This window comes from Streptomyces sp. NPDC028910, from assembly GCF_055564955.1.
Genome location: NZ_JBVHVF010000001.1, coordinates 17,839 through 133,181 on the forward strand (window position 1 = coordinate 17,839; position 115,343 = coordinate 133,181).

General features: G+C 71.5%; 90 protein-coding genes, 1 tRNA gene and 4 pseudogenes (1 of these 95 running past the window's edge). 50 read left to right on the forward strand and 45 right to left on the reverse strand.

Annotation, left to right across the window (positions count from 1 at the left end):
* Positions 1-206 precede the first annotated feature (206 nt).
* Positions 207-1,208 (reverse strand): ketopantoate reductase family protein, encoded by a 1,002-nt coding sequence (locus ACZ4TV_RS00095; RefSeq protein ID WP_468129007.1) that lies wholly within the window; start codon positions 1,206-1,208, stop codon positions 207-209.
* 45 nt (positions 1,209-1,253) lie between these two features.
* On the opposite strand from ACZ4TV_RS00095, the gene ACZ4TV_RS00100 reads away from it, so the two are divergent.
* On the forward strand, positions 1,254-2,099 hold the full coding sequence (locus ACZ4TV_RS00100; RefSeq protein ID WP_468129009.1) for an aldo/keto reductase: 846 nt from the start codon (positions 1,254-1,256) through the stop codon (positions 2,097-2,099).
* 31 nt (positions 2,100-2,130) lie between these two features.
* Here the strand turns inward: ACZ4TV_RS00100 and ACZ4TV_RS00105 are convergent, their stop codons facing one another.
* The 4 genes and pseudogenes from ACZ4TV_RS00105 to ACZ4TV_RS00120 all read right to left on the reverse strand — a co-directional run bounded on the left by ACZ4TV_RS00105 (position 2,131) and on the right by ACZ4TV_RS00120 (position 7,205).
* Positions 2,131-2,505 (reverse strand): hypothetical protein, encoded by a 375-nt coding sequence (locus ACZ4TV_RS00105; RefSeq protein ID WP_468129011.1) that lies wholly within the window; start codon positions 2,503-2,505, stop codon positions 2,131-2,133.
* Positions 2,506-2,791: 286 nt separating this feature from the next.
* Positions 2,792-3,355: a DUF1697 domain-containing protein gene (locus tag ACZ4TV_RS00110; protein ID WP_468129013.1), complete on the reverse strand. Its 564-nt coding sequence runs from the start codon at positions 3,353-3,355 to the stop codon at positions 2,792-2,794.
* Positions 3,356-3,375: 20 nt separating this feature from the next.
* Positions 3,376-4,613, reverse strand: a pseudogene (mgt, locus tag ACZ4TV_RS00115) (macrolide-inactivating glycosyltransferase).
* Positions 4,614-4,649: 36 nt separating this feature from the next.
* A complete protein-coding gene (locus ACZ4TV_RS00120) occupies positions 4,650-7,205 on the reverse strand; it encodes an FUSC family protein (protein ID WP_468129015.1) in 2,556 nt (851 codons plus the stop codon).
* A 162-nt stretch (positions 7,206-7,367) separates the two neighbouring features.
* Here ACZ4TV_RS00120 and ACZ4TV_RS00125 point away from each other — a divergent pair, with 162 nt between their 5' ends.
* Positions 7,368-8,243 (forward strand): phosphotransferase enzyme family protein, encoded by an 876-nt coding sequence (locus tag ACZ4TV_RS00125; RefSeq protein WP_468129017.1) that lies wholly within the window; start codon positions 7,368-7,370, stop codon positions 8,241-8,243.
* Between the two features lie 169 nt (positions 8,244-8,412).
* On the opposite strand, the gene ACZ4TV_RS00130 is transcribed toward ACZ4TV_RS00125, so the two are convergent.
* Together ACZ4TV_RS00130 and ACZ4TV_RS00135 are read right to left on the reverse strand one after the other, a co-directional pair.
* Positions 8,413-9,132, reverse strand: coding sequence for an exonuclease domain-containing protein (locus ACZ4TV_RS00130; RefSeq protein ID WP_468129019.1), 720 nt, complete (start codon positions 9,130-9,132; stop codon positions 8,413-8,415).
* A gap of 116 nt (positions 9,133-9,248) precedes the next feature.
* A complete protein-coding gene (locus ACZ4TV_RS00135) occupies positions 9,249-10,526 on the reverse strand; it encodes an SAV2148 family HEPN domain-containing protein (protein WP_468129021.1) in 1,278 nt (425 codons plus the stop codon).
* Between the two features lie 286 nt (positions 10,527-10,812).
* Here ACZ4TV_RS00135 and glgX point away from each other — a divergent pair, with 286 nt between their 5' ends.
* Positions 10,813-12,927, forward strand: coding sequence for a glycogen debranching protein GlgX (gene glgX, locus ACZ4TV_RS00140; RefSeq protein ID WP_468129023.1), 2,115 nt, complete (start codon positions 10,813-10,815; stop codon positions 12,925-12,927).
* Between the two features lie 9 nt (positions 12,928-12,936).
* Here glgX and ACZ4TV_RS00145 read toward each other — a convergent pair whose 3' ends face one another.
* Positions 12,937-14,223 (reverse strand): MFS transporter, encoded by a 1,287-nt coding sequence (locus ACZ4TV_RS00145; RefSeq protein WP_468129025.1) that lies wholly within the window; start codon positions 14,221-14,223, stop codon positions 12,937-12,939.
* A gap of 82 nt (positions 14,224-14,305) precedes the next feature.
* Between ACZ4TV_RS00145 and treY the strand changes: the two genes are divergently transcribed.
* Positions 14,306-16,609, forward strand: coding sequence for a malto-oligosyltrehalose synthase (gene treY, locus ACZ4TV_RS00150; RefSeq protein ID WP_468129027.1), 2,304 nt, complete (start codon positions 14,306-14,308; stop codon positions 16,607-16,609).
* 65 nt (positions 16,610-16,674) lie between these two features.
* Here treY and ACZ4TV_RS00155 read toward each other — a convergent pair.
* Positions 16,675-16,945, reverse strand: a pseudogene (locus ACZ4TV_RS00155) (hypothetical protein); the annotation flags it as partial.
* Here ACZ4TV_RS00155 and ACZ4TV_RS00160 point away from each other — a divergent pair.
* The 3 genes from ACZ4TV_RS00160 to ACZ4TV_RS00170 all read left to right on the forward strand — a co-directional run bounded on the left by ACZ4TV_RS00160 (position 16,946) and on the right by ACZ4TV_RS00170 (position 20,970).
* The gene (locus tag ACZ4TV_RS00160) at positions 16,946-18,247 is read left to right on the forward strand and encodes a M14 family zinc carboxypeptidase (protein ID WP_468129865.1); all 1,302 of its coding nucleotides are present in this window, start codon (positions 16,946-16,948) and stop codon (positions 18,245-18,247) included.
* A 261-nt stretch (positions 18,248-18,508) separates the two neighbouring features.
* Positions 18,509-18,742: a hypothetical protein gene (locus ACZ4TV_RS00165; RefSeq protein ID WP_468129029.1), complete on the forward strand. Its 234-nt coding sequence runs from the start codon at positions 18,509-18,511 to the stop codon at positions 18,740-18,742.
* 770 nt (positions 18,743-19,512) lie between these two features.
* Entirely contained in the window at positions 19,513-20,970 is a 1,458-nt protein-coding gene (locus ACZ4TV_RS00170) for a cytochrome P450 (RefSeq protein ID WP_468129867.1), read from the forward strand.
* Positions 20,971-21,202: 232 nt separating this feature from the next.
* Here the strand turns inward: ACZ4TV_RS00170 and ACZ4TV_RS00175 are convergent.
* The 3 genes and pseudogenes from ACZ4TV_RS00175 to ACZ4TV_RS00185 all read right to left on the reverse strand — a co-directional run.
* Positions 21,203-22,021 (reverse strand): annotated as a pseudogene (locus tag ACZ4TV_RS00175) (transposase); the annotation flags it as partial.
* On the reverse strand, positions 22,006-22,488 hold the full coding sequence (locus tag ACZ4TV_RS00180; RefSeq protein ID WP_468129031.1) for a GNAT family N-acetyltransferase: 483 nt from the start codon (positions 22,486-22,488) through the stop codon (positions 22,006-22,008). The gene ACZ4TV_RS00180 and the pseudogene ACZ4TV_RS00175, both read right to left, overlap by 16 nt.
* A gap of 43 nt (positions 22,489-22,531) precedes the next feature.
* Positions 22,532-23,095 (reverse strand): FHA domain-containing protein, encoded by a 564-nt coding sequence (locus tag ACZ4TV_RS00185; protein WP_468129033.1) that lies wholly within the window; start codon positions 23,093-23,095, stop codon positions 22,532-22,534.
* 110 nt (positions 23,096-23,205) lie between these two features.
* On the opposite strand from ACZ4TV_RS00185, the gene treZ reads away from it, so the two are divergent.
* Positions 23,206-25,008: a malto-oligosyltrehalose trehalohydrolase gene (gene treZ, locus ACZ4TV_RS00190; protein WP_468129035.1), complete on the forward strand. Its 1,803-nt coding sequence runs from the start codon at positions 23,206-23,208 to the stop codon at positions 25,006-25,008.
* A 43-nt stretch (positions 25,009-25,051) separates the two neighbouring features.
* Here the strand turns inward: treZ and ACZ4TV_RS00195 are convergent, their stop codons facing one another.
* Positions 25,052-26,191 (reverse strand): M24 family metallopeptidase, encoded by a 1,140-nt coding sequence (locus ACZ4TV_RS00195; RefSeq protein WP_468129037.1) that lies wholly within the window; start codon positions 26,189-26,191, stop codon positions 25,052-25,054.
* Positions 26,188-27,033 carry a LysR family transcriptional regulator gene (locus ACZ4TV_RS00200; protein ID WP_468129869.1) on the reverse strand — a complete coding sequence of 282 codons (846 nt, stop codon included), beginning with the start codon at positions 27,031-27,033 and terminating at the stop codon, positions 26,188-26,190. Before ACZ4TV_RS00200 ends, ACZ4TV_RS00195 begins: the two co-directional genes overlap by 4 nt.
* A gap of 77 nt (positions 27,034-27,110) precedes the next feature.
* Here ACZ4TV_RS00200 and ACZ4TV_RS00205 point away from each other — a divergent pair, with 77 nt between their 5' ends.
* Entirely contained in the window at positions 27,111-27,953 is an 843-nt protein-coding gene (locus tag ACZ4TV_RS00205; protein ID WP_468129039.1) for a CTP synthase C-terminal region-related (seleno)protein, read from the forward strand.
* A gap of 74 nt (positions 27,954-28,027) precedes the next feature.
* Positions 28,028-28,100, forward strand: a tRNA-His gene (locus tag ACZ4TV_RS00210).
* 72 nt (positions 28,101-28,172) lie between these two features.
* Here the strand turns inward: ACZ4TV_RS00210 and ACZ4TV_RS00215 are convergent.
* Together ACZ4TV_RS00215 and ACZ4TV_RS00220 are read right to left on the reverse strand one after the other, a co-directional pair.
* Complete coding sequence (locus tag ACZ4TV_RS00215) at positions 28,173-28,928, reverse strand: alpha/beta fold hydrolase (RefSeq protein WP_468129041.1); 756 nt, start codon at positions 28,926-28,928, stop codon at positions 28,173-28,175.
* Positions 28,929-29,123: 195 nt separating this feature from the next.
* Positions 29,124-31,184: a phosphocholine-specific phospholipase C gene (locus ACZ4TV_RS00220; RefSeq protein WP_468129043.1), complete on the reverse strand. Its 2,061-nt coding sequence runs from the start codon at positions 31,182-31,184 to the stop codon at positions 29,124-29,126.
* 390 nt (positions 31,185-31,574) lie between these two features.
* Here ACZ4TV_RS00220 and ACZ4TV_RS00225 point away from each other — a divergent pair, with 390 nt between their 5' ends.
* From ACZ4TV_RS00225 to ACZ4TV_RS00245, 5 genes are all read left to right on the forward strand, one after another.
* Entirely contained in the window at positions 31,575-32,597 is a 1,023-nt protein-coding gene (locus tag ACZ4TV_RS00225; protein ID WP_468129045.1) for a 3-oxoacyl-ACP synthase III family protein, read from the forward strand.
* A gap of 5 nt (positions 32,598-32,602) precedes the next feature.
* Positions 32,603-33,334 (forward strand): glycosyltransferase family A protein, encoded by a 732-nt coding sequence (locus ACZ4TV_RS00230; protein ID WP_468129871.1) that lies wholly within the window; start codon positions 32,603-32,605, stop codon positions 33,332-33,334.
* Positions 33,334-34,821 carry an AMP-binding protein gene (locus tag ACZ4TV_RS00235; protein WP_468129047.1) on the forward strand — a complete coding sequence of 496 codons (1,488 nt, stop codon included), beginning with the start codon at positions 33,334-33,336 and terminating at the stop codon, positions 34,819-34,821. The genes ACZ4TV_RS00230 and ACZ4TV_RS00235 overlap by 1 nt, the downstream gene beginning before the upstream one ends.
* A 76-nt stretch (positions 34,822-34,897) precedes the next feature.
* Positions 34,898-35,992 carry a cytochrome P450 gene (locus tag ACZ4TV_RS00240; RefSeq protein ID WP_468129049.1) on the forward strand — a complete coding sequence of 365 codons (1,095 nt, stop codon included), beginning with the start codon at positions 34,898-34,900 and terminating at the stop codon, positions 35,990-35,992.
* Positions 35,992-36,900 (forward strand): NAD-dependent epimerase/dehydratase family protein, encoded by a 909-nt coding sequence (locus ACZ4TV_RS00245; protein WP_468129873.1) that lies wholly within the window; start codon positions 35,992-35,994, stop codon positions 36,898-36,900. The genes ACZ4TV_RS00240 and ACZ4TV_RS00245 overlap by 1 nt, the downstream gene beginning before the upstream one ends.
* Positions 36,901-36,953: 53 nt before the next feature.
* Here ACZ4TV_RS00245 and ACZ4TV_RS00250 read toward each other — a convergent pair whose 3' ends face one another.
* The 8 genes from ACZ4TV_RS00250 to ACZ4TV_RS00285 all read right to left on the reverse strand — a co-directional run bounded on the left by ACZ4TV_RS00250 (position 36,954) and on the right by ACZ4TV_RS00285 (position 44,247).
* The gene (locus ACZ4TV_RS00250; RefSeq protein ID WP_468129051.1) at positions 36,954-37,547 is read right to left on the reverse strand and encodes a GTP-binding protein; all 594 of its coding nucleotides are present in this window, start codon (positions 37,545-37,547) and stop codon (positions 36,954-36,956) included.
* Entirely contained in the window at positions 37,534-37,899 is a 366-nt protein-coding gene (locus tag ACZ4TV_RS00255; protein ID WP_468129053.1) for a DUF742 domain-containing protein, read from the reverse strand. The genes ACZ4TV_RS00250 and ACZ4TV_RS00255 overlap by 14 nt, the downstream gene beginning before the upstream one ends.
* Positions 37,899-38,303, reverse strand: a complete 405-nt coding sequence (locus tag ACZ4TV_RS00260; protein ID WP_468129055.1) for a roadblock/LC7 domain-containing protein — start codon at positions 38,301-38,303, stop codon at positions 37,899-37,901. Before ACZ4TV_RS00260 ends, ACZ4TV_RS00255 begins: the two co-directional genes overlap by 1 nt.
* Complete coding sequence (locus ACZ4TV_RS00265) at positions 38,300-40,708, reverse strand: sensor histidine kinase (protein WP_468129057.1); 2,409 nt, start codon at positions 40,706-40,708, stop codon at positions 38,300-38,302. Before ACZ4TV_RS00265 ends, ACZ4TV_RS00260 begins: the two co-directional genes overlap by 4 nt.
* A 256-nt stretch (positions 40,709-40,964) precedes the next feature.
* Entirely contained in the window at positions 40,965-41,372 is a 408-nt protein-coding gene (gene msrB / locus ACZ4TV_RS00270; protein ID WP_468129059.1) for a peptide-methionine (R)-S-oxide reductase MsrB, read from the reverse strand.
* 23 nt (positions 41,373-41,395) lie between these two features.
* Positions 41,396-42,793, reverse strand: coding sequence for a UDP-N-acetylmuramate--L-alanine ligase (gene murC / locus ACZ4TV_RS00275; RefSeq protein WP_468129061.1), 1,398 nt, complete (start codon positions 42,791-42,793; stop codon positions 41,396-41,398).
* A gap of 59 nt (positions 42,794-42,852) precedes the next feature.
* A complete protein-coding gene (locus ACZ4TV_RS00280; protein ID WP_468129063.1) occupies positions 42,853-43,320 on the reverse strand; it encodes an indole-3-glycerol phosphate synthase in 468 nt (155 codons plus the stop codon).
* Positions 43,321-43,464: 144 nt separating this feature from the next.
* On the reverse strand, positions 43,465-44,247 hold the full coding sequence (locus ACZ4TV_RS00285; protein ID WP_468129065.1) for a pyrimidine reductase family protein: 783 nt from the start codon (positions 44,245-44,247) through the stop codon (positions 43,465-43,467).
* Positions 44,248-44,331: 84 nt separating this feature from the next.
* Here ACZ4TV_RS00285 and zapE point away from each other — a divergent pair, with 84 nt between their 5' ends.
* Together zapE and ACZ4TV_RS00295 are read left to right on the forward strand one after the other, a co-directional pair.
* On the forward strand, positions 44,332-45,387 hold the full coding sequence (zapE, locus tag ACZ4TV_RS00290; RefSeq protein ID WP_468129875.1) for a cell division protein ZapE: 1,056 nt from the start codon (positions 44,332-44,334) through the stop codon (positions 45,385-45,387).
* Positions 45,388-45,449: 62 nt separating this feature from the next.
* Positions 45,450-45,878 carry an OsmC family peroxiredoxin gene (locus tag ACZ4TV_RS00295; RefSeq protein ID WP_468129067.1) on the forward strand — a complete coding sequence of 143 codons (429 nt, stop codon included), beginning with the start codon at positions 45,450-45,452 and terminating at the stop codon, positions 45,876-45,878.
* 99 nt (positions 45,879-45,977) lie between these two features.
* On the opposite strand, the gene ACZ4TV_RS00300 is transcribed toward ACZ4TV_RS00295, so the two are convergent.
* Complete coding sequence (locus ACZ4TV_RS00300) at positions 45,978-47,090, reverse strand: amidohydrolase family protein (RefSeq protein ID WP_468129069.1); 1,113 nt, start codon at positions 47,088-47,090, stop codon at positions 45,978-45,980.
* Positions 47,087-48,406 carry a cytochrome P450 family protein gene (locus tag ACZ4TV_RS00305; protein ID WP_468129071.1) on the reverse strand — a complete coding sequence of 440 codons (1,320 nt, stop codon included), beginning with the start codon at positions 48,404-48,406 and terminating at the stop codon, positions 47,087-47,089. Before ACZ4TV_RS00305 ends, ACZ4TV_RS00300 begins: the two co-directional genes overlap by 4 nt.
* Before the next feature lie 402 nt (positions 48,407-48,808).
* Between ACZ4TV_RS00305 and ACZ4TV_RS00310 the strand changes: the two genes are divergently transcribed.
* The 4 genes from ACZ4TV_RS00310 (at position 48,809) to ACZ4TV_RS00325 (ending at position 52,705) form a co-directional block, all read left to right on the forward strand.
* Positions 48,809-49,378, forward strand: coding sequence for a hypothetical protein (locus ACZ4TV_RS00310; protein WP_468129073.1), 570 nt, complete (start codon positions 48,809-48,811; stop codon positions 49,376-49,378).
* A gap of 21 nt (positions 49,379-49,399) precedes the next feature.
* Entirely contained in the window at positions 49,400-50,746 is a 1,347-nt protein-coding gene (locus ACZ4TV_RS00315) for an alkaline phosphatase PhoX (protein ID WP_468129075.1), read from the forward strand.
* 202 nt (positions 50,747-50,948) lie between these two features.
* Positions 50,949-51,779, forward strand: a complete 831-nt coding sequence (locus tag ACZ4TV_RS00320) for a PPK2 family polyphosphate kinase (protein WP_468129877.1) — start codon at positions 50,949-50,951, stop codon at positions 51,777-51,779.
* 17 nt (positions 51,780-51,796) lie between these two features.
* Positions 51,797-52,705, forward strand: coding sequence for a polysaccharide deacetylase family protein (locus ACZ4TV_RS00325; protein ID WP_468129077.1), 909 nt, complete (start codon positions 51,797-51,799; stop codon positions 52,703-52,705).
* Positions 52,706-52,738: 33 nt separating this feature from the next.
* On the opposite strand, the gene ACZ4TV_RS00330 is transcribed toward ACZ4TV_RS00325, so the two are convergent.
* Positions 52,739-52,930 carry a hypothetical protein gene (locus ACZ4TV_RS00330; protein ID WP_468129079.1) on the reverse strand — a complete coding sequence of 64 codons (192 nt, stop codon included), beginning with the start codon at positions 52,928-52,930 and terminating at the stop codon, positions 52,739-52,741.
* A 247-nt stretch (positions 52,931-53,177) separates the two neighbouring features.
* Here ACZ4TV_RS00330 and ACZ4TV_RS00335 point away from each other — a divergent pair, with 247 nt between their 5' ends.
* Both ACZ4TV_RS00335 and ACZ4TV_RS00340 read left to right on the forward strand, forming a co-directional pair.
* Positions 53,178-54,527 (forward strand): discoidin domain-containing protein, encoded by a 1,350-nt coding sequence (locus ACZ4TV_RS00335; RefSeq protein ID WP_468129081.1) that lies wholly within the window; start codon positions 53,178-53,180, stop codon positions 54,525-54,527.
* Positions 54,527-55,225, forward strand: a pseudogene (locus ACZ4TV_RS00340) (MFS transporter); the annotation flags it as partial. The gene ACZ4TV_RS00335 and the pseudogene ACZ4TV_RS00340, both read left to right, overlap by 1 nt.
* A 156-nt stretch (positions 55,226-55,381) precedes the next feature.
* Here the strand turns inward: ACZ4TV_RS00340 and ACZ4TV_RS00345 are convergent.
* Genes ACZ4TV_RS00345 through ACZ4TV_RS00355 form a run of 3 tightly spaced genes read right to left on the reverse strand, consistent with a single transcriptional unit; the run spans position 55,382 to position 57,509 of the window.
* Positions 55,382-56,032, reverse strand: a complete 651-nt coding sequence (locus ACZ4TV_RS00345) for an ABC transporter (RefSeq protein ID WP_468129083.1) — start codon at positions 56,030-56,032, stop codon at positions 55,382-55,384.
* Positions 56,029-56,838, reverse strand: a complete 810-nt coding sequence (locus ACZ4TV_RS00350) for an ATP-binding cassette domain-containing protein (protein WP_468129879.1) — start codon at positions 56,836-56,838, stop codon at positions 56,029-56,031. The genes ACZ4TV_RS00345 and ACZ4TV_RS00350 overlap by 4 nt, the downstream gene beginning before the upstream one ends.
* Positions 56,835-57,509 carry an AIM24 family protein gene (locus tag ACZ4TV_RS00355; RefSeq protein WP_468129085.1) on the reverse strand — a complete coding sequence of 225 codons (675 nt, stop codon included), beginning with the start codon at positions 57,507-57,509 and terminating at the stop codon, positions 56,835-56,837. The genes ACZ4TV_RS00350 and ACZ4TV_RS00355 overlap by 4 nt, the downstream gene beginning before the upstream one ends.
* Positions 57,510-57,580: 71 nt before the next feature.
* Here ACZ4TV_RS00355 and ACZ4TV_RS00360 point away from each other — a divergent pair, with 71 nt between their 5' ends.
* The 4 genes from ACZ4TV_RS00360 (at position 57,581) to ACZ4TV_RS00375 (ending at position 62,713) form a co-directional block, all read left to right on the forward strand.
* Positions 57,581-58,333 carry an aminoacyl-tRNA hydrolase gene (locus ACZ4TV_RS00360; RefSeq protein ID WP_468129087.1) on the forward strand — a complete coding sequence of 251 codons (753 nt, stop codon included), beginning with the start codon at positions 57,581-57,583 and terminating at the stop codon, positions 58,331-58,333.
* Positions 58,334-58,528: 195 nt separating this feature from the next.
* Positions 58,529-59,860, forward strand: a complete 1,332-nt coding sequence (locus ACZ4TV_RS00365) for an MbnB/TglH/ChrH family RiPP precursor modification enzyme (protein ID WP_468129089.1) — start codon at positions 58,529-58,531, stop codon at positions 59,858-59,860.
* On the forward strand, positions 59,857-60,873 hold the full coding sequence (locus tag ACZ4TV_RS00370) for a TIGR04222 domain-containing membrane protein (RefSeq protein ID WP_468129091.1): 1,017 nt from the start codon (positions 59,857-59,859) through the stop codon (positions 60,871-60,873). Before ACZ4TV_RS00365 ends, ACZ4TV_RS00370 begins: the two co-directional genes overlap by 4 nt.
* Positions 60,874-61,045: 172 nt before the next feature.
* Positions 61,046-62,713 carry an alpha/beta hydrolase gene (locus tag ACZ4TV_RS00375; RefSeq protein WP_468129093.1) on the forward strand — a complete coding sequence of 556 codons (1,668 nt, stop codon included), beginning with the start codon at positions 61,046-61,048 and terminating at the stop codon, positions 62,711-62,713.
* 113 nt (positions 62,714-62,826) lie between these two features.
* On the opposite strand, the gene hemQ is transcribed toward ACZ4TV_RS00375, so the two are convergent.
* Together hemQ and hemG are read right to left on the reverse strand one after the other, a co-directional pair.
* On the reverse strand, positions 62,827-63,540 hold the full coding sequence (hemQ, locus tag ACZ4TV_RS00380) for a hydrogen peroxide-dependent heme synthase (protein WP_030651599.1): 714 nt from the start codon (positions 63,538-63,540) through the stop codon (positions 62,827-62,829).
* Positions 63,541-63,545: 5 nt separating this feature from the next.
* A complete protein-coding gene (gene hemG, locus ACZ4TV_RS00385) occupies positions 63,546-65,024 on the reverse strand; it encodes a protoporphyrinogen oxidase (RefSeq protein WP_468129096.1) in 1,479 nt (492 codons plus the stop codon).
* 138 nt (positions 65,025-65,162) lie between these two features.
* On the opposite strand from hemG, the gene ACZ4TV_RS00390 reads away from it, so the two are divergent.
* The 3 genes from ACZ4TV_RS00390 (at position 65,163) to ACZ4TV_RS00400 (ending at position 68,903) form a co-directional block, all read left to right on the forward strand.
* Positions 65,163-66,218: a DUF4349 domain-containing protein gene (locus ACZ4TV_RS00390; protein WP_468129098.1), complete on the forward strand. Its 1,056-nt coding sequence runs from the start codon at positions 65,163-65,165 to the stop codon at positions 66,216-66,218.
* A 59-nt stretch (positions 66,219-66,277) separates the two neighbouring features.
* Positions 66,278-67,660 carry an FAD-dependent oxidoreductase gene (locus ACZ4TV_RS00395; RefSeq protein ID WP_468129100.1) on the forward strand — a complete coding sequence of 461 codons (1,383 nt, stop codon included), beginning with the start codon at positions 66,278-66,280 and terminating at the stop codon, positions 67,658-67,660.
* 262 nt (positions 67,661-67,922) lie between these two features.
* On the forward strand, positions 67,923-68,903 hold the full coding sequence (locus tag ACZ4TV_RS00400) for a hypothetical protein (protein ID WP_468129102.1): 981 nt from the start codon (positions 67,923-67,925) through the stop codon (positions 68,901-68,903).
* Between the two features lie 52 nt (positions 68,904-68,955).
* On the opposite strand, the gene hemE is transcribed toward ACZ4TV_RS00400, so the two are convergent.
* The gene (gene hemE / locus ACZ4TV_RS00405; RefSeq protein WP_468129104.1) at positions 68,956-70,020 is read right to left on the reverse strand and encodes a uroporphyrinogen decarboxylase; all 1,065 of its coding nucleotides are present in this window, start codon (positions 70,018-70,020) and stop codon (positions 68,956-68,958) included.
* A 91-nt stretch (positions 70,021-70,111) separates the two neighbouring features.
* Between hemE and ACZ4TV_RS00410 the strand changes: the two genes are divergently transcribed.
* The 13 genes from ACZ4TV_RS00410 to ACZ4TV_RS00470 all read left to right on the forward strand — a co-directional run bounded on the left by ACZ4TV_RS00410 (position 70,112) and on the right by ACZ4TV_RS00470 (position 90,827).
* Positions 70,112-70,768, forward strand: a complete 657-nt coding sequence (locus ACZ4TV_RS00410) for a DUF3000 domain-containing protein (protein WP_468129106.1) — start codon at positions 70,112-70,114, stop codon at positions 70,766-70,768.
* 333 nt (positions 70,769-71,101) lie between these two features.
* Positions 71,102-71,764 carry a helix-turn-helix transcriptional regulator gene (locus tag ACZ4TV_RS00415; protein WP_007267191.1) on the forward strand — a complete coding sequence of 221 codons (663 nt, stop codon included), beginning with the start codon at positions 71,102-71,104 and terminating at the stop codon, positions 71,762-71,764.
* Between the two features lie 180 nt (positions 71,765-71,944).
* On the forward strand, positions 71,945-73,228 hold the full coding sequence (locus ACZ4TV_RS00420) for an HRDC domain-containing protein (protein WP_468129108.1): 1,284 nt from the start codon (positions 71,945-71,947) through the stop codon (positions 73,226-73,228).
* Positions 73,229-73,442: 214 nt separating this feature from the next.
* Entirely contained in the window at positions 73,443-74,669 is a 1,227-nt protein-coding gene (locus ACZ4TV_RS00425) for a thiolase family protein (RefSeq protein ID WP_468129110.1), read from the forward strand.
* Positions 74,666-76,801 (forward strand): 3-hydroxyacyl-CoA dehydrogenase NAD-binding domain-containing protein, encoded by a 2,136-nt coding sequence (locus ACZ4TV_RS00430; protein ID WP_468129112.1) that lies wholly within the window; start codon positions 74,666-74,668, stop codon positions 76,799-76,801. The genes ACZ4TV_RS00425 and ACZ4TV_RS00430 overlap by 4 nt, the downstream gene beginning before the upstream one ends.
* 465 nt (positions 76,802-77,266) lie before the next feature.
* Positions 77,267-78,337, forward strand: coding sequence for an LCP family protein (locus ACZ4TV_RS00435; protein WP_468129114.1), 1,071 nt, complete (start codon positions 77,267-77,269; stop codon positions 78,335-78,337).
* 250 nt (positions 78,338-78,587) lie between these two features.
* Complete coding sequence (locus tag ACZ4TV_RS00440) at positions 78,588-79,628, forward strand: PLL family lectin (protein WP_468129116.1); 1,041 nt, start codon at positions 78,588-78,590, stop codon at positions 79,626-79,628.
* A 422-nt stretch (positions 79,629-80,050) separates the two neighbouring features.
* Positions 80,051-81,769, forward strand: coding sequence for a stealth family protein (locus tag ACZ4TV_RS00445; RefSeq protein ID WP_468129118.1), 1,719 nt, complete (start codon positions 80,051-80,053; stop codon positions 81,767-81,769).
* Between the two features lie 11 nt (positions 81,770-81,780).
* Positions 81,781-84,519, forward strand: a complete 2,739-nt coding sequence (locus ACZ4TV_RS00450; protein WP_468129120.1) for a bifunctional glycosyltransferase/CDP-glycerol:glycerophosphate glycerophosphotransferase — start codon at positions 81,781-81,783, stop codon at positions 84,517-84,519.
* A gap of 29 nt (positions 84,520-84,548) precedes the next feature.
* Positions 84,549-86,024 (forward strand): glycosyltransferase family 2 protein, encoded by a 1,476-nt coding sequence (locus tag ACZ4TV_RS00455; protein WP_468129122.1) that lies wholly within the window; start codon positions 84,549-84,551, stop codon positions 86,022-86,024.
* A 49-nt stretch (positions 86,025-86,073) separates the two neighbouring features.
* Positions 86,074-88,815 (forward strand): bifunctional glycosyltransferase/CDP-glycerol:glycerophosphate glycerophosphotransferase, encoded by a 2,742-nt coding sequence (locus ACZ4TV_RS00460; protein ID WP_468129124.1) that lies wholly within the window; start codon positions 86,074-86,076, stop codon positions 88,813-88,815.
* A gap of 274 nt (positions 88,816-89,089) precedes the next feature.
* Positions 89,090-90,619 (forward strand): phosphodiester glycosidase family protein, encoded by a 1,530-nt coding sequence (locus tag ACZ4TV_RS00465; RefSeq protein WP_468129126.1) that lies wholly within the window; start codon positions 89,090-89,092, stop codon positions 90,617-90,619.
* 49 nt (positions 90,620-90,668) lie between these two features.
* Entirely contained in the window at positions 90,669-90,827 is a 159-nt protein-coding gene (locus tag ACZ4TV_RS00470; protein ID WP_468129128.1) for a hypothetical protein, read from the forward strand.
* Between the two features lie 28 nt (positions 90,828-90,855).
* Here the strand turns inward: ACZ4TV_RS00470 and ACZ4TV_RS00475 are convergent, their stop codons facing one another.
* The 10 genes from ACZ4TV_RS00475 to acnA form a co-directional block, all read right to left on the reverse strand.
* Complete coding sequence (locus ACZ4TV_RS00475) at positions 90,856-92,394, reverse strand: amino acid permease (RefSeq protein ID WP_468129881.1); 1,539 nt, start codon at positions 92,392-92,394, stop codon at positions 90,856-90,858.
* Positions 92,395-92,511: 117 nt separating this feature from the next.
* Positions 92,512-94,428 (reverse strand): 1-deoxy-D-xylulose-5-phosphate synthase, encoded by a 1,917-nt coding sequence (gene dxs / locus ACZ4TV_RS00480; protein WP_468129130.1) that lies wholly within the window; start codon positions 94,426-94,428, stop codon positions 92,512-92,514.
* 263 nt (positions 94,429-94,691) lie between these two features.
* Entirely contained in the window at positions 94,692-95,981 is a 1,290-nt protein-coding gene (locus ACZ4TV_RS00485) for a sugar ABC transporter permease (protein ID WP_468129883.1), read from the reverse strand.
* 26 nt (positions 95,982-96,007) lie between these two features.
* Positions 96,008-96,796 (reverse strand): ATP-binding cassette domain-containing protein, encoded by a 789-nt coding sequence (locus ACZ4TV_RS00490; protein ID WP_468129132.1) that lies wholly within the window; start codon positions 96,794-96,796, stop codon positions 96,008-96,010.
* A gap of 158 nt (positions 96,797-96,954) precedes the next feature.
* Positions 96,955-98,052 (reverse strand): sugar ABC transporter substrate-binding protein, encoded by a 1,098-nt coding sequence (locus ACZ4TV_RS00495; RefSeq protein ID WP_468129134.1) that lies wholly within the window; start codon positions 98,050-98,052, stop codon positions 96,955-96,957.
* A gap of 117 nt (positions 98,053-98,169) precedes the next feature.
* Positions 98,170-99,384: an ROK family transcriptional regulator gene (locus ACZ4TV_RS00500; RefSeq protein WP_468129136.1), complete on the reverse strand. Its 1,215-nt coding sequence runs from the start codon at positions 99,382-99,384 to the stop codon at positions 98,170-98,172.
* A gap of 216 nt (positions 99,385-99,600) precedes the next feature.
* Positions 99,601-100,527, reverse strand: a complete 927-nt coding sequence (locus ACZ4TV_RS00505; protein WP_468129138.1) for a carbohydrate ABC transporter permease — start codon at positions 100,525-100,527, stop codon at positions 99,601-99,603.
* A 14-nt stretch (positions 100,528-100,541) separates the two neighbouring features.
* Positions 100,542-101,486, reverse strand: a complete 945-nt coding sequence (locus ACZ4TV_RS00510; RefSeq protein ID WP_468129140.1) for a carbohydrate ABC transporter permease — start codon at positions 101,484-101,486, stop codon at positions 100,542-100,544.
* A 45-nt stretch (positions 101,487-101,531) separates the two neighbouring features.
* A complete protein-coding gene (gene ngcE / locus ACZ4TV_RS00515; RefSeq protein WP_468129142.1) occupies positions 101,532-102,959 on the reverse strand; it encodes an N-acetylglucosamine/diacetylchitobiose ABC transporter substrate-binding protein in 1,428 nt (475 codons plus the stop codon).
* A gap of 315 nt (positions 102,960-103,274) precedes the next feature.
* Entirely contained in the window at positions 103,275-105,989 is a 2,715-nt protein-coding gene (gene acnA, locus ACZ4TV_RS00520) for an aconitate hydratase AcnA (RefSeq protein WP_468129144.1), read from the reverse strand.
* Positions 105,990-106,755: 766 nt separating this feature from the next.
* Here acnA and ACZ4TV_RS00525 point away from each other — a divergent pair.
* Complete coding sequence (locus tag ACZ4TV_RS00525) at positions 106,756-108,285, forward strand: helix-turn-helix domain-containing protein (protein ID WP_468129146.1); 1,530 nt, start codon at positions 106,756-106,758, stop codon at positions 108,283-108,285.
* A 310-nt stretch (positions 108,286-108,595) separates the two neighbouring features.
* Here ACZ4TV_RS00525 and ACZ4TV_RS00530 read toward each other — a convergent pair whose 3' ends face one another.
* Entirely contained in the window at positions 108,596-108,904 is a 309-nt protein-coding gene (locus tag ACZ4TV_RS00530; protein WP_468129148.1) for a hypothetical protein, read from the reverse strand.
* A 193-nt stretch (positions 108,905-109,097) separates the two neighbouring features.
* On the opposite strand from ACZ4TV_RS00530, the gene ACZ4TV_RS00535 reads away from it, so the two are divergent.
* From ACZ4TV_RS00535 to ACZ4TV_RS00555, 5 genes are all read left to right on the forward strand, one after another.
* On the forward strand, positions 109,098-109,529 hold the full coding sequence (locus tag ACZ4TV_RS00535) for an NUDIX hydrolase (protein WP_468129150.1): 432 nt from the start codon (positions 109,098-109,100) through the stop codon (positions 109,527-109,529).
* A 248-nt stretch (positions 109,530-109,777) separates the two neighbouring features.
* Complete coding sequence (locus ACZ4TV_RS00540; RefSeq protein WP_468129152.1) at positions 109,778-110,113, forward strand: hypothetical protein; 336 nt, start codon at positions 109,778-109,780, stop codon at positions 110,111-110,113.
* Between the two features lie 196 nt (positions 110,114-110,309).
* Positions 110,310-111,704, forward strand: coding sequence for a cytochrome P450 (locus ACZ4TV_RS00545; protein WP_468129154.1), 1,395 nt, complete (start codon positions 110,310-110,312; stop codon positions 111,702-111,704).
* 24 nt (positions 111,705-111,728) lie between these two features.
* Positions 111,729-112,379: a hypothetical protein gene (locus ACZ4TV_RS00550; protein WP_468129156.1), complete on the forward strand. Its 651-nt coding sequence runs from the start codon at positions 111,729-111,731 to the stop codon at positions 112,377-112,379.
* Positions 112,380-112,390: 11 nt separating this feature from the next.
* Positions 112,391-112,894, forward strand: a complete 504-nt coding sequence (locus ACZ4TV_RS00555) for an FBP domain-containing protein (RefSeq protein ID WP_468129158.1) — start codon at positions 112,391-112,393, stop codon at positions 112,892-112,894.
* Positions 112,895-112,978: 84 nt separating this feature from the next.
* Here ACZ4TV_RS00555 and ACZ4TV_RS00560 read toward each other — a convergent pair whose 3' ends face one another.
* On the reverse strand, positions 112,979-114,544 hold the full coding sequence (locus tag ACZ4TV_RS00560; protein ID WP_468129160.1) for an MFS transporter: 1,566 nt from the start codon (positions 114,542-114,544) through the stop codon (positions 112,979-112,981).
* Positions 114,545-114,627: 83 nt separating this feature from the next.
* Here ACZ4TV_RS00560 and ACZ4TV_RS00565 point away from each other — a divergent pair, with 83 nt between their 5' ends.
* On the forward strand, positions 114,628-115,343 hold the beginning of the coding sequence (locus tag ACZ4TV_RS00565) for a S9 family peptidase (protein ID WP_468129162.1). 1,378 nt of this gene lie beyond the right edge of the window; only the first 716 of its 2,094 coding nucleotides appear in the window; it begins with the start codon at positions 114,628-114,630; its stop codon lies beyond the right edge, outside the window.

Here is a 115,343-nt window from a genome sequence, read left to right on the forward strand (position 1 = left end):
CCCGCGCCTCAAACGCCGGCGAGGCTATTTTTCAGCCTCGCCGGCGTTTGAGGCGCGGGGTTCGGGGCGGAGCCCCGGTCTTTGAGCCGCGCCGGCACATCCAGCCCCGCCGGCGTTTGAGGCGCGGGGTTCGGGGCGGAGCCCCGGTCTTTGAGCCGCGCCCGCGATCGAGGCGCGAGGGGCGATGGCAGAGCCCCCCGCAGGGACTACGCGCGGGCCGCGGCCTCGTCGGCCAGGGCGGTCAGGTCCGCGATGGACATCGCACCCGGCGGCAGCCCTTCCCGCGCAAAGATGTTGGCCGCGTGCCGCAGGACGTCGTTCACCGGGGTGGGCACCCCGTGCAGACGGCCCAGCAGGGAGATCTCACCGTTGAGATAGTCCGTCTCCACCGAGCCCGTCCCCCGCGCCAGGCTCTGCCACGAGGATCCGCCCCGCACCCCCGGCGGCGGGTCCACCTTGCCGTCGCGCGCCTGCGACTGCTCCGCCTCCGAGGCGTACGCGATCCCCGCCGCCCCGAAGGCCGCCTTCGCCTCGCGGACCGCCCGCAGCAGCAGCGCCGCCTTCGCCGGGTCCGGCTCCGGGCCGGTCGTCGCCTGGATGGCGTTGCCCAGGTTCCCCAGCAGCTTGGCGTACTTCCACCGCATCACGTCCTCGACCACCGGCGCCTCGAAGCCGGCCTTCGCGAGGTCCGCCGCGACGGCCCGGCACACGGCGTCGCTGCCGCCCGCCGCCCGGCCCAGGTGCAGAATGCCGGTCAGCGGGGCGCACAGCGCCGAGACCACGCCCGGCTCAAGGAAGGTGGCGGGCAGCCATACGCACACCCCGTACACCCGCGCGAAGCGCCGTAGCGCCAGCCGCTCGCTCTCCACGCCGTTCTGCGCGCACAGCACCGGCAGCCGCTGCGCCGCCGTGCCGCCGCCCTCGACCTCCGCGTCGCCCCACGCGTCGAGGGCGGCGATGGCGTCCTGGGTCTTGACCGTCAGCACCAGCACGTCGTCGGGGCGCAGTTCACCCAGCTCGTCCGGTTCCGTGACGACGGGCAGCCGGTGCACCCGGGTCCCGTCGGCCGTCGTGAGCCGCAGCCCGTCGGCCCGCAGGGCCTGCGCGTGCGCGCCGCGCGCGACGAGGACGACCTCGCCGTCCGCCTCCGCGAGCCGTCCGCCGATGGTGGCGCCCACCGCGCCCGCGCCGATGATGATGTAACGCATGCCCACGAGCCTGGCACATCCGGCGCCCTGCGTTACCGTCGGGGCATGGTGAACGAGGCGTTCGAACTCGGCGGGGAGCTGCCCGTACGGCGGCTCGGCTTCGGCACGGGCGGTCTGGTCGGCCCCGGATACTGGGGTCCGCGCGGCGAGCGCGCCGAGGCCCGGGCGCTGCTGCGCACGGCGGTGGAGCGCGGGGTCACCCTCATCGACACCGCCGACAACTACGGCCCCGACCTGGCCGAGGAGCTGATCGCCGAGGCCCTGTACCCGTACGGGGAGCGGCTCGTCGTCGCCACGAAGGGCGGGGTGGTGCGCACCGGCCCCGATGAGTGGCACGTGGCGGGCCGGCCGGAGCAGTTGCGCCGGCAGTGCGAGGCGAGTCTGCGACGGCTGCGCGCGCAGCGGATCGACCTCTACCAGCTGCACCGCTTCGATCCCTCCGTGCCGATCGCCGAACAGCTGGGGGCGCTGGCCGAGTTGCGGACGGAGGGCAAGATCCGGCACATCGGGCTGGACACCGTCACCGCGCCACAGCTGCGGCTGGCACTGGAGTCGACGCCGATCGCCTCGGTCCAGAACCCCTACAACCTGCTGGACCGCGGCTCGGCGGAGGTGCTCGCGCTGTGCGAGGCGCGCGGGATCGCCTTCCTCCCGTACTACCCCCTGGGCAGCGGAGCCCTGACCCGGGAGAGCGCGGCCGCCCTCACCTCGGTGGCCGCCGCCCACGGTGCGGGGCCGGGCCAGATCGCCCTGGCGTGGCTGCTGCACCACTCGCCCGTCCTGTGCCCTACCCCGGGCACGGGTTCCCCCGTACACCTGGCGGAGAACCTGGACGCCACGACGATCCACCTCGCGGCGCGGGAGCTCGACCTCTTGGACGCGCTCGTCTGAGGGGTCACCGCACGTCGGTCACCGCCGCCGGTCACCGCACGTCGGTGCGCAGGTGGGCGCGGACGGTCTCGAAGAGTTCGGGCAGCTGTGACGGCTGCTCGCGGTCGGCGTCGTCGACGAGCAGCTGGTACACCTGTCCGCCCTCACCCGCGACGAAGAGTTCCACCCGGCGGCGGGGCGTGTCCGGCTTCTCCCAGTGGTAGTCCATTTCCAGCCGGACGGCGGTCCTGCCGTCCTGTTCGGTGGTGTGGCTGCGGGAGACGAGGTCGTGCATCTTGGACTCTGCCGTGTTCGCGTACCAGGCGAGCTGGCCGATGGAGGCCGCGTGGGCGGTGCTGCCGTGGGTGCTGTCGCGCTTGACGCCGATGCGGTAGCGGTCGTCCGGCGAGACCCAGTTGACGTGCATCGCGTCGTCATCGGCGATCTTCCAGCCGTCGGGCAGCGCGAGCGAGGCGGTGAGGGCCGCGGCCGTGACCGGGTGCCAGCCTTCGGGGAGCGGCGGCGGCCGACACCACGGCGGCCACCTCTGCCATCCGCCGGGTACGGCTGGTACGGGCGGCCGACGGCGTGTCGTCGTCCGCCGCGGGTAAGGCGTCGCTCATCGCTCCCCCTCCGTGTTTCCCCCTCCATTGAAACCGAACGGGCGTCGCCGGCGGGCGGGTTCGGATCGGATCGGATCGGATCGGATCGGATCAGCTTCCCGTCAGCTCCACGAGCTTGGCGACGGTGTTCCAGTTCCGGGTGGTGGCGTCGATGCCCTTGACGACGGCGGGCTTGGCGAGGGCCTCGGCCAGTTTCGATCGGCCCAGGCCGTTGGGGGCGTAGAGGTAGAGGACGCGGTCGCCGAGCCGGTACTCCTCGGGGAGGTACGCCGCCGGGTCGATGCCGGCGAAGCGCTCCGGGCCGGGCTGCTCGGAGAAGAAGGTGGCGTGCAGCTGCCTGCCCTCCAGCTCCGCGGCCGGGAAGGGACAGGCCCCGGCGACGGCGCGCAGGTACGCGCCGTCCAGCACCAGGCACGCCACGCGGAAGCCGAAGTGGGCCTCGATGGCTCCCTCCAACTCGCGGGCGAGCTCCTTCGGGTCCGTCTTCGCGCTGCTGAAGACGGCGTTGCCGCTCTGCAGGTACGTCCGCACGTCGCCGTGGCCGAGCCCCTCCAGCACCGAGCGGAGCTCCGCCATCGGGACCTTCTTGCCTCCGCCGACGTTGATGCCGCGCAGCAGCACCGCGTATGTCGTCGTCCTGGCCTTCTTCGTCATGGGGGCACCCTAGACACGGGCTACGACAGTTCGGCCTCGATGAGGTCGGCGGCCTGTCGCGTGCCGCCCTCGGTGGCCATCTGCGCGCGCAGGGCCTCGGCGCGGGCGGCGACCTCAGGGTCGGCGACCAGTCCGAGGACCGCCTCCCGGAGGGTCGCGGCGTCCGCCTCGGCCATCGGCACCTGCCGGGCCACGCCGAGCGAGACGAGCATGTCGGCGTTGCCGAACTGGTCGACGGCCTGCGGGACGGCGACCATCGGGGTGGCGGTGGCGAGGCCTTCCTGGCTGCCGCCGGCGCCCGCGTGGGTGATGAAGGCGTCGGCCTGGCGCAGGATGTCCAGCTGGGGAACCCAGCGGTGGACCTCGACGTTGGCGGGGATCGTGCCCAGGTCGGCCTCGTCGGTGAACTTGCCGATCTGCAGGACGACATGCCAGTCGGGCAGGTCCGCGAAGGCCTCGATGCAGGCGCGGTAGAAGGCGGGCTGCTTGGTGAAGGCGGAGCCGAGCGAGACCAGCACGACCTTCTTGCCCTCGGCAGCCGCGGGCCTGGTCCAGCTGCCCTGGGTCGCGCTGCGGTCGCCCTGGCAGGCGCCGACGAAGGTGTGGACGGAGTCGTCGACGCGGTCGGCGTGCGGCTGGAGCGCCCTGGGGATCAGGACGAGCCCGCGGCGCGGGCGGCTCTGGAAGCGGTCGACCTGGTCGCCGAGGCCGTTCTCGGTGAGCCATGCCGCGAAGTCGGCGTAGTACGCACGGCCGCGCTCGGACGCCTTCAGCTCGGCGAACATCGGCTCGGCCACCTCCTGCTCGTATCCCTCCCAGGCGACCAGGTTCGGGGAGAGGGAGACGGCGGGGACTCCCCACCGATGGGCGAGCACGGGCGCCGGGTAGGAGGTGATGTCGTGGAGGACGAGGTCCGGCTCGTCGCCCTCGAAGGCGGCGGCGAGCTGCGGGAGCGCTTGGACGGCGTCCTTGAGGAACGGCTCCAGGTGGTCGATGAGCTCGGTGCCCCAGGCCTCCGGGTCGTCGTCGGTGGGGAGGGTGGAGGTGTAGATCACGGGTGTGGCGCCGGTCTCCGCGATCTTCTCGGCGAAGGCGGCGGGGATGGCGTAGCTGACGCGGTGGCCCCGGGCGACGAGTTCCCGGATCACCTCGATGCTCGGGTTCACGTGCCCGTGGGCGGCGATGGAGAACATGGCGATGTGCGCGGGCTTGGCTGAGGTCATGATCCCACCATAACGAGACGAGACGTCTCGTGCAATGTCTTTGCCGGGGAAGGATGCTCGGGCCGCCGCTCTCAGGCGGGAGTGGAGGAGCCGGAGCCGCCCGTCCGGGCGGGTGCCGCCACGCGCTCGACGTCGGCGGCGAGCGAGTCGAACCAGGCGAGCGCGGCGTAAAACCGCTGGGGCGCGCCCCCCAGCGGTACACCCACCTCGCCCCCGCGAACAGCCCCGCCCGCGCCCCCCACCCGCACCCCCGACCCCACCGACTCCGCTACCGCCGGGCCCGCGGGGCCCGCTTCCGCCGGGGTCGCCGACTCCGCTGCCGCTGGGGCCGCGGGGGCCGCTTCCGCCGGGGCGGCCGACTCCGCTCCCACTGGGGCCGCGGGGGCCGCCCCCACCGGGTCCGCCGGATCCCGGCCCGCCGCGTTCGCCCGGTCCGCCCCCGCCCGGCCCGCCGGGTTCGCCGGGGCGGCCCCCACCGGGTCCGCCGGATCCCGGCCCGCCGTGTTCGCCCGGTCCGCCCCCGCCCGGCCCGCCGGGTCCCGGCCCGCCTGGTTCGCCAAGGCCGCTCCCGCCGGGTCGTTTGCCGCCGGGGCCGCTCCCGCCGAGTCCGCCGGGGCCGCTCCCGCCAGATCCGCCGGGGCTCGGTCCGGTGGGGGCGGTGGGGGCGTGGTGGCCTGCTTCGCCGCTTGGCGGATGCGGGCCGAGAGGGCGGCCGCTCGGGCGTGTAGCAGATGTCCGTGGTCCGGTCCGAGGGGCGGGCCTGCGCGGGCGAGCAGCCGGCGCGAGCCCCACAGCACGTGATGGCCCGTCATCATGGCCGCCTGCCAGTCCGGAGCGTCGCCCGCGGGCGCCCGCGGCTCGCTCTGGTGTTGCGCGTACGCGGACTCCGCCAGCGACAGCGCGTGCTGGAGCGGCCGGTCGTCGGGGGTGCCGCCCGGCCCGCCCGCCACCACGGCGGCCGTGGTGCTCTCGACCGTCTCGGCTTCCCTGGTCAGCAGCAGGGCGACCGCCCGGTGCAGCTCCTGCTGCGCCCCCCGGGGCCAGGCGAGCAGCCCGAACACAACGCCGATCAGGCTGCCGACGACCACGTCCACGATCCGGATCTCGGCCAGCCGCCACGTCACGGGGGCCAACTGCGCGAAGACGAAGGCCACGACGAGGGTGAACATGCCCTGGGCCCAGCCCACTCCCCGTACCGCGCCCACCCGGAACGCGACGAGCATGACGACCGGCAGGGCGACGGCGTAGACGGTGGTGCGCCCGCCGACCACGGCCAGTACGGCGCCGGTCGCGAGGGCGCCCACCAGCGTGCCGGTGAGTGCCTGGCGTACGGTCGCCCGGGTCTGGGAGGCCGTGGTCCGGGTCAGGCTGAGGACGGCCAGCATCGCCCAGAAGCCGTGGGGCAGCGACTCCACGCCCGCGACCGTACGGGCAGCCGCGAGCGCGAGGCTGATCCGGACGGCGTTCTGGAAGTACACGGACCGGGGCCCGGCGTGTGCTGCCAGCCGGTGCCACCACAGCCGGGGCGCGCGCTGACCGGCGTACCAGAAACGGCCGGCATCGACCCCGGCCGGCACGCGCGCGCGCCGGCCCCGTACCGCCAGCTCGGCCGCCGTCGTGAAGGCCACGGCGGCGTCCGCCACCTCCAGCAGCACCGCCTGACGGCGGCCCCGTGCCGCGGTCGAGGGCCGTTCCCGCGCGGTCGCGGCCACGGCTTCCTCCCGTACGCGCCGCAGGACGCCGGCCGCGTCGCTCCCGCCGGCCGCGCCGGCCACCTCGGCCGTGCCGTCCAGCAGGGTCGCGGTCTCGGTGGCGGCCCGGCCGACCGCGACCAGCACCTCGGTCCCCTGCTCCGGCGGCGGACGGCCCGGGGCCGGCGCGGGAAGGCTCGCCATGCGGCCGAGGAGGGTACGGGCGGCCAGTCCCGCGTGGGCGAGCGCGCGGTCCCGCAGGCCCGGTCCGGCGGGGCGTTCGGCCTCGTCGACCCGGAGGGGCCGCAGCGACTCACCGGCCGCGCGGGCCGCCGCCGTCGAAGCGGCGGAAAGGGTGTACGGTGCGCGGTCCAGCTCGGCGGCGCAGCGGGCGGCGGTGGCGGCGGCCCGCGCCGCCAGCCGCCGGTAGGAAGGGCCTTGCGGCTCGCGCAGCACGAGGGTCTCCGCGAGGACCAGCAGGACGAGGCCGAAGGTCACTCCCGCGAGCCGTTCGCCGAGGGTGTCCGGCGCGTACGGCGGGAAGCACGGCAGGATGTAGAGCAGTTGCAGCCCGGGAGCGGCGCCCGCCGCCCGCGGCCCGGCCGCCGCCGCGAAGGCCAGGACGAAGCCGATCAGCAGCATGCCGGCCACGGCGCTCCAGGTCCGCACCGCCAGGTAGGTGCCGGCCGTCACCAGCACCCAGGCCGCGGGCGCCGTCCTGACCATGACGGCCGCCCGCCGGCGGCCGGTGCCGGGGATGTGGGAGAGGGCCGCCATCGCCACCACCCCGAACAGGGCGTACGTCGCCGCCACCGGCCGGTCCAGCCCGTACAGGCACACGAAGAACCCGGCACACGCGGCGAGGGTGGTGCGGAGCGCACGCCGCGCCGCGGTCCCGGGGCCGTGGCCGGCGCCTCCGTCGCGTTCGGCGCCCATGACTCCAGCATCGGGCCGCCCGCGCCGAGCCACCACACACTGACTGACATGTCAGTCAGGCGCCCGCACTGGCGGTGATAGAACGAACTCCAGTACAGCGATGCACGGCACGGCGGATGCACGGCGATCACGACCCAACCGGCGAAGGACGAGACCAACGGCATGGACGAAGCTCAGGCCAGGGACGTACTGATGGCGGCGGGCCTCACGGGCCGGCGCGGACGGGGCGAGACCCGGGCGCCCGCCCTCCTCGCGCTCGGCGAGAACGCCGTCTTCGCCGTCGGCGACCTGGTGGTGAAGGTCGGCCGGGAGGCGGCGCTGCTGGCGCGGGCCGAGCGGGAACTCGCGGTGGCCGACTGGTTCGCCGCGGCCGGTGTCCCGGCGGTCCGCGCGGCCGAGCCGAAGCCGCGGCTGGTGGCCGGGCACCCGCTGACCCTCTGGCACCGGCTCCCGGACGCGGTCCGGCCCGCGGGCCCCGAGGACCTGGCGGTACTGCTGCGCGCCGTCCACGCCCTGCCCGAGCCGCCGTTCGCCCTCCCGGCGCGGGACCTGCTGGACGGCGTCGAGCGCTGGCTGCGGCTGGCGGGGGACGCGATCGACCCGGCCGACGCGGCGTTCCTGCGGGCCCGCCGTGATGCCTACGCCGGTGAGCTGGCGGCCCTGACCCCGCACCTCCCCCCGGGCACGGTCCACGGCGACGCCCTGCCGCGCAACGTCCACGTGGGCCCGGACGGTCCGGCCCTGGTCGACCTGGAGACCGTGTCGGCCGATCTGCGCGAGCACGACCTGGTGGTGATGGCCCTCTCCCGCGACCGGTACGGCATGCCCGCCGAGCACTACGAGGCGTTCGTGTCGGCGTACGGGTGGGACGTCCGCGACTGGGAAGGCTGCGCGGTCCTGCGCGGGGCCCGGGAGACGGCCAGCTGCGCCTGGGTCTCCCAGCACGCGCCCAGCAACCCGAAGGCACGGGCCGAGTTCCGCCGCCGCGTGACCTCCCTCAGAGACGGCGACCTGGAAATGCGGTGGCGTACGTTCTAGTGACGTACGTTCTAGGCGTATTGCCCCGGATAAGCCCGGACGGAACCGGACAGACCCGGACACCAAGTGCTCATGGATTTCCGGTCGCGCTCCGCCAGACCCGGCTCGGCCCGCGGCAGTTCGGCGTCACCCGCCCCACCCGGCCGCCCGGCCGCCCGAGCGTCGCCGCTCAGGCCGGGACCAGCCCCCGCAGGGGCCAGGCCGTGTCGATCACCGCGTCCGGGGTGCCCTGGCGGCGCAGGTACGACTGGAAGTCCCGGGCCCAGCGCGCGTGCCAGTCGCCCTGCCTGGCGTGCAGGTCGGCCGGGGCCAGAGCGGCCACCTCCGGATGCCGCTCGGCTATCGCGCGGGCCACCTGGACCGCGGCCAGCGCGTCCGCCCCCGCGTCGTGCGCGTCGTCGAGGGTGACCCCGTACACCCCGCAGACCGCCTCCAGGGTCCGCTTGCCCCGCCGGTAGCGGTCCACGGCCCGGTCGATGGTCAGCGGGTCCACCACCGGCCCGGTCTGCGCCCCGCCCAGCCGCTCGGCCAGCGACGGCAGCCCGTGCCGGGCCAGTTCGGCCGCCAGCAGGGTCAGGTCGAAGGCGGCGTTGTACGCGACGACCACCGCGCCGGCGCACCAGTGCGCGACCAGAGCCCGCGCGACCTCGTCCGCGACCTCCCGCGCCGGGCGGCCCTCGGCTACCGCCCGCTCCGTGCTGATCCCGTGGATCGCCGAGGCCCCTTCCGGGATCGGTATGCCGGGATCCGCGAGCCAGCCGCGCCGCTCGCGCACCGCTCCCTCGCGCACCTCGACCACGGCCGCCGTCACGATCCGCGATTCCCCCGGCTCCGTGCCGGTCGTCTCCAGGTCGAATCCGATCAGCACACCGCCGTGCCAGTCCCCCATGCCCCGCCCCTCCCCCGCACACCTTCGGTCAACGGCTTTCAGCCTGCCACGGGGCACTGACAAGCCGGCCGACGCCCCCCCTCGAACCCCCAACCCCTCGAACCCCTCGAAGATGCTCAGGACACCGGGCGGGAGTCCTCCCACATCGACTCGAATTCCTCCCGGTACGTCGTGAACAGCCCGTGGTCCGCGTCCTTCGGCACTCCGCGTCCACCGCCCCTCAGGACGAGGACGGGGGACTCCATCCCGCGCGCCCGCCGCAGGTACGACTGGACCACCGCGATGCCCGAGGACTGCCCCTCCACCAGATAGGCGGTGAACCGCGGGGTCTCGTCGAAGACGTGGATCTCGAAGCGCGAGGGGTCCCGCAGACCCGCCCGGATCCGGCGGACGTGCAGGATGTTCATCTCCACCGAGCGGCTCAGCTCGCCCTTGCGCAGCCCCAGCTCCCGCTCGCGCCGTTTGACGGCGCTGCTCGCCGGGTTCAGGAACAGCAGCCGCACCCGGCAGCCGGCCTCCGTGAGCCGGACGAGTCTTCGGCCCGAGAAGTTCTGGACCAGCAGGTTGAGCCCTATGCCGATGGCGTCGAGCCGCCGCGCGCCCCCGAAGAGGTCCTCGGCCGGGAGCTGGCGCTGCAGGCGCACCCGGTCCGGGTGGACCGAGATGACGTCCGCGTACCGGTCGCCCACCAGGTCCTCGACGGCGTCGATCGGCAGCCGGTCCGCCGAGGGGCTGCCGGAGCCCCCGCCCAGTACCTCCAGCAGCCGCGCCGAGGCCCGTTCCGCCTGCTCCAGCACGGCCCGTGACAGCGCCCGGTTGCGGGAGACCACGTTGCGGGTGACCTCCAACTCGTCCAGGGCCTGCTCGATCTCGCGCCGGTCGTCGAAGTACGGCTCGAAGCAGGGCCAGTGCTGGACCATCAGCTCCCGCAGCTGGGGCAGGGTCAGGAAGCTCAGCACGTTGTCGTCGGCCGAGTCCAGGAGGTAGCCCTTGCGCCGGCTGACCTCGCGTACGGCCACGGCCCGCTGCACCCACTCCTGGCCGGCGGGCCCGGCGGCGGCGACCACCCAGTCGTCCCCGCCGTGCACCGGCTCGTAGATCGGCCGCAGCACCGCCCCGACCACCGAGCGCAGCCGCTGTTCGATCAGGTTGAGCCAGATGTATGCCCGGCCGGCCCGCTGCGCCCGGGTACGGACCTCGCTCCAGGCCTCCGCGCTCCAGTCCAGCTCTGCGCCGGCCCGTACGCTCCCGGCCGCCGCCGGTCCGCCCGCCAAGGAGACCGCACCGGCCGCGACCCCCGCCGGTGCCCCGCCGGGGACACCCCCTGGGGCGTCCGCCGGGCCACCCTCGTGACTGCTGTCACCAGGGGGCAGCTCCAGACCTCCCGAGCTCACCCGTGCACCGCCTTCTGCGTCTGGACGCCCGTCTCCAGTGATCACGGAAGGGTACTCCGCGCGCGCGGCCCGGTGCAGCCCGATGGTCCGTACACCGGCTGTCCGTTGACCCATTATCGGATGCGCGGACAGTCCGTTGACCCGCATATCGGCTCTGCGGGTCACCCGGTAGGACCCCTGCCAAGTCCGCGCGTAGGGCCCCTCTTTCGGGGAAGATCTGGCAGTGACGTGGTCCACGCCCGATCAGCCGGGACATCCTCCGACATCGAGGGAAGAGTCGTTATTCATGCAGGTCTGGCCGGGACAGGCGTATCCGCTCGGCGCCACTTACGACGGCGCCGGCACCAACTTCGCGGTCTACTCCGAGGCCGCCCGGAGGATCGAGCTGTGCCTCCTCCACGACGACGGGTCGGAGACCGCCGTGGAACTGCGCGAGACGGACGCCTTCGTCCGCCACGCGTACCTGCCCGGCGTCATGCCGGGCCAGCGCTACGGTTTCCGCGTCCACGGCCCCTACGAGCCCGAGCACGGGCTGCGCTGCAACGCGGCGAAGCTGCTGCTGGACCCGTACGCGCGGGCGATCAGCGGAAGCGTGTCCTGGGGCGAACAGGTGTACGGCTACCACTTCGGCCGGCCCGACTCGCGCAACGACCTGGACTCCGCCCCGCACACCATGAGCTCGGTCGTGGTGAACCCCTACTTCGACTGGGCCAACGACCGGCCGCCGCGCCACGAGTACCACCACACGGTGCTGTACGAGGCGCACGTCAAGGGTCTGACCATGAACCACCCGGAGCTTCCCGAGGAGCTGCGCGGCACGTACGGGGCGCTCGCGCACCCGGCGGTCATCGGCCACCTCGCCAAGCTCGGGGTGACGGCGCTGGAACTGATGCCGGTGCACCAGTTCGTCCACGACCACCGGCTGGTCAACGACGGGCTGAGCAACTACTGGGGCTACAACACCATCGGCTTCTTCGCCCCGCACAACGGCTACGCCTCGGGCGACCGCGGCCAGCAGGTGCTGGAGTTCAAGTCGGCGGTCCGGGCGCTGCACGAGGCCGGGATCGAGGTGATCCTGGACGTGGTCTACAACCACACGGCCGAGGGGAACCACCTGGGCCCGACGCTGTCCTTCCGCGGGCTGGACAACGCCTCGTACTACCGGCTGGCGGACGATCCGCGCCACTACATGGACACCACCGGCACCGGGAACTCCCTCCTGATGCGCTCCCCGCACGTGCTCCAGCTGATCATGGACTCGCTGCGCTACTGGGTCACCGAGATGCACGTGGACGGTTTCCGCTTCGACCTGGCGGCGACGCTGGCCCGCCAGTTCCACGAGGTGGACCGGCTGTCCTCGTTCTTCGACCTGGTCCAGCAGGATCCGGTGGTCAGCCAGGTGAAGCTGATCGCCGAGCCTTGGGACCTGGGCGAGGGCGGCTACCAGGTGGGCAACTTCCCGCCGCTGTGGACCGAGTGGAACGGCAAGTACCGGGACACCGTACGGGACCTCTGGCGCGGGCAGCCGCGCACGCTCGCGGAGTTCGCCGGGCGGCTGACGGGCTCCTCGGACCTCTACCAGGACGACGGGCGGCGCCCGCTGGCGTCCATCAACTTCACCACCTGCCACGACGGTTTCACCCTGCACGACCTGGTCTCGTACAACGAGAAGCACAACGAGGCCAACCGGGAGGGCAATCGGGACGGCGAGACCCACAACCGGTCCTGGAACTGCGGGGTGGAGGGGCCGACCGAGGACCCGGACGTCCTGGAGCTGCGCGAGCGCCAGATGCGCAACTTCACGGCCACCCTGATGCTGTCGCAGGGGGTGCCGATGCTCAGCCACGGCGACGAGTTCGGCCGCACCCAGGGCGGCAACAACAACGCGTACTGCCAGGACAACGAGTTGTCGTGGGTGCGCTGGCCGGAGCCCGGCAAACCGTCGCCGGCCCTGCTGGAGTTCACCCGGCGGATGGTGTGGCTGCGCCGCGACCACCCGGTCTTCCGGCGGCGCCGGTTCTTCCACGGCCGTCCGGTGGAGGGCACGCACGACGAGCTCTCCGACATCGCCTGGTTCACCCCGCAGGGCGAGGAGATGCGGGCGCGCGACTGGCAGGCGCAGCACGCGCGGGCGCTGACCGTCTTCCTCAACGGGGAGGCGATCTCCGAGCCGGGCATCCGCGGGGAGCGGATCACCGACGACTCGTTCCTGCTGATGTTCAACGCGGCCGCGGATCCGCAGGACTTCACCATTCCGGCGGGGCACGGCGCGCAGTGGCGGCTGGTGGTGGACACGGCGCGGCCGGAGGTGCTGCCACCCGGCACCGGGCCGCAGTACGCGGCCGGTGACCGGGTGCCCCTGACGGGACGATGTCTGGTGGTGCTTCAGCGCCCGGCGTAGGAGGCCGCTTCAGCGCCCGGCGTAGGCGGCGCCGCCCTCTCCGGCCATCGGGGAGGCGGTCCGCCGGGCCGGCATGGATGTCTCGGCGCCGGGCGTACGGGCGGCGGGCACCCGGGTGACGAGGGCGAGGGTCAGGCAGAGCGCGGCCGCCCCCACGGCCACGGCGAAGGCCCCGGTGGGGCCGTACCACTCGGCGAGGCGCCCGCAGACGACGAGCGCCGTGGCCTGGCCGGCCACGAGGCAGCTGGCGGCGAAGGCCATCGACGTGGACAGCCGGGCCGGTTCCACGGCCCGTTCGGTGAGCGCGAAGGCGGTGATCAGGTGCGGCGCGTAGGCGGCCCCGAGGACGGTGACGACGGCGTACAGCGGCCACAGGCCGTCGGTGAACAGCAGGGGCGCCGAGAGCACCAGGGCCGCGCCGGTCGCCACCCGCCAGCGCAGCCGCAGTCCGAAGCGGGCGGGTAGCGCGCCGAGCGAGAGGCCGACGGCCGCGCTGACGACGCCCATCGCGGAGTAGACGACGGCGGCCTGGTCGGGGACGCCCAGCCGGAGGGTGAGCGCGGTGATGCCGGCCTGGCAGGCGCCGAACATGGCGCCCTGGAGGGCGAGGGAGCCGCGCAGGGAGTAGACCATGCCGGGCGGCCGGACCCGGCTGCCCGGCTTCCGGTCCCGGACGGGGGACCCGGCCGTGACGGCGGCGGTCGGGTGCAGCGCGTAGGCGGTACCGAAGACGGCGACGAGCCCGGCCGCGCCGGCGAGCGCGAAGGCCGGGTGCGCGAGGAGCGCGGCGAGCCCGACGAGGGCGGGTCCGAAGACGAAGGAGACCTCGTCCAGGGTGCCTTCGAGGGCGTGGACGGCGCCCACGACGCTCTCCTCGGACCGGGCGCGGCGGGCCAGGGCCACGGAGCGGGTCCGGGCGAGCGGCCCGATCAGCGGCACGGAGGCGCCGGTGAGGGCGCCGATCGCGGCGAGCGGGAGCGTGGCGAGGTGGGTGAGCGCCCCCGCGACCAGAGCGGCGGTGGCGACGGCGTTGACGGCGGCGGCGGCCAGTACGACGGGCCGCTGCCCGTGCCGGTCGGCGAGCCAGCCGAGGACGGGTCCGAAGAGGACCTGGCCGAGGGAGAGCGCGCCTCCCACCGTGCCGGCGGTGGCGAGGGAGCCGCTGGTCTGGGCCACCAGCAGGAAGCTGCCGAACTGGGACATCGCGACGGGCAGTCGGGCGAGGAAGGAGACGAGGGGGAGAAGGGGCCCGGTCAGGGCGATGACTCTTCGATAGGTGTTGACGGTTCCAGCCACTTGATCGACATTAACCCGGTGCAGTCACTCGGATGCATTGGGTCATGGCACGGAATCCGGCAGGCTGGGTACGTACGTTCTCATGAGCCAGCCGCACTCGACCACCGAATCGGAATCTGATGTTCCGACACCTGTCACTCCGGCGTCGACCTACCGCCTCCAGCTGCGTCCGGAGTTCCCCTTCGCGGCGGCCGAGGCGGCCGTACCGCACATCGCCTCGCTCGGCGTGTCGCACCTGCACCTCTCCCCCGTACTGGAGGCGGTGCCCGGCTCGGCGCACGGGTACGACGTGACCGACCACTCCCGCGTACGGGCCGAGCTCGGCGGCGAACCGGGCCTGCGGGCGCTGGCCGCGACCGCCCGGGCGCACGGGCTCGGCCTGGTCCTCGACATCGTGCCCAACCACATGGCGGTCCCGACGCCGCTGCGGCTGAACCGGCCCCTGTGGGAGGTGCTGCGGGACGGGCCCGACTCGCCGTACGCCCGCTGGTTCGACATCGACTGGGAGGCGGGCGGCGGTCAGGTGCTGCTGCCGGTGCTCGCCGGGCCGGTGGACTCCTGCGACCTGCGGGCCGACGGCGAGGTGCTGCGCTACGGGGAGCAGGAGTTCCCGCTGCGGGAGGGGACCGCGGGGCTGGCGCTGCCCGAGCTGCTCGCCGCGCAGTGGTACCGGCCGGCCTGGTGGCGGGAGGCCCGGACGGCGCTCAACTACCGGCGCTTCTTCACGATTTCGGACCTGATCGGGGTCCGGGTGGAAGACCCGGAGGTGTTCACGGCCACCCATGCGAAGGTGCTGGAGCTGGTCCGGGACGGGGTCGCGGAAGGGCTGCGGATCGACCACGTGGACGGGCTGGCGGACCCGGAGGAGTACCTGCGGCGGCTGCGGGCGGCGGCGGGGGACGGCTGCTGGGTGGTGGTCGAGAAGATCCTCGCCCGCGAGGAGCGGCTGCCGCCCGCGTGGCCGGTGGCGGGGACCACCGGGTACGACGCGCTGCACCGGGTGGACGGGCTGTTCACCGACCCGGCGGGGGCCGCGGAGCTGGCGGCCCGGTACGGGGAGTCCACCGGGCTGCCGCGGTGGCCGGAGGCGGCCCGGGCGTGCGCGCGGGAGGTGCTGACGGGCGATCTGGCCGCCGAACTGACGGCGCTGGAGCGACAGGCAGGCGCCGAACTCGGCCCGGCGGTAGGTGAGTTGCTGATCGCGTTCCCCGTCTACCGGACCTATCCCGGAGATCCCGGGCTGCCGCCGCGCGCCCTGGAGCAGGCGTCCGCGGTGGCCGGTCCGCACGCGGTCGCCGGCGTACGGGAGCTGCTGCTGCGGGATCCGGCCTTCGCCGCGCGCTTCGCCCAGACCTCGGCGGCCCTGCGCGCCAAGTCCCTGGAGGACCGGGCCTTCTACCGGTACGCGGCTCTGCTGTCCGCCACCGAGGTCGGCGGGGAACCGGGGCGGCCGGCGGTGTCGGCCGCGGAGTTCCACGCGTACTGCGCCGCCCTGGACCGGGAGTGGCCGGGCGCCGGGACGGTGCTGTCCACCCACGACACCAAGCGCAGCGCGGACGTCCGGGCCCGGATCGCGGCGCTCTCGCAGGCGCCGGACCTGATGGACGGCCCCGCCGGCCCCGACCCGCACCCCGACCGCGACCCCGATCCCGACGCCGACCCCGACCCCCACCTGGCCTGGATGGCCCGGCAGACCGCGCTGGGGCTCGGCCCGGTCCCCGAGGCCGTGCCCCGCCTGGCCGACGCGCTGCTCAAGGCGGTCCGCGAGGCCGCCCTGCGCACCAGCTGGACCGACCGGGACGAGGGCTACGAGGCGAGCGTCGCCGGTTACGTCCGGGCCCCCCTCGACCTCCCGGCGGACCTGGCGGAGGCGGCCCGCGCCAACCTCCTCGGCATGGCACTGCTGCACCTGGCGATGCCGGGGGTCCCGGAGATCTACCAGGGCGCGGAGACCGAGTACCGGGCCCTGGTCGACCCCGACAACCGGCGCCCGGCCCGCTTCCCCCGCCGGGAGCTGGAACGGCTGGACGCGGGGGCCGCCCCGCAGGATCCGGCCGAGGAGAAGCTGGCCCTCACGGCCACGCTGCTGCGGCTGCGCCGGGACCGGCCGGAGCTCTTCCGCGGCTACTCCCCCGTCCTGGCCCGGGGACCGGCGGCCGACCACCTGGTGGCCTTCACCCGGGCCCCCGGCCTGCTGGTCGCGGCCACCCGGCTGTCGCACCGGCTGGCCGCGTCGGGCGGCTGGCGCGGCACCCGCCTGCACCTGCCCCCGGGGACCTGGACCCCCGCCCTGCCACCCCACCCCCCGCGTCCGCCGCACAGCGGAGCGCCGGAGGTGGCGACCCTGCTGGACGGCCACCCGGTAGGCCTCTGGCTCCGCCGCTGACCCTCTGGCTCCGCCGGTGGGCCTAGGCGGCGCCCCGTTCCGGCTGCTCTTCCAGCGCCTCGGTGGAGGCCGACGGCCAGGGCGTGCACGGTGGCGAGGTGCGGTTTCGCCGCCGGCCACACCGGCCGCGGCGCGGGTGGCCCGCTCGGCCTGGCGGGCACTGCGGACGGCGAGCTGCGCGTGCGGGAGGAAGGCGCGGCCCATGGGGGTGAGCCGGACCCCGCGCGGCAAGCGCTCCAGCAGGGCGCCGCCCACGGACCGCTCCAGGTCCGGGGCCGGAGCCCCGGGCAGCGACGGTGCGGGTACGGGCGGAGCGCGGCGGGCATGGCATCCCATGTGACTCTCCTCCGTGACATGTGCTACCCCACTCCGCAGGAACTCGGGCTGGCCGCCCGCGCGCTGGCGGACGAACACCCCGGCGAGGTCCGGCTCCGCCAGGTCGGCACCTCCCGGGCCGGGCAGCCGCTGTGGGTCCTGTCCGTCGCCCCCGCCGCCGGCACCCCGCGGGGCGCCGACCGCAACGTCCTCGTCGTCGCCGGAGCGCACGCCAACGAGCCCGTCGGCGGCGCCACCGCCCTCTCGCTCGTCCGGCGCCTGCTCCTCGACCCGGCGCCGCGGGCGGGCTGCGGCTGGCACTTCCTGCTCTGCGCCGACCCGGACGGCGCGGACCTGCACCGCACGCCCCACCCGTACTCGCTCCTGGACTACCACCGCGGCTTCTACCGGCCGCCCGGCCCCGAACAGCCCGAGTGGGCACCCTCTTTACTGCCCCCGGACCGGCTGCCGCCCGAGACCCTGGCCCTGACCGCGCTCATCGACGAACTGCGGCCCGTCCTCCAGGTCTCGCTGCACGCCACCGACCTGGGCGGCTCCTGGGTCCAGCTCACCAGGGACATCCCGGGCCTCGCCGAGCCGTTCGCCAAATCGGCCGCCGAGCTGCGCATCCCGGTGGAGAACGGGGCCTCGGACGCCGCCGGCTGGCCCTCCCCCGGGCCCGGGATCTTCGTGATCCCGCAGCCGGGCAGCGAAGCCGCCGGCGCCTTCCACCCGGAGGACACCCGGCTCAGCACCTGGTACCACGCCCACCGCTACGCCGGTACCACCGCGATCGTCGAAGTCCCCATGTGGGCCTCGGACCTGGTGGACGACCCGGCCCCGCACCCCGACCCGCGCGGCGCCCTGCGGATGCTCGCCGAGCGGCTCGTGGTGGACGCCGCGCTCGTCGCCGCGGTGCGGGACCGCATCCGGCCGGGTCCGCCGCCGTACGGGGACCCGGCCGCGGCGCCCCTGCTGCGCGCGGTGGACTGGACGCTCGCGCTGATTCCCCGGATCACCGCCGAGTGGACCGGCGACGGGGCTCCCACGGAGGCCACGGCGGCGTACATCGCCAGCATCGACGCCTTCGGGCGGCGGCTGTCACTGCGGGCCGCCGCGATGCTGCTACGGGTGCTGGGCGCTCAGGGGCATCCGGCGGCGCCCGGGCTGGACCGGCTGGTCACCGGGTGGTGCGAGGAGTTCGCCGCCCGCTTCGGGGCCCGCTGGGTCCCGGTGGCCACCCAGGTGGAACACCAGTCCCGGACCGTCCTGGCCACCTACGAACGCCTCGTGGCGGCCGACCACCCGGCCGGCAAGCCCTAGGTCGTGTCGTCAAAGTCCCTCCCCCAGCTACCGCTGGGAGGTGCCCCCGGGGCTGGCGGGGCCTGCCCCGCCCTCCGGGCGGCCGACGCTACTTTGACGACATTCCCTAAGCTTGGCGTTTAACCTCAGTCGCTCGCACGCCGCACTCGTCAGGGTGAATCGTAGGTGTCTGCGGGCAACGCCCGGTCTCGCCCTGACCAAGAATGTTGTGGATTCCATTCCACCAACAGCAGTTTGCTGCTGTGCTGTCAGGAGACGACCATGAGCGAAGGCCGGATCGACGCGGTTCCCGAAGCGGACTTCGTCGAGCAAAACGTTCCCGCCTACCCCGACGACCTCGACGAGGACACCGAGACGGAGTTGCCCGTAGACGCGGTGGACAAGGACGAGGACGCCGAGATTGAACCGGTAGAGGACAGCGGCGCGGTTCCCGAAGCGGACTTCGTCGAGCAAAACCTTCCCGCCTACCCCGACGAGGACACCGAGACGGAGTAGCCCGTAGACGCGGTGGACAAGGACGAGGACGCCGAGATTGAACCGGTAGAGGATCAAGCTGACCTTGTCGTTTAACGTATGGCGTCCAACGAGCTCGAACTTGATCAGTGTTTTCGCAGTTCGGCGGGACGTTTGCCGGGCCTAAGGGTTGTCCCGCAACCGAGCAGATGAGCAGAGGCGTACGAAGCCAACTGGTCGAGACGGAGGGGCACACCGCCAAGGGGCGGCCCCAGCCGGCGGCCCGCGAAGAGCCGCTCCAGGGGCGCCCCGCGCTCGGCATACGGCCGCAGGGTGAGGGACGCCGTGGCGCAGGAGGCCGAAAGCGACCAAGTGAGCCGGCCACCTTTTCGCCCGCCGTACCGATTCCGCGGGCTCGTCCCGCGCGCTCCGAACGCGGGTAGTAGTGGGCCACCGCCTACGGCCCGCGGAGGGCCGGGTGGGCTGCTTCGTCAAGTCCCGCGTTTCCGTGCCGTGACCGCAGGCCCGTGGGTGGGGCGCAATGGAGTGATCGGTTGACGCCGAAAGACGGCGGACGGGCAAACGCCCCACCGAATTCCACGACCTCTCCTGAGGAGCCTTTCCCCATGACCGCCACCCGGACCCGACGTGTCGTCCCCCTCCCCGAACAGAGGGTGCCAGGCATGTCGAACGCAAGATCAAAAATATCCAGGGCGTCAAGCCCAGCCGACAGAACCCTCCTCCGCCTCTATCAAGCGATTTACATTACAGCAGCCGGAGTGCTGGTTCTTGTTGCAGTTGCTGCCGCATTGATGGCGATTGCCCATCTGCAGCCCTGGATCTTCGGGCCCCTCGCGGCAGTGGCGGGCTTGACTCTTTTTCTCGCATACCATAGACGACATCGAGAATTCCGCTCGCGGCAACACATACCAGGCCCAAAGCCCGCCTTCTTCATGGGAAACCTGGCAGATCTTTTGACGTTCGGGCAGGGGCACCGGGATCTAGCCTTGCGCACATTGCACGAAGAATACGGGCCGGTCGTTCGCATTCACCTAGGGTGGGGTTCCCGCCCTTACGTTTCAGTTAATATGGCATCCAAGAACCTCCACCACAGATCGTTCGACTCCAATCGGCAAGCGGATAGAACCGTTCTCCCCATCAGCATGATGGGGATGCCTGGCGGGGAAGAACTACAAAGCCACCGACGCTCGATCGGCGGCCTTCTCAACAGGAAGGCGCTAGGCCATTTCAAGCACGAGGCAGACGCATTCGCCGTTCAGTTCACCGAGAGGAACGCAGCACACGGGGCAGGGGATCCCGAAGGCCCGACGGCCCTCCTCCGTGAAGTGCAAAGCTGGAGCGCCAACTCTCTGGGGAGCCTACTTTTGGGGACACCCTGGCACCTTCCCGATCTCCCCGGGTACCTGGATTGCCTCGGGCGAATCGAAGAAGAGATCGGCTACCGCACTTTCCATCCGCCCTTCCGCCGCTTCATCTTCCTGCACCGCACCCTCCAGACTCGATCCGCGTACAGATATCTGGCTTCAACCCTGAGTTCGATGTTGGACAATCGAGGGTGCCCTTTCGCCACTAAAGGCACTGGAGAAAATCGCGCGACTGTCGCCGAACGAATAAGGAACGAGGGTGGTTGGAGGCGGCGGCGGCGAATCGAAGAATTGATGTCGCTCGTACTTGGCGGCACCGACGCCATGACGTACGCCATCACTCAATGCCTCATCGAACTCTCGCGCAATCCGGAAATTCAGCGTAAGGTGCGGGCCTCCTGGGCTGCAGGGGATGGGGAACCCAGTGACAACAAGGAGGCGTCAGAGATGGTGCGGTCGGTGTTCTACGAGACGCTGAGACTTCACCCACCGGTTCCGTTCAGCTCCAAGCGGTCAGATCGAATAGACGTCGAAGCGAGCGGGATCCTCGTACCAGCCGGAACGAATATCCTTTGGGCAAAACCGGCGATTGGCGTCAACCCTGAGATATTCGAGGACCCGATCCTATTCGATCCGAGCAGGTTCGAGGAGGGGGCCACCTTGGCAGACTTCTTGCCGTTCGGTGCCGGTCCCCGCCATTGCATCGGCAGTCAGGCTGCAGAACAACTCTGCATTGCACTCTTGTCCCACATTCTCAGAGCATTTTCCGTGGAACCGGTCAATGACGCAGACATGACCCTCACTGCGAAAGTTGCCGTTGCTCCTTCATGTATTCCCGTGAGACTCCAGCCGCTAAGCTTGCCGTTTAACCCCGGCGCGAGATGAGTCGGGCGAGCGCCTCTGTGGGCCAGCAGAGCCATCCAAGAAGTGGGCTCATGACCACGAACCAGTGGACGCTGACTCGGCCCCGCGGCCGAGTGTGCTGATCCTAGATGCCGCTTGTCAGCCTGTTCTGCGGGGTTTGGTACCGACGCTGTGGTGGGCGGGCCGGGCATACGCCTCGCCGGTGGCGAGGACGCGTCCGACGTCGTAGCGGGTAGCGGGCCGCCGATTCTCAGGCCGCCCTCCGGGTCAGCCGTGGGTGGAGCCGGTCCCAGTCCTGCGCCGTCGCCGCCTCGTACCGGTCGGTATTGGTAACGGTCACCGCGGTGACCTCGCCCCAGGTGGCCGGGTCACCGAAGACGAACTCACCGCCGTGTTCGGGCGGCCGTCCACCCTGCGGCGGGCAGATCCACGGCCCTGGAACGGGCTTGCGCATCACCCGGTCCGAGCGGAGCCTGCCCAGAACCTCCACGGGCAGGTCGGCCAGGAGGTGGGCGATGCGGGGCGCGTCGTAGCCCGCGTCCAGCACGACCAAGACTTCCGCGTCCCCGTCCCGCCACTGGCCGGCGTCCACGAGACGTTGGACGACCTCGCGGACTTGGTCGGCGGTGACCGCAGCCAAGTCGGCGCCGGGCTCCAGCCGGATCGCGTCCAGCAGCGCGGTCCACGAAGTCCGGCCGGTCTCCAGCGCGGCGACGATCGAGTACGGCCAGCCGGGCACCATCTGGTGCTTGCCCAGGCCCCGGCCGAAGGTATGGCAAAACGAGCGGTCTGAGGAGGTGTCGGCGTCCGGCCGCAACCACGGCGAGACGTCCACCGCCAGCACCAGCCGGCCGTCGCCGGTTCGGGGAAGCGGGACACTGGTCAGTGCCCGCCGAAGCCGAGTGACGTCGATACGACCGTGGTTGATCCCGGAGTACAAGGCCCCGTGCTCGCGCCGGTACTCGGGAGCGAGCGCCAGGTCCACGAGGGTGCGGACCGGACCGTCGGTGCACAGCAGCGCGTCGCGCAGCTCGAACAGGGCGTCGCTCCGCGCGGTCAGGCACGCGTACAGGGAGTGGACTCCACGGGCAGGGCGTACCGGCGCTTCGGGAAGCCGGCGGCCCCGAGCCGGTCGTAGAAGCGGATCGCGCCCTCGTTCCAGTCGGGCGTCTGCCACTGGACCTGGTCGACGCCGAGCTCCCGGGCCAGCTCCGTCACGCCGTCCATCAGGGCCGCGCCGAGACCGTGGCCCCGCGCCTCCTGCGCCAGGTAGAGGCAGTCCATGTGGAGGTAGTGGCGTGCGTCCCAGAAGGAGAACTCGGCCGAGCAGGCGGCGTATCCGGCGACCTCGCCGTCCGGGGTCCCGGCGAGCAGCACCCACATCCGGGCGTCCTCGGCGAACAGCTGCCGCCCGAGCCGCTCGGCGAGACCCGGCGGCCGGGGCGCCGACTTCTCGTACGCGATGTGCTCCCGCATGAGTTCGACCAGGCGGGGCAGGTCCCCGACGCGTGCGCGGCGTACGACAGGCATGTGTTCCATGCCCGCCACCCTGCACCACGGGCCGGCGCGCCGGTGAACCGGGTCAGCTCGACGACAGCCGGAAGGTCATCTTCCCGAAGCCGACCTGGTCGCCGTCCCGGACCACCGCGGAACCCGTCACACGGTGCCCGTTGACCGTGGTCCCGTTGGTGGAGCCGAGGTCCTTGAGCACCCACACCCCGTCACACAGGCGCAGTTCCGCGTGCGCCCGGGAGACGGTCTCGTGGCTGAGCCGCAGCCCGTTGCCGGGATCGCGGCCGATCCGCAGGCCCGCCGAGCTGGGGTGCGGCAGCAGCAGCTTGGGCAGTCTCTCGGCGGCCCAGGCGCGCCGGACACCGACCGAGACGGCGGAGACCCGCCCCACCCAGCCGAACAGCCGACTGGTCCAGGAGCTTTGGGCGCCCTCCCGCGTCTGGAGGTCGGCGGTGAGGACGGCGAGGTCCTCGGATCGGCGCGCGGCCAGCGCCAGTTCGATACGGCGCACGAGGGTGTCGTGCGAGAGCATGCCGAGGGCCGCGCCCTCGCGGAGCTGGTCCAGCGCCCAGTCACGCTCGGCGTCGGAGAGCCGCGGCACGGGATGGGCGGAGAACTCGAAACTCGACGTCACAGGGTGATTGTCGGCCCGTCGGGGCCGGAGTGTCCAGAACTCCCCCGCCGCCCCCGGAATGATGGGCAGGATACGCATGCTGAACAGCGCCGCAGACGAGGGGAACGTCCATGCAGTTCGAGGTGTGGGCACCGCTGACCGGTCATGTCGCCATGCGACTCGACGACGCGACGTACGAGATGGCACGCGATCCGGACCGCAGCGGCTGGTGGACCGTCGACGCCCCGGCCCGCGAGGGGAGCCGCTACGGGTTCCTGCTGGACGGCGCCCCCCGCCCACGGCCGGATCCGCGCGGGCGGCGGCTGCCGGACGGACCCGACGGGCTGTCGGCGGTGGTCGACTTCGAGGCCCTCGCCCCACCGCCGACACCCACACCGACCCCGACACCGACACCGGCGCCGACACCCACACCGGCACCGGCGCCCCCACCGCACACCCGGCTCCAGGACGCGGTCCTGTACGAGCTCCACATCGGCACCTTCACCCCCGAGGGCACCTTCGACTCCGCCGCGGCCCGCCTCGGGCACCTGACCGCCCTCGGCGTCACGCACGTGGAGCTGATGCCGGTCTGCTCCTTCCCCGGCCGGCACGGCTGGGGGTACGACGGGGTCGCGCCCTGGTCGGTGCACGAGCCGTACGGCGGCCCGGCCGGGCTGGCCCGCTTCACGGCGGCCGCGCACGAGGCCGGGCTGGGCGTGGTGCTGGACGTGGTCCACAACCACCTCGGCCCCTCCGGCAACCACCTGCCCGCCTACGGCCCGTACTTCACCGACACCCACCACACCCCCTGGGGAGCGGCGGTGAACCTGGACGCGCCCGGCTCCGACGAGGTGCGCGCGTACCTCATCGGCAGCGCGCTGGCCTGGCTGCGCGACTACGGGATCGACGGGCTGCGGCTCGACGCCGTGCACGCGCTGGCCGACGAGCGGGCGCTGACCTTCCTGGAGGAGCTGGCCGCGGCCGTCGACGGGCTGGCCGCGGACACCGGGCGGCAGCTGTTCCTGATCGCCGAGTCCGACCGGTGCGACCCGCGCACCACCACCCCGCGCGCCGACGGGGGGCTGGGCCTGCACGCCCAGTGGAACGACGACTTCCACCACGCCCTGCACTGCGCGCTGACCGGCGAATCCCAGGCGTACTACGCCGACTTCGCCGAAGCCCCGCTCGCCGCCCTCGCCAAGACCCTGACCCGGGCCTTCTTCCACGACGGGACCTGGTCCGCCTTCCGGGGCCGCACCCACGGCCGCCCGGTGGACCGCCGCCGCGCCCCGGCCCACCGCTTCCTGGGCTACACCCAGAACCACGACCAGATCGGCAACCGGGCGCTCGGCGACCGGCTCGCCGCCTCCCTCTCCCCCGGGCTGCTGGCGTGCGCCGCGACCGTGGCGCTGACCGGGCCGTTCGTGCCGATGCTGTTCATGGGCGAGGAGTGGGGCGCGCGCACCCCGTGGCAGTACTTCACCGACCACTCCGACCCTGAGCTCGCCGAGGCGGTGCGCACCGGCCGGCGCCGGGAGTTCGCGGCGCACGGCTGGAAGGCCGAGGAGATCCCGGACCCGCAGGACCCGGCCACCCGGGAGCGCTCCTGCCTGGACTGGTCGGAGCCCGGACAGGCCGCCCACGCCCGCCTGCTGGACTGGTACCGCACGTTGATCGCGCTCCGCCGCACCCACCCGGACCTGCGCGACCCGGACCTGGCAGCGGTCCGGGTCGCCTTCGACGAGGAGCGGCGCTGGCTGACCTTCCGGCGCGGCGACGTACGGGTGGTGGTGAACCTCTCGAACGACGCGGCGACGATCCCGCTGGGCCGCAACGGGGTGCGGGTGCTGGCCGCTTGGGAGCCGCTCGAACACCCGGACCCGGACGGGCGGATCCGCGTACCGGGCGCGTCAGCGGTCGTCCTGGGGCCCTGAGGGTGTTCTGCCGTGCGGGCTGCCGTGCCGGCTGCCGTGCGGGCTATTCGACGATCGCCAGCTCGCGCGGGGCGTTGTTGAGGCGGCGCCCGCCGTTCTCCGTGACGGTCACGATGTCCTCGATGCGGACGCCGAACCGGCCCGGCAGGTAGACGCCCGGCTCCACGGAGAAGCACATGCCGGGGACCAGGGGCTGCTCCTCGCCCTCGACCATGTACGGGGGCTCGTGGGTGGTGACGCCGATGCCGTGGCCGGTGCGGTGGATGAAGCGGTCCCCGTAGCCGAACTCGGTGATCACGGCGCGCGCCGCCCGGTCCACCTCCTGGCAGGAGACGCCCGGCCGGACCGCCGCCACGCCGGCCTGCTGGGCCTCGCGGACGATGTCGTGGACCCGCTGCTCCTCGGCGCTGGGCTCGCCCACGTGCACGGTGCGGGAGATGTCGGAGCCGTAGCCGAACCGCAGGCCGCCGAAGTCGAGGACCACCATGTCGCCGTGGCGGATGACCCGGTCACCGGCCTCGTGGTGCGGGTTGGCCCCGTTGGGGCCGGAGCCGACGACGGTGAAGTCCACTTGGGAGTGGCCGTGCGCGCGCAGCAGGGCGGCCAGGTCGGCGGCGACGTCCGTCTCCCGGCGGTCGGCGAAGGGGAGGTGGAGGACCTGCGCGTAGGCGGCGTCGGCGGCGGCGCCCGCCGCGGCGAGGCGCTCCAGTTCCCGCTCGTCCTTCACCGCGCGGAGCATGGGCAGGCACTCGGTGAGCGGCGCGTAGGAGGTGGCCGGCAACTCCCGCTGGAGGCCGAGGAGATGGAGCGCCCAGGTGTTGTCGCTCACCCCGAAGCGCCCGCCGCGGTCCAGCAGCGGGGCGGTCACGGCGTACGGGTTCTTCCCGTCGGTCCAGTCCCGCAGGGCCAGCGCGGCGGCGCCGGGGGCCTTGGCCGCGTCGGGCGCCTCCAGGGCGGGTACGACGAGCACCGGTTCCTGCCCGGCGGCCAGCACGAGCAGGGTCAGCCGCTCGGTCTCGGCGGTGGGCCGGTATCCGGTGAGGTGCGTGAGGTCGGGCCCGGGGGCGATCAGCAGCCCGGCGAGTCCCGCCTCGGCGGCGGTCCGTGCGGCCGCGGTCATCCGGGCGGCGTAGTCATCGGCCGTGAAGGGGGCCGGGCCCTCGGCGTTCGCGTCGTAGGTCATACGGGTGATCCTGCCGTGAGCCGTGCGGCGAGCGCCGCGGCCGCGCCGGTGGGGCTTCCCGGCGTGAGCAGTTCCGTACGGTGCACCAGGCGCGGCGCGGACAGCGGTACGGCGACCCCCGCGCCGGCGGCCTCGGCGACGCGGCGCGGGAGCAGCACGAGGCCGTGCCCGGCGGTGGCGAGGGCGCAGAGGGCGAGCAGGTCGGTGCCGTCGTAGCGCACGGAGGCCCGGGCGGCGGTGAGCGGCAGCCCCACACCGGGGGCGTCGAGCCAGCGCGCGTCGGCGAGGTCGTCCAGCCGGACGGCGGCCCGCCCGGCGAGGGGATGCGCGGCGGGCAGCAGCACGGCCAGCTCCTCCTCGCCCACGCCCGTCACGGTGAGCGGTGCCACGTCGGGCAGCCGCAGGGGATCGCTGGGCGCGGCCGGACCGTCCACGAGGCCGAGATCACAGCCCCCGGTGGCGACGGCCGCGGGCACCTCGGCCGGGGGCAGCACCCGCAGGGTGACGCCGGTGGCGGGCAGGGCCGCGAGCAGCCGGGGCCCGACGGCGAGCGGGGACGCGGCGAGCGTGACGCGGCCGGGCGGGGCGGAGGCCAGCCGCAGCACGTCGGCCCGAGCGGCGTCGAGCCGCAGCAGCAGTGGCCCCGCGTGCTCCAGCAGCCGCACCCCGGCCGGGGTCGGCGCGACGGGCCGGCGGGTGAGCAGCTCGGCCCGCAGGTCCCCTTCCAGCGCGGCGATGTGCTGCGAGACGGCGGACTGCGTGTAGCCCAGCTCGCGGGCGGCCGCGGAGAAGGAGGAGAGCCGGGCCACGGCGACGAAGGTGCGGAGCAGGTGCGGATCCATGGTCATCAGGATCGCTTATCGAGCGTGCACGAACCATCGTTGGCGCTGAAGCGTGATCCGGTCGCAGGATGATCCGCATGACCACCGCCACGGCACGAACCACACGGACCGCGCCCACCACCCAGACCGCCCGGACCGCCCGGACCACCCAGTCCAGCCAGTCCACCCAGTCCACCCAGTCCACCCAGTCCGCCCAGAGCGCGCGGATCGCCCTCGTCGGCGACCGCTCCCCGCACGTGGAGTCCCACACCCGGATCCCGCTCCTGCTCGACGCCCTGGCCTCCCGCGACGGGCTCGTCCTCGACGCGTACTGGATCCCCACCGGCGACGCCGAGGCCGAGGCCGCCGCCGGGACACTGGCCCGCTTCGACGCCGTGTGGGTGCTTCCCGGCAGCCCGTACGCCAGTGAGGCCGGGGCGCTGGCGGCGATCCGGGTGGCCCGCGAGGAGGCCGTCCCCTTCCTCGGGACCTGCGGCGGCTTCCAGCACACCCTGCTGGAGTACGCCCGGACGGTGTGCGGGCTGACCGGCGCCGCGCACGCCGAGAACGACCCCGGGGCGGCGGACCCGCTGATCGCCCCGCTCGCCTGTTCGCTCGTCGGGCACGAGGGCCTGGTACGGGCCGAGCCCGGCTCGCTCGCGGAGGCCGCGCTCGGCGCGGAGCGGTCGACGGAGCGCTACCACTGCGCCTACGGGCCCGCGCCCCGGCATCTGCCGGTGCTCACGGCGCACGGACTGCGGCTGTCGGGGCACGACGACGAGGGCCGCGCGCGCATAGTGGAGCTGCCCGGGCACCCCTTCTTCCTGGCCACGCTGTTCCAGCCGGAGCTGCACGGGGACGGGACGAGGCCGCACCCGATCATCCGGGCCCTCGCCGGGGCCGCCGTCGCCCACGCCGTGGCCCGCGCCGCCGGCCGATAACGCGTCGCGGGGCCACCCGTCTGATCGGCTATGCTGTGCTTGCACATCGAACGGGCGGTCCGCCGCCCTTCGTGGTGGGTGTAGCTCAGTTGGTAGAGCACCTGGTTGTGGTCCAGGTGGCCGCGGGTTCAAGTCCCGTCACTCACCCTGTTCGTCCCGTGAGGGGTACGAGGTTTCCTCGTACCCCTCACGGGCTTTTCCGCGGTCGGCCCCCGGGTCCTAGGCCCGCAGGAAGGCCTCCACCTCGGTGGTGAAGGTCACCGGGGTCTCGTGGGGCGGGTAGTGGCCGGCCCCCCGGATGGTGCGGATCCGGCAGTTCGGGTACCAGGCCTGCCAGGTGGCGCGCATCACCTCGGCGGTCAGCGCGAGGTCGTACTCCCCGACCAGGACGAGCACCGGGACGGTGTTGCCCTTCACCGCGGAGGACAGGTCGAGGGGCTGCCAGCTCGCCAGGTAGGCGGCGAAGGCCTTGGGCCGGGAGACCTCCCGGGAGTGGGCGACCATGCGGTCCACCCAGTGGCGGCTCGCCCGGTTCCCGGTGACCAGGTCGAGGATGACGCGTCGCTTCTCCGGGTCCTCGGCGGCGCCGTAGAAGAGGGCGTGGGTCGTGTCGTCCATCTCGTAGGGCGCGGCCGGTACGGGGGCGAGCCCGATCAGCTTCTCGATGCGCTCGGGGGCCCTGACGAGGACCTGCTGGATCGCCTTGCCGCCCATGGAGTGACCGAGGAGGGAGAAGGTCTCCCAGCCGAGCTGGTCGGCCAGCTGGAGGACGTCGTCGGCGATCTCGGAGAGGCTGTAGCGGCCCGGGACGTCCCGCCGGTCGCCGTAGCCGCGGTAGTCCAGGAAGGCGTACGAGAACCCCTCGGGGTCCAGGTGGTCCAGTACGGAGCCCCAGTTGGCGGAGGTCCCGAACCAGTCGTGCAGCACGATGACGCGGACGGGTCCGGTGCCGATCCGACGGTGGGCGATGGCCATGCGTTCTCCCTCGGTGACGGGGAAGGTGACAACCGACGCCGTACGTTCTGCCCGCCGCGCCTGCGATCACACCGTGGAACCGACGTCGCCCACCGCGCCGCTCGCCATGGAGGTTGTCCCGCTCCGGCACGCGCGGCCACCGCCCCGGCGACCTGGCAGTGCTGGAGCGGCGGCCGCGTACGCCGGAGGACCGGGTCAGACGGTCCTGATCGCCGGGTCGGAGATGCCCGGGGCGCCCGTCTCGACGTGGCCCGCGAAGCGGCGGAGGAAGGTGGTGTCCGTGTCGGAGACGACCTTCACGTCGTACCAGCGGCCCGTGGCGCCGAGGTCCACCGTGTGGGCGACCGTGGCGCCGGCCGGGACCCTGAGGGTCTGGGCCGCGCCGCCGTAGGCGTTGGTCACCGTGAGGTTGACGGCCGCCGTACCGGAGTTGGTCAGGGTCAGGGCCAGGTTCCCGGTGGCCGCCACGTGGCGGGCCGTGACCTCGGGGCCGGCCTTCTTCGCCGGGCCCTTCCAGGTGCGCAGGAAGCCGTTCGGTCCCCACACCGTCAGGTTGATCTGGTTGCCGGTGGAGCTGCTGGTGGACCAGGTGTCCGAGAGGGTCTTGCCCGCCTCGACCGTGTAGGGCCAGGGGCCGTCCGTACGGTTGCCCGAGGTGCTGTGGAAGTGGGCGCCCAGGGTCGGGCCGCTGGCGAAGGTCAGGGTGAACTTGCCCGTGGACACCGTGGCCTTGCCGTCCACGTACGGGCTGTAGCCCAGGGCGCGGGTCGGCTTGGAGCCGGCCTCCTGCCTCGGCAGGGTGCCCGTCGCCGGCGGGGTCGGGTAGTAGGACGGGTGGCGGTTCTTGTCCGGCGGTACGTACCCGGCCGTGGAGGGCAGGGCGGCGGGCGCCGCGTCCGCCCGGGTGAAGTCGAAGGCCGAGGTCAGGTCGCCGCAGACCGCGCGGCGCCACGGGGAGATGTTGGGCTCCTGCACCCCGAAGCGCTTCTCCATGAAGCGGATCACCGAGGTGTGGTCGAAGGTCTCGGAGCAGACGTAGCCGCCCTTGCTCCACGGGGAGACCACGATCATCGGAACGCGCGGGCCCAGCCCGTACGGACCGGCCGCGTAGCCGCCGCCCCCGTTGTAGAGGTCGCCGGTCACGCTCGCCGTGGACAGGCCCCACGCCGAGGACGCGGGCGGGTACGGCGGGACCACGTGGTCGAAGAAGCCGTCGTTCTCGTCGTAGGTGATGAAGAGGGCGGTCTTCGCCCACACCGCCGGGTTCGCCGTCAGGGCGTCCAGGACCTGCGAGATGTACCAGGCACCGAAGTTCGTCGGCCAGTTCGAGTGCTCGCTGAACGCCTCGGGAGCGGCGATCCAGGAGACCTGGGGCAGCGTGCCGTTCACCACGTCCGCGCGCAGCCGGTCGAAGTAGCCGTCGCCCGCCTTGACGTTCGTGCCCGTACGCGCCTTCTCGTACAGGGCGCTGCCGGGCTGGGCGTTGCGGTAGTTGTTGAAGTACAGCAGCGAGTTGTCCCCGTAGTTGCCGCGGAAGGCGTCGTTGATCCAGCCCCAGTGGCCGGCCGCGTTCAGACCGTCGCCGATGTCCTGGTAGACCTTCCACGAGACCCCGGCTGACTCCAGGCGCTCGGGGTAGGTCTTCCAGCCGTATCCGGCCTCCTGGTTGCCGAGGACGGGGCCGCCGCCCACGCCGTCGTTGCCCGTGTAACCCGTCCACATGTAGTAGCGGTTGGGGTCCGTGGCGCCGATGAAGGAGCAGTGGTAGGCGTCGCACACGGTGAAGGCGTCGGCGAGGGCGTAGTGGAACGGGATGTCGCTGCGGGTCATGTACGACATGGTCGTGGCCGTCTTGGCCGGGACCCACTTGTCGTACTTGCCGTTGTTGTACGCCTGGTGGCCGCCCGCCCAGTCGTGGTCCAGGCCCGTGAGGAACTGCATCCCGAGGTCCTCGACCTGCGGATTGAAGGGCAGGATGTCCTTCGTCCCGTTGGACTGGTGGAAGACCGACTTGCCGTTGTCCTGGAGGACCGGCCGCGGGTCGCCGAAGCCCCGGACCCCCTTCATCGCGCCGAAGTAGTGGTCGAAGGACCGGTTCTCCTGCATGAGGACGACGATGTGCTCGATGTCCTGGATCGTTCCGGTGGTGCCCTGCGCCGAGATGGCGGCGGCCCTGGCGATGCTGTCGTTCAGCATCGCCAGGGCGGCCGTGCCACCGGCTATCTGCAAGAACCTGCGACGGTTGAGTTCTGCCATGGCGTGAGGACCTCTGCGGGTGAGGGGGAGTCGAAGGAGCGCCCCAAGGACAGCGGTCCCGGGGTACCGGACGGAGATCGCTTCGTGACACTGCGCCGTACACCTGGAGAACGAAGAGCGTTCCCGGACGTGCGGCCTGCCGCTGTCGCCGCCGGTGCTGGGTTGGTGGTGGTGGTGGAGGGAGGTTACGGGGACTCCTCGCAACACAACAGACCCTCGGGCCACGCCACTTGGCCGAGCTGCCAGCTCCGCCAGGAGCGCCGCCCTGCGGGACCGGCATGAGAGAAGGCGGCAGAGGGAGCGGGTACTCAGTCGGCCCGCGGGGCGGACGGTGCCGGTCTGAGCATCCCTACTCAGGCCCGGCCGCAGGCGGCTTGTCATAGTGTTGGCATGCTCATTCAGCCGTATGATCCGCTGCCGCGCGCCGGGATAACCGCCGTCGGTAGCATGCTGCCCGAGGAGGTGCTGTCCTCGGACGGCCTTCTGCAGGAGGTGGCGCGCCGCAGTGGCCTGCCCCTGCCGCCGAGGCTGCTGACGCAGGCCACCGGGATCGTCTCCCGTCGCGTCGCGGGCGAGGGCGTGTACGCGTCCACGCTCGCCGTGGGCGCCGCCCGCCGGGCACTGGACGCCGCCGGACTCGACCCGCTCGACATCGACCTGCTGCTCTTCGCCTCCGCCTCCCGCGACCTGGTCGAGCCCGCCACCGCGCACATCGTCCAGGCGGAGCTGGGCTCGCGGGCCCACGCCCTGGACGTCACCAACGCGTGCAACAGCTTCGTCAACGGCATCGACCTCGCCCGGTCCATGATCCTCGCCGGTCGGGCGCGACGGGCCCTGGTCGTCACCGGGGAGACCCCCAGCCGGGCGGTGCGCAGGGACCCGGCGGATCTCGCGGAGCTCCGTGACGGCTTCGCCGGCTACACCTTCGGCGACGCGGGCGCGGCCGTGGTCGTGGAGGCCGTCGAGCGGGGCGGGATCCTCGACGTGGACACCGAGACCCACTCGGAGCACTGGGAGGTCGGGGGCATCCCGGGCGGCGGGTCACGGCACCCGCGCGGGGACGCGTACACCTACTTCCGGGGCGACGGGCACGAACTGCGGGGCGTCTTCGAGAAGGTGGGCACCGCCGTCATCGACCGGACGCTGCACCGCGCGGGGATGGAGATCGGCGGCTTCGCCAAGGTGCTGGTGCACCAGGTGACGGTGCCGTACCTGGAGCGGTTCGCCGAGCTGGCCGGGGTGCCCGCCGGGAAGCTGGTGGTGACGGTGCCCGAGCTCGGGAACGTCGCGAGCGCGAGCATCGGGATCCAGTTGGACCGGGTGTTCGGGGAGCTGGAGCCGGGGGAAAGGGTGCTGTTCGTCGGGCTGGGCGGCGGCATCAGCATCATGACGATGGTCTGGGAGAAGTCGTGAGCCGGATGTGGGTGGTGGTGCCCGCGCACGAGGAGGAGGCCCGGCTGGCGGACACGCTGCGGGCCCTCGCGGCACAGCGGGACCGTGACTTCACGCTGCTGGTCGTCGACAACGCCTCGGCGGACGGCACCGGAGCGATCGCCCGGGAGTTCGCGGCGGACGCGCCCTTCCCGGTGGAGGTGATCGAGGAGCCGGAGAAGGGCGTCGGCTCCGCCGTCGACACCGGTTTCCGGTACGCGATCGGCCGGGGCGCGGCCCTGCTCGCCCGTACGGACGCCGACTGCCTGCCCCGGCCCGGCTGGACCGGCGCGGCGCGCGCCGCGCTCACGCGCAGCCCCGGGCTGGTGTGCGGGCGGATCGTCGCCCGGCGCGACGAACACGGCCCGCTCGGCCGGGCCGGCTTCGGCGTGCTCGTGGCCCTCGCCGCGCTCTTCGGCCGGCTGCGGCCGCGGCACGCCCGCCGCAACGGCTACCTGGCTCCCTACCGCATGCACGCCGGGAACAACATGGCCATCACCGCCGAGCTGTACCTGGCCGTCGGCGGCATGCCCCGGCGCCCCTCGCCGACCGACCGGCTCTTCCTCAACGCCGTACGCCGCCACACCGACCGGATCACGCACTGCCGGTCGATGGTCGTGGAGAACTCGACGCGCCGGCTGCGGGCCTACGGCATCGCCGGCACCGCCCGCTGGTACCTCGACCAGGGCAGCGGCTCCCACGGAACGGATCCCCGCTGATGCTCGACCGTCTCGACCACGCGCTGCGCAGCCGCCCCGAGCGGCCCGCCGTGCTCACCGCCACCCGCAGCGGCGCTCCCCGTGTCCGGGCCACCCGCGGCGAACTCGCCGGGCTGGCGGACGCGTTCGCCGCTGCCCTGCACGCGCGCGGGCTGCGCGCCGGGGACACCGTCGGCGTGGCCGTGCGCCCCGGGCCACGGGCCCTCGCCGTGCTGCTCGCGCTGTGGCGGCTGGGGCTGCGCGGGGCCGTCCTGGACCCCGGCGCGGGGCCCGACGTGCTGCGCGCCCGCCTCGCGCTGGCCCGGCCCTCGCTGGTGCTGGCCGACGCGGCCGCGCAGGCGGTGGCGGGCTGGGCCCGGCCGCTGGCCCGCCGGGCCCGGCTCGCCCTGCCGGACCTGGCCGAGCTGGGGCCGGTGGCCACGGTCGGGCGGCGGCTGCCGGGCTGCGCGCCCGCGCTGGACCTGGCGGCGCCGCGGCTCGGTGTTCCCGCGCACGGCGACGTGGACGGGGTCGTGGACGGTGACGCCGACGCGGTGATCGTGTTCACCTCCGGGACCACCTCCCGGCCGCGGGCCGTCGTCCACACCCGGGCGAGCCTGTCCGCCGGGATGGCCACGGTCTCCTCCCTCTTCGACGGGCGCGGGGACCGGCCGGTGCTCGGCGGCACCTTCTTCGTGCTCGTCCCCTCGCTGACGCGCGGCGCCCCCGTAGCCCTCCCGGCCGGCAATTCCCGTGTCCTGGCACGGCAGTTGCACCGGCTGCGCCCCCAGGACACCTATCTGACCCCGCCCCGGCTGCGGGACGCGCTGGGCGCGGGCGCCCGCTTCCACGGCCGGGTGTGGACGGGCTCGGCCCCGGCCGGCGCCGGGCTGCTGGAGCGCGTACGGGAGGCGGGCGCGGACGAGGCCTGGGGCGTGTACGCGCTCACCGAGCTCTTCCCGGCCGCCGCGGTCGAGGCGCGGGAGAAGGCCGCTTTCGACGAGGAGGGCGACCTGGTCGGCGCCCCGCTGCCGGGGGTGCTCGCCAAGCCTGACGGGGACGGGCAGCTGCTGCTGTCCGGTCCCGCCGCCCGGCACCGCTACCTCGGTGAGGAGCCGGACCCGTGGGTGCGTACGGGCGACCGGGCGCGGCTGGACGGCGCGGGCCGGATCGTCCTCGAGGGCAGGACCAAGGACATGGTGCTGCGCCGGGCGGAGAACATCTACCCGGGACTCTACGAGCCCGCCCTGCACGTGCCGGGAGTGGAACTGGCCGTGCTCGTCGGGATCCCGGCGGGCGACGGCGACGAACGGCTCGTGGCCGTCGTACAGCCGCAGCGCGGCGCGGACGAACGGGCTCTGCGCGCCGCTCTGGCGGAGCCGGTCCGGCGCATGGGCACGGCCCGCCCCGACGCGCTGCTCCTCGCCCGGATCCCGCTGTCGGGGCGCTCGCGCAAACCGGACCGGGCGGCGACGGCCGCCCTGGCGGCGCGACGCCTAGTGCTGTGACCCCGCACCGGCCAGCCTGCCGGACCGACCGGCGTCCGCTGTCGATTCCCGCCGTCCTCACGGAGGTACGCACCCCATGACCACCACCTCCCACGCGCGCGCCCGGCGACGCGACCGCCGGGTCTATCTGGGCTCCCATCCCGTGCTGTTCGGGCTGCTCGCCGCCACCCGCGGGCGTCCCGTACGCCGGCTCGGCCGGACCCTGCTCGTACACGGCGGGGAGGCCTACCGGGAGGCGTTGACCCGGCTGCCGCTCGACCGGACGGCGGCCGGTACGACGGGCGGCGCCGCGCGGGCCGCCCTGCGGGACGGCGGTGGTGTGCTGTTCGACCAGGAGGGCGACGGGCACCGGGCGGACCGGCGGGGCCTCGCGGGCGGGCTCGGCGCGGCCGGGGTGGAGGAGCTCCGGGCGCGGTGGCAGCCGCTGCTCGTACGCCGCCTCGCGCCGCTCGCGCACGGCGGCGAGGTGGACCTCGTCGCGCTCGCGCGGGAGCTGTCCGGGTCGGTGGTGTGCGCCCTGCTGGGCTCCGGCGCCGATCCGCTGGCGGTCGCGGAGGCCGCCGCCGAGGCCGCGGCGGCCTCCGTACGCAGCCATCTGCCCGGGCCGCGCCGCCCGCGCGCGGAGGCCGCCGCCACCCGGGCCGCCGAGCGGCTGCGCGGGCTCCTGGGGCCCGCCGACGAGGCGCTGTCGGCGATGCTGGCGGTGGCTGCCGTCAACACCACCGTCGCCGCGCTGCCCCGGGCGGTGGCCTGGTGCGCCGACGCGGGGCTGTGGGACCAGGCGGCGGACGAGGCGCTGCGGCCGGCGCTGGCCGAGGAACTGCTGCGGGTCACCGCGGCCTCGCCGCTGCTGCCCCGGGTGGCCGCGGCGGACGGGTCGGTCGGCGGCTGTCCGGTGCGCGGCGGCGACCGGCTGCTGCTGGTCGCCCGGCACGCGGCCGAGGCGCACCGGCGCGACCCGGACGGCCGGCGGCCGGCCGGCCCGGCCCTGGCCCGGCTGGTGTTCGGCGCCGGACCGCACGCCTGCCCCGGGGCCCGGCTGGCCTGCGTCCAGCTGGCCGACGTACTGGCGGCGCTGGCCCCGCACCGGCCGGTGGTGACCGGAGCGCGGGTGGACCGGCGGGCGGCGCTGCCCGGCTGGCGCTCGCTGACCGTACGGGCGGGGTCGTGATCACGGGCGGGGTCGTGATCGCGGTCACGGGTGCCAGCGGCTTCTGCGGCGGGCACGTCGCACGCGCCGCGGCGGCCGGTGGGGCGCAGGTGGTGTGCCTGGGCCGCAGGCCGGGCCCGGTGGGCACGCACCGGTTCTGGGACGCCGCCCGGGACCTGCCGGACCTCCGGGGCGTGGACCTGGTGGTGCACTGCGCGGCGGCGGTCGGCGATCCGGCCCCCGGCTCGGCGGCCGAGGCGCAGATGCGCGCGGTCAACGTGGACGGCACGCGGCGGCTGCTCACGGCGGCGGGCGGGCGGCCCGTGGTGTGGGTGAGCAGCGCCAGCGTCTACGACCCGCGGCTCGACCGGACCCTGGTCGGCGAGGAACACCCCCGCGCGGGACAGCTGAACGCCTACGGCCGGACCAAGGCGGAGGGCGAGGCCCTGGCCCTGGCCGCCGGTGCGGTGGTGCTGCGTCCGCGGGCCGTCTACGGCCCGGGCGACACCACACTGCTGCCCCGGCTGCTGTCGCGGGTCCGGGCGGGCACCCTGCTGCTGCCGGGCCCCGACGTACGGCTCAGCCTCACCGCGGTGGAGAACCTCGCCGAGGCCTGCCTCGCGGCCCACGCGTGGGCGCCGGGCGCGTACAACATCGCCGACGGGGAGCCGTACGCCCGCGACGCCGCGGTCCGCGCGGTCCTGCGCGCCCACGGCGTCCGGGCCCGGATCCGCCATCTCCCGCTACCGGTGGCCCGTACGGCGGCCCGGATCGCGGAAGCCGTGGCGACGGCCGAACCGGCCCTGAGCCGCTACGCGGTGGACCAGCTCGCCCACCCGGTGGTCCTGGACCTCACCCGGGCCCGGTCCCGGGGCTGGACCCCGGGCCGGACCCTGGCGGACTACCTCGACTCGGTGGACGGGGCGTAGTCCACCGGTGGACCCGGTGGACCCCGGGGCAGGGAGGGGCCGCCGCCGGTGGGTCAGACGTGCGCCGGGGTCCCGGCGTTGACGATGAGCTGGTCGAGGAGCGCGAGCAGGCAGGCGCGGACGTCCTGCCGGGAGCGGGCGTCGAGCATGAGCACGGGGGTGTTGGGGTCGCGCAGGTGCAGCGCCGCCGCGATCTCCTCGGCGGTGTACGGCTGCTCCCCGTGGAAGCAGTTCGCGCCGACCACGAAGGGCAGTCCCCGGCTCTCGAAGAAGTCGACCGCCGGGAAACTGCGGTCGAGGCGGCGCGTGTCGACGAGCACGATCGCGCCGAGGGCGCCGTTCAGCAGGTCGTCCCACATGAACCAGAAGCGTTCCTGGCCCGGCGTGCCGAACAGGTAGAGGACGACTCCGGCGTCGGTGAGGGTGAGGCGGCCGAAGTCCATCGCCACGGTGGTCACCGTCTTGGACTCGATCCCGTCGAGGTCGTCGACGCCGACACCCGCGGCCGTCAGCCGCTCCTCCGTACGCAGGGGCTCGATCTCGGAGATCGTCTCGACCAGGGTCGTCTTGCCGACTCCGAATCCCCCGGCGATGAGGATCTTGACGGGGGCCGCTTCCTGCGGGGCAGGAGTGTCATATCCGGGCAAGGTTGTCCCTGATTCTCATGAGCAGGTGGACATTGGTGGTCTCGGCCCCTTCCAGGGGCGACCGGTGGTGGATCAGCCCGCGGTCCGCGAGTTCGCCGAGGAGCAGCGTCATCGGCGTGAGGCGGATGTGCATCCGCGCCGCTATCTCGGCGACCGCCCGGCCGCCCGGAGGCGCGCACATGGCGAGGATGGCCCGCCACTCGGTGGGCAGGCCGCCCTGGGCGTCCTCGGAGACCGCCGCCGTGATCGTGGTGTCCATGGTGAGGACGGTGTGCGGAACGGCCGTACGTCCGTCGGTCAGGGCGTACAGCCGCGTGCGGCGGCGGCCCGCGGGCTGCGGATCCTGCGGCATTACGATGTCGGCGCCTGGACGCGCTCGGGCGTGCTCAGCCACTCGCCGAGCGCCTGGGCGGTCCGTACGGCCTCGCCGCCCAGCTCGCCGAGCCGCGCCTTGCGGGAGGTCACCACGAGGAGCGTGCTGCCCTCCCCGCATCCGACGACGCAGAGGTAGCGGTCGTCCATCTCCACCAGCTGGCGGATGACCCGGCCGCCGTCGATCTCCCGGGATATCGCCTTCATCGTGGCCGCGATGCCGGAGGCGGCGGCGGCCATGCGCTCCGCCTGCGGCTCGTCCAGCAGGTAGGCGCTGAGCTTGATGCCGTCGTTGGAGAGGAGGACGGCTCCCTGGATGCCCGCGATCCTGCTGAGGTTGTTGTCCAGGACGCTGTAGATCATGTCGGTCGATGTCGTCGTCATGGCTGTTCCTGTCGGAGCTCTGCTTCCACTGCCTGGGTTCCCTGTTCGTAGTCCGCCCAGGCGTCGGCCACCTCTTCGGGTGTGTCCGGGTCCTGGCCGGCGGCTGTCTCCGGTGCGCGGGGCGCCCGGAGCTGTTCGGCGATATGGGTCTGCGGGACGCGCTCGGGGAGTGCGGGCCGCGTGGCGCCGCCGTCCCGTCGCGCGGGGAGCTTCGGCGGCGGCGTACCGCGGGCCGGACCGTCCACCGGGCGGTCCAGCGGGCTGTCCACCGGGGTATGCACGGGGCTGTGCACCGGGCTGCTCGCCGGGCTGCCCGCCGTCAGCTCGCGCGGCCGCTCGGACAGCGCACGGCCCGCCGGCGCGGAGCCGCTGTGCAGGACCAGCTCGGGCTTGCGCTCGTCGAGCGCGGGGCGGGGTGCGGGGGCGGCGGCCAACGCCGCGCGCGGCGCCTCCCGTTCGGTGCGCACCAGCAGTTCCTGGGGCAGGATCACCACGGCGGACGTACCTCCGTACACCGAGCGGCGCAGGGTGACCGTCGCCCCCAGCTGGTCGGCGAGGTGGCCGACGACGAAGAGGCCCAGCCGGTGTGCGTTCTCCGCCAGGACGGAGTACGGCGGCGCCGAGTGCAGGCGCCCGTTCATCTCCTCGTAGGTCGCGGGGGTCACGCGCGGCCCGCGGTCCTCGATCTCGACCGACAGCCCGTCCGCCACCATTTCGGCGCGGATGACCACCTTCGACCTCGGCGGGGAGAACCGGGTGGCGTTGTCCAGCAGTTCCGCCAGGAGGTGGCTGATCTGGCTGACCACCCGGGGTTCGACGCTGGTCTCGTCCAGGGCCTGGCGCTCGATGCGCCGGAAGTCCTCGACCTCGGCGGCGGCTTCGCGGAGCAGGTCGGCGACGCGCATGGGCTCGGTGTGCGGGTCGGGGACCTCGCCGCCCGCCAGGATGAGGAGGTTCTCGATCTGGCGCCGCATGCCCACGGTCAGCTGGTCGGACCTCATCAGCTCGGCGAGGAGGGCCTCGTCGTGGCCGAAGGTGTCCTGGAGATCCTCGGTGAGGCTCAGCTGACGGCTGACCAGGTTTCCGGTGCGCGAGGCGATGCCCGCGGCGAACATGCCGAAGCCGTGGCGCTCGGCCGACAGCTGGCGGTGTCCGTCGACGGATACGGCGACGGCCCGGGCGAACGCGTCGCTGATGCGTCCGACCTCGTCCTGGTCACCGCGGACCGCGGGCAGCGCGTCGATGTCGACGCTCTGCCCGCGCTGGAGGCGGGCGACGACGTCGGGGAGGGTTTCCTCGGCGACGGTCACCGTGCGTTCGTGCAGGTCGTGCAGGCGGCGGAGCACCGACCGCGTGGTGAACACGACCACGAGCACGACGGCCAGCAGCCCGCCGCCGCTTCCGCCGATCAGCCAGGTGACCTCGGTCTGCAGCTCGGCGGCCTTGGCCTCACCGTGCGCGAGCACCGCCCGTGCCCGGTCGACGTTGAGCGTGGCCATCTGCCGCGAGTAGTTCTCGTACGCGGACCGCCAGCCGGCGACCTCGGCGGGCAACTTGATGCCCGACTCGATGTCCTTGTGGTCGGAGACGATCGCGCTTTCGATACGGATCTTCGTCTGCCAGGCCGGGGATGCGGCGATCCGCTCGTAGAACCGCCGGTCGCCCTCGGGCAGATGCGGCACGATCGCCGTCTCGTACAAGTACCGGTGGGCTCCTACGGCCCTGACGAACTGGTCGAACCCGGCCGAGGTCAGCTCCCTGGACGGCCCGGCCAACGCGATGATCGTGTCCTCGCGCGCCACCATCTCCGACGCCGAGAGCAAGGCGACGACCGGCCGGCTCTCCTGAGTGAGCTCGGCGTCCTCCGCGTGGCTGAACTCCTGCTGGTACACCTGGATGATCGCGCCGATCGCCCCGGTGTAGTAGGCGAGCGTGGCGTCGGCGCCGCCGCTGCGGACATCGGCGCGCTGGCGGTACGCGGCCAGGCTGTCGAGCCGCTCGTTCACTTCGCGGAAGGACCGGGCCGATTCGGCCGAGTCGGCGGAGCCGGCCGAATCAGCCGCCACCCGGCGGAACTCGGCCGCGGCCTTGTCGGTGGCCTCCCGCCGGTTGCGGAGCTCCTGCTCGGCCTCGGTTCCCGCCCACCGCGCGGCGGTCGCGGTCCGTTCGGCCTGCATGTCGACCATGAGCGTGTAGAGGGGTGCGCCCATCCGCTCGGCGGCCGCGACATCGGACCGCAGGTGCTCCGACTGCGCCAGCAGCCGTCCGGCGGTCACCGCCACCTGGGTGCCCATCGCGACGGTGGGGACGACCGCCAGCCAGATGAGCAGGGTGCGCAGACGCGGGGGACGCCGCCGACGGGCCGTCGACGGCCCTGGTGGGCCTTCGGGTTCTATGGGAGTCATCGGTCCTCGGGAGCGGGGGCGAGCGGGGACAGCACCGACAGCCGGACCGGACACAGTCCCTGGGGAGGGGACGGGGGAACAGCCCGGCCGGCGTCGGTGGACGCAAGGGTGCCGATCATAACCAGCCACACCAAGAAAACGGATAGGTGTATTCCGCAACTGAGGAAACGGCACCCTCCACGCGCACAGGACCTCCACCGGGCGGCCGGTGGAGGTCCTGTGCGCGTGGCGGCGGAAGTGGCGCCCGCCCGGGGGGTCAGCCCTCAGTCGGAGTCAGCCGCAGGGAGATGGAGTTGATGCAGTACCGCTGGTCCGTGGGGGTGGGGTAGCCCTCGCCCTCGAAGACGTGGCCCAGGTGGGAGCCGCACTTCGCGCAGCGGACCTCCGTACGGATCATGCCGTGCGAGGTGTCCGCGATCAGTTCGACCGCGTCGGTGTCCTTCGGGTCGAAGAAGGACGGCCAGCCGCAGTGCGAATCGAACTTCTCCGAGGAGCGGAACAGCTCCGCCCCGCAGCCGCGACAGGAGTAGACGCCTTCCGTCTTGGTGTCCGTGTACTCACCGCGGAAGGCCGGCTCGGTGCCCGCGAGGCGCAGCACCTGGTATTCGGACGGGGTCAGCTCCGCCTGCCACTGCTCGTCCGTCTTCTCGACCTCGTACGACATGACTCTCCCGCTCCCTCGTACCTTCAGCTCGACAGGCGGGCGAGGATGGCCGGACCGAGGTCCGTGACGTCGCCCGCGCCCATGGTGAGAACGAGATCGCCCGGCTTGGCCATTCCCGCGATGACGTCGGCGACGGCCGCCTTGTCGTGCTCGGCGGTGACGTCGGCGCCCTCGGCACGGGCGGCCGCGATGATGAGCTCGCTGGTGACGCCGGGGATCGGGTCCTCGCGAGCCGGGTAGATGTCCAGGACCACGGAGGCGTCGGCGAGGCCCAGCGCCTGCCCCATCTCCTTGCCCAGCTCCTGGGTACGGGAGAAGAGGTGCGGCTGGAAGACGACCAGGATCCGGGAGTCCCCGGCGGCCCCGCGGATGGCCTCCAGGTCGGCGGTCATCTCGGTGGGGTGGTGCGCGTAGGAGTCGATGACCTGGACGCCCGCGGCCTCGCCCTTGAGCTGGAGGCGGCGCTTGACGCCGGTGTACTTGCCGAGCGCGGAGGCCAGGTTGTGCGCGGGGATGCCGAGGGCCACGCCGGCGGCGAGGGCCGCGACGGCGTTGTGCGCGTAGTGGCGGCCGGGGACGGAGACGGTGAAGGTGAGCATCCGGCCGTCCAGGACCACGGTGACCTCGCTGGTCAGGCCGCGCGGGGTGATCTTGGTGATCCGGACGTCGGCGTCCTCCTCCTCGCCGTACGTGACGACGGTGAGGCCCTCCTTGTCCGCGACCCGGCGGGCGATCTCGGCGGCGCCCTCCTGGCCGTGGGCGACGACCAGGGTGCCGCCGGGCACGATCTTGCCGACGAAGGTCTCGAAGGACTCGTAGATCTCGTCGATCGACGCGTAGTTCGCGTGGTGGTCGAGCTCCGCGTTGAGGATGATGGCGACCTGCGGGGTGTACTTGTGGAAGGTGCGGTCGCTTTCGTCCGCCTCGGCCACGAAGATGTCGCCCTCGCCGTGGTGGGCGTTGGAGCCGGGGGCGTCCAGGTCCCCGCCGATGGCGTACGAGGGGTCCAGGCCCAGGGCCGAGAGGGACACCGCCAGCATCGAGGTGGTGGTGGTCTTGCCGTGCGTGCCGGCGACGGCGATCGGGCGCAGCCCGTCCATCAGGGCGGCGAGGGCGTCTGAGCGGTGCACGACGGGGATGCCGAGCTCGGCGGCGCGGGCCAGCTCGGGGTTGTCGGCTCGGATGGCGCTGGAGACGACCACGCAGGTGGAGTCGGCGGCGAGGTTGCCGGCCGCGTGCCCGCCGTGGACCGTGGCGCCGTGGGCGCGCAGCGCCTGGGCGGTCTCGGAGTCACCGCGGGTGTCGCTGCCGGCGACCTGCGCGCCGCGCTGGGCCAGGATCTTCGCGATGCCGGACATCCCGGCGCCGCCGATGCCGATGAAGTGGGGCCGTTCCATGGCGGTCGGCAGGCCGGGCTTCATTCAGGTCGCTCCAGGATCGAGTGGTGTGCTTGTGCGCGTCGGGCTCTGAGGGCCCAAGCCTATTCGTTGTGGGCGAAGAGCTTGAGCACGGGAACGCCGACCTTGTGCCGCGCCTGGGAGGCCCAGTCCCGGTGGAAGAACTCCTCCACGAAGTGCGGGGCGGTCAGGACGATCACCTCGTCGGCGCCCGCCTCCTCCACCACGGCCTTGAGTTTGTCGAGCGGGTGGCTCTCGACGAGCTGACCGGTGGCGCTGGCGCCCCGCTGGCGCAGGGCGTTCAGGGAGTGCGCGAGGGCCTGTGCGGCGGGGCCGCGGGCGGCCTCGCCCTCGGGTTCGTCGCCCTCGCGGATCGCTTCGGGCAGCTCACCGAGCGCTACGTCGTCGATGGCGCGCAGCAGTCGGTCCTGGTCGCCGCGCGGTTGCATGAGGACGATGAACGAGACGGGGTCGTCTCCGTGCAGGGTGGTGACGAAGTCCACGTCCACCGTGGTCAGCGGCTGCTCGATCATCAATACGCTCGTGAACACGGACGCCCTCTCCTTCATGGGTCCGGCTGGCCGGTCCCTGCGGAAACCATCCTGCCCCGCTGTCGCACGGGGCCTTGCGCAGATATATGTGCCCAGTTATGTGCCCGGCGGAAGCAAAGCGGAACGACAAATTCCGCCCCTTCGTCAGATCCGACGGTAGCTCGTGAAGAGGAACCCGGCCTCTTCCAGTACGCAGGCGGGCGCGAGCCGGTGCGGAACCGTGACGGACGGGCCGCCGGCGATCCGCTGGGCGTCACCCGCCGTGAGCATCGGCGAGATCGTCAGGCACAGCTCGTCCAGGGCGTCGGCGGCCACGAGCTGGCCCAGCAGCCGGGGCCCGCCCTCGGTGAGCTGGCGGCGCAGCCCCCGCTCGGCCAGCTCCCGTACGGCCCGGGCCGTGTCCACGGCCGCACCGTCCCCGGCGACCACGACCTCGGCCCCGGCCTTCACGGCCTCGGCCACCCGGTGGGCGGGCGCGGCGGCGCCCGTGACCACCAGGGTCGGCACCAGCGGGGAGGTGAACAGCGGCAGCGAGAAGTCCAGGTCCAGGCTCGCGGTGACCACGGCGATGGCCGGGGCGGGGCCCTGCCCGGAGGCGGCTCGGCGGGCCGCGAAGGCTTCCCGGGCCCGGGCCGGACGGTAGCCCTCCTGGCGAACCGTTTCCGCGCCGACGACCACCACATCGGCCAGCGCCCGCAGGGTCCCGAAGATCCGCATGTCGGTCTCGCCCGAGATGGGCTGCGAGCGGCCGTCGTGCTGGGCGGCCCCGTCCAGGGTGGAGACCATGTTCGCCCGCAGCCAGTGCTCGTCCGCCCCCAGCGCGGGGTACGCGTAGGCGTCCGCGAGCTCGTCGAGCGACCACTCCCGGTCGACCCGGTCCTGGGGCGAGGCTGATGTCTGATCGGTCACAGGGAACAGGCGTCGCATCGGTGCAGTGTGCCACGCGACGTAGAGTTAAGAGCTGTGTCAACATCACTCTCCACCTCCGGTTACACCTCCGGCCGACCCCCGATAGCCGACGTGGGCCCCCAGGCCCTGTGCGCGCGCGAGCCCCGGGTGCCCGCCGAACGGCTGGTGGCGGAAATGGTGCCGCCGCCGCGGTTCGACGCGGTGCGCTTCGACACCTACGACCCGGACCCGACCCAGCCGAGCCAGTCCGAGGCCGTCACCGTGCTGAGCGGTTTCGCCGCCGGGCTCGGCGGTGCGCACGCCAGCGGCGCCGGCCGCAAGCGCTGGTTCTCCAGGAAGCCGGCGGCCCCCGTCGCCCCGCGCGGGGTCTACCTGGACGGCGGCTACGGCGTCGGCAAGACGCACCTGCTCGCCTCCCTGTGGCACGCCACCCCGGCCGAGCCCGCGCTCAAGGCCTTCGGCACCTTCGTGGAGCTGACCAATCTGGTCGGCGCGCTCGGCTTCCAGCAGACCGTGCAGACCCTGGGCGGGCACCGGCTGCTGTGCATCGACGAGTTCGAGCTGGACGACCCGGGCGACACCGTGCTGGTGTCCTCCCTGCTCAGCCGCCTCGTCGAGCAGGGGGTGGCGCTGGCCGCCACCTCCAACACGCTGCCCGGCAAGCTCGGCGAGGGCCGCTTCGCCGCCGCCGACTTCCTGCGGGAGATCCAGGGGCTGTCGGCGCACTTCCGGCCGCTGCGGATCGACGGCCAGGACTACCGCCACCGCGGGCTGCCCGAGGCGCCGGCGCCGTTCTCCGACGAGCAGGTCGCCAAGGCCGCGTACGCGACCGAGGGCGCGAGCCTGGACGACTTCCCGGGGCTGCTGGAACACCTGGCCCGGGTGCACCCGAGCCGCTACGGCGCGCTGACCGACGGGATCACGGCGGTCTGCCTGACGGACGTCGGTCCGGTGCCGGACCAGTCGACGGCGCTGCGGCTGGTGGTACTGGCCGACCGGCTGTACGACCGCGAGGTCCCGGTGCTGGCCTCCGGGGTCCCCTTCGACCAGTTGTTCAGTGAGGACATGCTGAACGGCGGCTACCGCAAGAAGTACTTCCGCGCCATCTCGCGGCTCACCGCCCTGGCGCGCGACGCGAAACCCCTGGTCTCCCAGTAGGTTTGGGAACGCCGGGCCCTTCCGGGGGCCCGGCCGTTTCCGCTTCTACGAAGGGATCCACCATGGCCGCCACACGCAACGCACACGCCGTCTGGGAAGGCGATCTGCTCGAGGGCAAGGGCGTCGTCACCCTCGACTCGTCGGGCCTCGGCAACTACCCGGTCTCCTGGCCCGCGCGCACCGACGAGGCGGCGAACGGGCGGACCAGCCCGGAAGAGCTGATCGCCGCCGCCCACTCCAGCTGCTTCAACATGGCCTTCTCGAACGTCCTGGCGAAGGCCGGCAACCCGCCGGCCAAGCTGACCACTTCGGCGGCCGTCACCTTCGTGCCCGGCAAGGGCATCACCGGCATCCACCTCACCACGGAGGGCGAGGTGCCGGGCATCGACGCGGACGCCTTCGCCGCCGCGGCCGAGGACGCCAAGAAGAACTGCCCGGTCAGCCAGGCGCTGACGGGCACCACGATCACCCTGAGCGCCAAGCTCGTCTGAGGGCTCCGGCCCGACGGCACGGGGCGCCGTGCCGTCGGGCGGCCCGTGCCCTCGGACGCGCTGTGCCGTCGGGCGGCCGGTGCCGTCGCACGGAAGGTGTCAGGCCGTGGCCAACTTCGGGATCAGGCGCATCGCGTTGTCGCGGTAGATCCCCTGCAACTGCTTCGGGGTGAAGGCCGGGTCGGCGTCGAGAGCGGGGAGCGCCAGGTCCATGACCGTGTCGGCGGGGGCGGCGGGCCAGTCCGTACCGAAGAGGACGTGGTCGGCCGGCACGTGCTCCAGGAGGGTCGCCGCGGGCGCCATGGGGCCGGCCGTGTCGTAGTAGAAGCGTCTCAGGTGATCACGGACGGCGGCGGGGTCGAGGGGCGGGTCGCAGAACCGTCCGAGGGCCTGCAGGCGCGTCGCGATGTACGGCAGGAAGCCGCCGGCGTGCGGGAGGATGACGGAGATGTTCGGGAAGCGGTCGAGCGTCCTCCTGGCGATCATGTTCACGGCCGCCCTGGTGGTGTCCAGCAGGAAGTCGCACATGAAGTTCGGAATGCCCGGGACCGTCGGCGCACCGGGCGGACCGGGCGGGCCGCCCGGGAGGTTGTGCGGATGGGTGTCCACCACGGCGGAGAAGTCGTCCAGCTCGTGGAACAACGGGTCGTAGACGGGATCTCCGAGGTAGACGCCCCCGTAGTTGGCCGTCACGTTCACGCCGACGGCGCCGAGCTGGCCGAGCCAGCGGCGCACGGCCCAGGACGACGCGTCGGGGTCGTCCAGGAAGAGGGGCACGTAGTACGAGAACCTCCCCGGGTGCGAGTTCGCCACGTCGATCATCGACTGGAGCGTGATGTTGATCGCTTCGCGCAGCTGCGCCGATGACTGGTAGCGCGCCGGCAGCATGGGCTTGAGGACAGCTGTCGTGATGCCCGCCCCGTCCATGAAGCGGACCGCGGCCTCGGTGTCGAGCCGGGTCCACGGGGGCAGCTGGTCCCCCTTGACCAGCCCGTGGTGCTCGGCCCACTCGCGCCATTGCGGCGCGCAGAAGTGATGATGCATGTCGATCTTCGCGTGGACGGCGTGGGCCGCGTGTGCCTCGTCCGGATGCGGCGCCGTACGGCCCCGCGCGACGTGGATGACCTCACTGGTGCCGACGGCGGAGACGCGCAGCTCGTCCGCGGGGGTTCCCAGCAGGCGCAGTGCGGAGGTGTTCGCGGGGTCCGTCATGCGCGTCCACCGCCGACCACCGAGACCACGGGCTCAGGGGGGAGGTGCCCGGGCGGCCGCGACGGTTCCAGGACGAGCCGGAGGTGTTCCAGACCCCGGAAGGCCGCCACCGGTCCCTTGAGCCACGCTCCCTTGCTCTCCTGCGCGTCCGCCAGTTCCATCTCGGGGAACTCCCGCAGGAGGGAGGCGAGCGCGATCTCGAGTTCGAGCCGTGCCAGGGGCGCCCCGAGGCAGTAGTGCGTGCCGTGTCCGAAGCCCAGGTGCGTCCCCTGGAGTCCCTCGCGCGTCACGTCCAGGACGTCGGGGGAATCGAACTTCTCGGGGTCGCGGTTCGCGGAGGAGATCGCGATCTGGACCAGGGAGCCCTTGGGGATCAGCGTGCCCCGGATCTCGGCGTCCTCGGCCGCGTACCGGAAGGTCGACGTCTCCACCGACCCCTCGAAGCGCAGGATCTCCTCGACCGCCCCCGCGATGAGCGACGGATCCTTCCGCAGCTTCGCCAGCTGATCGGGGTGGAGCAGCAGGTCGAGGACGAAGTTGCCGATCTGGTAGGCGGTGGTCTTGTGGCCTGCGAAGAAGAGGACCCACAGCGACGCGACCAGTTCCGCGTCCTCCAGGCGTTCCTCCCCCTGGAGGAGGTCGCTGAGGAAGGAGTCCGAGGGGTGCTCGCGCGTGTCCGAGATCAGCTTCTCCAGCCGGTGCTGCAGACGCTCTTCGGCCGCCTTCAGCTCGGCCCTCAGCCGGGGATCGAACCGGGAGCGCGTCACCACGGCGAACTGCTCCAGGATCTCCGGGCGGTCCTCCTCCGGGATGCCCATCAGCTCGCACAGGACCGCGATGGGGAACGGGAACGCGAACGCGGACATCAGGTCGACCGCGTTGGCCCGTCGGCACTCGCCGAGGAGCCTCTCGGCGATCTCCGTGATGCGCGGTCTCATCTCCTCCACCCGCCGGGGGGTGAAGGCGCTCCTGAGGACGCGGCGCAGCCGGGTGTGCCGGGGCGGGTCGGAGAAGAGGACGTTGTCGTCCAGCGCGTCGAAGAAACTGCCGTACACGGCGTGGTACGTGTCGATGGCCCCGCGCATGTCCTTGCTGAAGCGGGGGTCCGAGAGGGCGTCCCGGGCGTCGTCGTGGCGGGTGATGAGGTAGGTGTCGATCCCGTGCGGGGGCGTCAGCCGACACACCGGGGCCTGCTCGCGCAGGGTGGCGTACAGGGGATGGGGGCACACCCGGTATTCCGGTGCGCCCCTGGACACGGCCGACACGATGTCGCGCAGCTCTCCGCCGCCGTTCGGTGCCCCGTTCTCCTGTGCCATGGTCCTCGCTCCTCCGTCAGGCTCGCGTTCTGCGGACACAACCGGTTCCCCGCGCGAGCGGTTCGCGAAACGACGCGCTTCTCGTTCGAGTGGAGCCGGTTGCGCCGGATACGAGGACCTCGGCGCGGCGCCAGCCGGTCGGTGACGGGGGCCTCAGCCGGGCCCCTTTGTCGACGACACCGGCACGGGCGCCGGTGCCCGGGCCGACCGTCAGCCGATCGGCGGGCGGCCGTCCGGTGCGACTGTGTGCGGGATCCCGCCCGGCGGGGGAAAGGCTGCTCTGCCACCAGCCCGCCCCTGGGGAGCATCGTCACAGCAGCGTCGGCCGCCCGCAGGGCCCGGGGGCACCTCGCAACGGTGGCCGGGGGAGGGACTTTGACGACACGACCTAGGAGCCCGCTCATGGCCCGAACTCTCGCCCTGGTCCTCACGGCAGCCGCCTCGCTCTCCCTGGGGGCCGTCGCCGCTCCCCCCGACGCTCCCGCCGCCCCCGGCAAGGCCACCGGCAGAGCCATGTCCGAACGCGCCGTCACCTACGGGGCCACCGCCCGGTTCCAGCGGCACGCCGTTGCCGTGGCGGCCGGCTACGTGCCGGACAAGTACTGCGTCGTCGACCCGGCGGGCAGGGGCGCGCTCGGCTACCCGCACTTCAACCACGCGTACGACAACTCCGTCGACCCGGCGAAGCCCGCCGCGCTGTACTACGAGGACGACGGGCACGGCGGCAAGCGCCTCGCCGGGGTCCAGTGGGTGGTCTACGACCGCGATCAGAACATGGCGACGGACGACGACCGCCCCACCCTCTTCGGCACGGCCTTCAAGGGCCCGCAGCGCGGCCACTTCCCCGGCCAGCCGATCCACTACGCCCTGCACCTGTGGCTCTGGAAGAAGAACCCCGACGGCGTCTTCGCGACCTTCAACCCGGCGGTGACCTGCCTTCCCGGCACCACCCGTCCCAAGCCGTCCCCCTGACCCCGCCGCCGGGAGCCGCCGATGTCCGTCACCCGACGCAGCCTGCTCGCCGCCGGCGCGATCGCCTTCAGCGGAGCGCTCGGCGCCCTGTTCGCCGGTGACTCCCGCGCCGCCGCCCGGGCCACCCGGGGGTACGGGCCGCTGCTGACCGACCCCCGCGGGCTGCTGGACCTGCCCGCGGGGTTCACGTACCGGGTGCTCTCGCGCGCGGGCGATCCGCTGCGCTCCGGCGAGGGCGCCACCCCGGCCAACTGCGACGGCATGGCCGCCTTCGACGCCGGCGGCGGCCGCGTGCGGCTGGTCCGCAACCACGAGAACCGCACCACCGCCGCCCTGCGCGTTCCCGCCGTCGCCGGTCTGACGTACGACCCCCAGGCCCTCGGCGGCTGCACGGCCCTGGAGCTCGACCCGGCCGGAGGGGTCACCGGCGAGCGGGTCGCCCTCGCCGGCACCGCCGTCAACTGCGCGGGTGGCCGGACCCCCTGGAACACCTGGCTGAGCTGCGAGGAGACCGAGGACCGCGCGGGCACCGCCGGCTACACCGAGGACCACGGCTACGTCTTCGAGGTGGACCCCGCCGACCCGCACCGCTCGGGCGCGGTCCCGCTCACCGCGATGGGCCGCTTCGCGCACGAGGCCGTCGCCGTGGACCCGTACCGCGGGGTGGTCTACGAGACCGAGGACGCCTTCACCTCGCCCTTCGGGCTGTTCTACCGGTTCCTGCCGGCCCGGCCGCTCGGCGGGACCGGCTCGCTGCGGGCCGGCGGCGCCCTGGAGGCCCTGCGCGTGCCGGGGCTGGCGGACCTGGCGGTGGTGGACGAGCCGGGGGCCGAGTTCCCGGTGGAGTGGGTGCCCGTACCGGATCCTGCGGCGGCCGGGACCCCGATCCGGCTCCAGGACTTCGGGCGGGGCGGCATCACCCACGCGCAGAAGCTGGAGGGCTGCTACTGGGGCGCGGGCGGCGTCCACTTCGTGTCCAGTTACGCGCGCAGCGGCGAGGGCGCGCCCGCCGACCACCACGGGCAGGTGTGGTTCTACGATCCGCGGCGCGCCCGGCTCCGGCTGGACGTGCTCTTCGGCCCGGCCGCCGACGTGCGGCTGCCCGGGGACTCCCCCGACAACATCTGCCTGGCCCCGGACGGCGGCCTGATGGTGTGCGAGGACGGCGGCGGGGCGCAGTACGTCTTCGGCGTGACGGTGGGCGGCGAGGTCTATCCGATGGCCCGCAACGCCGAGGACATCGGCCGGCCCGGGGCCCCGGAGTGGGGCGAGTTCGCCGGGGTCACCTTCTCCCCCGACGGGCGGACGATGTACGTCAACGCGTACGCGCCCGGGACCACGTTCGCGGTGACGGGGCCCTGGCACTGACCGTGCGGGCCCGTTCGACGCGGTGCAGGATCGTATCGAGTCGACGGGACAGGGGCAGACGACGGTGGCCAGGAAACAGAGCGGGAAGCGGAAACCGGCCGAGCCGACGGGGCGAGCCGAGCCGGCCGGGTCAGCCGAGCCGACCGGGCCGCGGGGGCCGGCTGCGAACAAGGAACCGGACACCGAGCCGGGGGGCGAGCGGCTGGGCGCCCTGCTGCGGCTCCCGCCCGGCGACCGGCCCGACCTCGGGCGCCTCGACCCCGCCGCGACCCCGGCGGGCCCGCGGGACAAGGCGGCCGCGCTCGCGGCCACCGCCGCGTGGGCGCAGCCGCTCGCCTCCTTGCAGGAGCGGCTCTACGCGGCGAGCACCGCCGGCGACCGCCGCCGCCTGCTGCTCGTCCTCCAGGGCATGGACACCAGCGGCAAGGGCGGCACCGTCAAGCACGTGATCGGTCCGTTCAACCCCGCCGGCTGCCGGGTCAAGGCCTTCAAGGCGCCCACGACCGAGGAGCGCAATCACCCCTTCCTGTGGCGCGTCATGAACGCCCTCCCCGTGCCGGGCGAAATCGGCATCTTCGACCGGTCGCACTACGAGGACGTCCTCGTCGCCCGTGTGCACGAACTGGTGCCGGGCACCGTGCTGGACCACCGCTACGAGGAGATCAACTGCTTCGAGCGTTCCCTCGCCGACGACGGGGTGACGGTGGTGAAGGTCTTCCTCCACATCAGCTACGAGGAGCAGCGCGAGCGGCTCCTGGCGCGGCTCGACAACCCCCACAAGCAGTGGAAGTTCAGCCCGGACGACATCGACGAGCGCCGGAACTGGCCCGCGTACCAGAAGGCGTACGAGCTGGCGCTGGAGCGGTGCTCCACGGACGCCGCCCCCTGGTTCGTCGTCCCCGCGGACCGCAAGTGGTACCGCAACTGGGCGGTCGGCAAGCTGCTGCTGGAGCATCTGGAGGACATGGATCCGCGATACCCGGAGGGTGACTTCGACATCGAGGAGTGCCGCGCACGGCTACTAGGCACATAGTCATATATTTTGCCTACGTGACCATTCCTGTACGCAAAGTGGCGGCCGTCGCCGCGCTCAGTGCCGCCCTCGCGGGATGCGGGGGCGGCGTCGGCACCTCGGACGCGGGCCGCGAAGCCCGTATGGGCACCCCTGCGGCGTCCGCCCCCGCCGGCCCGCCCGCCTCCGCGGTCCCCTCGCAGAGCCCCCCGCCCGGCGGCGCCCCGCAGGCCGGCGCGCCCGCCGGGGCCCCGACCATGGCGCCCGGTCCGAACGGCCTGACCCCGGTCTTCGAGCGGGCGAAGCAGCAGAGCGACAAGACCGTGGCCCTGACCTTCGACGCCGACATGACCTCCGACCAGGGGCCGCGCGCCGCGGGCGGGGAGCGTTTCGACAACCCTCAGCTGATCGCGGCCCTGCGCGCCCTCAAGGTGCCCTCGACGATCTTCATGACGGGCCGCTGGGCCGAGGAGTACCCGGACCAGGCGAAGTCGATCGGCACCGACCCGAACTTCGAGATCGCGAACCACTCCTACAGCCACCACGCCTTCAAGTCCCCCTGCTACGGGCTGCCCGCGCTCGACGGCGCCGCCGCCCGCGCGGACGTGGACCGGGCCTTCGCCGCCTTCCGGAAGGCGGGGGCGGTCAACACCGTCCCCTACTTCCGCTTCCCCGGCGGCTGCTACGACGACCAGGCGCTGCGGGCCCTGTCCACGGCCAGGGTCACGGCCGTCCAGTGGGACGTGGTCAGCGGGGACGCCTTCGCGAAGGACCCGGACGCGGTGGCCGAACAGGTGCTCGCCGGGGTGAAGCCCGGCTCGGTGGTGGTCATGCACTGCACGCGCAGCGCCGCCCCCGTCACCGAGGAGGCCGTCCAGCGGATCGTCCCGGAGCTGCGCAGGCGCGGCTACCGCTTCGTGAAGGTCTCCGAACTCATCGGCAAGTAGGCAGGCAGGCCCCGGGGAAGGGAGTGCGGCCGCTCAGCCGGAGCAGGCGGTGCGCTCCGCGTCCTGCCACTCGCACACCGGGCAGAGCACCACGCCCCGGGTCGCGACCCCGTACTCGGTGGGCTTGCCGCACGCGACGCAGTCCGCGTAGGGCGGCCCCTCCACTGGCTCGGCCGGGGCGGCGGGTGCGGGGCAGTACGACGGGGTCCCGTCCAGCTGGTCCATGCCTACGAGCGTACTGCGCGGGACGGTCGTGGAACTGCTCTGCTCCGAGCACTGGTAGGAAACTTTCCTTCCTGTTAGTGTCCCGGGCGGCGGCTTAGCGCGGTGCCCGGCCCCCGTGGGCATGACGCGCTCAGCGAGAGCTCTGACCCGGCCGCCGTGGCGCTGCCCCCTGCCCGCCCGCGGGCCGGGTGCGGCGTCCCGCGCCAGTGCCCAGCTCTCGCCGCCCCCAAGGCCAAGGAGTCCAGGTATGCGCCTGAACGCCTCTGCTCAGCCCCCACCGTTCCGCGGCGGACTTCACACCCTCCTCCTCGCCTGCGCCGCCGCGCTCGCGCTCGTCGGCGGCCTCCTCCTCGCCTGGCCCGAACGGGCCGGGGCCGCCACCGATCCCCTCATATCGCGCGGGAAGCCGGCCACCGCGTCCTCCGTCGAGACCTCCTCTCTGGGCGCGAGGAACGCCTTCGACGGCGACCCGGCCAGGCGCTGGGCCAGCGCCGAGGGTCAGGACCCGCAGTGGATCCGGGTCGATCTCGGCGCCACCGCCACCGTCTCGCGGGTGAGGCTGACCTGGGAGGCCGCCCACGCCCGGGCGTACCGCGTCGAGTTGTCCGCCGACGGCGCCGCCTGGACCCCGCTCGCGACCGAGAGCGCGGGCAACGGCGGCGTCGACGACTGGACCGGCCTGTCCGGTAAGGGCCGCTACCTGCGCGTGTACGGGACCGCGCGCGGCACCGCGTACGGCTACTCGCTCTTCGAGGCCGAGGTGTACGGCGCCGTCGACGGCGGGCCGCCGCCCGGCGGCGCCTTCACGGTGGTCGCGGCCGGTGACATCGCCGCCCAGTGCACGGCCTCGGACAGCGGCTGCGCGCACCCCCGAACCGCCGCGCTCGCCCAGCGGATCGACCCGAAGTTCTACCTGACGATGGGTGACAACCAGTACGACGACGCCCGGCTCTCCGACTTCCGCGCCTACTACGACAAGACCTGGGGCGCCTTCAAGGCCAGGACCCGGCCGGTACCGGGCAACCACGAGACGTACGACCCGGCCGGCCCCCTCGCCGGATACAGGTCCTACTTCGGGAGCATCGCCTTCCCGCAGGGCAAGAGCTACTACAGCTACGACGAGGGCAACTGGCACTTCATCGCCCTCGACTCCAACTCCTTCGACCAGTCCGCCCAGATCAACTGGCTCAAGGCCGACCTGGCCGCCAACACCAAGCCGTGCGTGGCCGCCTACTGGCACCACCCGCTGTTCTCGTCCGGCGGGCACGGCAACGATCCGGTCTCCAATCCGGTGTGGAAGATCCTCTACGCCGCGAAGGCCGACCTCGTCCTGAACGGGCACGACCACCACTACGAGCGCTTCGCCCCGCAGGACCCCGACGGCAGGGCGAAGGCCGACGGGATCGTGCAGATCGTCGGCGGGATGGGCGGCGCCGAGCCCTACCCGATCGAAGAGGTCCAGCCCAACAGCCAGAAGCGGATCAGCGGACCGTACGGCGTGGTGAAGCTCGACTTCACCGACTCCGGCTACGGATGGACCTACGTCGCCACGGACGGGCAGGTCAAGGACACCAGCCCGAAGTACAGCTGCCACTGATGTACCTGGCCGCCCACGGCCGCCGCCCGGACGCGCCGCCCCGCACCCCCGGGGCCCGGCGGCGCGTCCCCGCCGCCGTCCTCGCACTCGGCACGGTCAGCCTGGTCACCGACGTCTCCTCCGAGATGGTCACCGCGGTGCTGCCGCTCTACCTCGTCCTGGGCCTCGGACTCACCCCCCTCCAGTTCGGCTTCCTGGACGGCATGTTCAACGGCGCGACCGCCCTCGTGCGGCTGCTCGGCGGACGTCTCGCCGACCGCGGCGGCCACCACAAGCGGGTCGCCGGCAGCGGCTACCTGCTCTCCGCGCTCTCCCGGCTGGGACTGCTCCTCGCCGGCGGCGCCACCGCCGGGATCGCCGCGGCGCTCGCCGCCGACCGGCTGGGCAAGGGCATCCGCACCGCCCCGCGCGACGCCCTGATCTCGCTCAGCGGCCCGCCGGAGGCGCTCGGCCGGTCCTTCGGCGTGCACCGCGCCATGGACACCACCGGCGCCCTGCTCGGACCGCTCGCCGCGTTCGCCGTGCTGTGGGCGACCGCCGACGCCTACGACGCGGTGTTCGCCGTCAGCTTCTGCGTCGGCCTGCTCGGCGTGCTCCTGCTCGTCGTGTACGTCCCGGCCCCGACGCGGGCGGCCGCGCCGGCGGCCGCGCGAGCACCCGCTGGCCGAGCCGCACGGCGTCGACGACCAGCCCGCCTGGCTGGACGAAGCGACCGTCGGCTACGCCCTGCCGGGACGCGACGGCCGCGCGAGCGACATCCGGTCGGTCCCGGCGGACGGCACGGGGACGCCCCGCCTCCTCGTGGCCGGCGGCTCGTCACCCGCGTACGTACGCCGAGCGGGCGATATGCCCTACTAGCTCCGCCGCGCGGCGACCAGGCAGGCCACCGCACCCGCCGCGGCGGCCAGCAGCAGGGCGCCCGCCAAGGCCGTGAGCGGCAGCGGTGCGGTGCCCGAGCGCGCCCCCGTGACCAGGGCGGACAGCGCGCCGCGGGCCGGGGAGGGTGCGAGGACCCAGGCCAGCAGGGAGCCGAGGGCCCCGGCCGATACCGCGTAACCGGGGCGCCGTACCAGCGGCCGGCTGCACAGCGCCCCCACGGCCGCGCCGGTCAGGGCGCACACCGCCACCGCCAGGCCACCGGCGAGAGCGGCCCGCGCGGGGCCCGGTCCGGCCCGGTCGCCGAGCAGCAGCGCCACGGCCGCGGCCGCCGCTCCGGCGAACAGCGCTCCGGCGAGGCCGGTGAGCAGGGCCGCCGCGTGCACCCGTACGGGACCGGCCGCGGCGGCCGTGCAGTCGCGGGCCGCGTCGGGTTCGAGGGTGACGCAGATCCGGACCAGCCAGGCGGTCAGCGGGACCAGGCCGGCGGCCGCGTAGCCGAGGGAGTCCAGCACCGGTTCGCCCGGCCGTATCCCGACGGCCAGGAAGGCGGCGTACAGGACGAAGGGGGCGAGCCACTGCTGGGAGCGCAGCAGCATGGCGCCCTGGTAGCGGAGCAGGGAGGTCACGGCAGTTCCTCCACGGCACGGACGTGCCAGGGCGGCCGGGCGGTGAGCAGGGCGCGCAGCACCTCGTCGGAGCGGGCGGCGTCGACGGTCAGCAGAATATCGCCGTCGGGGCCGGGTGCCCCGGCGAGACCGGGCGGCAGCGGGCTGCCGGGTGGTCCGGCGGCGCGGATCCGTACGCGGGACCCGGCCGTCCCGGACACCGGTACGAGCCCCCCGGCCCGGACCCGGTAGTGCGCGTCTGGCGCGCCCGCGAGCCGCCGGGGGTCGTGGTCGACGAACACCACGGTGGCTCCGGCGGCGGTGCGTTCGGCGACGGCGCCGTCGAGCTCGGCCCGGGCGGGCGCGTCCAGCCCGGTCCAGGCCTCGTCGAGGACGAGCAGCCCCGGTTCGGCGAGCAGCGCCTGGGCGACGGCCACCTTCTGGCTGGTCCCCTTGGACAGTTCGGCCATCGGGGTGCGGGCGTGCCCGGCGGCCCCGAACCGCTCCAGCCAGTGCGCCGCCCGCCGGGCCGCCTCCGTGCGCGGGAGCCCGTGCACCCGGCCCAGGTGGGTCAGGTAGGACGCGACGTCGAGGGGGAGCGCCGCCGGGAAGCGTTCGGGCACGTAGGCCGTGCGGCGCGGGCGGCCGCTGACGCGCCCCTCGGTCGGGGTGTCGATCCCGGCGAGGATCCGCAGCAGGGTGGACTTGCCTCCGCCGTTGCCGCCTTCGACCCGGACGAGGGCGCCGCGCGGCAGCTCCAGCGTGATCCCGCGCAGCACCCAGGGCCGGCGCGGCCCGTAGCGGCGGCCGATGCCGGTCAGGTTCAGTGCGCGGCCGCCGTCTCGGTGACCTCGCTCGGGCGGACGATCACGAAGCCCTCGCCGCTCAGCTTCAGCTGGACGGCCTCGCCGGAGCCGCCGCGGATCATCGAGCCGACCGACTGGGAGCGGTGCAGGCCGGTCTCCAGCTGGGCGCTCCAACCGACGACCGCGTCGGTGTCCACGAAGACCGGGGCCTGCGCGGTGACTGGGATGATGATCGGGCTGCCGTCGCAGACCACGGCGAGCTTGCCGGTGCCGGTGAAGAGGCTGTTGAAGAGGCCGCCGCCGGTCATGCCGGCACCCTTCACCATCTTGATCTCGTAGGAGAGGGTCGGGTCGAAGCACAGCACGTTGCGGCCGTTGATGGTGAGGGCGTCGCCCGGCTCGAAGTCGATGATGAAGCAGTTGCCCGCCTGGTGGGCGAACCAGGCCTCGCCCTGGCCGCGTACGGACATCAGCGCCAGGCCCTCGCCCGTGACGGCGCGCTTGAGCATGCCGCCGATGCCCTGACCCTTGCGCTCGAACTGGAGGTTGCCGCGGAAGGCGACCATCGAGCCCTGCCGGGCCAGCATTTCACCGTTGACGTTGTACCTCACGGACTTGGCGTTCTGCAGGCTCATACCAGGGGTGACGGCGGCCTGGGCCAGGTTCTCGGACGCGAAAAGGTCACTCTTCATGGCATTCATCCTCACCCGGGGCGACCACCCGGGGCATCATCCTGAAGGCGGACCCTGGCATCCTTGGCGGGATGAGCAGCCAGCACACGAACGACATCTCCGACGTGCCCGCGGTCGGCGCGGACAGCCCCTTCCGGCAGGAGCACGTCCTGCGCGACGAGGCCCCGCAGTTCGTCCTGCCGCTGGTGGTGCGGATCGAGAAGGCCGAGCCGCCCGCCCGGACGGACGCCCTGGAGACGGCGGCCCGCGCGGTGCTGGTCCTGCTCACCGACGCACGGGCGCAGGGCGAGGGCGAGTGGGCCGAGGCGGTCCGCGACTGGCAGGACGCGCGGATCCGCAAGGTGGTCCGGCGGGCGCGCGGGGCGGAGTGGCGCAAGGCCGGGACCCTGCCGGGCATCACGGTGCACGGTGACAGCTCGGAGGTGCGGGTCTTCCCGCCGGTCCCCCTCGACGGCTGGCCCAAGGAGCTGGCCAAGCTCCAGGTCTCGGGCACCGACCTGGACGATCCGGAGCCGGTCGCCGCGGCCACCGGGCCGGGTCTGCCCGTGCTGTGGTTCAACCCGGACCTCGGCATGTCGGCCGGCAAGGCGATGGCCCAGGCCGGACACGCGGCGCAGCTGGCGTGGTGGGAGCTGACGGAGGCGGAGCGGGCCGTCTGGCAGGAGTCCGGTTTCCGCCTGGCGGTACGGACGGCCGCGCGCGAGCGGTGGGCGGAGCTGAGCGGGAGCGGGCTGCCGGTGGTCCGCGACGCCGGGTTCACCGAGATCGCGCCGGGCAGCGCGACGGTGGTCGCCGACCATCCGGCGCTGCGCGCCCGGCTCTGAGGGCCCGCTCGGATCCTCGGTCCGCCCGGCTCCGACGGCCTTCTGCAACCGCCTTCTCCGACAGCCTTCTCCAACCGCCTCGCCCGGGCGGCGGAAACCTCAAATGTTGCTCTGAACGTCCCCTCCCGCGGGTTGGCTCGACTCCGTCCGGGCCATGACATCGGCACAGAGTGCGACGAGAGGGGGCGAGGGGACATGAAGCCCATGGCACACCTGGGGGTGGGCATCGGCTGGCGGCCGGAGATCGCGGACGCCGTCGAGCGGCTGCCCGGCCTGGACTGGGTCGAGGTGGTGGCCGAGAACATCTGCCCGGGCCACCTGCCCGAGGCCCTCGTGCGGCTGCGCGAGCGCGGCACGACGGTCGTTCCGCACGGGGTCTCGCTCGGCATCGGCGGCGCCGACCGCCCGGACCCGGCGAAGCTGGCGGCGCTCGGCGAGCGGGCGCTGGCGCTGGGGGCGCCGCTCGTGACCGAGCACATCGCCTTCGTACGGACCTCCTCGCCCGTGCTGGAGGCCGGGCACCTGCTGCCGGTGCCCCGCACCCGCGACGCGCTGGACGTCCTGTGCGAGAACGTACGGATCGCACAGGACGCCCTGCCCGTGCCGCTGGCCCTGGAGAACATCGCCGCGCTCTTCTCGTGGCCGGACGAGGAGATGACGGAGGGACAGTTCCTCACGGAGCTGGTCGAGCGGACCGGTGTCCGGCTGCTCATCGACGTGGCGAACCTGCACACCAACCGGGTCAACCGGGGCGAGGACCCGGCCGCCGTACTGGACGCGATCCCGCTGGAGGCGCTCGCGTACGTCCACGTGGCGGGCGGCGTCGAGCGGGGCGGCGTCTGGCACGACACCCACGCGCACCCGGTACCGCCGGTGGTGCTCGATCTGCTGGCCGAACTGCGTTCCCGGGTGGATCCGCCGGGCGTCCTGCTGGAGCGGGACGACGACTTCCCGCCCGAGCCGGAGCTCGCGGACGAACTGGCCGCGATCCGGGCGAATCCAGCCCCGCCCGCGTGTGAGGCGCGGGGGTCCGGGGGCAGCGCCCCCGGCAACGGCTCCGCACCCGGCAACGGACCGACCCCCCGGCGGAAGCCGAGGGGTCCAAGGGTCGCCACCGAGACCGTCCGCACCCGCGTGGCGCTCGGACAGGCCGCGCTGCTGTCGGCGCTGGTCGCCGGGACCCCCGTGCCCGAGGGCTTCGACCGCCGGCGCGTCCGGGTGCAGGCCCGGGCGCTGGCCGCGAAGCGGGCCGATGTGGTGGCCAAGGTGGCTCCGGAGCTGCCCGCGATCCTCGGCGGCCGCGACCCGTACCGCGAGGCCTTCCTCGCCTACGCCAAGGACCGCCCCATGACCGGCGGGTACCGCAGGGACGCCCTGGACTTCGCCGAGCACCTGCTGATCCGTGACCTGCCGGCCGATCCGGCCGCGCGGCGCCGGCTCACCGCCTGGTGGCGGGAGCGGGCCGGGGCGCGACTGCCCCGCCGGATCGTGCGCTGGGCCCGGGCGCTCGCGGGGAGGGCGGCATGAACCTCCTCGCCCTCGCGATCTGGATCGCCGTCATCGTCTCCTCCGTCCTGCTGGTCCGTGGGCTGCGCAGGTCCCGGCCGACGGCGGTCGGACCATCGGCCGCCCTCCACGACCTGTCCGAGGCGGCCTTCGTGGCGGGCGGCCCCGCCACCGTCGTGGACGCCGCGCTCGTCTCGATGCTCGGGGACGGCCGGCTGGTCGTCGGCGGTCCGGGCATCGTCCAGGTACGCCCCGGGGCGCGGGCCGCCGACCCCGCGGAGCGCGCCGTCCTCCAGGCCCACCGGGGGGCGCCCTCGGGATGGCTCTACCAGGTGCGTTACGCCGCCATGCTCGACCCGGCCGTCCAGGAGATCGGCGACGTGCTCGCCGCCCGCGGGCTGGTCTCCCCGCCCGGATCCGGGCGGCCCCTGCGCCGTTGGGGGCTGGTCCAGGCCGCGGTGTGCGCGGTCCTGATCCCGGTGTCGGTGGTGCTGACCATCGTGGACTTCGTCCAGGATCCCGGCGCCGAGGTTCCGTTCATCGGGAAGGTGCTGGCCGCGCTGGTGGGCGGCATCCTCGTGGGCCTGATCTGCGCGGCCCGGGCCAAGAGCCGGGTCACCCCCGCGGGGATGCGGGCGCTGCTCGCGATGCGCTCCGCGTACGTGAACGACCGGACCGCGCACGCGCAGACCGCGCTGTTCGGGCTGCGCGGTCTGCGGGACCCGTACCTGCGTCAGCAGTTGGTGCCGGCCGCCCGCGGCACCCGGCTGGCCGCCGCCCAGTCGCTCCCGCGTTCGCAGGGCACGCACGCGCCGTCGTACGGGTCCTCGGCCGAGCTGCTGCCGATCGTCTGGTGCGCCGCGAGCGACGGCGGTGGCGGCGGTTCGAGTTGCGGCGCCTCGGGCGGTGGCTGCTCCTCGGGATCCGGTTGCGGGTCCTCCGGCGGCGGCTCCAGCAGTTCCAGCTGCTCCAGCAGCAGCTCGAGTTGCAGCAGCTCGTCCGGTTCCAGCTGCTCCAGCAGTTCCAGCTCCTAGTAGTGCTGTGACCGGAAAGGTTCACCGGGTCACAGCACTAGCCGCCGGTACGGCAACCGGGGGGCGCTACCCGTGGCAACGGGGGTACGGAGGCCGACACCGGCCGGTGATCCTTTACTGCGGCGCGACTCTGGCGTCTCATCTGATCATCCAATGAGACGAAAGGGCCGTGATGCAGACGAGACTCGCACGCCACGGAGCCGCCGTGGCGGCGCTCTCCCTCACCCTCTGCGCCCCGGCCCACCTCCCGGCCCACGCCGCCGGGACCGGCTCGCCCGCCCCCCTCGGCGGGACGGCCGCGGAGGCCGCCGGCGCCGCCCTCGTGGCGCACCGCGCGGCGGCCGCGGCCGCCGCCGGAGGCAGCGGCGGCCTCGACTTCCGCCCCTGCCCGGCCGTGGAGGGGCTCCCCGGCCCGGTCCGGTGCGCCACCCTGCGCGTACCGCTCGACTACGCCCGCCCCGACGGTCCGCAGATCTCCCTCACCGTCAGCCGGGTCCCCGCCACCCGCGCCCACGGCGCCGTCCGCCAGGGCGCGCTCGTCCACAATCCCGGCGGCCCCGGGGCTTCCGGCATGCGCTTCCCGCTGGTCGCCGGCCTTCCCGGATGGGAGCGGATCTCGGCCGCCTACGACCTCGTGGGCTACGCCCCGCGCGGCGTCGGCCGCTCCGCCCCGCTGTCCTGCCAGGACCCCGCCGCCCGCGCACAGGGCCCGACCCAGGTCCCCGTCGACCCCTCCCCCGCGTACAAGAAGGAACGCGTCGCGGCCGCCCAGGCGTACGCCCGCGGCTGCGCGCGGCGGGCCGGCGCGGCCCTGCCGTACTACACGACCCTGAACAACGCCCGCGATCTGCACGTCCTGCGCGCCGCGCTCGGCGAGAAGAAGCTGACCTTCACGGGCGCCTCGTACGGCACCTACCTCGGCGCCGTGTACGCGACCCTCCACCCGGGCCACGTCCGGCGGATGGTCCTCGACTCGGCGGTCGATCCCGACCCGCGCCGCGTCTGGTACCGCAACAACCTCGACCAGGCCCCCGGCTTCGAGCGCCGCTGGTACGACTTCCGCGCCTGGGTCGCCCGGCACCACGCCACGTACCGCCTCGGCGCCACCGCGGCGGCCGTGCAGGCGAGCTACGAGCGCGTCCGGGACGCGGTGGCCCGTACCCCCGCCGGCGGGGTCGTGGGCACCGGTGAACTGCGGGCCGCCTACCTCCAGGCCGCGTACTACGACGACGTCTGGCCGGACCGGGCGGCGGCCCTCGCGGCCTTTCTGCGCGGCGATCCGCGGCCACTGACCGCTCAGGCCGCCCCGGACCCGGCGGCGGCGGCCGAGGCCGAGAACGCGACGGCCGTCTACACGGCGGTGCTCTGCAACGACGCCTCCTGGCCCGCGGACTGGGAGACCTGGGACCGCGACAACACCGAGCTGGCCCGCACGGCCCCCTTCGAGACCTGGGCCAACGCCTTCCTCAACCTCCCGTGCGCCTACTGGCCGGCGGGCGAGCGGCAGCGGCCGGTGGCGGTCGGGGCTCAGCCGGAGCTGCTGCCGCGCACGCTGGTGGTCGCGGCGGAGCGGGACGGGGCGACCCCGTACCCGGGCGCGCTGGAACTCCAGCGGCGGCTCGGCACCGGGGCCGCGCTCGTGACGGAGACGGGGGCCGGCTCCCATGGAGTGGCCGGCGGACGCAACGACTGCGTGGACCGTCACGTGGAGCGGTACCTGCTGACAGGTGAGACCCCGGGGTGGCGTAGCACGTGTGCGCCGCATCCGGAGCCCGCACCGGTGTCGCTGGACGACCGGGCAGCAAGCGCCCACCGGGCACTGCTGCCGCCAGTCGTCTGAACTTCCGGGCGGGATCTCCGGCTGCGTCGTTTCGGGGGCAGGGCCTCCCGATCCACCGGAGGAGGTCACCTGACGGTGTGGTCGTCCTCCGGTCCTTCCCCCCAGGGGAGGTATCAGGCGAGCCCGGCCACCAGATCGGCGACGGACTTGCGGCGTCCGGTGTAGAAGGGCACCTCTTCACGGACGTGCATACGGGCCTCGGAGGCACGCAGGTGACGCATGAGGTCGACGATGCGGTACAGCTCGTCCGCCTCGAAGGCCAGCAGCCATTCGTAGTCGCCCAGCGAGAAGGAGGCGACGGTGTTGGCGCGCACGTCCGGGTACCCGCGGGCCATCTTGCCGTGGTCGGCGAGCATGCGGCGGCGGTCCTCGTCGGGCAGCAGGTACCAGTCGTAACTGCGCACGAAGGGGTACACGCTGACGTAGTCGCGCGCGACCTCGTCGGCCAGGAAGGCGGGGATGTGCGACTTGTTGAACTCGGCCGGGCGGTGCAGGGCCATGTTCGACCACACCGGCTCCAGCGCGCGGCCCAGCTTGGTGCGGCGGAACAGGTTGTACGCGGTCTGCAGCTCGTCCGCGGTCTCCGCGTGCCACCAGATCATGATGTCGGCGTCGGCGCGCAGGCCGGAGACGTCATAGGTGCCGCGGACGGTGATGTCCTTGGCGGCCAGCTGGTCGAACAGTTCCTGGACCTCGTCGGCGAACCCGGCGCGGTCCTCGGGCAGGACGTCCTTCAGCTTGAAGACGGACCACAGGGTGTAGCGGATGACCTCGTTGAGGTCCTTCGCCTTCTTCCCCGCGTTGGGAATCTTCTCTGGTGCAGTCATGTTTCCTATTGTCCCGTGCGCTGATCAGTGGTCGGTGCCAGGGGTGCCGAACGCGGACCGAGCGAGGCGATCACCGCGTCCGCGGCCCGGCCGGCGCTCGCGATGCAGGCCGGAATGCCCACCCCGTCGTAGAGCGCACCGCACACGGCGAGTCCGGGCAGCGCGGCGACGGCGCCGCGGATCCGGGCGACCCGGTCGAGGTGGCCGACCGGGTACTGGGGCAGCCCGCCGTCCCAGCGGGTGACGGTGGAGGCGACGGGCCGGGCCGCCAGGCCCACGGCCTCGCCGAGGTCGGCGAGGGAGACCTCGACGAGCTCGCCGTCCTCGCGTTTCAGATCCTCCTCGTCCGCGTACCGGCCCACCGAGGTGCGTAGCAGGAAGAGGTCCGGATCCGCCCCGGACCAGGCCCACTTGTTGCTGGAGAAGGTGGAGGCCTTGATGGTCCGGCCGTCGACGGGCGGTACGAGGAACCCGCTGGCGCCGCCGCCGGAGATGGCGGCCGGCAGGTCGCAGCGGCGGAAGGCCATGGTGATCAGGGCCATCGAGGCGTATTCGACCCCGCGCAGCTCGGCCGCGGCCGCCGGTGCGAGCCCGTCCAGCAGCCGTGCGGCGGGCCCGGCCGGGGTCGCCAGGATCACGCCGTCGGCCTCGACGACCTCGGCGTCGGCCACGACCCGCCAGCCTTCAGTCGTACGAATGACCTCGCGGACGGGAGCGTCGGTGACGATCCGCGCCCCGGCCGAGCGGCAGGCCTCGGCGACGGCGAGCGGGAGCCGTCCGATGCCGCCCTCGATGCCGGCGAAGACCGGACCGTCCTGCTGGGGCTGCGCCTGCGCCCTGCGCTGCAGTTCCCGTACGCCGTCGCCCAGCAGGGCGTGCGTGCGGGCGGCCTCGAAGAGCTGGGGCACGGCGGCCCGCATGGAGATGCGGTAGGCGTCGCCCGCGTAGACCCCGCCGAGCAGCGGTTCCACGAGCCGGTCGACGACCTCGTGGCCCAGCCGGGCGGCGACGTACTCGCCGACGGCGACGTCGTCGCCGATCTCGGCGGGCGGCAGCTCGCGCTCGGCCTCGATACGGGCCAGGCCCTGCGCGGAGAGCACTCCGGAGGCGGCGAGCGGTCCCAGGTCGCCGGGGACTCCCATGACGTGCCCGCGCGGCATCGGCCGCAGCGCGCCCCGGGTCCACAGGTGGGCGGTGGCGGTGGCCGGCGGCCGCACGGCTTCGCCGAGGCCCACGGCCTCGGCGAGGGCCACGGCCTCGGGGCGGCGGGCGAGCATGGATTCGGCGCCGAGGTCGACGCGGGCGCCGGCGAGCTCACCGGCGTACAGCTTGCCACCGAGCCGCGGTCCGGCCTCCAGCAGCGTGACGCGGGCGCCTTCGGCGAGCAGCCGGTGGGCTGCCGCGAGGCCCGCGATGCCGCCGCCGATGACGACGACGTGCCGGGTCGGGCCGGGGCGATCCGTACGCGTGTCCGCTTCGTGCATGGACACATCGTCTCAGATCGATCTCCGAGGCCGGACCGTGACCGCATCGGGACCGGCCCGGGACCGTGGAAGCGAAACCCGCGACGGGACTCTGGACGTCGAAACGGCAACACCAGCCGATCACCGGGGGTTTGAAAGATGCGCACTCTGCACCGGCACCGTTCCGCGGCGGCCCTGGCCGCCCTCTCCCTGGCCGGGGCGCTCGCGCTCACCGGCTGCGGCGCGGGTGACGAGGGCCGGGCCGCCTCGGCCGACAAGGCGGCGGTCGCGCCCGCGCCCGCCCAGGACGGCAAGGCCCCGGAGGGCGCGGACGGCGCCGCGGCGGGCACGGCTCCGGCTCCGGCTCCGGCTCCGGCTCCGGCGGGGTCTTCGGCCTCCTCGGGCTCCTCGGGCTCCTCGGCCGACAAGAACGCCCAGCCGCCGGCCGTGGTCCGCCCGAACGTCATCCGTACGGCGACGCTCGGCATCGAGACGACGGACGCCCAGAAGACGCTCGCCGCGGCCCGCGCCGCGGCCGACGGGGCGGGCGGCTACGTCGGCAACGAGTCCACCAAGCGCGGCGAGGACGGCCGGATGACCTCGACGGTGACCCTTCGGGTGCCCGGCGAGCACTACGACGCCGTGCTCGGCGCCATGGAGGGCAGCGGAAAGCTCCTGCACCGCAAGGTCGACGCGCAGGACGTCACGGAGAAGGTCGCCGACATCGGCAGCCGCGTCACGTCGCAGCAGGCCAGCGTCGCGCGGGTGCGGGAAATGATGGGCAAGGCCTCGGCGCTGAGCGAGGTGGTGATGCTGGAGAGCGAGCTGAGCCGGCGCCAGTCCGACCTGGAGTCGCTGCTGGCGCAGCAGACGGCGCTGAAGGACCGGATCTCGCTGGGCACGATCACGCTGGAGGTCACGGAGCCGGCCCCGAAGCCGGCGGCGCGGGAGCAGGAGAAGGAGCCCACCTTCCTGGGCGCCCTGGGCGGCGGCTGGGAGGTCTTCACGAAGATCGTGCGCTACCTGACGGTGGCGGTGGGCGCGCTGCTGCCGTTCGCGCTGGCGGCCGCGCTGGCGGCGCTGGTGTTCCGGCTGTACCGGTGGTGGCGGCCGGCGCGGCCGAAGACGGGCCCGTCCTCGGAGCGGGTGCCCGTCCCGGCGGCCCGGGCGGCGGCTTCGGACACCGAGGCCGACGTGGCCGACGTGCGGGACTGAACGCGCGTTCGGACGTAGCGTGTTCGCCATCCGATGACGGTGAAGGGGCGGTACGGACGATGGCGACGGAACGACTGGTGGTGGTCGGCGGTGACGCGGCGGGGATGTCCGCCGCGTCACAGGCCCGCAGGCTCAAGGGTCCGGCGGAGCTGGAGATCGTCGCCTTCGAGCGCGGGCACTTCAGCTCGTACTCGGCGTGCGGCATCCCGTACTGGGTCGGCGGCCGGGTCGCCGAGCGCGACGACCTGATCGCCCGCACCCCCGAGGAGCACCGCGCCCGCCACATCGACCTGCGCACCCGCACGGAGGTCGTGGAGCTGGACCTCCCCGGTTCCCGGGTCCGCGCCCGGGACCTGGACAGCGGATCCGAATCCTGGACGGGCTACGACAAGCTCGTCCTGGCGACGGGCGCCCGCCCGGTCCGCCCCCGGCTCCCGGGCATCGGCGCCCACGGGGTCCACGGCATCCAGACCCTGGACGACGGCCAGCGCCTGATGGCCGCGCTGGAGCGCATCGAGGGCCGCCGGGCGGTCGTGGTCGGCGCGGGCTACATCGGCGTGGAGATGGCGGAGGCCCTGGTGGAGCGGGGCTACGAGGTCACCGTCCTGCACCGGGGCGAGCAGCCGATGTCCACGCTCGACCCGGACATGGGCGCTCTGGTGCACAGCGCCATGAACGGCATGGGGATCCGTACGGTCGCCCGCGCCGAGGTGACGAAGATCCTCACCGACGAGGAGGGCCGGGCCCGGGCGGTGGCCACGTCGGCGGGCGAGGAGTACGAGGCCGACGTGGTCGTGCTCGGCATCGGCGTGGAGCCCCGTACCGGGCTCGCCCGCGACGCCGGCCTGCCGCTCGGCCCGTCGGGCGGCATCCTCACGGACCTCTCGATGCGGGTACGGGGATACGAGAACATCTGGTCGGGCGGCGACTGCGTGGAGGTCCTGGACCTGATCGCGGGCCGCACCCGGCACATCCCCCTGGGCACGCACGCCAACAAGCACGGCCAGGTCATCGGCTCGGGCGTGGGCGGCGGCTACGCGACCTTCCCCGGGGTGGTGGGCACGGCGGTCAGCAAGGTCTGCGACCTGGAGATCGCCCGTACGGGGCTGCGCGAGCGCGACGCGCGGGAGGCGGGCCTGCGCTTCGTGACGGCCACCATCACCTCCACCACGACGGCGGGCTACTACCCGGGCGCGGCGGACATGACGGTGAAGATGCTGGCCGAACGCCGCACGGGCCGTCTCCTCGGCGTCCAGATCGTCGGCGGCGCGGGTTCCGCGAAGCGGGTGGACATCGCGGCCGTCGCCTTGACGGCGGGCATGACGGTCGAGCAGGTCGTGTCCCTCGACCTGGGCTACGCCCCGCCGTTCTCTCCCGTGTGGGACCCGATCCTGATCGCCGCCCGCAAGGCGGTCTCGGCGGTGCGGGCGGCCGGCTCCTAGGAGCCCGGCGCACCGTCCCCGGTGGACCTTTCCGGTGGCGGCGCTAGGGGGTGTCCGGCGGGTCAGGGTCGGATAGCCCGGGTCGTCTGGCGCCGTGCATTGCAAGGCGGAGGAGGGAGTCCATGCGGAGCATCGACGACCGACGACAACGCGGCAAGGCGCGGTGCCAGGCGGCCCGGGCCCGGGCCTGACCCGCCGGACACCCCCTAGGCTGGAAGAGGCCTTCGCCCACCTCGGGGACCGTCCGGAAGAGGTGACCCGATTGCGTGCCTCCAGGGGAATCCCGGCCCTCGTCGCCGCCACCGCCCTGGCCGCCGCCTGCCTGCTGCCCGGACCGGTGGCCGCCGCTCCCGCCGCCGCCCCGGGGGACGGCCCGTGTGCGACCTCGCTGCCGGACAGTTTCTGGCGCGCCCCCGTGGACACCCTTCCGCTGCACCCGAGCTCGGCCCGGTACGTCTCCTCGATCGGGTCCACGGAGCCGCTGCACCCGGACTTCGGCTCGGGACTGGTCGAGGGGCAGCCCTTCGGCATCCCCGTCACCGTGACGGACGCCGAGGTGCCGGAAACGAAGGTCACCCTGGACAATCCCGAGGAGAGCGAGACGTCCGGGTACCGGATCCCGCGGGACGCCAGGGTCGAGAACGGTCCGGCGAGCGACGGGGACCGGCACGTCGTCGTGTGGGACCGCGGCCTGTGCAGGTCCTACGAGCTCTTCGACGCGGAGCAGCAGGGCCCCGAGGCATGGCGCGCCGGCTCGGGCGCGATCTTCGACCTGCGGTCGCACGAGCTGCGCCCCGACGGGTGGACCTCGGCCGATGCCGCAGGCCTGGCCATCCTCCCCGGTCTGGTGCGCTACGAGGAGGCGGCGGCCGGGCGGATCGACCACGCGATCCGCATCACCGTGCCCCGCTCGGACCAGAGCTACGTGTGGCCGGCCCGGCACCACGCGGGCGCCGCGGCGGACGCCTCGCTGCCTCCCATGGGGCTGCGGCTGCGGCTCAAGGCCTCGGTGGACACCACGGGGCTGCCGCCGCAGGCCAGGGCGGTGGCCGAGGCGCTCAAGAAGTACGGCGCCATCGTCGCGGACAACGGCTCGCCCTGGTTCATCACCGGCGAGGAGCACTCCGGCTGGGACAACTCCCAGCTCGACGCGCTCAAGGAATACAAGGGATCGGACTTCGAAGCGGTCGACGCGTCCGGACTGCAGCTGTCGCCGGACTCGGGAGCCGTCGCCCCGAAGTGATCCCTCAAGTGATCCCTCCGGGGCGCGTCGACCGTACGCGGGTGCCTTCGGCTCAGCGGGCCGTCTTGGTGTGGACGTAGTCCACCAGGCGGGTCAGCGCGTCCGGGTCCGTCGTGGGCAGGACGCCGTGGCCGAGGTTGAAGACGTGGCCCTCCAGGCCGGCCGCGGCCGCGAGGACCTCGTCCGTCTTGGCCTCGACGGCCTCCTGGGTGGAGAAGAGCACCGCCGGGTCCAGGTTGCCCTGGAGGGCCTTGCCCGGGCCGACCCGGCGGGCCGCGTCGTCGAGCGCGACCCGGTAGTCGACGCCCACGACGTCCGCGCCGGCCTCGCCCATCAGGCCGAGCAACTCGCCCGTGCCCACGCCGAAGTGGATCCGCGGGACCCCGTAGGAGGCGACGGACTCCAGGACCTTCGCCGACGCCGGCATCACCGAGCGGCGGTAGTCGGCCGGGGCGAGCGCGCCGACCCAGGAGTCGAAGAGCTGGATCGCGGAGGCGCCGGCCTCGATCTGGACCTTCAGGAAGGCGGAGGTGATCTCCGCGAGACGGTCCAGCAGCTCCGCCCACAGCTCCGGGTCCCCGTACATCAGGGCCTTGGTGTGCTCGTGGTTCTTCGAGGGACCGCCCTCGACCAGGTAGCTCGCGAGAGTGAAAGGTGCGCCCGCGAAACCGATCAACGGCGTGGAGCCCAGTTCACCCGTGAGCATGCCGATCGCCTCGGTGACGTACGAGACGTCCTCAGGGGTGAGGTCGCGCAGCTGTGCGAGGTCCTCGCGGCGGCGGATCGGCTGGGCGACGACCGGGCCGATGCCGGGCTTGATGTCCAGGTCGACGCCGATGGCCTTCAGCGGGACCACGATGTCGGAGAAGAAGATCGCCGCGTCCACCTTGTGGCGGCGCACCGGCTGCAGCGTGATCTCGGTGACCAGGTCGGGCCGCATGCACGATTCCAGCATCTGCGTGCCCTCGCGCAGCTTGCGGTACTCGGGGAGCGAGCGCCCGGCCTGCCGCATGAACCACACCGGGGTGTGCGGCACCGGCTCCCGCCGGCACGCCTTCAGGAAGGCGGAATCGTACGTCTGACTCTGCTGGCCCTTGGGGCTGTCGTTGGCGCTCACGACCCAAATCTTCGCACGTATGAAGAAGTGCCCGGCCCGGCACGGGTGTCCCTGCGCCGTACGGGCGCTCATTCCGCCTAGTCTTCCCCGCATGGCTGCGGCTCAGGGACGATTTTCAGATGGCGCTGACGGTATGGACAGCGCGAAGGAGAGCTCCGTCCCGCTCCCGTTCCGGCGGGCGGTCGACGGCTTGAAGAAGGCGCGGCTGCGTCCGGGGATCGAGATCGACCCCACGAAGCCGCCCCAGCGACTGGCACCGTACGCCTACGCGCTGGAGGCCGCGGTGGTGGACGGAGAGGACGACCTGGCCGACGGCCGGCTGATCCTGCTCCACGATCCGGCCGGCCACGACGCCTGGAACGGAACCTTCCGGCTGGTGACGCTCGTCCGCGCCGAACTGGAGCCGGAGATGGCCGCGGACCCGCTCCTCCCCGAGGTGTGCTGGTCCTGGCTGACGGGGGCGCTGGACGCGCGCGGCCTGACGTACGGGGAGGCGAGCGGGACCGTGACCATGGCGAGCTCGCACTACTTCGGCGGGCTCGCGGAGCGGCGGCCCGCGACGCAGATCGAGATCAGAGCCTCGTGGACGCCCCGCGAGGGGGTGGGCGGGGTGCCGGACACCTCGGCGCACCTGTCGGCGTGGTGCGAATTGCTGTGCCAGATCGCGGGGCTGCCGCCGGTGGGTCCGACGGACAGCGCGACGGGAGTGGTCTCCCTGCCACAGCGCCGCGGTCCGCACCACCCGTAGGCGCGGGGCCGTACGGCCGCCCGCCAAAGCGCCCGCCAAAGCGCCCGTCAGAACGCCCGTCAGGACGCCCACCGGAACGCCCACCGGCCGCCCCGGACACGAACGACCGGTCGAAGCCCGCAACGGAGTGTCGCAACCGGGCATCCATTGTGGGCTTCTGATCACCCGATGATCGATCGTGCGTCTGAATTGCCCGAATTGTTACTCACCAAATCGTGATCATTCCCTAAAGCCGGGCGGGTGACGTGCCGAAGGAGTCAGTGACCATCCGTACGGTTCGCACCGGCTTCCTTCCCCGAGCCGGCCGTCCCGCCACTCCCCCAGGAGGCCTAGGTGTCCGTTCTTCTCGAGCAGCCCGCAAGCCTGGTCGCCTACCGCCCGAACAAGCCGACGGCCATGGTCGTCGTGGCCGACCCGCGCGTCCGCTCCACCGTGACCCGCCATCTGTGGGCCCTCGGAGTACGTGACGTGATCGAGGCGTCGTCCATCGCGGAGGCCCGCCCCCGCGTCGGCAGCCCGCGCGACATCTGCGTGGCCGACGTACACCTGCCCGACGGTTCCGGTCTCACCCTGCTCTCCGAGACCCGTGCCGCCGGCTGGCCCAACGGCCTGGCCCTGTCCGCCGCCGACGACATCGGCGCCGTACGCAACGCCCTCGCGGGCGGAGTGAAGGGCTACGTCGTCACCGGTACGCGGACCAACATCGGGCTCCCCACCCGGCCCGGCGCCGCCCCCATCGGCGCCGCCGCCGCCCGTATGCACCGCCGCCCCCCGGGTGCCCCGAGCCACCCGGGCGGCTACCGAGAGCTCTCCGGCCGCGAGGTCGAGGTCCTGCGCCTCGTCGCGGAGGGCCAGTCCAACAAGGCCATCGGCGTCTCGATGGGCCTGTCCGCCCTGACCGTCAAGTCCCACCTCGCCCGGATCGCCCGCAAGCTGGGCACCGGTGACCGCGCCGGAATGGTCGCCGTGGCGCTGCGCACCGGGATCATCCACTGAGCGCGGGCCCGAGCCCCCGGATAACCTCCCCCGGACCGCTCGCGGGGGCAGGTCCGCGAATACCCCGGGACACCCCGGACACCCCCGGGACAGCCCCGGAAAACCCCCCGCAAACTGATCGCGCCCGTCGACGGAACGTTCCGGCGACGGGCGCGTCGTATACACGGATACCCTTGACCGGTGACCGACGCCCAAGAGACCGCAGCAGACCTGCGCACCACCACCGGGGGCGGCCCCCCGGACGACGTCGTTGTTCCGCCCGGTGGGCTGCCGATTCCGTTGTTGGAGCCCCGTGAGGGGATTCCTCCGGTGGTCGCCGACGCGGACGCCCTCGCCGAAGTGGTCGCGGCCTTCGCCGCGGGCACCGGCCCCGTCGCCGTCGACGCCGAGCGGGCCTCCGGATACCGCTACGGCCAGCGCGCCTATCTGGTGCAGCTGCGCCGCGAGGGTGCGGGGTCCGCGCTGATCGACCCGGTGGGCTGCCCCGACCTGTCGGCCCTGGGCGAGGCCCTGTCCGGCACCGAATGGATCCTGCACGCCGCCACCCAGGACCTGCCCTGCCTGCGCGACATAGGCATGGTGCCCACCTCCCTGTTCGACACCGAGCTCGCCGGCCGGCTGGCCGGCTTCCCGCGGGTCGGCCTCGGAGCGATGGTCGAGAGCGTGCTCGGCTACGCGCTGGAGAAGGGCCACTCCGCCGTCGACTGGTCCACCCGCCCGCTTCCCGAGCCGTGGCTGCGCTACGCCGCGCTGGACGTGGAGCTGCTGGTGGACCTGCGGGACGCGCTGGAGAAGGAACTGGACCGGCAGGGCAAGCTGGAGTGGGCCCACCAGGAATTCGACGCCATCGCCGCCGCACCGCCCGCCCCGCCGCGCAAGGACCCGTGGCGCCGTACGTCCGGCATGCACAAGGTGCGCCGGCGCCGGCAGATGGCGGTCGTACGGGAGCTGTGGGAGTCCCGGGACCGGATCGCGCAGCGGCGTGACGTGTCGCCCGGCAAGGTGCTGGGGGACGCCGCGATCGTCGAGGCCGCTCTCGCCCTGCCGGCGAACGTGCACACCCTGTCCGCCCTGCCCGGCTACGGGCAGCGGATGGGCCGGCGCCAGCTGGACCAGTGGATGGCCGCCGTGGACCGGGCGAGGGCCCTGCCCGAGAGCGAGCTTCCGCAGCCGGGGGCGACGCCGGCCGGTCCGCCGCCGCCGCGCTCCTGGGTGGACAAGGACCCAATCGCCGCGGCCCGGCTCTCGGCGGCCCGCGCCGCCGTCTCGGCGCTGGCCGAGGAGCTGAACCTGCCCCAGGAGAACCTGATCACACCGGACACGGTCCGCCGGCTGTGCTGGGAGCCGCCGCAGCGCCTCGATGGGGACGCGGTGGCGGAGGCCCTGGCGGGCTACGGCGCCCGGCCCTGGCAGATCGAACTGGTGACCCCGGTCCTGGTCACGGCCCTGTCGGCGACCGCCTGACCGGCCCGCACCGGCGTGACACGGCGAAGCCCCCCGGCCCGGAGCCGGGGGGCTTCGCCGTGTCGGCGGAGTGTGACCTTCACCGCTCCTCGGGGTGGGGGTGTGCACATGGGTTACCCGCAAGTAGCATGTGTCGGGTGAGCGAGCGCTCAGCTACCTGAGCCGAGCGCCCCCGCGCGCAGCAGTGCACACCCGCACCTGGAGGAGAGCCAACGTGCCTCGTACCGTCAGGGACGTCGTCTTCGTCGACGGCGTCCGCACCCCGTTCGGCAAGGCGGGCCCGAAGGGCATCTACCACGAGACCCGCGCCGACGACCTCGTCGTGAAGGCGATCCGGGAGCTGCTGCGCCGCAACCCGGACCTGGACCCCAAGAAGATCGACGAGGTCGCCATCGCCGCGACCACGCAGATCGGCGACCAGGGCCTCACGCTGGGCCGTACGGCCGGCATCCTCGCGGGCCTCCCGCAGTCCGTCCCGGGGTACTCCATCGACCGCATGTGCGCCGGCGCGCTGACCGCCGTGACCGCCGTCGCGGGCGGCGTGGCCTTCGGTGCGTACGACGTCGCCCTCGCCGGCGGTGTCGAGCACATGGGCCGCCACCCCATGGGTGAGGGCGTCGACCCGAACCCGCGCTTCGTCTCCGAGAAACTGGTCGACGAGTCCGCCCTGTTCATGGGCATGACCGCCGAGAACCTGCACGACCGGTACCCGACGATCACCAAGCTCCGCGCCGACGAGTACGCCGTGCGCTCCCAGGAGAAGGCCGCCAAGGCGTACGCCGACGGCAAGATCCAGCAGGACCTGGTCCCGATCTCGGTGCGCAACACCAACGAGGCGGCCGGTGAGACGGGCTGGGGCCTGGTCACCTCCGACGAGCCGATGCGCCCGGGCACCACGCTGGAGAACCTGGCCGGCCTGAAGACCCCGTTCCGTACGCACGGCCGGGTCACCGCGGGCAACGCCGCCGGTCTCAACGACGGTGCCACCGCCGCGATCATCGCGTCCGAGGACTTCGCCCGCGAGAACAACCTCCCGGTCAAGATGCGCCTGGTCTCGTACTCCTTCGCGGGTGTCGAGCCCGAGGTCATGGGCTACGGCCCGATCCCGGCCACCGAGAAGGCCCTCGCCCAGGCCGGCCTGTCCATCGAGGACATCGGCCTGTTCGAGATCAACGAGGCCTTCGCCGTGCAGGTGCTGGCCTTCCTGGAGCACTACGGCATCGCCGACGACGACGCCCGCGTGAACCAGTACGGCGGCGCCATCGCCTTCGGCCACCCGCTCGCCTCCTCCGGCGTCCGTCTGATGACGCAGCTGGCCCGCCAGTTCGAGGAGCAGCCGCACGTCCGCTACGGCCTGACCACCATGTGCGTCGGCTTCGGCATGGGCGCCACGGTCATCTGGGAGAACCCGAACTTCAACGCCGAGGGAGACTCCAAGTGAGCACCACCGCCACCGCTGAGCTCCTGAAGGGCGCGGCCGAGCTGTTCCCGGACGAGGTCGTGACGTCCGCGCACGTCCGCCACCTGGACCTGCCGTTCGGCGCCGGGCGCTTCGCGCTCATCACGCTGGACAACGGCTTCGACCACACCAAGCCGACCACCTTCGGCCCGCAGTCCCTCGCCAACCTGAACGCGGCGATCGACCAGGTCGAGCAGGAGGCCCTCGCGGGCTCCATCGTCGGCGCGGGCATCACCGGCAAGCCGTTCATCTTCGCGGTCGGCGCCGACCTCAAGGGTGTCGAGCTGCTGAAGAAGCACGACGAGGCGCTCGCCATCGGCAAGGGCGGCCACGACGTCTTCAAGCGCCTGTCGGCGCTGGCCGTCCCCACCTTCGCGTACTACAACGGCGCGGCGATGGGCGGCGGTGTCGAGGTCGGTCTGCACTGCACCTACCGCACCGTCTCGAAGGCCATCCCGGCCTTCTCGCTGCCCGAGGTCTTCCTCGGTCTGGTTCCGGGCTGGGGCGGCTGCGCCATCCTCCCGAACCTGATCGGCGCGGAGCGCGCGGTCTCGGTGATCATCGAGAACTCGCTCAACCAGAACAAGCAGCTGCGCGGCAAGCAGGTCTTCGACCTGGGCATCGCGGACGCGCTGTTCGAGGGCGCGGACTTCCTGGAGCAGTCCCTCCTGTGGACCGCGAACGTCCTGAACGGCACCACCGAGGTCGTACGCGACGAGATCGACCGCGGCGAGGCCTGGGACGCGGCCGTCGCCAAGGGCCGCTTCATCGCGGACTCCAAGGTGCACGGCGCCGCTCCGGCCGCCTACCGCGCGCTGGACATCATCGCCGCGGCCAAGGACGGCGACCTGCAGAAGGGCTTCGACGCCGAGGACACGGCCCTGGCCGACCTCATCATGGGCGGCGAACTGCGCTCCGGCATCTACGCCTTCAACCTGGTCCAGAAGCGCGCCAAGCGCCCGGCCGGTGCCCCGGACAAGTCCCTGGCCCGTCCGGTCACCAAGGTCGGTGTCGTCGGCGCGGGCCTGATGGCCTCGCAGCTGGCGCTGCTCTTCCTGCGCCGCCTGGAGGTGCCGGTGGTCCTCACCGACATCGACCAGGAGCGCGTGGACAAGGGTGTGGGCTACGTCCACGCGGAGATCCAGAAGCTGCTCGGCAAGGGCCGGATCAACCAGGACAAGGCCAACCGCCTGACCGCCCTGGTCACCGGCGTCCTGGACAAGGCCGAGGGCTTCGCGGACGCGGACTTCATCATCGAGGCCGTGTTCGAGGAGATGTCCGTCAAGCAGAAGGTGTTCGCCGAGGTCGAGGCGGTCGCCCCGGCGCACGCGATCCTCGCCACCAACACCTCCTCGCTGTCGGTCTCCGAGATGGCCTCCAAGCTCCAGCACCCGGAGCGCGTGGTCGGCTTCCACTTCTTCAACCCGGTCGCGATCCTCCCGCTGCTGGAGATCGTCCGCGGTGAGCAGACCGACGACGCCTCGCTGGCCACGGCCTTCGGTGTCGCCAAGAAGCTGAAGAAGACCGCTGTTCTCACCAAGGACGCCCCGGCGTTCGTCGTGAACCGCATCCTGACCCGCTTCATGGGCGAGATCCAGAACGTCATCGACGAGGGCACCCCGGTGGTCACCGCCGAGAAGGCCATCGAGCCGCTCGGCCTGCCGATGTCCCCGCTGGTCCTGCTGGAGCTCGTCGGCCCGGCGATCGGTCTGCACGTCTCCGAGACCCTGAACCGCGCCTTCCCGGAGCGCTTCACCGTCTCCCCCAACCTCAAGCGCGTCGTCGAGGCGGGCAAGCGCGGCTTCTACGTCTACGATTCCGGCAAGCCGGAGCTGGACCCCGAGGTCGCCGCCCTCCTGGTGCAGGGCGACGTCGTCCTGACCGAGGAGCAGGTCCGCGACCGCGTCCTGGACGCGGTGGCGCAGGAGATCGGCCTGATGCTGGAGGAGGGTGTCGTGGCCGAGGCCCAGGACATCGACCTCTGCCTCATCACCGGCGCCGGCTGGCCCTTCCACCTGGGCGGCGTGACGCCGTACCTGGACCGCGAGGGCGTCTCGGAGCGCGTGAACGGCAAGAAGTTCCTCGCCCCCGGCGTGGCGAGCGTCCCCGTCTAGCCCGTCGGCGCCTCACACCAGCGCACCCGGATGCCCGTTCGTGGAACCTGCACGGACGGGCATCCGTCCTTCCACGAAGCAATGTTCGCCTTGCTCGGCGACCGCACCCGGCCCGGCGGCGGCGGCAATGAGGAGCCGACTGCTCTCGGCCGGTGCCGCGAGCAGTCGTGGGGACTGCGGTCGCCCGCCGCGGGCCGTCACCACTCTGACCACCGACCGAGTGCCCCTTGTTTCCGCTCCTCTTTGCCTGCCGCGCGCCTCAGCACGCCGTCCGCGAGCACGATAGAGGTACACCCGTTCGGACTTGCACGTCTCCCTATAGTCTTGCCGCGGTGACGCGCCGCTCGGGCGACTCCGGACCCGACTGCGGGTGCGCCACGCACAAGGCCGCCCGCGGCGCCTTCCCCGTGATGGCGGTCACCATCGCACGACCGTCGATCTCCGGGACCAGAGGACACCTACCGCATGACTCAGGCAACCGACGCACCGCCGCGTTCCCGCAGGGTTCCCAGCAGGAGAAGCCGCAAGAAGCGGACATTGGTCTCCATATCACTGGCGCTGCTCGTCCTCCTGCTCATAGCCGGCGGCACCGGCTGGTGGGCGTACAGCCACCTCAACAGCAACATCGACAGCATCGACCTGGACCAGGCAATCGGCGTCGACAACCGGCCGGAGAAGGTCGTCGCCGGTGCGCAGAACATCCTCGTGCTGGGCTCCGATTCGCGCGCCGGGGCCAATGGTGACCTCGATCACGGCAATGTGAGCGGCGCCCGCTCCGACACCACGATGCTGGTGCACATACCGGAGGGCCGCGCCAAGGCGACCGCGGTCAGCATCCCTCGCGACACCCTGGTCACCCGGCCCGAGTGCAAGAACGAGGACGGCAAGACCGTGCCGTCCCAGAAGCGCGCAATGTTCAACAGCATTTTCCCGGCAGCCGGGGCCGCCTGCGTGGTCAAGACGGTGGAGGAGATGTCCGGTGTCCGCGTGGACCACTTCGTCGTGATCGACTTCGCCGGTTTCAAGGAACTGGTGGACGCCCTCGGCGGGGTGACCGTCAAGCTGGACAAGCCGATGACCGGAGCCAAGGGCGGCCTCAAGCTCGACGTGGGCGAACACAGGCTGAACGGCACCGACTCGCTCAAGTTCGTCCGTACCCGCTACGGCTACGGGGACGGCAGCGACCTCGGCCGCATCAGCCTCCAGCAGACCTTCATGATGGCGATGCTGAAGGAGATCAAGAACCAAGACGCCCTCGGCAACCCGGCCCGCCTCTACAAGCTCGCCGACGCCGGGACCAAGTCGCTGACCACCGACCGCGAACTCGCCTCGCTGACCGCGCTGGCCGACTTCGCGAAGAGCATGAAGGGCGTGGACCCGGACACGATGGAGACGATCATGCTGCCGGTCGCCTACGACAAGATCGACCCAAACCGTGTGATCCCCGCCGAGCCGCAGGTGACCCAGCTGTGGGAAGCCCTCCGCAACGACCAGAAGATTCCTGCCTCCGCGAAGGACTCCCCCGCCAAGGGCTGACAGTCGGCTGGGGCGCGTATCGGGTCGTGACCTGTTCAGGCGGCCGCGTCGTGGGCGGCGTCGACAGGCCAGGGGAATGGCCGTTCCCACAGGCTTATGATGTGGAGAATCCCGGAGGCACCTGCGGACACCGGGCTTGACTGAGGAGGGCACGGCACACATGCGCGGCAGAGGTGCGCAGACGGCGGATCGGCGGCCCCGATCCGGTGTCGACACTCACGTGCAGCCCGGTCGGAGATCCCTGACGGCTGTGGCCACCGGGGCGTGGTTGCTGCGCGGGAACGATGACCGGCTCGCGGTGTACGCGCTCGTCGAGGGTGGCGTGAACCGCTGGACGGAGACGGCAGTCGGCAGTGCGCGGTGGTCCCGGCCGGACTTCTTTCCCGCTGAAGGGCTGACCGACATCGCTGTCGCGCAGGGAGCGAATCGCTATGTGCACCTCCTCGGGCGCAGGGAGCAGGGTCGGAGCGAGGGCCTGCCGAAGGTCGACCTGATCCATGCCGTTCAGTACCAGTCCGGTAGGCCCCTCGGGGAATGGCGTTCCCTGGGCAACCCGTACCGCGACGCGAAGGACGCCGTGGCGCTCGGTGCGCCGACCGCCGCCGTCGACGGACAGGGCACGGTTCATGTCTTCGTCACTGGTGGTCCCGGCGGGGTCATGATGCGCCGGGATTCCAAGCGCGGGTCATGGGAGGCATGGAAGGACCTACGCGGCGGTGAGACCGTCGGAGGGCTGGCAGCCGCGGCGAATTCCGCAGGTCTCGTCGAACTCCTCGCACCGGGGCGGAGGTCGCTGATGCACTGGGTGCAGACCGGGCAGGGGGCTGACCTACGCCGAGCTGAGGACTTCATGCCTGTCCCGGCACCCGGTTCGGCAGCGTTCCTGGAAACCGCCACCGGCGTCCTCACCGCGTACTGGACCGACCAGAGCGGGACGGGCGTCTATGCGCAGCGGCCCGGCGAATGGGCTTTCCCTGTGGGTGGAGCCCCAGGGGAAGGATCCCACGCCACGCTCCGTGCGGCCGTCGACGGCTACGACTGCACGATCCTGGCTCACCGGGGGCGCACGGGAACAGCGCTGCTCGGTGTCTGCGGCACCGGCACAGAGGCCTCCGGCCTGTGGTGGACCGATACTGGAGTGCCCTGTGCCGGTACTCCCGCGCTGGCGTTGGACGGGCACGGACGGGTCGTCGTGGCGGCGGTACGGGAAGACCGCAGTGTTGTGGTGAGTCGACAGGGCTCGGAACCAGGTCTGGCCCTGTCCGACTGGGACCGGCTGCCGGACCGCTGAGCCCGCACACCCGCAGGCTGGTGATCCCCGGCCGTTGACAGGCCGTACATGGGGCCGCGCATTCCACCGAAAGCAACCCTTGAACAGGTTGTACTGGCGATCAGTGATGATCGCCACATGTCAACTTGCACTCACACATGGCCTTGACCTGGCCTTTAAGTGAACGTTTGTGTGAAACTCTCATGGATACCCGACGTACGGGTGTGTCGCAAGGGTGGTGAGCCCGCGCATGTGATGAAGCGAGCTTCTTCCGTTAGAGGGGCCTGCGTCGTATGACGCACGTTTTCCCTGAACGGTAGAGCCGCCAGGTATGGACGGGGAGATCCCTCTTGGGTGGCTCGGGCAATCCCGAAGCCGGTGCGCTGATTTCGGTGTACCGGTCTGCGGTCCCGGCCGGCGCAAGAGAGCGTCTGGTTCGGGGGATGCCGACACAGGTCCGCCGGGCAGTGAAATCGTCGCTCAATGCGGCCGACACCGTGCGATCGGCAACGGTGGTCTGGGCGATGGGCGGCAAGCGCAAGGCACCCCGTCACAGTGCGGCTTACAGCCAGCGAGTCGTCCGTGTCGGACGCCGCCACATGCGTGCGCTGATGGTCGAGGGCGTGACGGACTGGGCTGCTCGTGCACGCAATCTGGACATCGTCGTCTCTGTGCTGGAGGCGGCCGGCATCGACTACTTCTGCGTGCGGGGCACGGCCAGCGGACTACCCGCCGTTGCGGTACCCGCCGAGTTCCGCTCGGTGGTGGAGGAACTGCTCCAGTTGGCATTCGCGCAAGCCCCGGGCTACGTGGGGCCAACGGGTGGCAACGAGGCCCGAATGGAGCCTGGAAACGACGAACGGTCATGGCGTCAGCTGCGCAAGCACAAGGTGCTGCGGGTCGCGTGGTACGTGTGCGACCCGACTCAGCAGCTTGTCTTCGGTGCGGCCACCGGATGCGACCTGGAAATATGGTCCGAGCAGGACGGGGAGCTGAGGGCTCCCCGCCCCAATCGGGTCATCGGAGCCGTGCCGGCAGGTACCCCCCGCAAGTCGGCCCCGCAGAGTCTCTTCAGCCCCATACCCCCGGCCTACCACACGGGAGAGGCCCGGACCCTGGCCGAATTCGCGGTACGGCTCCCTGAAGATCACGCGTTCCCGATCGACGTCGTCTACACCTGGGTCGACGATTCGGACCCTGCCTGGCGGACGTCCCGGGACCGTGCGCGCCAGATGGTCGACAGAGGAGGGCTCCACGCGCAGGCGGCGAACGACTCGCGGTACACCAGCCGTGACGAGCTGCGCTACTCGCTGCGGTCGATCCATCAGAACGCGCCCTGGGTGCGCAACATCTATCTTGTGACGGCTGGTCAAATTCCATCCTGGCTGGCTACGCGGCACCCGAACCTCCATGTGGTGGACCACCGGGAGATTTTTTCTGACTTCACCGCCCTGCCCACGTTCAACTCGCATGCAATCGAGAGTCAACTGCACCATATTCCAGGACTCTCGGAATGCTTCCTCTATCTGAACGACGACGTATTCTTCGGCCGGCCGGTGACCCCTGGGCATTTCTTCCACCCGAACGGTATCACCAAATTCTTCACCTCGCCCGCGCTGATACCTGGCGGTGCAGTTTCTCCTTCCGATCTCCCTGTTGATGCCGCGGGAAAGAACAGCCGCTGGCTCATCGCGCAGAAGTTTGGTCTTGCCATCTCTCAGAAGATGAAGCACACGCCGCATGCGCTACGGAGAAGCATCCTCCAGGAAATCGAAGAGGAGTTCCCGGAGGAGCACACCGCCACCCAGCATTCGCGTTTCCGATCCCCTCGAGACGTTCCGATTGCCTCGTCCTTGCATCATTATTTTGCATACCATTCCGCGCGGGCAACGCTGGGCGAGATTCAGTATCGGTACATCGACCTCTCGGCCGATCTGGCCGAAAGGCGGCTGAATACGCTCCTCGCCAATCGGAACATGGACACCTTCTGCCTGAATGACACAGTGGCATCAGCCGACCCGCAGGCGCAAGGGGAAATGCTGAAGCGTTTTCTTGACTCATATTTTCCGGTGCCCAGCCCCTATGAAGCCACCGAGTACGACAAGGCTCCCGAACTGTGCGCAGAGCCGGAAAATACACTTAATGCCGCTGATCGCGAGTGAGTTCTGCTGACATGAATGCCTATGACGTCACGCTGGTGGTGCCGGTCTACAACGTAGAACAGTACCTCCAGGAATGCTTGGACTCCATCGAGGCGCAGACCGTTTTCGAGCGCTGCGAGATCCTGCTCATCGACAACGGCAGCACGGATGGCTCGTACCGGCTTTGTGCCGAGTTCGCCCATCGGCATGCCAACGTGACAGTACTCGTGCGCCACGGAGGTGGCGCCGGAGCAGCGCGGAACCTTGGGATGGACCGGGCCACCGGTGCACGCATCACATTCTGCGATTCCGACGACCTTCTCCCGCCCACGGCCCTCGAACGCATGCTGGACGCTTCGTTGGCGACCGGGGCCCAGGTCGTGGTCGGCGCGATGGAGACATTCCCGAAGCAGACCAACTGGGCTTGGAAGGGCCATTTCGGGAACGGTGACCGGACATTCGACAGTATTGCCGAGATGCCTGAACTCATACATAGCGCGAGCGCCTGCAACAAACTGTTCGAGCTCTCCTACCTGCGCTCCCACGGCATCCGTTTCGCAGAAGGCGTCCACTTCGAGGACGCCTATGTCGGCGTCTCCGCGCTCGTTCTCGCCACCCGCCTCGCGCTGGTCGACGAATGCATCTACAACTACCGCAAGCGCGCTGCGGGAAACTCGACCATGGACGCGATCTGGACGCGTCGGCAGAACTATTGGGACCATCTCTATCTGGTTGAATATCTGCACCGGCTGGGAGAGACGCTGCCGGAATCCTCACGAGCCGTGCTCGACCTCTTCCTTGTGCGGAGTTATCAGGGATTCGCGCTCAGGGCACCCGATCTCTTCCAAGGAGCGGAACTCGAAGAGATCTATGCCCGATGCCGGGCGATCTATCGGAACGTCTCTCCTGATGTGGTCGCCAGAGCCACCGCCGATGGCCGGCACCGAGTGGCCTATTTTGCGTTCATGACGGGAGATTTCGGCCTCTTCGCCGATAGGGCGGCCACGCTGCACAAGCTCTCGGCGCGCGACGGTCGTCCATACTTCGCCGACGAAGTTCCGGAACAGCTGTCCCCTGTGGCGGAAGCCACGCCCTTCACCGCCCATCTCGAGCACGTCCGCCAGGTGCCCGAAACAGGCATGCTGCGGATTTCCGGAAGGTTCGAGGTCTGTGGCATGCCCCTGGTCCGGCCCCTGCCAGGGCGCCTTGGCCTCCGCGTTCGGGGGAGTCGCCTGAGTGTGGCCGCCACGCAGGTCCGTCGGCGGGACATGAGGAACATCCGGCCCGACACGGAGTGGGGTGGTTTCACCGCGGACCTGCCCCTCGACGCCTTGCGACACGGGATGCACGACCTCGACTTCGTCCTTGACACCGGGGACGGCCAGGTGGTGACCCCGTGCTTGGTCGCTGCGGGTTTTCTGCGCGGCGCACGAGTCGTCGAACACCGCGCCATGCGGGTGGTGCCGCACTGGAGGGGAAAGAACCGGGCTGTCCTGATGGTCTCCGGAACCTCTCGGGGATTCGGCAAGCGAAGCTTCCGGAACGGTCTTCTCGTCAAGGACGCCAAGCACGTGCTGCGCAGACGGCCCTTCTGGAAAGAACGCCTTGCGCGGTTGCTCACGAGGCCACTGTTCTTCGGCAAGGACATCTGGCTGTTCGGTGAGCGGGGAGACACCGCGCAGGACAACGGCTGGCACCTCTTCAGGCACGCGCGGACCGCCGGGAAGCGGCGCGGGGCGTACTACATCATCCGAGCCGGCAGCCCCGACCGCGCGCACCTGGCAGGTCTCGGGCATGTCGTCGCCCACAGTTCCTGGAAGCACAAGCTCTTGATGTTGCACGCATCGGTACTGATCAATGCCTATGACGTCGATACCTACATGCTGCCCGACGGCTGGGACCGGACCCGCTATCTCAAGCACCTGAACTGGCGCGTGGGTGCCCGCCGGGTGTTTCTTCAGCACGGTGTGACGGACAAGGACGTCAGCAAGGGTCTGCATCGCAACCGCACGGGCGTCGACCTCATTCTCGCGGTGAGCCGGCACGAGGGCCGGTTCCTGTCGGAGGAACTCGGCTACGACGGCCAGGTGGCGGTCTCCGGTTTCCCTCGATTCGACGCACTGGTTCCCGAGCGCGGTGGGCGCCGGATCCTGTTCATGCCGACGTGGCGCGCCTACCTGACAGTCCCCTCATACAGTCGTGGAAGTGGCGGGCGTGAGGAGAAGCAGGCCATGCGCGAACGGTTCCTCTCCTCCACCTACCGAGATTTCATGGTCCGTTTTCTGAACGACCCCGACCTGCTGGCCGCATTGGAGCAATTCGACTACACGCTGGACTTTCTCCCTCATTACGAAATGCGCGCGATGGTCGGCGAGATGACACCACGGGAGCAACATCGGGTGAGGGTCATGGACCAGAACGAGGTCACAGTGCAGGATGCAATGCGGAGATGCGATCTCTTCATTACGGACTGGTCTTCCACTGCCTTCGACGTCGCTTACCTCGGAACCCCACTGGTCTACGCGCAGTTCGATGCCGAGGAATATTGGGGCGGGCATTACCAAAAGGGATATTTCGATGCGCGGCGTGATGGATTCGGGCCGGTTGGTGAATCCGTCGGGGAAGTGGTGAGAGAAGTGATTCGCTATATGCAGGCAGGCTGCGAAAGGGAACCCCAGTACCTGCGAAGAGTGGAGGCATTTTTCGAGCACCAGGACCGGGAGAACAACGTGAGGGCATCCGACGCGATCGAACGACTCGTCCGGACCTGAATTACCTATGCCGCCCGTCAGGAGGAAATATGTCCCAAGGTAACCATGACGTCACCATCGTCGTGCCATTTCGCGATGTCCAGAAATTCTTTCCGGAGTTTCTGGACTCGGTGGCCGCGCAGACGGCACTGTCACGCGCGCGGGTCATTCTCGTCGACAACGGGAGCACCGATAGTTCGGTGAGCATCGCCCATGATTTCGCGAGCCGGCACTCCAATGTCGAGCTGGTGTCGCAGCCCCAGGGCAGGGCCGGCGACGCCCGCAATATGGGCATGGACATGGCCACGAGCCCGTACATCGTCTTCTGGGACGCCGACGACATCGTGCCCGCGCGGGCCCTGGAAGTACTGCGGAACACGATCATCAAGACCCGGGCCACGGTGGTCGTGGGCCGCGAGAAGCGCATACCGAAGCCGGTCAACTCGCCCTGGCACAGGTACTTCGGCAAGTCCGTCAAGACGACGGGCAGCATCGTCGACGTCCCCGACCTGATCCACTCGGCATCCTGCTGGAACAAGATATTCGATCTCGATCTGCTGCATTCCCGGGGAATCCGGTTCGGTTCCGGTACCGCCTTCGAGGACGCCTACGTCTCCATCCCCGCGCTGCTCGCGTCGGAGTCCATCGCGCTGGTCGACGCGCCTGTCTACGAGTACCGCAGCCGCGGTGACGGCACGTCCGTCATGGACACCATCTGGGACCTTCCGCAGAACTACGTGGACCATCTGGTGATGCTGGAGTACCTTGCGGCGATGCGCGCGGGGCTCTCGCCCTACCAGCAGGAGACACTGGAGCGGTTCCTGATCCGCAGCATGCAGGGTTTCCTGCTGCGGGCCCCTTCGGTCCTGAGCGAGGCCGACTGCCGGCATCTCTTCGAGCGCTGTCGCGCGGTCTACTGGGGCATCACCTCCGAGCAGTTCGCCCTCAGCACGCTTGACACCAGGCACCGTCTCCCCTACCTCGCCCTGCACTTCGGGGACTTCGACCTCTTCTACCGCCCGGCGTCCGTCCTCGGACCGCTCTACGGGCGCGAGGTGGACCTCTACATCGACTACCCGGGAAGCTCCTGGGCACTCCCCCTCACCAAGGTCACGTCGGTTTCCGCCCGCGTCGAGGGAATCGCGGACGGCGGGGGCGGGAGCACTGTCGTCCACGGGCGGTTCTCGATCAATGGGATGCCCGACGAGCTGCTGGAGAAGGTCGAGCTGAAGGTCTGGTTCGAGCGGAGCGGGAAGACCGTGCCGGCGGTGAACCACGGACTGGTCCACAACGCGGCGGGCCAGTCCGGGGCGACCTTCAGCGTCACCCCCGACCTCCGCGAGTTCCCGGCGGGATCCTTCCCCATCCGGCTCGTGCTGTGCACCCCGGGGCGGGACGTGTCACGGCCCTGTGCCGTCTCCCCGGCCCTGTCCCAGCAGACGCGCGTCGGCGGGTTCAACGGTCTCGCGAGCATCAGGGCCGAAGGCGGCACCGCCCGACTCGTCATCGAGTCCAACCAGCTCTGATCAGGACCACTCCAGAAATGGGGTATGTCGCAAGAAACAGGAGTCTTACGTGTTTGATCCCGTCTACGACGTTGCCATCGTCGTACCCATCTACAACGTGGAGAGGTACCTCCAGGACTGCTTGGACTCGCTGGCGCACCAGACGATCTTCGGCCGCACCCAGGTCATCCTGGTCGACAACGGCAGCGAGGACGGTTCCTTCGCGATCGCGGCCGCGTTCGCCGCGGAGCACCAGAACGTATGGGCCTTCATCCACTCCGAGGGGAAGGCGGGTGGCGCCCGCAATGCCGGAATGGACCTGGCCAGCGCCCGGTACATCACCTTCTGCGACTCCGACGACGTGCTGCCCCACGACGCGCTCGAAACCATGTGGCAGACCATGGTCAAGGAGGGCGTGCCGCTCGCCATCGGCCGGATGGAGACCTTCCCGAAGCCGACCAACTGGCCCTGGCTCCGCTACTTGGAGAAGAACGCCCAGGTCCATCCCGGGATCGAGAACATCCCGGAGATGATCCACGCCGGGAGCGCGTGCCACAAGATGTTCGACGTCGAGTTCCTCCGGGCCAACAACATCCGGTTCCGTGAGGGCGTGCACTTCGAGGACGCGTTCTTCGTGGTCCCGGCCATGCTGCTCGCGGACCGCATCGCGACGGTCCCCAAAACGGTGTACAAGTACCGCAAGCGGGCCACGGCGGACTCCACGATGGACAAGCTGTGGGACCGCAAGGCGAACTACTGGGACCACCTCCTCCTGGAGGAGTACCTGATGACGCTGCGCCCCCGCCTGTCGGGGCACCGCCAGGAGGTGCTCAACCGGTTCCTGGTGCGCAGCTACCAGGGCTTCGCGCTCCGCGCGCCCCAGGTCATGGATGAGGCGGAGCTGTTCCAGCTCTTCGAGCGGGCCCGCGCGGTCTACACCCAGCTGACCCCCGACTCGGTCGTCGCCTCCACCATCGACACCCGCCACCGGGTGCCGTTCCTGGCGATGTACATGGGCTGGTTCGAGCTCTTCGCCCGCCCGGAGCAGGTGATCAGCGGGGTCTACGGACGCGGTGGGGACCTCTATCTCGACCTCTCCGTGCCGAGTGCGCTGATCCCGCTGGCCAAGGTCTCCTCCTCCAGCGTGCACGTGGAGCGCATCCAGGCCGACCACGCCGCCAACGGGGTCCTCGTCGCCGGCCGGTTCGTCCTCAACGGCCTTCCGATGAACAGCCCCATGCGCAATCCCATCAAACTGTGGGTGGAGAAGAGCGGCCAGCTGGTGGAGGCCCGTCAGGTCCGGCGCAGCGACCTGAAGGCCACCCGCGAGGACCTGGAGTGGGGCGGATTCGAGGCGGTCATTCCCGTGGGGGCCGTGAAGACCGGCGAGTTCCCCCTGAAACTGGTGTTCTGCACCTCCGGACGTGACGTCTCACGCCCCTGCATGATCACCGTCGCGATGCTGCGCGGGGCCCGCGGGATGAAGGTCGCCGGCCGCTGGGTCCTGCCGCTGTCGAAGGGCAAGGACAACGCCGTCCTGGTCGTCCGGGAGGCGCAGGGCGCCGGGGGCGACAAGGCCTGGGAGGACTACCTCGAAGGCCTGGACCGCGACCAGAAGAAGCGCAAGGCCCCCTTCTGGCGCGCGCGTTCCATCAAGCGCGCCACCGCCTCGTACTTCCGGCGCAAGGAGATCTGGCTCATCGGCGAGCGCAAGGACACCGCGCAGGACAACGGCTTCCACCTCTTCACCTACCTGCGCACGCACGAGCGCCGCCGCAAGGTCTACTACATCATCGACAAGGACAGCGCGGACCACGCGAAGCTCAAGGGCCTGGGCAACGTGGTGGCGCACAGCTCGTGGAAGCACAAGCTGCTCATGCTCCACGCGACACTGCTGATCAACGCCTATGACATCGATTCGTACATGCTCCCCGACGGATGGGACCGTACGAAGTACCTCAAGCACCTCAACTGGCGGGTGGGGGCCCGCAGGGCCTTCCTCCAGCACGGGGTAGCCGACGAGGACCTCAGCCAGGCCCTGCACCGCAACCGGACCGGCGTGGACCTGTTGCTCACGTCGGGCGACCGGGAGGCCGGCTACTTCGCCGACCACATGCACTACGGGGACAAGGTCAAGCTGCTCGGCCTCCCTCGTTTCGACGCGTTGCAGCCCGACCGCGGCGGCCGCCGGGTCCTGCTGATGCCCACTTGGCGCAAGTACCTGACGATCCCCTCCTACCTCCAGCAGGAGGGGGCCGACCAGGACGCCGTGAACGAGATCTTCCGGGTGTCGACCTACCGGGAGTTCATGGTGCGGCTGCTGCGCGACCCGCGGCTCATGAAGGCGCTGGAGTACTACGACTACGTCCTCGACTTCCTGCCGCACTACGAGATGCGGAACATGATCGACGGGGTCGTGCCGGACCACCCCCGCGTGCAGCGCCTGGATCAGACGAAGATCAGCGTCCAGACCGCCCTGCGCCAGTGCGACCTGTTCATCACGGACTGGTCCTCCGTCCACTTCGACGTGGCCTACCTCGGCACGCCGCTCATCTACGCACGCTTCGATCCGGACGAGTACTGGGAGAAGCACGCGCGGAAGGGGTACTTCGAGGCAGAGCGCGACGGCTTCGGGCCGGTGTGCAGTGATGTGGACCAGGTCGTCAACGAAGTGATCCGCTACCTCGGCAACCGCTGCGTGCGCGAACCGGAGTACGGCCGGCGCGCACAGGCGTTCTTCGCCTTCGAGGACCGGAACAACTGCGCCCGAGCAACGGCCGCGCTCGTGGAACTCGCAGCAGCGGACCGGTGACGCCACTGCCGCGCTCGGGGACGGCCATGCCTGCGAGGAGCATCACCGTACGTATGACCGTCATCCGGGCCGTCGTTCTCCGGGCCGGACGCACACCGGCCCGGCCCGGTCGAAACGGTAGGGGGAGCGCGTCGTGAAGGCCTCTTTCAGTGCACGACGCCGGCTCGGGCTCGCGATCGGTCTCGTCTTCGTGGCCTGTTCGGCGATCGTGGCCGCGTTGCTGATGTCCTCGTCCCCGCCGGAACCGAGGTCCGCCCCGTACGGGGGCAGCCGTATGCCTCTGGGACCTGACGGGCTGAAGACGCAGGCGAGCCCGGTGAAGACGTTGGCGGACGGCGTCAGCTATCAGACGTACAGCCAGGGCACCGCATCGGACCGGTGGACCGTCTGGGTACGACGGGACGGGGTCGAGACGTTCGGCAGCGAGAGCGCCGCGAAATCGTTCGTCGGCGAGTTGGCTGCCGACGGCTTCACCGCGACCCTCGCCACGTTCGTCTCCCCCGCCTCCTCCGACACCCCCAGCGCGTTGGTCGGCTACGGCGTGCGGGTCGGCTCCTTCCCTCCCGAGAACAAGTCCACGGCCGACCGGCTCGCGGGCCAGGTCCGCAAGGCGGGGTTCGGCGCCCGGGTCGTCTCCACCGCTCTGGACGGGAAGCCGAGCAACGGACCGTGGAAGGTGCACGTCGTCCGGGTCGCCCCGACGGCTGACGTCAGCATCAAGGCGGTGCACGGCAAGGACATCGTGTCGTCGGAGACGGTACGCAGTATGGCGGGGTCGAGCCGGGCCCTCGCGGCGATCAACGGCTCGGAGTTCGACATCCGCACCTCGCCCGCCTTCTCCGGTTTCGAAGGAGTGCCGCAGGGGCTGTACGTGAAGGACGGCGCCCTGTTGGGAGCTGCCAACAACGGGCGTACGGCCCTGCTGCTCCAGGGCGGGGACGCCCGCGCTCGGGTCACCGAGACCACCTCCGCCCTCCAGGTGACGGCACCTGACGGCAAGGTCCACGCTGTCGACGGAGTCAACCGGGTGCCCGGACGCGTCGCGGGCTGCGGTGGCGTGGGGGGAGACCGGTACAAGCTCGACGGGACCTCGAAGCCGACGCTGGGGCCTTGGCGCAACCAACTCTGTCTGGATCCCGACGAGATCGTGATGTTCCGCCCGGAGTGGGGTCGTTCGACTCCGGCTCCGAGCAAGAAGACCGACAGCGTGGACGTCGTCATGAACGGTGAGGGCATGGTCAACGAAGTCCGCTCGCCGGCCGGCGGCGCCATCCCCGCCGGATCCCGCGTGCTCCAGGGCATAGGTACCGGCGCCGAGTGGCTGAAGGCCAAGGCGGCGGTCGGTGCCGTGCTCAGGATCGACACGTCGATCAAGGACGCCGAGGGCAAGCTCGTGTCCGGCCCAGCCCTTTCGGCGGTGGCGGGTGGCGGCCCCGCGCTGGTGAGGGACGGGGAGATCTTCGTGAACACCGCTGCCAACGGTCTGACGGGCTTCACCGGGAAACCGAACACCACGCTGGTCCAGCGTCATCCCCGCACCATGGCAGGGGTCACCGCCTCCGGGGAGGTGCTTCTGGTGACCGTCGACGGGCGTGCTGTCGAGAACAGCATCGGCGTCACCTGGCCGGAGGCCGCGGCGGTGATGAAGTGGCTGGGAGCCACCGAAGCGATCGGGCTGGGCAGCGGGGGTGACACCACGATGGTGATCGACGGGTCCGTGGCCAATCGCCCCATGGACGACTGGGGTGCACGGTCGACCGAACGGAAGGTCAGCAACGCGCTGGTGGTGGTGCCACGAGGCTGAGCCTTGTGCTGAGGAACGGCATCGTTCCCTCCCCACGAGGACGCGGATGATGCGGCTGAGCAGGGTGTTCGCGGCCCGCAGGCGCTCGTGCACCCCGGCCGCGGGCCGGCCGGCGGCCCAGCCGCAGGCCGACCAGTTGTGGGACGCCCTGCGCAACGACAAGCCGATACCGGCCTCGGCGAAGAAGTCTCCCGCCAAGGCCGGCTGAATCCGCTCCGGTTGTCCGTCGCCGGGTGTCAGGCCCCCGGCGCCGGGGGCTTCGGCTGCGTGTCCGGGGTCTCGGGGACGACCTCACCGGGGGCGACCCCGCTCTCCCGGCCCAGCCGGCTGTTCCAGACGCCGTAGAAGGAGTAGAGGACGAAGCCGCCGGCCATCCAGATGCCGAACCGGGCCCAGGTGTCGACCGGCAGGTTCAGCATCAGCCAGACCGAGGCCGCGATCGACAGGATGGGGATCACCGGCACCCACGGGGTACGGAAGGCGCGGTGCAGTTCGGGGCGGGTGTGACGCAGGATCATCACGCCGAGCGCGACGACCACGAAGGCGAAGAGCGTACCGATGTTCACCAGTTCGGCGAGCTCCTCCAGGCTGACGAGGCCGGCGAGGAAGGCGATCAGCACGCCGAGCAGGATGGTCGCCCGGTAGGGGGTGCGGTACTTCGGGTGGGTGACGGAGAAGACGCGTGGCAGCAGTCCGTCACGGCTCATCGCGAAGAACACCCGGGTCTGGCCCAGCAGCAGGATCATGCAGACGGTGATCAGGCCGACGGAGGCGCCCAGGCTGATGGCACCGGCGAAGAAGGGCTGGTCCACCGATTTGAAGGCTTCGGCGAGCGGGGCGCTGGCAGACATCTGCGTGTAGTGCTGCATGCCGGTGACCACCACGGTCACGGCGACGTACAGGATCGTGCAGATGAGCAGCGAGCCGATGATGCCGCGCGGCATGTCCCGCTGGGGGTTCTTGGTCTCCTCGGCTGCGGTGGCCACGACGTCGAAGCCGATGAAGGCGAAGAAGACCAGCGAGGCCGCGGTGAAGATGCCCATGACGCCGAAGTTGGTGGGCTCGTAGCCGAACAGCACCTGGATCAGCGGCGCATGCCCGCCCTCGCCCGCGGCCTGCGGCTGGGCCGGCGGCACGAACGGCGAGTAGTTGTCGGCCTTGATGAAGAACATGCCGGCGACGATGACCATCAGCACGACGGTGACCTTGATGGCGACGACGATCGCCGTGATCCTGGCCGAGAGCTTCGTCCCGATGAGCAGGATCCCGGTCAGCGCCAGGATCAGAACGAAGGCCAGCAGGTCGAACTGCCCGCCCGCGTCGCGCCCGGACAGCACGACGGGCATGTCCCAGCCGAGGTTGGTCTCCATGAGGTTGCGCACGTACCCGGACCAGCCGACGGCGACCACCGCGGTGCCGAGGGCGAATTCCAGCACCAGGTCCCAGCCGATGATCCAGGCGGGTACCTCACCGAGGGAGGCGAACGAGAACGTGTACGCCGAGCCGGCCACCGGCACGGTGGAAGCGAACTCGGCGTAGCAGAGCGCCGCGAGGACGCAGACGATGCCCGCTGCCACGAAGGAGAGGGCGGTGGCGGGTCCGGCGTTGTTCCGGGCCGCGATACCGGTGAGGACGAAGATGCCGGTGCCGATGATGACACCCACACCGAACACCGTCAGGTCCCACGCGGAGAGCGACTTGCGGAGGGCGTGTTCCGGCTCCTCCGTGTCGCGGATGGACTGCTCCACCGTCTTGGTGCGGAAGGGGCTGTTCATATCCCTGCTCACCGACGCACCTCCGAGGGTGTCGACGCACGCGAACGGGCCGGGAGGCCCACCCCCTCAGGGTGATCTCCCGGCCCGTGACGTGCAACCGCGCGTCGATCGGACGGACTAGTCGCAGGCGGCGGCCGGCTCGCTGTCGTAGCGGCCGTCCAGCTTGGCCACCAGGCCGGTGACCTGCCGTGCGATGTCGGGAGCGGTCAGCCCGATCTCGGCCATGACCTCCTTGCGGGAGGCGTGGTCGAGGAACCGCTGCGGAATGCCGAAGTCGCGCAGCGGTACGTCGACGCCCGCGTCCCGAAGCGCCTGCGAGACGGCGGAGCCCACGCCTCCGGTGCGGCCGTTGTCCTCGACGGTGACGACCACGCGGTGGCGCTCGGCGAGCGGGGCGATGGCCTCGTCCACCGGCTTGACCCAGCGGGGGTCGACCACGGTCGTGGTGATGCCCTGCTTGTCCAGCAGGTCGGCGATGTCCAGGCACATCGGGGCGAGCGCGCCGACCGAGACGAGCAGTACGTCCGGACGGGTGACGTCGGCGCCGGGAGCGCGCAGCACGTCCATGCCGCCGACCTTGCCGACGGCCGGGACGGCCGGGCCGACGACGCCCTTGGAGTAGCGCACGACGGTCGGGGCGTCCTTGACCTGGACGGCCTCGCGGAGCTGGGCCCGCAGCTGCTCGGCGTCACGCGGGGCGGCGAGGCGCAGCCCCGGCACGACCTGCATGATCGACATGTCCCACATGCCGTTGTGGGAGGCACCGTCCGTACCGGTGACGCCGGCCCGGTCCAGGACGAAGGTCACCCCGCATTTGTGCAGGGCCACGTCCATCAGGACCTGGTCGAAGGCGCGGTTGAGGAAGGTGGCGTACACCGCGAAGACCGGGTGGGCGCCGCCGGTGGCGAGGCCCGCCGCCGAGGTGGCGCCGTGCTGCTCGGCGATGCCGACGTCGAAGATCCGGTCCGGGAAGGCGTCGGCGAACTTCTTCAGGCCGACCGGCTGGAGCATGGCCGCGGTGATCGCGACGATGTCCCTCCGCTCCTTGCCGAGCTTGACCATCTCGTCGGCGAAGACGGAGGTCCAGCTGGCGGCGTCGGTGGAGACCGGCAGGCCGGTGTCCGGGTGGATCGGGCCGATGCCGTGGAAGCGGTCGGCCTCGTCCTGCTCGGCGTGCGTGTAGCCGCGGCCCTTCTGGGTGAGGCAGTGCACGATGACCGGGCCGCTGAAGCGCTTGGCGCGCGTGAGGGCGGACTCCAGTGCCTCGATGTCGTGGCCGTCGATGGGGCCGATGTACTTGAGCCCGAGGTCCTCGAACATGCCCTGCGGGGCGATGAAGTCCTTCAGGCCCTTCTTGGCCCCGTGCAGGGTCTCGAAGAGCGGCTTCCCGACGACCGGGGTGCGCTCCAGGATCTCCTTGCCGCGGGCCAGGAAGCGCTCGTAGCCGTCCGTGGTGCGCAGGGTCGCGAGGTGGTTCGCGAGGCCGCCGATGGTGGGGCCGTACGAGCGCTCGTTGTCGTTGACGACGATGACCAGCGGGCGGTCCTTGGCGGCGGCGATGTTGTTCAGCGCCTCCCAGGCCATACCGCCGGTCAGCGCGCCGTCGCCGATGACGGCGGCGACGTGGTGGTCCTCGCGGCCCAGTACCTCGTTGGCCTTGGCCAGGCCGTCGGCCCAGCCCAGCACGGTGGAGGCGTGGGAGTTCTCGATCACGTCGTGGTCGGACTCGGCGCGCGAGGGGTAGCCGGACAGGCCGCCCTTGGCGCGCAGGTTGCCGAAGTCCTGGCGGCCCGTGAGCAGCTTGTGGACGTAGGCCTGGTGGCCGGTGTCGAAGAGGACCTTGTCCCTGGGCGAGTCGAAGACCCGGTGCAGGGCGATCGTCAGTTCGACCACCCCGAGGTTGGGGCCGAGGTGCCCGCCGGTCTTGGAGACGGCGTCGACGAGGAAGGACCTGATCTCGGCGGCGAGCTGTTCGAGCTCCTCCTGACTGAGCCGGTCCAGATCGCGCGGTCCCTTGATGCGGGTCAGCAGCACCCGTGCCTCCTTGCAGTTGCTTGCTGGTCTGTCGAGTCTAATGTTCCGCTCGCGGGCTCGGTCATCGGGCCGCCCCCCGCCGGGCAACACATTTGTCATACATGTACGCGCCGCCGCGCGGCCACACATCGCATAGGGGCGTATACCCGCACAGGAGTACGCGTACATGTACGCACGGATGCCCGGCGCCACGCGAAGTGGCACCGGGCACTGTGACCTGTCTTACCGCCGGATGCCGCTCCGGCGCGCGGACGGGTGCGCGGTCAGGCGCGTCCGGCCGTCTTCTGGGTCCTGCGGGTGATCGAGTCGATCACCACGGTGGCCAGCAGCACCGCACCCGTGATCATGTACTGGATCGGCGTCGCGATGCCCTCCAGCGCCAGACCGTACTGGATCGAGGTGATGACCATGACGCCGAGGAGGGCGTTCCAGGTCCGGCCCCGGCCACCGAAGAGGCTGGTGCCGCCGATGACGGCCGCCGCGATCACGTTCATCAGCAGGTCGCCGGCGCCGGCGCTCTGGTTGGCCGCCGCGATCTTGGAGGCCCAGAACAGCCCGCCGATGGCCGCGAAGGTGCCGGCGATCGCGAAGACCGTGATCCGGATCCGGTTGACGTTGATGCCGGCGCGGCGGGAGGCCTCGACGCTGCCGCCCAGTGCGAAGACGTTGCGGCCGAAGGTCGTGCGGCGCAGGACGAAGTCCGTGAGGACCAGGGCCAGCAGGAACAGCACCACCGCGAGCGGCAGGCCCTTGTACTGGTTGAACACCACGGCGGGACCGAAGGTGAACACCGCGAGCAGGCCGGTGCGCAGCAGGATCTCGCCGAGCGGCCGGGAGGGCACCCCGGCGGCCTCGCGGCGCCGCGCGTCGAGGAAGGAGGCGAGGAAGTAGCCCGCCACCGCGACGGCGGCCAGGCCGTAGGCGACGGCCACGTCCGAGAAGAAGTACGTGGTCAGCTGGCCGACCAGGCCCTCGGAGTCGAGGTTGATCGTGCCGTTGCTGCCGAGGATCTGCAGCATGGCGCCGGACCAGAAGAGCAGGCCCGACAGGGTGACGGCGAAGGCCGGGGCGCCGATCCTGGCGAAGAAGAAGCCGTGGAGGGAGCCGATCAGGGCGCCGCCGGCGATGGCCGCCAGGATCGCCAGCCATTCGTTCACGCCGTGGGTGACGGCGAGGACGGCGACGACCGCGCCCGAGACCCCGCTGACCGAGCCGACCGAGAGGTCGATCTCGCCCAGCAGCAGTACGAAGATGATGCCGACGGCCATCATGCCGGTGGCGACCATCGTGATCGCGATGTTGGTGAGGTTCTCCGGGGACAGGAAGTTCGCGTTCAGGCCCTGGAAGATGGACCAGATGATGATCAGACCGAGGACGACCGGGATGGAACCCAGGTCACCGGCCTTCATCTTGCGCCCGAACTCGCTCAGGTACCCGGCGATGCCCCGCTCGCGGACGAGCAGGCGGGGGTCCACGACCGGAATGGCGTCCGCCGCGGCGGACGGGTTGGCCAGGTCGTGCACATCGGCGGCGCTGTCGGCCACCTGGTCCACGGGCTCGGTGGCTCGGTTCTCGGTGCTCACTTTCGAGCCTCCCCGGTGCGGGCCGCCCGGCGGGTCACGGCGTTGTCCGTGGCACCGGTGATGGCGGAGATGATCTCTTCCTGCGAGGTGTCGGCGACGTTGAAGACGCCGTTGTTGCGGCCCAGCCGCAGGACCGCCACCTTGTCGGCGACAGCCTTCACATCGGCCATGTTGTGGCTGATGAGGATGACGGCGTGGCCGCGCTCGCGCAGCCGTTCCACCAGGTCGAGGACCTGTGCGGTCTGCTCGACGCCGAGGGCGGCGGTGGGCTCGTCGAGGATGACGAGCTGGGGCTCGCCCAGCATGGACCGGGCGATCGCCACGGTCTGGCGCTGACCGCCGGAGAGCGAGGCGATGGGGATGCGGACACTGGGGATCCGGATGGACAGGGTGGTCAGGAGCTCGCGGGCGCGGCGCTCCATCTCCACCTCGTCGAGGACGCCGAACTTCTTGAGTTCTCGGCCGAGGAAGAGGTTGCCGACGACGTCGATGTTGTCGCACAGCGCCAGGTCCTGGTAGACCGTCGCGATGCCCAGGTTCTGGGCGTCGTGGGGCTTGCCGATGGAGACCGGGCGCCCCTCCCACTCGATGACTCCGTCATCGATGGGGTGCACGCCGGCGATCGTCTTGACCAGCGTGGACTTGCCGGCGCCGTTGTCGCCGACCAGGGCGACCACCTCACCGGAGTGGATCTCGAGTTCTACGTCGGTCAGGGCCTGAACGGCGCCGAACCGCTTCGAGACCCCTCGCAACGCCAGCACGGGCGCAGCGGACACATGAACCATCTCCTTCGCCGCCTGACCGGCGGGGATGTCGTGCAAAAGAGCAGGAGCGGGGCGAATGGGGGAACGTTTCTGCCCGGCGCCCCGCCGGGTGGCGGGGAAGAGTGGGCGGAGCGCCGGTCAGGCACGGGAGGTCGCCTCGCGGGAGGCGACGGGGGCCGCTACTTCAGGCCGAGGGAGGCGCAGGCCGCCGCGTACTTCTCGGTGCAGATCTCGTCGACCGTGTACACGCCGTCCTTGATGACGGTGTCCTTGATGTTGTTCTTGGTCAGCGAGACGACCGGGATCAGCACGGCCGGGACGCCGTTGTCCTTGGAGGTGGCGATGGAGTCGAGCTTCTCGCCCTTGGCGAGGGCGACGGCCATCTTCGCGGCGGCCTCGGCCTCGGGGGCGTACGGCTTGTAGACGCTCATGAACTGCTCGCCCGCCACGATCCGCTGCACGCCGGCGAGTTCGGCGTCCTGACCGGTGACCGGGGGCAGGGTGGACAGGCCGGCCGCCTTGAGGGCGGTGATGATGCCGCCGGCCATGCCGTCGTTGGCGGAGTAGACGCCGATGACGTTCTCCTTGCCGAGCGCCGAAAGCGCCGCCGACATGTTGGTGTTGGCGTTCTCCGGCTTCCACTCGACCGTGTCGTACTCCTTGCCGATGTTCACCTTGCCGTCGAGGACGGAGTGCGCGCCGGCCTTGAAGAGCTTGGCGTTCGGGTCGGTGACCGAACCGTTCATCATGACGATCTGGCCGTCCTTGGCCTTGTCGCCGAGCGCCTCCAGCAGCGCCTTGCCCTGGACCTTGCCGACCTCTTCGTTGTCGAAGGAGGTGTAGGCGTCGATCGGGCCCTCGGCCCGGCGGTCGTAGGCGACGACCGGGATACCGGCGTCCTTGGCCTTCTTGACCGAGCCGGCAATGGCCTTGAAGTCCACGGCGTCGATGATCAGGGCGTCCACCTTGTTGGTGATCATCGTGTCGACCTGGGAGTTCTGGGTGGTCGCGTCCTGCTTGGCGTTGGCGTAGACGACCTCGCCCTTGCCGCCGGTGAGTTCGGCGATCTTCTTCTCGATCAGCGGCTTGTCGAACTTCTCGTAACGCGCGGTCTGGTTCTCCGGCAGGAGCAGACCGACCTTGATCGCGTCGCCCTTGGCAGCGCCGGTCCCGTTCGTCTTCTCGCCGGCCTCCTTCGCACTGCCACAAGCGGCGAGCGAGACGGCCATGGCACCGGCGGCGACGGCTACGGCGGCTCTGCGCATACGCGTGTTCATTACTTGAACCTCCCTGACGAGGCCGCAACGCTGCGGCCGAGGTGGATGTGAGTCAACCCCGGCCGCGTTTTGCCGTCAAGGAGTGAATCCTTAACGAGATGACAACGGTGCCATCCGTTATCTACCTGAAGACAAGACGGCTGGAGCCCGCACTCCACTTCCATGGTCCGACAAAAGCGTTGAATCGCCCATCTCGCTGAGTACGAGCGCCAGCGCGCCCAGCACCTCGGCGCGCCCGCCGAGGGACCCCGTCAGCACCGACAGTTGCCGGGCCGCGCTGGGGATCGCGTATCTCCCGACCGATTCACGGATGGGAGCGAGGACGAGTTCACCGGCCTCCGCGAGGGAGCCGCCCAGCACCACCCGGCTCGGGTTCAGGAGGTTGCAGAGACTGGCCACGCCACTGCCGATGTGGCGGCCCACGTCCATGATCACCCGGCGGCAGCCCGGGTCGCCCTCGCGGGCCAGCTGGACCACCCGCTCCATCGTCAGCTCCGGTCCGTGCGTGCCCTGGAGCAGCGGCAGGACGTACCGGGCGGCGGCGAATGTCTCCAGGCAGCCACGGTTCCCGCAGCGGCAGACCGGGCCCGATTCGTCCAGCGTGATGTGCCCGATCTCGCCCGCCGTGCCGCCGGGCCCGCGGTAGATCTGGCCGTTGATCACGAGGCCCGCGCCGACGCCGCTGGCCACCTTGATGTAGGCCAGGTCCTTCACTCCCCGCCCGCTGCCCCAAACGAGTTCACCTAGCGCGCCGAGGTTCGCGTCGTTGTCCACGTACACGGGCACGCCGAGGCGCTGCGAGAGCTCCTGGCGGGGGTTGATGCCCGCCCAGCCCGGCAGGATCGCGGTCGAGCCGAGGGTCCCGGACTCCACGTCGATCGGACCGGGAACGCCGAGCCCGACGCCGATGACCTTCTCCAGCCCGACCCCTATGCTCGCGATCAGGCGCCCGACCAGGGCTTCCGCCCGGTCGAAGCCTTCCGCCCAGGAGTCGTCGACGTCCAGCGGCTCGGAGTCCTCGGCCAGCACCTGGTGGGCGAGGTTCCCCACCGCCACCCGCAGGTGGGCGTGGCCGAAGTCGACCCCGATGACGATGCCCGCGTCACCGCTGAGCGAGACGCTGCGCGCCCGCCGGCCGCCGGCCGAGGTGTCGGTGACCTCGACGGTCCCGCCTTCCTTCAGTTCCCGGACGATGTTGGAGACCGTGGCCGCCGACAGTCCGGTGGTGCGGGCGATCTCCGCCTGCGTCAGCGATCCCGCGAGCCGCACCGCCCGTACGACCCGTTCGAGATTCGCGCGATGCAGTGAGGACTGCGATCCGGGAGTCTGCACGACTCATCCACTCCTGCCCATAAGCGACGGCCAGCCGTCGCCCCCCGGCCGGGACGCGTCGCGGCTTCCCGCTACGAGACCCCGGCGTCTCTCCAACTTGTGAAGCTTAAGTCGAGCCTTTGCGCATCCACTCGTCAAGAGGCTGACACAGCACGAAACGGACACTACTGGCCGAAAGCGGGAGAGAAGCAGTCCCCGGAGGGGTGGGTGTCCGCGCTACTTGAGGGTGGCGGAGGTCAGGCCGGACTGGATCTGGCGCTGGAAGGAGAGGTAGACAACCAGCATCGGGATCATCGCGATGGTCACACCGGCGAAGAGCACCGGCAGGTCGGTCTCGTACCCCTGCTGCTGCTGGAGCTGGATCAGGCCCTGGGTGAGCAGGTAGCGCTCGGGGTCCGATCCCGTCTGGGGCTGCATCAGCACGGAGGGCAGGATGTACTGGTTCCACTGGCCCAGGACGTTGAAGATCCCGACGCTGATCAGGCCGGGCTTGGCCATCGGCACCATCACCTGGAAGAAGATCCGGGTGTCCGAGGCCCCGTCGATCACGGCCGCCTCGTGCACCGCCGTCGGCAGCGTGCGGAAGAACGAGTGCATGAAGAAGACGGTGAACGGCATCGAGTAGGCGACGTAGACGAGGATCAGGCCCTGGTACGTGTTCAGCATGTCGAAGCGCTTGACCATGAAGAACAGCGGGACGAGCGCGAGGAAGACGGGGAACATCGCCCCGCTGACGAAGAAGTAGTAGACGAACCGGTTCCCCGGGAAGGGGTAGCGGGCCAGTACGTACGCCGCCATCGAGCCGAGCAGCATCGTCAGCGGGACCGAGATCACCATCACGATCAGGGTGTTCGCGAAGTAGTCGCCGATGCCCTTGTCCCAGGCCCGGCCGAAGGCGTCGAGGTTCCAGTTGGAGGGCCAGCTGAGGGCCGAGCCGCCGATCTGCGCGTCGGTCTTGAAGGAGCCGAGCGCCAGCCAGATCAGGGGCAGGACGATCAGCAGGGCCCAGACGGCGAGGAAGCCGTGGGAGAAGACGTTGAGGACCGTGCCCTCGGAGCGTGCGCCGCCCCGTTCCCCGAGCGGGCCGGCTCCGCCGGGCCGCTCGGCGGCGGCCTCGCCCGGAGCCTTGATCACTGTGGTCATGGTGTCTCTCCCGCTCAGAACTCGATGCGCTCGCGGCGGGTGGCGCGCAGCGTGATGACGGAAAGGATCATGGTGAGGACGAGCATGACCACGCCCATGGCGCAGGCGTAGCCGCTCTTGCCGAAGTAGAGGAAGTTCCTCATCAGCACCGTCGCCATGACCTCGCTGTGGTGGTCGGGTCCGCCGCCGAACTGGCCCGAGGTCATGGTCGACACCAGGACGAACATGTCCATCGCGGCGATCCCCAGGTAAACCGCGGAGGTCTGCACAGAATCCCACAGCAGGGGCAGGGTGACCTTGAAGAAGGTCTGCGCGCGCCCCGCCCCGTCCAGCAGGGCGGCCTCGTAGATGTCCTTGGGGACGGACTGCATGGCCGCCGAGAACAGCACGAGGTAGAAGCCGACGCCGTGCCAGACGACCACGAGGAGCAGGCACCAGAGCACGAGCCTCGGCTCGTTCAGCCATTCGATCGGGTGCAGCCGGTCGACCAGGCCGAGCCGGATGAGCACGCCGTTGAGCAGGCCGCCCTCGTCGGTGCGGTACACGGCCCCGAAGAGCACCGCGAGGATGGCGAGGGAGAGGACCTGCGGGAAGAAGTAGACGATCTTGTAGAAGCCCGACCCCCGCACGCCCTGCACCCCGCCGGCCCCGCCCCGCCCGCCCGCGTTCACCATGAAGGCGAAGAAGAGGGCGAGCAGGATGGTGACCACCGGGACGAACACCAGGAGCAGCAGGTTGTGCCACAGGGCGCCGCGGAAGACCTCGTCCTTCATCAGGGCCGCGTAGTTGTCCAGGCCGACGAAATCGAACGTCGGCGACTGGCCCGACCAGTTGGTGAAGGAGTAGCCGAACGTCTGTACGTACGGCCAGATGACGAAGGTCAGGTACAGCGCGAGGGGTGCGAGGAGGAAGCCGGCGATGAAGCCGCTCCGCCCCCTGCCCTGGGCTACTTGGCTCATGGTGTCCGTCCGTGAAGTGCTGCCGGTGACCGGTGGAGCGCGTTGTCAGCCGCGACGGTTGTTCTTGGCGTTCGGGTCCTGCGCCGCCTTGTTCACCGCGGCCTGGGCCCTCTTGATCCACTCCTTCGGCTGGATCCGCTTGGCCATCAGCTCATTGGACGCGTCCTGGATCGCCGTGTCCATTTCGCTGTACCAGTCGGGGTACAGGTAGTTGAAGGTGTTGGTCCCCGCCGCCTTGAGGGCCGTCACCGCCGACTGGGTGCCCGGCCGCAGCTTCACGCCCGGGTCCACGCCGTCCTTGACCACGGTGAGCGAGTTGGCCTGCTGGGCGAAGATGGTCGACCATTCGCGCGACAGCATCGAACGGATGAACTCCAGGCCGCCGGGCTTGTTGGCGGCCTTCTCCGGGACGATGAAGGGCTCGCCGGCGCCGGCCCGGATGGCCTCGAAGGGCAGCTTGCTGCCGGCCAGCAGCGGGACCGGCAGGAACTGCATGTCGAAGTCGTCGGGCGTCTGCTTGAGCTGCTCGTTCTCCAGCCAGGAGCCCGAGGGGACGAAGGCCGCCTTGTACTGGTTCCAGGCGGTCTGGGACTCGGTGTGGGTCAGGCCGTTGGTGCCCGGCAGCAGCAGGTCCTTCTCGACCACCTCGTAGACCGCCTCGACGGCGGCGAGGGCGTCCGCGTTGCCCTCGAAGGCGTTCGGCTCCAGGTTGTCGATCGCCTTCACGGCGTCCAGACCGCCCTTCTTGGCGATCAGGTCCATGATGACGACGTTGATGTAGTACGGGTACTTGCCCTGGTGGGCGAGACCCCCGATGCCGGCCTCCTTGGCCTTCGCGCAGACCGCGAGGAACTCGTCCCAGGTCTTGGGCGGCGTCCAGCCCTTCTCCTTGAAGAGCTTGCCGGAGTACCAGAAGCCGAAGACGGTGTAGACGTAGTTCAGCGAGACGAACTTGCCGCCCTGCGTGCCCTGTTCGATGGTGCCCGCGATCAGCGTGTCCCGGACCTTCTTGCCCGGGTCGTCGAGCGAGGGCGCGTCGAGCACCGGGGTGAGGTCGGCGAGCTGGTTGCTCTTGAAGAGCACGTCCAGCTTGATCTTCTGGGCGCCGGAGTCGTCGACGACGTCCGGAGGGTTTCCGCCGTTGAAGCGCGTCTGGAGCTTCCCGGTGATCTCCTGGGTGCCGAGGTGGGAGCTGGTGGTGCCCCACTTCTTGTCGAAGGCGGCCTCCCAGGCCTTCGCGTAGTCGTCACCGAACCCGCCCTTGAAGACGACGACGTCCAGCTTGCTGCCCTTCGCGACGCCGAACGGGTTCTGCGCACTCGTCGCGGCCTTGGACGGGCCGTTGGTGGCCTCGCCGCCGGACGCGCAGGCGGACAGGAAGCCCATCGTCGGCACGCTGATCAGGCCGAGTGCCGCGGAGCGCTTGATCAGGTCACGGCGGCCGAGGCCCTCACCGGTGGATGCCATGCTCATGTCCTCGCCTTCGTCAGAAGTATGAAGGAGGCGGGAAAGCACGGCCGTTGCCGTGCGTGCGGACGGCGCCGCAGATCCCCGCTGTCCCCCCGGTCCGCGGCCGCTCCTGCCGGAGCGGCCCGGACGCGCACAGGTATAGTCCACTCCCGCTCGACTCAGCAAGATCGTGCACAAGGATGACCGCCAGCTTTTCCGAGTTGAGACCTGTCCGTCATCTGGCACCGCCGTGACGAAATGCGGAAGGGCCGTACCCCCATAACGGGGATACGGCCCTATGGTGCCGATAAGCGAAGAACGGCTCCGCTTGGCGCGCCCTTAGCCTCGGATGAGGTTGCGGAGCACGTACTGCATGATGCCGCCATTGCGGTAGTAGTCCGCCTCACCCGGCGTGTCGATGCGGACGACCGCGTCGAACTCCACACCGGTGTCGGTGCTCACCTTGACGGTGCGCGGGGTGGTGCCGTTGTTCAGCTCCTCCACACCGGTGAAGGCGAAGGTCTCCTCGCCGGTGAGGCCGAGGGAGGCCGCGGTGGCGCCCTCCGGGAACTGCAGGGGCAGGACGCCCATGCCGATCAGGTTGGAGCGGTGGATGCGCTCGTAGGACTCGGCGATGACGGCCTTGACGCCGAGCAGCGCGGTGCCCTTGGCCGCCCAGTCGCGGGAGGAGCCGGAGCCGTACTCCTTGCCCGCCAGGATGACCAGCGGGATGCCGGCGGCCTGGTAGTTCTGCGAGGCGTCGTAGATGAAGGAGACCGGCGCGCCCTCGACGGTGAAGTCGCGGGTGAAGCCGCCCTCGGTGCCCGGCGCGATCTGGTTGCGCAGGCGGATGTTGGCGAAGGTACCGCGGATCATGACCTCGTGGTTGCCGCGACGGGAACCGTACGAGTTGAAGTCGCGGCGCTCGACGCCGTGCTCGGTGAGGTACTTGCCGGCCGGGGTGTCGGCCTTGATCGCACCGGCCGGGGAGATGTGGTCGGTGGTGACCGAGTCGCCCAGCTTCGCCAGCACGCGCGCGCCGGCGATGTCGGAGACCGGGGTGGTCTCCATCGTCATGCCCTCGAAGTACGGGGGCTTGCGGACGTAGGTGGACTGCGGGTCCCACTCGAAGGTGTTGCCGGTCGGGATCGACAGCGCCTGCCACTGGGCGTCGCCCGCGAAGACGTCCTGGTAGGACTTGTTGAACATGTCCTCGCCGATGGCGTTCGCCACGACGTCGTTGACCTCGGCCTCGGAGGGCCAGATGTCCTTGAGGAAGACCGGGTTGCCCTCGGTGTCGATGCCGATGGCGTCCTTGGTGATGTCCACCTTCATGGAGCCCGCGATGGCGTACGCGACGACCAGCGGCGGGGAGGCCAGGTAGTTCATCTTGACGTCGGGGTTGATCCGGCCCTCGAAGTTGCGGTTGCCGGAGAGCACCGAGGTGACCGCGAGGTCGTGCTCGTTGATCGCCTTCGAGATCTCCTCGTCCAGCGGACCGGAGTTGCCGATGCAGGTGGTGCAGCCGTACCCGACGAGGTTGAAGCCCATCTTGTCGAGGTACGGGGTCAGGCCGGCCTTGTCGAAGTAGTCGGTGACGACCTTCGAGCCCGGGGCCAGGGTGGTCTTGACCCACGGCTTGCGGGACAGGCCCTTCTCGACCGCCTTCTTCGCCACGAGCGCCGCGGCGACCATGACGTAGGGGTTCGAGGTGTTGGTGCAGGAGGTGATCGCGGCGACGGTGACGGCGCCGTGGTCGATCTCGAAGGAGGAGCCGTCGGCCAGGGTGACCAGGGTCGGACGGGTCGGCACGCCGTCGCTGGAGGCCGGGGCGTCGGAGGCCGGGAAGGACTCCTTGCCCGCCTCGTCGTCGTCCTCGACGTAGTTGCGTACGTCCCGGGCGAACTGCTCGGCGGCGTTGGCCAGGACGATGCGGTCCTGCGGGCGCTTCGGGCCGGCGATGGAGGGGACGACCGTGGAGAGGTCGAGCTCCAGCTTCTCGGAGAAGTCCGGCTCGGCGGCCGGGTCCAGCCACAGGCCCTGCTCCTTGGCGTACGCCTCGACGAGCGCGACCTGCTGGGCGTCGCGGCCGGTCAGGCGCAGGTACTTCAGCGTCTCGTCGTCGATCGGGAAGATCGCGGCGGTGGAGCCGAACTCCGGCGACATGTTGCCGATGGTGGCGCGGTTCGCGAGGGAGGTGGCGGCGACGCCCTCACCGTAGAACTCGACGAACTTGCCGACGACACCGTGCTTGCGCAGCATCTCGGTGATGGTCAGCACCAGGTCGGTGGCGGTGGTGCCGGTGGGCAGCTCGCCGGTCAGCTTGAAGCCCACGACGCGCGGGATCAGCATGGAGACCGGCTGGCCGAGCATCGCGGCCTCGGCCTCGATGCCGCCGACGCCCCAGCCCAGCACGCCCAGGCCGTTGACCATGGTGGTGTGCGAGTCGGTGCCGACGAGGGTGTCGGGGTACGCCTGGCCGTTACGGACCATGACCGTACGGGCCAGGTGCTCGATGTTGACCTGGTGGACGATGCCGGTGCCCGGGGGGACGACCTTGAACTCGTCGAAGGCGGTCTGGCCCCAGCGCAGGAACTGGTAGCGCTCCTTGTTGCGGCCGTACTCCAGCTCCACGTTCTGGGCGAAGGCGTCGTTGGTGCCGAACTTGTCGGCGATGACCGAGTGGTCGATGACCAGCTCGGCCGGGGCCAGCGGGTTGATCTTGGACGGGTCGCCACCGAGGGCCTTGACGGCCTCGCGCATGGTGGCGAGGTCCACGACGCAGGGGACGCCGGTGAAGTCCTGCATGATCACGCGGGCCGGCGTGAACTGGATCTCCTCGCTGGGCTGGGCCTGCGAGTCCCAGGTGCCGAGCGACCGGATGTGGTCGGCGGTGATGTTCGCGCCGTCCTCGGTACGGAGCAGGTTCTCCAGCAGCACCTTCAGGCTGTAGGGAAGGCGGGCGGAGCCCTCAACCTTGTCCAGCCGGAAGATCTCGTACGACTCGTCGCCCACCTGCAGCGTGCTGCGGGCGTCGAAGCTGTTCGCCGACACGACAGTCTCCTTCATGCATGAATTCGCGCGTATAACCGCATCCTGCCGCCACGCCCCTTGGCCAATCCGCTAAGGTCAGGCTAAGTTAGGTAGCCCTTACCAGCGGGGGCGGCTGCGGTTCGCCTTCGGCAGATATCTCGATGTCGAGATAACTCTAGTACACATCCGGGTCCGGGGACGAGGCACGCACCCGTCGACCGGGCCCCGGCCTGCCCGGGACCGGGATCCGGCCGCCGGCACCGGGTCCCCGCCGGGTCCCCGCCGGGTCCCCGCCGGGGCGTGGCGGGGCGTGGCGGGCGGCCCGGGAGCCGGGGGCGGCGATCTCCTCGGGCCCGGTCGGCCGGCCGGCCGCGCAGCCGCTCCTGAGGCGGGCCTCCCCTCATGCGCAGCGTGCGGCAACCAGGGGACCGAATCGGGCAGATACCAGTAAATGGCCCTATGCCGACCGGTCGGCGAGGTCGGAACCGGCGAACAAGCCCGCCTCGAACGGCCGTACCGACACCCACCGCATCGACCTCGTCGCCATCATCCACGCCGTCATCCACGCCGTCATCCACGAACTCGCCGCGCGCGAACTGGTCGAGCGGGCACCCGGTCGGACGAGGACCGCGACCGCCGGCGCCATGCCATACCCCCGCTCTCCTCCGGATCCTGACGGTCAGTAACGCCCGTCCGCCACATGCCCGTGCCGCGCCCGCCGCGCCCGCCACGCCCGTCTGCCGCACCCGACGCGGGCCTCATCTCATATCTGAGATACCGTTCCCCCATGGCAGACGACTACCTCGTACGCATCGGCAAGCTCATCCGTGACGCCCGGCAGCACCGGGGCTGGACACAGAGTCAGCTCGCGGACGCACTCGGCACCAGCCAGAGCGCCGTGAACCGGATCGAGCGCGGCAATCAGAACATCAGCCTTGAGATGATCGCCCGAATCGGTGAAGCTCTCGACAGCGAGATCGTCTCCTTGGGCTATGCCGGCCCGATGCACCTGCGCGTGGTCGGCGGCCGCCGGCTGTCCGGCGCCATCGACGTCAAGACGAGCAAGAACGCGTGCGTCGCCCTGCTCTGCGCCTCGCTGCTCAACAAGGGCCGTACGGTGCTGAGGCGGGTGGCCCGCATCGAGGAGGTCTACCGCCTCCTGGAGGTCCTGAACTCCATCGGCGTCCGGACCCGCTGGATCAACGACGGCGTGGACCTGGAGCTGATCCCGCCGGCCCGCCTCGACATGGAGGCCATGGACGCGGACGCGGCCCGCCGGACCCGGAGCATCATCATGTTCCTGGGCCCCCTGCTGCACCGGATGGACACCTTCCGCCTGCCATACGCCGGCGGCTGCGACCTCGGCACCCGCACCATCGAGCCGCACATGATCGCCCTGCGCCGCTTCGGCCTGGACATCACCGCGACCGAGGGCATCTACCACGCGAAGGTCGCGACCGGGGTCTGCCCCGACCGCCCGATCGTGCTGACCGAGCGCGGGGACACGGTCACCGAGAACGCGCTGCTGGCCGCAGCCCGGCACGACGGCGTCACGGTCATCCGCAACGCCTCCTCCAACTACATGGTCCAGGACCTGTGCTTCTTCCTGGAGGCACTGGGCGTCCAGGTCGACGGCGTCGGCACCACCACCCTCACCGTCCACGGCGTCCCGAACATCGACGTGGACGTGGACTACTCCCCCTCCGAGGACCCGGTCGAGGCGATGAGCCTGCTCGCCGCCGCGGTCGTCACGGAGTCGGAGCTGACCATCCGCCGGGTCCCGATCGAGTTCATGGAGATCGAGCTCGCGGTGCTGGAGGAGATGGGCCTCGACCACGACCGCTCGGCGGAGTACAGCGCCGACAACGGCCGCACCCGCCTGGTCGACCTCACGGTCCGCCCCTCGAAGCTCGAAGCCCCGATCGACAAGATCCACCCGATGCCGTTCCCCGGGCTGAACATCGACAACGTCCCCTTCTTCGCGGCCATCGCCGCCGTCGCCCAGGGCCAGACCCTGATCCACGACTGGGTGTACGACAACCGGGCCATCTACCTGACCGACCTGAACCGCCTCGGCGGCCGCCTCCAGCTCCTGGACCCCCACCGCGTCCTGGTCGAGGGCCCCACCCGCTGGCGCGCGGCGGAGATGATGTGCCCGCCGGCCCTGCGCCCGGCGGTGGTCGTCCTCCTCGCGATGATGGCGGCCGAGGGCACCTCGGTCCTGCGCAACGTCTACGTCATCAACCGCGGCTACGAGGAACTGGCCGAGCGCCTCAACTCGGTGGGCGCCCAGATCGAAATCTTCCGCGACATCTAGGAAGCCAGAGAAAAAGGGATCAATCAGGGCATAGCCCAAAGCCCCGAAAAGCTGCTATCCCGAACTGGACGACCGGGTGAAGGACCGAATCAGGGCGGACCGCAGAACGGCTGCCCAGCTCGAAACGGACAAGGCAAAGAACGTCGAACACGCTCGTAGCCTTCGCCGCTCCTACGAGATGAAGGGGGAGTCGCTCGGCCCGCCAGCCTAGAGCACCGACTGACCCCGCCCCCATGACACAGCCCCCGCCCCGGCAGCGAGCCGGCCAGCGGGGGCTGGTTCACTTCCGGGACTTGCCGGGAGTGTGCGCCTACCGAGTCTCCCCGGCCCCCGTACGGAAATGTACGTCCTGCCGGTTCTCATCATGGACGTACGAGATAGGTGCCTGGTCGACCTCGACCCCCCGCATGGCCACACCACGCTCCCGCAGAGCCGCCCGCCGCTCATGCACCCCGTGCAGCGTCACCTCCACCTCGGCCAGCTTTTCCTTATCTCCGACCGCACGCGAAACCTCACGGTCCTGCTCCAAGACGTCCGCCGCCTTCAGCAGCTTGCGGTCCTCCTTGGCGAGCACCTTGCGCGCCCTCTTGGCGCGCTTCCGTTCCTGCTTCGCTCCCACAACTCCCCCTCTACTGGCGGTAAGTACGAGTCTGGAGGACGGCGCATGCTTCTTTGTATCCGCGTCTCACAGGATGAAAGCCGGCCTCGCCGAACTCGCCAGGGATATAGAGCCGCTGTGCGGCCGTCTCCCGGCGTTGGGATGAATGTGCCGTTCGCCGCCATGCTCGTCTAGCACTCATTACGCTCGACTCATGGGCGCACAAAGCCGTGAAGAGATGCGAGACGCCGCTGTAGTCGTGGCCCGAGACGAGAGCGGCCTGGTCGCGCTGCTCACGTCACGATTCCCCCAGCACGGCGGCGAGTATCTGTTCCTGCCCGGCGGACGGATGGAGCCGGGCGAGACTCCCGAGGAGTGCGGGCACCGGGAACTGCGCGAAGAAGCGGGCATCACCGCGCAGTCCTGGCGCCCCCTCGGGTCGTACGCGATCACCCTCGGATCCACCGCCCGGGTCCACCTCTTCCTCGCCGAGGGCCTGACCCTGGGACCCCAGCAGTTGGAGCCGTCCGAAGCAGACTTCAAGCTGATGTGGTGGCCCATGCAGGACGCCATCACAGCGGCAACGGAAGGCCGCTTCCTACTCCAGGGCGGCCCGCTCGCGCTCCTCCTTGCCGACCGTCTCTGACGGTCGCCTATCTACTCGTCCCACCATGGCGCGATCGTGCACGTGATGTCCCGCGAATCCCGCGAGTATCGGGCTCCGTTGGCTCGATATCCAGGGAAATTCGGGTCGCCGCCGGCTTGCGGGACGTCACCTGAACTGTCCGGGCCGGTGGAGCTGTTCACGCTCTGGACCCGTCTGGATTGGTCGGTGTTCAAGGTCTACAGTTCGTGGGCTCCTCTGCCGAAAGATCACCCCTGGAGGTCCCCGTCATGTCCACGCCGCCCAGCCCGGACCACATACCGCCGCCGCCCGCCCAGCCTGCCTACAACCACCCGGCACAGCCGCCCGCGCCCAAGTCCGTCACGATCACCTTCCCCGTCATCCGGGGGAAGCTGGCCGCGTTCCTGTATCTGGCCACCCTGGTCCTGGTCGGCGTCATCGCGTGGGCGCAGGTCGATCAGGCCCTGACCGCCCGCGACGAATACAAACACTTCCGGCACCAGATGTGCTCGGGCACCGTGTACGACGCGGATGAGTACGACTCCGGCGACAGCGCCGAGTACGAGGAGTTGTGCGGGCACCCGCCCCGTTCCGACGAAAAGTAACAACGTAGCCCCCGCCCCCGGCACGATCCGGGCCGGCCAGCGGGGGCTTCGCCGTTCTCGGGTCGCTCAGCTCTGTGAGATCCCCGCGACGGCGTTCCGTTCCGCCGCGTCTTTCGGCCTGATGGGGCAGGTGTGCTGGCCGCGGGGGGCGGCGGGCGGCAGAATCGGACTTTCGGGACGGGACGAGGGGGCGGCCATGGCAGGCGGGACGGATGCGGGTGCTGGTGTGGGTGTGGGGGTGGAGGTGCCCGGGCTCGCCGGGGTGCCGTTGCTCGGGTCGCTCTTCGATCTGAAGTCGGACTCCCTGGGCACGTATCTGCGGGCCCAGCACCGGCACGGTGACCTGGTACGGATCACGGCCGGGCCGCCCGGGATGCGCGCCGAGTTGTACTGCGTGTTCTCCCCGGAGGGCGCGCAGCAGGTCCTCGCCTCCGAAGCGGCCAACTTCCGCAAGGACAACGCCTTCTACCAGGAGGTCCGGAACTCCTTCGGCAACGGGTTGCTGACCAGTCAGGACGAGGACTACCTGCGCCAGCGCCGGCTGGTCCAGCCGCTGTTCACACGGCGCCGGGTGGACGGGTACGCCGGGGCCGTCGCCGCCGAGACCGCATCGGTCATCGCCACCTGGGGGGAGGCCCCGGACGGCATCGTCGACGTCTCCGACGAGATGATGCACCTGGCCCTGCGCGCCGTCGCCCGGATCCTCTTCGGCACCGACGTCGAGGCCACCGCCGACGTCGTGGCCCGGTGCTTTCCGGTCATCACGGACTACGTGCTGCGCCGCGGCTACTCCCCCGTCAACATCCCGCGCGGCTGGCCCACCCCCGACAACAGGCGGGCCGCCGCCGCGATGGACGAGCTCTACGGGGTGTGCGACGCGATCATCGCGGAGCGGCGGCGGGACGGCGCGGACACCAGCGGCGAGGACCTGCTGACGCTGATGGCCGCCGCGAGGAGTTCCGACGACGGGGAGTTCGACGCCTCCGAGCTCCGGGACCAGGTGCTGATCTTCCTGCTCGCCGGGCACGAGACGACCGCCACCTCCCTCTGCTTCGCCCTGCACCTGCTGGCCCGCCATCCCGAGCAGCAGGACCGGGCCCGCGAGGAGATCTCCCGCGTCCTGGGCGACCGTACGCCGCAGGCCGCCGACCTGGACCGGCTCCCGTACCTCACCCAGGTGCTCAAGGAGGCCATGCGGCTGTACCCGGCCGCGCCGGTCATCGGCCGCAAGGCCGTCGCCGCCACCCGGATCGGGGAGCACACCATCCCCGCGGGCTCGGACGTGATACTGGCGCCCTGGGTGACGCACCGCCACCCCGGCCACTGGCCGGACCCGGACCGCTTCGACCCCGAGCGCTTCGCCCCGGAGGCGGAGGCGGGCAGGCCGCGCTACGCGTGGTTCCCCTTCGGGGGCGGCCCGCGCGCCTGCATCGGGCAGCACTTCTCGATGCTGGAGTCGGTGATCGCGCTGGCGATGATCCTGCGGGCGTACGAGTTCGAGGCCGTGGACGCCGAGATCCCGGTCAGCGCCGGGATCACACTGCGAACGGACGGTCCGGCGCGCTGCCGGGTCAGTCGCTTGGACGGGTAGTGGGCGTCCGGCCATCATGGCCGGATGGACGAGGAGATGCCGGGCAGCTTGTCGCCGTACGCGCGCCGGCCGGCGCGCGCGATGCTGCCCGGCTCGCCCGCCCCGGAGCGGCTGCGGCGCCGGATCCGCGCCTTCTTCCTCTTCCGGTTCCTGGCCGCGCTGCCCGACGACCTCGCGGACGCGGTGGCCGCGCTCCTCGACCCGTTCGAACGGATCGCCCGCCTCGTCGGGCGGCTCTTCCACGGCCCTGCCCTGCGCGGCGGCTGGGCCAGCGAGGCGGGCCGCCTCGCCCTGGCCCTGCACGGCTTCCACTGGACCCACTGGCAGGCCGAGACGGACGGGCCCGTCGCGATGTTCACCGCGCACCCCGGCGGCCCGGGGCGCACGGGCACGGTCACCGCCCGGCCGCCCTGGGGCCGCGGCGACCCGGCCCGCGAGGCCCACACCGCCGCCTGCACCCTGCGCCGCGTCCCGCGGCTGCGCCGCCGGCCGACCCGCGTCGACCTGGCCTTCGCCGACGGCTCCTGGCTGGCGCTGCGCATGAACACCCGAGCCGACGCGGCCCGGATGCGCGCCGCGCTCGCACAGGAGGGCGCGGCACAGGGCCGCGGCGTGCACGGCTGCGGATGCCGGCGCCCGGATATGGGGATGCGGGCCGGTCAGGGCGGGCCGTAGGGTCGATGCCCGTGGAACCACTCAGTGAGAAACAGATCCGTGCATCCTTCGTGAACTGCACCAAGGGAGAGGCGGCGCGACTGCGCCTGCCGCTCGACTTCGCCGAACTGCCCTGGGACGACCTGGACTTCCTGGGCTGGGTGGATCCGGGAGCGCCGCTGCGGGCCCATCTCGTACTGCCCCGGGAGCAGGGTCCGCTCGGGATGTCCCTGCGCGTCCCGTCCGTGGGCCGCACCAGCGCGGTGAAGTCCAGCCTGTGCCAGATCTGCCTGACGGGTCACGCGTCCTCCGGGGTCACCCTGCTCGCCGCCCCCCTGGCGGGGGCCCGCGGCCGCGAGGGCAACACGGTCGGCACGTACATCTGCGCGGACCTCGCCTGCTCCCTCTACGTACGCGGCAAGCGGCAGCCGAAGCTGCGCGCCGGGCGGCACGAGGAGTCCCTGACCCTGGACGAGCGCCTGGCGCGCATGTGGGGCAATCTGGACGCCTTCGCGGCCAGGGTCACCGCGGTGTGAGCCACGGTCGTGGGCCCTGCGGTGTGGGCCCTGCGGTGTGAGCCCTGCGGTGTGGGCCCTGCGGTGTGAGCCCCGCGCCGGCGGTCAGGGCGGCCCCTGGGTCCGTTCGACCGCCGGCGTGTGGTTGCCCTGGAGGCGTTCGAGGTCCGAGGACCGGACCTGGATGACCACCAGTGCGATCAGCGCCCCGACCAGGGTGAACAGGGCCGCCACGACGAAGGCCGCGCTGATGCCCGAGGTGAGCACCTGGTCGCTCCACGGCTTCGGAAAGTCTCCGGTGCGCGCGAAGAAGGTCCTCTCCTCCGGGGTGGCCGTCCTGAGGAAACCCGGTATCTGGTCCTTGGCCTCGTTGCGGCTCGCCGTACCGAAGACGGTCACCAGGATCGACAGGCCGAGCGAACCACCCACCTGCTGCGTCGTGTTGAGCAGTCCCGACGCCGCGCCGGACTCCCGGTCGGGGACGTTGGACAGGGCCATGAGCGTCAGCGAGACGAACTGCAGTCCCATGCCGAGACCGAAGATCAGCAGCGGGCCGAGGATGCTGCCCAGGTACGTCGAGTGGACGTCGGTCTGCGTCAGCCAGGCGAGTCCGACCGCACAGCACAGCGCGCCCCCGACCATGAACGGCTTGGGGCCGTACTTGGGCAGCAGTTGCGAGGTGATGCCGGCGCCCACCGCGACGATCGCGCTCACCGGCAGGAAGGCGAGGCCGGCGCGCAGCGGGCTGAAGCCGAGCACGATCTGCACGAAGAGCGTCAGGAAGAAGAACATGCCGAAGATCGCACAGGCGAGCATCAGCATGAGCCCGTACGTGCCGGCCCGGTTGCGGTCGGCGAACATGTGCAGCGGGGTGATCGGCTGGGGCGAGCGCCGCTCGTTGAGGAGGAACAGGGTCAGCAGGACCACGGCGGTACCGAAGGAGGCCAGCGTCCAGGGGTCGCGCCAGCCCTCCTGGGCCGCGCGGATGAAGCCGTAGACGAGCGCGACCATGCCCAGGGTGCACAGCAGCGCCCCCACGAAGTCGAAGTGCCCCGGGTGGCGTTCGGACTCGCGCAGGACCTTCGAGGCCAGTACCGCGATCAGCAGGGCGATCGGCACGTTGACGAAGAGCACCCAGCGCCAGTCGAGCCAGGTGACCAGCATGCCGCCCGCGAGGAGCCCGATCGCGCCGCCGCCGGCCGAGACCCCGGCGAACACGCCGAACGCCCGGTTGCGGGCCGGTCCTTCGCGGAAGGTCGTGGTGATCAGCGCGAGGGCGGTCGGGGAGGCGATGGCGCCGCCGACGCCCTGGAGGGCCCGCGCGGCCAACAACTGGCCCGCGCTCTGGGCGAGTCCGCCGAGGAGGGAGGCCAGTCCGAAGAGCAGGATGCCGAAGACGAAGACCCGCTTGCGGCCGAGGATGTCGCCGGTGCGCCCGCCGAGGAGCAGCAGTCCGCCGAAGGTGAGGGTGTAGGCGTTGACGACCCAGGAGAGGCTCTCGGTGGAGAAGTCGAGGGCGGACTGGATGTGCGGCAGCGCGATGTTCACGATCGTGATGTCGAGGACCACCATCAGCTGACAGGAGGCGATGACGAACAGGGCGAGTCCGTTGCCGCTTCCGCGGACCTTGCCGTCGGTCCGGTTGCTGCTCGGTGATGCGTTCGGGTCCACCTTTTCGACGCTAAGCCCGCACCCGTGGGGTCACCACTCGAACGGCCTAGTGAAGGTGACATTTCACATGTCACACTACGATCATGGATGACTTCCTCAGGCTCTCCGCCCGTACGGCCCGTTTCTCCTACGGCGCTCCGCGCGCGTTCTCCTTCGGGGACGACGGCCGGCTGCTCTGGTTCCTCCGCTCGACCGGCCCCACCGACGCCTTCGACGGCCTCTGGGTGCTCGACACCGCCACCGGGGCCGAGACCCGGCTTGCCGATCCCCGCGAGCTGTGCCCCGACTACAGCGACCTCTCCGGCGACCTCTCCGGCGTCCTCCCCGCCGCCGAGCGCCGGCTGCGCGAGCGGACCCGGCTCGTCGCCGCCGGGATCGGCTCGTACGCCCTCTCCGGCGACGGCCTGCGCGCCGTCTTCCCGCTCTACGGGCGGCTCTACGGGGTCACCGCCGGAGCGGACGCGGCGCCCGAGGAGATCCCGGCCGCCGGGCCCGCCTTCGACCCGAGGCCGAACGCCGACGGCTCCCGTACCGCCTACGTCGCCGACGACGCCCTGTACATCGCCCCGGGCGGCCGGGTCAGCCCCGACGACGGGGCCCGCTGGGGCGTCGCCGAGTTCGCCGCCGCGGAGGAGCTGGGCCGTTCCCGGGGGCACTGGTGGTCCCCGGACGGGAGCACCCTGCTGGCCGCCCGCGTCGACGAATCCGCCCTCCAGCGGCGCTACTTCGCCGACCCGGCCCGCCCCGAGCTCCCGGCCGAGGACTTCGCGTACCCGGTGGCGGGCGGGCCCAACGCCGA

Excerpts from the sequence above, each read along its gene's own strand:
- ACZ4TV_RS00095 (WP_468129007.1), bottom strand. The coding sequence starts at position 1,208 with ATGCGTTACATCATCATCGGCGCGGGCGCGGTGGGCGCCACCATCGGC.
- ACZ4TV_RS00100 (WP_468129009.1), top strand. The coding sequence starts at position 1,254 with ATGGTGAACGAGGCGTTCGAACTCGGCGGGGAGCTGCCCGTACGGCGG.
- ACZ4TV_RS00105 (WP_468129011.1), bottom strand. The coding sequence starts at position 2,505 with ATGCACGTCAACTGGGTCTCGCCGGACGACCGCTACCGCATCGGCGTC.
- ACZ4TV_RS00110 (WP_468129013.1), bottom strand. The coding sequence starts at position 3,355 with ATGACGAAGAAGGCCAGGACGACGACATACGCGGTGCTGCTGCGCGGC.
- ACZ4TV_RS00120 (WP_468129015.1), bottom strand. The coding sequence starts at position 7,205 with ATGGGCGCCGAACGCGACGGAGGCGCCGGCCACGGCCCCGGGACCGCG.
- ACZ4TV_RS00125 (WP_468129017.1), top strand. The coding sequence starts at position 7,368 with ATGGACGAAGCTCAGGCCAGGGACGTACTGATGGCGGCGGGCCTCACG.
- ACZ4TV_RS00130 (WP_468129019.1), bottom strand. The coding sequence starts at position 9,132 with ATGGGGGACTGGCACGGCGGTGTGCTGATCGGATTCGACCTGGAGACG.
- glgX (WP_468129023.1), top strand. The coding sequence starts at position 10,813 with ATGCAGGTCTGGCCGGGACAGGCGTATCCGCTCGGCGCCACTTACGAC.
- treY (WP_468129027.1), top strand. The coding sequence starts at position 14,306 with ATGAGCCAGCCGCACTCGACCACCGAATCGGAATCTGATGTTCCGACA.
- ACZ4TV_RS00165 (WP_468129029.1), top strand. The coding sequence starts at position 18,509 with ATGAGCGAAGGCCGGATCGACGCGGTTCCCGAAGCGGACTTCGTCGAG.
- ACZ4TV_RS00170 (WP_468129867.1), top strand. The coding sequence starts at position 19,513 with ATGGCGATTGCCCATCTGCAGCCCTGGATCTTCGGGCCCCTCGCGGCA.
- ACZ4TV_RS00180 (WP_468129031.1), bottom strand. The coding sequence starts at position 22,488 with ATGGAACACATGCCTGTCGTACGCCGCGCACGCGTCGGGGACCTGCCC.
- treZ (WP_468129035.1), top strand. The coding sequence starts at position 23,206 with ATGCAGTTCGAGGTGTGGGCACCGCTGACCGGTCATGTCGCCATGCGA.
- ACZ4TV_RS00195 (WP_468129037.1), bottom strand. The coding sequence starts at position 26,191 with ATGACCTACGACGCGAACGCCGAGGGCCCGGCCCCCTTCACGGCCGAT.
- ACZ4TV_RS00200 (WP_468129869.1), bottom strand. The coding sequence starts at position 27,033 with ATGGATCCGCACCTGCTCCGCACCTTCGTCGCCGTGGCCCGGCTCTCC.
- ACZ4TV_RS00205 (WP_468129039.1), top strand. The coding sequence starts at position 27,111 with ATGACCACCGCCACGGCACGAACCACACGGACCGCGCCCACCACCCAG.
- ACZ4TV_RS00215 (WP_468129041.1), bottom strand. The coding sequence starts at position 28,928 with ATGGCCATCGCCCACCGTCGGATCGGCACCGGACCCGTCCGCGTCATC.
- ACZ4TV_RS00220 (WP_468129043.1), bottom strand. The coding sequence starts at position 31,184 with ATGGCAGAACTCAACCGTCGCAGGTTCTTGCAGATAGCCGGTGGCACG.
- ACZ4TV_RS00225 (WP_468129045.1), top strand. The coding sequence starts at position 31,575 with ATGCTCATTCAGCCGTATGATCCGCTGCCGCGCGCCGGGATAACCGCC.
- ACZ4TV_RS00230 (WP_468129871.1), top strand. The coding sequence starts at position 32,603 with ATGTGGGTGGTGGTGCCCGCGCACGAGGAGGAGGCCCGGCTGGCGGAC.
- ACZ4TV_RS00235 (WP_468129047.1), top strand. The coding sequence starts at position 33,334 with ATGCTCGACCGTCTCGACCACGCGCTGCGCAGCCGCCCCGAGCGGCCC.
- ACZ4TV_RS00240 (WP_468129049.1), top strand. The coding sequence starts at position 34,898 with ATGACCACCACCTCCCACGCGCGCGCCCGGCGACGCGACCGCCGGGTC.
- ACZ4TV_RS00255 (WP_468129053.1), bottom strand. The coding sequence starts at position 37,899 with ATGCCGCAGGATCCGCAGCCCGCGGGCCGCCGCCGCACGCGGCTGTAC.
- ACZ4TV_RS00260 (WP_468129055.1), bottom strand. The coding sequence starts at position 38,303 with ATGACGACGACATCGACCGACATGATCTACAGCGTCCTGGACAACAAC.
- ACZ4TV_RS00265 (WP_468129057.1), bottom strand. The coding sequence starts at position 40,708 with ATGACTCCCATAGAACCCGAAGGCCCACCAGGGCCGTCGACGGCCCGT.
- msrB (WP_468129059.1), bottom strand. The coding sequence starts at position 41,372 with ATGTCGTACGAGGTCGAGAAGACGGACGAGCAGTGGCAGGCGGAGCTG.
- murC (WP_468129061.1), bottom strand. The coding sequence starts at position 42,793 with ATGAAGCCCGGCCTGCCGACCGCCATGGAACGGCCCCACTTCATCGGC.
- ACZ4TV_RS00285 (WP_468129065.1), bottom strand. The coding sequence starts at position 44,247 with ATGCGACGCCTGTTCCCTGTGACCGATCAGACATCAGCCTCGCCCCAG.
- ACZ4TV_RS00295 (WP_468129067.1), top strand. The coding sequence starts at position 45,450 with ATGGCCGCCACACGCAACGCACACGCCGTCTGGGAAGGCGATCTGCTC.
- ACZ4TV_RS00300 (WP_468129069.1), bottom strand. The coding sequence starts at position 47,090 with ATGACGGACCCCGCGAACACCTCCGCACTGCGCCTGCTGGGAACCCCC.
- ACZ4TV_RS00305 (WP_468129071.1), bottom strand. The coding sequence starts at position 48,406 with ATGGCACAGGAGAACGGGGCACCGAACGGCGGCGGAGAGCTGCGCGAC.
- ACZ4TV_RS00310 (WP_468129073.1), top strand. The coding sequence starts at position 48,809 with ATGGCCCGAACTCTCGCCCTGGTCCTCACGGCAGCCGCCTCGCTCTCC.
- ACZ4TV_RS00315 (WP_468129075.1), top strand. The coding sequence starts at position 49,400 with ATGTCCGTCACCCGACGCAGCCTGCTCGCCGCCGGCGCGATCGCCTTC.
- ACZ4TV_RS00330 (WP_468129079.1), bottom strand. The coding sequence starts at position 52,930 with ATGGACCAGCTGGACGGGACCCCGTCGTACTGCCCCGCACCCGCCGCC.
- ACZ4TV_RS00335 (WP_468129081.1), top strand. The coding sequence starts at position 53,178 with ATGCGCCTGAACGCCTCTGCTCAGCCCCCACCGTTCCGCGGCGGACTT.
- ACZ4TV_RS00355 (WP_468129085.1), bottom strand. The coding sequence starts at position 57,509 with ATGAAGAGTGACCTTTTCGCGTCCGAGAACCTGGCCCAGGCCGCCGTC.
- ACZ4TV_RS00360 (WP_468129087.1), top strand. The coding sequence starts at position 57,581 with ATGAGCAGCCAGCACACGAACGACATCTCCGACGTGCCCGCGGTCGGC.
- ACZ4TV_RS00365 (WP_468129089.1), top strand. The coding sequence starts at position 58,529 with ATGAAGCCCATGGCACACCTGGGGGTGGGCATCGGCTGGCGGCCGGAG.
- ACZ4TV_RS00370 (WP_468129091.1), top strand. The coding sequence starts at position 59,857 with ATGAACCTCCTCGCCCTCGCGATCTGGATCGCCGTCATCGTCTCCTCC.
- ACZ4TV_RS00375 (WP_468129093.1), top strand. The coding sequence starts at position 61,046 with ATGCAGACGAGACTCGCACGCCACGGAGCCGCCGTGGCGGCGCTCTCC.
- hemQ (WP_030651599.1), bottom strand. The coding sequence starts at position 63,540 with ATGACTGCACCAGAGAAGATTCCCAACGCGGGGAAGAAGGCGAAGGAC.
- hemG (WP_468129096.1), bottom strand. The coding sequence starts at position 65,024 with ATGCACGAAGCGGACACGCGTACGGATCGCCCCGGCCCGACCCGGCAC.
- ACZ4TV_RS00390 (WP_468129098.1), top strand. The coding sequence starts at position 65,163 with ATGCGCACTCTGCACCGGCACCGTTCCGCGGCGGCCCTGGCCGCCCTC.
- ACZ4TV_RS00395 (WP_468129100.1), top strand. The coding sequence starts at position 66,278 with ATGGCGACGGAACGACTGGTGGTGGTCGGCGGTGACGCGGCGGGGATG.
- ACZ4TV_RS00410 (WP_468129106.1), top strand. The coding sequence starts at position 70,112 with ATGGCTGCGGCTCAGGGACGATTTTCAGATGGCGCTGACGGTATGGAC.
- ACZ4TV_RS00435 (WP_468129114.1), top strand. The coding sequence starts at position 77,267 with ATGACTCAGGCAACCGACGCACCGCCGCGTTCCCGCAGGGTTCCCAGC.
- ACZ4TV_RS00445 (WP_468129118.1), top strand. The coding sequence starts at position 80,051 with ATGCCGACACAGGTCCGCCGGGCAGTGAAATCGTCGCTCAATGCGGCC.
- ACZ4TV_RS00450 (WP_468129120.1), top strand. The coding sequence starts at position 81,781 with ATGAATGCCTATGACGTCACGCTGGTGGTGCCGGTCTACAACGTAGAA.
- ACZ4TV_RS00455 (WP_468129122.1), top strand. The coding sequence starts at position 84,549 with ATGTCCCAAGGTAACCATGACGTCACCATCGTCGTGCCATTTCGCGAT.
- ACZ4TV_RS00465 (WP_468129126.1), top strand. The coding sequence starts at position 89,090 with ATGCCTCTGGGACCTGACGGGCTGAAGACGCAGGCGAGCCCGGTGAAG.
- ACZ4TV_RS00470 (WP_468129128.1), top strand. The coding sequence starts at position 90,669 with ATGCGGCTGAGCAGGGTGTTCGCGGCCCGCAGGCGCTCGTGCACCCCG.
- ACZ4TV_RS00475 (WP_468129881.1), bottom strand. The coding sequence starts at position 92,394 with ATGAACAGCCCCTTCCGCACCAAGACGGTGGAGCAGTCCATCCGCGAC.
- ACZ4TV_RS00490 (WP_468129132.1), bottom strand. The coding sequence starts at position 96,796 with ATGGTTCATGTGTCCGCTGCGCCCGTGCTGGCGTTGCGAGGGGTCTCG.
- ACZ4TV_RS00495 (WP_468129134.1), bottom strand. The coding sequence starts at position 98,052 with ATGAACACGCGTATGCGCAGAGCCGCCGTAGCCGTCGCCGCCGGTGCC.
- ACZ4TV_RS00505 (WP_468129138.1), bottom strand. The coding sequence starts at position 100,527 with ATGACCACAGTGATCAAGGCTCCGGGCGAGGCCGCCGCCGAGCGGCCC.
- ACZ4TV_RS00510 (WP_468129140.1), bottom strand. The coding sequence starts at position 101,486 with ATGAGCCAAGTAGCCCAGGGCAGGGGGCGGAGCGGCTTCATCGCCGGC.
- ngcE (WP_468129142.1), bottom strand. The coding sequence starts at position 102,959 with ATGAGCATGGCATCCACCGGTGAGGGCCTCGGCCGCCGTGACCTGATC.
- ACZ4TV_RS00525 (WP_468129146.1), top strand. The coding sequence starts at position 106,756 with ATGGCAGACGACTACCTCGTACGCATCGGCAAGCTCATCCGTGACGCC.
- ACZ4TV_RS00535 (WP_468129150.1), top strand. The coding sequence starts at position 109,098 with ATGGGCGCACAAAGCCGTGAAGAGATGCGAGACGCCGCTGTAGTCGTG.
- ACZ4TV_RS00540 (WP_468129152.1), top strand. The coding sequence starts at position 109,778 with ATGTCCACGCCGCCCAGCCCGGACCACATACCGCCGCCGCCCGCCCAG.
- ACZ4TV_RS00545 (WP_468129154.1), top strand. The coding sequence starts at position 110,310 with ATGGCAGGCGGGACGGATGCGGGTGCTGGTGTGGGTGTGGGGGTGGAG.
- ACZ4TV_RS00550 (WP_468129156.1), top strand. The coding sequence starts at position 111,729 with ATGGACGAGGAGATGCCGGGCAGCTTGTCGCCGTACGCGCGCCGGCCG.